The sequence below is a fragment of the Collinsella sp. AF20-14LB genome, from assembly GCF_003459505.1.
Taxonomy (GTDB): domain Bacteria; phylum Actinomycetota; class Coriobacteriia; order Coriobacteriales; family Coriobacteriaceae; genus Collinsella.
Map to the genome: position 1 here is coordinate 1 of NZ_QRWD01000007.1, position 115,343 is coordinate 115,343.

Consider the following 115,343-nt stretch of genomic DNA (forward strand, 5'->3'; position numbering starts at 1 on the left):
CTTGCAGCGACGGACCTCGGGACGCTCTTACACCACGTCTGCGCGCGCCACCAACGTGCCAAAATAAACCTGTCCCTTTTTGGCAGGTTTGGCGAGTGTGGGAGTTCGCATGGATATCAAACGCAAGATTTCCGAGGCACAGGGCCTTACCCCTACCGAGCAACAGCTCGGCATCTCGGCCCTTGCCATGGGCGAAAACGTCCGCGGGCTTTCCATTAAGGAATTTGCCGCGTGCGCCAACGTTTCTGTCGCGAGCGTGCACCGCTTTTGCAAAAAACTCGGCCTCGAGGGATTCAAAGACCTCAAAGTCGAACTCATCCGTCTGACGACCGAGGCGGGCAACCGGCGCGACGTGGACATCAACTTTCCCTTCGATGTCACCTCCACCCCTGCGCAGGTGATGGAACGCATGGAGGGGCTCTACCAGACCACTTTGGCCGAAACGCAGGAGCTGCTCGACCCCACGCAGCTCGACCAGGCCGCCAAGCTCGTCATGCGCGCCGGCACCGTGGACATCTACACGGGCTCGCATAACCTGTATCCAGCGAGGATGTTCCGCGACCGCCTACTCTCGTCCGGAAAAGCGCCACATGCTACGGCAACATCGAGGCACAGGTGCGCACGGCTCTCACCTCGGATTCAAACCGCGCGGCGATCGTTATCTCCTACAGCGGCCTTGCGCCCAACCTCAAGGAAATCTTGCCGATCCTCAGCAGCCGGCATGTCCCGGTCATCGTCATCGGCACGCCATACTGCGCGCGCATTCACCCCGGCTTTGCTGCCTACCTTACGGTGAGCGATCACGAGAGCATGACGCACCGCATCACGCGGTTCGCAAGCCATATCGCCGTGCAATACGTACTCGATTCGCTCTATAGCAGCTACTTTGCCAAAGATTACGCCCGCTGCTCCGAGTTCCTAGAGCGTTCGTTCCCCTACACCCGCCTGCCCGGACTCAAGTAGCGACGAGCGTGGATTTTTGGACACTCAGATAACGAGCGTGGATAATCTCCCACTTTGAGCCCGCACACAGGCCAAAACCGGGAGATTATCCACGCTCATTTTGGGTCCCCTGGGAACGCATGAGGAGGGCGGATAGACGGCCGTTATTTGCGAGGCGTCAGCGACGTAAAGAGTCCGTGTTGGTTGCAGTAAAGATATATCCTGCCGCGCCCGGTAATATGGAAGCGCGGCTGCACCGATTGCTCTGGATAGAGCTTCTTGAAGCAGATGCCGTCCATAGTCGCATATGCCACAAAGCTAATGTAGTGATCCTTGGTCATGGGATGATCGAGCGTGACGTACCAATCGTCCTCGATGCGCTCGATGGAAAAGGCGTGGTCCGCGTCCGGCTCTTCGGCCTCCTGGGGAAACATCGTGGAGCCACAGCAGCTAAAGCTGCCTTCTCCGAGCGCGTGCACAACGTTTCCGCAGATAGGGCAAACGTAAAAGACGCCTTTGAGCATATTGCCTGCACGGTTGGCGTTGGCCCGAATATCACCAGCCAAAAGCTCAGCCACGCTTATGCCGAGTCTCTGGGCCAAAGGCTCAACGAGGGAAATGTCGGGAAGGCCGCGGCCGGATTCCCACTTGCTGACGGCTTTATCGGTCACGCCAAGGCTTTCCGCCAGGGCGCGCTGGGTGAGGCCGCGCTCTTCGCGCAGCTGCTTGATGGCATGCGCTGCCAAAAAAGTATGGGAGGCATTGGTTTGCCGTGTCTGGTTCATGGGCTGTCCAATCAAATTGAAGAAATGGAGTGAACCGGTTCGACAGTCAGTATCCATTTGAAGGCCAGGCTCGACAACCTACGCTGCGTAGACATGCGTCAATCGAACGAGCGCGGATTTTTGGACGCTCATCTCGAGCAGTCATTTAAGAACGTCCCCAATGACCACCGCATCCGGAGCAAGACAACGCCGCAAGTAGAGGACGGACAGCGAGCGACGTCCAGGGCGGACAAGTTGGCATGAAAAAGACGAGGTATTGACCTTCTGGTCATGCCTCGCCTTTTGAATGACAAATTGTCGCCCTGGGCGGCGCGCAGCGTCGGCCGGTTACGGCGTTTGGTAAAACGCCGTAACTACTCTCGGGCTCCGTACTGCTCGTAGTAGGCGTCGATGGCGGCCTTGAGCTCGTCGTCGATGACGACCTTGCCGTCGATCTCGTGGTTGTAGAGGGTCTCGACGACCTCGGCCATGGAAACGATGCTCGCGACGGGGAAACCGTACTTGGCCTCGATCTCCTTCTGCGCGGTGGTCACGCCGCCCTTGCCGACCTCCATGCGGTTGAGGGACACGATCAGGCCCTTGATCTCGACGTCGGCGGCAGCCATGACCTTGGGATAGGTCTCGTCGATGGACTTGCCGGAGGTGGTGACGTCCTCGACCATGACCACGCGGTCGCCGTCCTGGGGCTCATAACCCAGCAGGTTGCCCTTGTCGGCACCGTGGTCCTTGGCCTCCTTGCGGTCACAGCAGTACTTGACCTCCTTGCCGTACAGCTCGTGGTAGGCAATTGCGGTAACAACAGCCAGCGGAATACCCTTGTAGGCCGGCCCAAACAGGACGTCAAAGTCGTCGCCAAAGTTATCGTGGATGGCCTGGGCGTAATACTCGCCCAGCTTCTTGAGCTGATAGCCCGTCACGTAAGCGCCGGCGTTCATAAAGAACGGGGACTGACGGCCGCTCTTGAGCGTAAAGCTGCCGAACTTAAGAACGTCGGACTCAACCATAAACTTGATGAACTCTTGCTTGTAAGCCTCCATGCGGGCTCCTCTCGTAATCGCGTACGTGCCTTCCAGTTTAGCGCAGGCGAAGCGTCGATGCGGGCGCGCTTTGAGGCCACGTCATTCTGTAAAGGCTTTGTCAGGGGCAACGGTTTTCCGAACAATGGGGGTTGACATGGCAAACCCCCTCATCAAGAATACGGGCGGATTAGAAAGGGTACGAGATACCCAAAGCGCGCTGCGCCCGGTCTTAAGGAGGTGTGCCATGGAAGGCAGTCATAGTCGAAAAACCTGCATGTCGCCCTCGGCACGCCGCGAGGATTCCGCACACGTATAAGCGCCACTAACCGATCGTCAAAACCACCACAAAGGTGCCTGTCCCCTTTGTGGTGGTTCGCGAGTATGACGTGAGCGACATCTAGGTTTTTTAAAGCAAATACGACACGTACGCTAACTCCCTTCAACAAGGAGGACCCTATGCTGATGCTCAAAACCGCCACGGTACTCGAAGCCATCTCCAAGCGCCGCCGCACGGCGCGCCCCGCCGCTCACACCGGCATGCCCAAGAACACCATATTCGCCGCTACCCATAGCGCCGAGGACGCCCTCGTGCTGCTCGACACCACAGCCGACGGGCTCACTGCCGAGCACGCCGCCGAGCGCCTGGACGTCTCCGGCCCCAACACCATCGAGGCACCGACCAAGACGCTCGCCCGCCGCATCGCCGACGCCTTCATCGATCCCTTCGCCGGCATCCTCGCCGCGCTCGCGCTGGTCTCGCTCTACATCGATGTGCTCGCCGTACCCGAGCCGCAGCGCGACCCCTCCACGGTCATCGTCATCGGCATCATGCTGCTGGTATCGGGCGGCATGAAGTTTATCCAGGAAGCCCGCAGCGGCAATGCGGCCGAGGCCCTCAAGGACCTGGTCTCCAACACCTGCTGTGCCCTGCGCGACGGCGAGCGTATCGAGATCCCCTTTGACGATCTCGTCCCCGGCGATGTGATCCGCCTCTCTGCCGGCGATATGGTGCCGGCCGATGCCCGCATCATCACCGCGCGCGACCTGTTTGTGATCGAGTCCGCACTCACCGGCGAGAGCGAGGCCGTCGAAAAGACCGCTGCCATCACCGTCGCCGAGGGTGCCGGCAGCTCCGCGCTGCCGCTCTCTGCCTGCAAGAACATCGTCTTTACCGGCACCTCCGTGCAAAACGGCACCGCTATAGCACTTGTCGTTGCCACCGGCTCGGACACCTACCTGGGCGGCATCGCCAAGATGCTCAACGGGCGCGGCGAGAAGAGCGCGTTTGACCGCGGCGTCTCGAGCGTCTCCATGCTGCTCGTACGCCTTATGCTCGTTATGGCGCCGGCCGTCTTTGCCATCAACGCCGCCACCAAGGGCAGCGTCATCGACGCGCTGCTGTTCGCCACGAGCGTGGCCGTGGGCATCACGCCGCAAATGCTTCCCGTCATCGTGACCACGAGCCTGTCGCAGGGCGCCAAGGACCTCGCCCGCCGCCAGGTTATCGTCAAGGAGCTGCCGGCGATCCAAAACCTCGGTGCCATGGATGTCCTGTGCTGTGACAAGACCGGCACCCTCACCGAAGACCGCATCGTGCTCGAGCGCTATCTCAACACTGACGGCAACGAGGACGCACGCGTGCTGCGCCATGCGTTTTTGAACAGCTTCTTCCAGACCGGCCTCAAAAACCTTATCGACCTGGCCGTCATCGACCGTGCCGACGTGACGCCCTCGACTGTCGCGCCCGACTCCACGCTGGGCCAGAGCCTGCGCGACCGCTATACCAAGGTCGACGAGGTGCCCTTCGATTTCACACGCCGTCGCCTGAGCGTAGTCGTCGCCGACGCCCAGGGCAAAACCCAGATGGTTACCAAGGGGGCTGCCGAGGAAATGCTCGAGATTTGCTCCTTTGTCGAGGTTGACTGTGTCGCCCAGCCGCTCAGCGAAAATAAGCTCGCCCAGATTCGCAAGCAAGTCGCCGGACTCAATGCCGAGGGCCTGCGCGTGATCGCCGTGGCGCAAAAGACCAATCCGCGCTGCGTGGGTGAGTTTGGCATCGCCGACGAGTGCGACATGGTGCTGATGGGCTTTTTGGCCTTCCTCGATCCGCCCAAAGCAAGTGCCGCCGGCGCTGTCGCCACCCTCGAGGCCAAGGGCGTGGCGGTCAAGGTTCTGACCGGTGACAACGACCGTGTCGCCGCCACCGTCTGCGAGCAAATCGGTATCGACGCGAGCAACGTCTTGCTGGGCTCCGAGATCGATGCGCTCGACGACGCCGAGCTTGCCGAGCGCGCCGAGAACACCCACCTCTTCGCCAAGCTCTCGCCGCTGCAGAAGGCGCGTCTGGTGCGCGTCATGCGCGAGCTGCTCGGCCACACCGTGGGCTTTATGGGCGACGGCATCAACGACGCCGCCGCCATGCGCGCGAGCGACTGCGGCATCTCGGTCGACTCCGCCGTCGACATTGCCAAGGAATCCGCCGATATCATCTTGCTCCAGAAGGATCTGGGCGTGCTCGAGCGCGGCATCATCGAAGGCCGCCGCACCTACGGCAACCTGCTCAAGTACCTCAAGACCACGGTAAGCTCCAACTTTGGTAACGTGCTGTCCGTCACCGTCGCGAGCCTGTTCTTGCCATTTTTGCCCATGAGCGCCCTGCAGCTGGTGCTGCTGTCGCTCGTCTACGAGATCGTATGCATCGCGCTGCCGTGGGACACCGTCGATGACGCCTGGACTGCCCGTCCGCGCGCCTGGGACGCCGCGTCCATCAAGGGCTTTATGCTTGAGCTGGGCCCCGTGAGCTCGCTGTTTGACATCGCGACCTTCGTCGTCCTCTTCTTTGTGGTGTGCCCCGCAACCGTGGGCGCGAGCTGGGCAGAGGTTGCCGCCGCGGGCAACGTCGCAGGCATGGCGGCCTTTGCGGCGCTCTTCCAGAGCGGATGGTTTGTCGAGTCCATGTGGTCACAGACGCTCGTGATCCATATGCTGCGCTCCCCGCGCCTGCCGAGCCCGCGCGACCACGCCGCGCCCGCGCTGTGCGCCCTCACCGTGCTGGGTCTGGCACTCGTCACCTGACTGCCGGCAAGCCCCATCGCCGATGCGCTGGGCCTCATGCCGCTGCCGCCGAGCTTCTTCGCGCTGCTCGTCGGCATCGTCACCGCCTATATCGCGCTCACCCAGCTGGTCAAGCGCCGCTACATCGCCCGCCACGGCGAGCTGCTGTAACTTCACCGGCACCTTCGTCAAGGATGTTTGGGCCGCCGCGACCCGCCCCCGCTGGCCGCGGCGGCCCAAAACAGCTAAAAAAGCCCCGTCCCAAATTAACTAGTCTTGAGGTGTCCAGGACCAGAAGAAGTTGATGAGGGCCACGCGCGAGACGGCACCGGTCTTTTTGTTGATCGAGGCGATATGGCGGTAGAGCGTGGAGCGCGAAAGGAAGAGCGTTGCGGCGATGTCCTGAACGCTCTCGTGCGATGCGACCAAGGCCTCCAAAATATCGCGCTCGCGCTCTGTAAGCTCAAAGGTGACGACGAAAGCATCGAGGCGTTCATCGGACGTGGGCTCCGCGGCCTCCACCACTCATTTAAGCACCACTCATTTAAGTACGTCCCCAATGAGTGCCCAATGACTACCCGCGGCAAGGAGTGCCCCTATGTGCCGGATGAAAAATGGGCCATGTGTCCCAGTTGTGGAGACTCGTTGAGCCGTCTGGGTATCGTGAAAGGCTGCGCACTCCCCCATCATCAAAAGTGACACACGCTACCAGTTGATGGGAGGCAGCCATGGGCTTCTTTGACAAGATGTTCGAGAAGAAAGAGTGCGCGATTTGCGGTACCGAGCTGGGACTTCTAGGTAAGACAAAAATCAATGAAGGCTACCTGTGCAAAGAGTGCGCCGGCAAGCTCTCCCCCTACTTTCACGGCTATCGCCCCAGCACCGCGGACGATATCCGCGAGCAGCTCGCCTACCGCGAGGCCAATGCCGAGCGCTTGGCGTCGTTCAACCCCACGCGCACGCTTTCTGCCGGGCGCACCAACATCATGCTCGATGAGGACGCGGGCCTGCTGATCATCACCTCGCAGAGCCGCTGGCGCGACGCCAATCCCGACATCATCGAGTTCTCGCAGGTACTCGGCTGCGATATGGATATCGACGAGCATCGCACCGAAATCTATCGCGAGACCGAGGACGGCGAGCGCGAGAGCTACAACCCGCCGCGCTACGACCTGGATTACGACTTTAATCTGACCATCCACGTCAACACGCCGTACTTTACCGAGATCAACCTGCGCGTAAACGACTCCACCATCGATCAGCGCGGCTCCATCGAATACCGCGAGGCCAAGCGCCAGGCAACCGAGGTCCGCGACGCGCTGGTGCAGCTGCGCCAGGAGACGCGCGACAGCGTCGTGGCCGCCAAGGCCCCCAAGACCGCGGTGACCTGCCCCTTCTGCGGAGCCACCACCATTCCCGATGCCAGTGGGCGCTGCGAATACTGCGGCGGCGCCATCGGCGCATAGCCTCCGGCACGGAAAGGACCGATCATGGCCTTCGAGAGCGTCAACTATCAGTGCCCCGCGTGTGGCGGCCCCCTTCACTTTGCCAGTGCCGAGCAAAAGCTCGTCTGCGACTACTGTGACTCACGCTTTGAAGTCGAAGAAGTCGAGGCCCTCTATCGCGAGCGCCAGGACAAGGCAGATGCCAAAGCCGATGCCGCAGCCGCAGCTCCCAAACCTGCTGTCGACGATGCCGTGCAGGAGCTCGCCCAAAACGCCGGCTACATCTGCTTGTCGTGCGGCGCCGAGCTCGTGTCCGACGGCACCGTCGCCGTCACCACCTGCCCGTACTGCGGCAACTCCGCCGTGGCGCCCGGCCAGCTCTCTGGCGACTTCTCGCCCGACCTGGTGATTCCATTTAAGCTCGGGCGCGACGACGTCACGGCCGCACTCAAGGGACACTACAAGGGCAAGATCTTGCTGCCCAAGAGCTTTGTCACCGGCAACCACATCGACGAGGTCCAAGGTGTCTACGTGCCGTTTTGGCTCTACGGCGCCCGCGTGGACGGCGAAGTGTACTTTGACGCGACCAACGAGACCGTGACCGAGGAATCCGACCGCACCGTCACGACCACCGACCACTACGATGCCCATCGCAAGGGCAATATCTCGTTTAAGCGCGTGCCCGTCGACGGATCGTCCAAGATGCCCGACGGCCACATGGACGCCATCGAGCCGTTTGACTACGACGCGCTGCGTCCGTTCTCGGTCGCATATATGCCCGGCTACATCGCCAACCGTTACGACGAGGACTGCGAGACCTGCAAGGCGCGCGCCGAGCGCCGTATGGAAGAAAGCACGATCTCGGCCCTGCGCGAGACTGTCGTCGACGAATACGACGATGCCACGGTCGAAAGCAAGCAGCTCGACTACACCTGGGAAGACAGCGACTACGCCCTGTTCCCCGTCTGGATGCTCTCCACCTCGTGGAACGGCAAGAGCTACCTGTTTGCCATGAACGGCCAGACCGGCCGCTTGGTCGGCGAGCTCCCCTGCTCCAAGCCCAAGCTCGCTATTGCCTCGGTGCTGTTCTTTGTGATCGGATTTATCCTCTCCCAGATTCTCTTTATGGGTGAGAACGCCTTCGATCCGGATTACCTCGCCTTTGATATCGAGGGCATCCTCATCAACATCGTCGCGCCGCTGATCATCGTGATTATCGGAGACGTGCTACTGGTAGGCCAGCTCAAGACGGCCAACGAGGCCACCCACGCCGACGAGTACTGCGGCGAGCTCGACCTGACCGAGAAGCACGACACCTTCAACCACACCGAGACCACCGTTGTCATGAAAGACGACAAGGACGACTAAGCAATCCGACCAATACCACCCGGCCTTTGACGAGAAAGGAAGATCACCATGGGACTCTTGAAAGCTAGATTGGGTGCTGCCGGCGGCGTCATGGCCGACCAGTGGAAGGAATTTATCTATTGCGAATCGATGCCTGCTGACGTCTTGGCCTGCAAGGGCAGCAAACGCACCGGTGGCCGCAGCTCCAACACGCGCGGCGAGGACAACGTCATCTCCAACGGCTCGGTCATCGCCGTCAACGACGGCCAGGGCATGCTCGTGGTGCAAAACGGCAAGATCATCGAAGTCGCACTGGAGCCCGGTGAGTTCGTCTTCGATACCGGCAGCGAGCCGAGCGTCTTTAGCGGCAACCTGGGCGATTCCATCAAGGAGACCTTCGCCAATATCGGCAGCCGCTTTACCTTTGGCGGCGACGCGGGCAAGGACCAGCGCGTCTACTTCATCAACACCAAGGAGATCATCGGCAACAAGTACGGCACCGCCTCGCCCGTGCCCTTCCGCGTGGTCGATAACAACATTGGCCTGGACGTTGACATCTCCGTGCGCTGCAACGGCGAGTACTCGTACCGCATCACCAACCCGCTGCTGTTCTACACCAACGTGTGCGGCAACGTGACCGATAGCTACACGCGCGACAAGATCGACAGCCAGCTTAAGTCCGAGCTGCTCACCGCCCTGCAGCCCGCCTTTGCCAAGATCTCGGAAATGGGCATCCGCTACAGCGCCATCCCCGGCCACACCACCGAGCTCGCCCGCGCGCTCAACGAGGTCCTCTCTGCCGACTGGCGTGACCTGCGCGGCGTCGAGATCGTGAGCTTTGGCGTCAACTCCATCGCTGCCTCGCAAGAGGACGAGCAGATGATCAAGGACCTGCAGAAAGCCGCCGTCATGCGCGATCCCACCATGGCAGCCGCCAACATCGCCAGCGCCCAGAGCGACGCAATGCGCGCGGCAGCCGCCAACCCCAACGGCGCGATGGCAGGCTTTATGGGCATGGGCATGGCGGGCGGCATGGGCGGCATGAACGCCAGTCAACTGTTCGCCGCCGGCCAGGCACAGCAGCAGGCCGCCCCGCAGCCGGCTCCGGCACCCGCCCCCGCACCGGCCCCTGCCGCTGCCCCCGCGGCCGGCACGTGGACCTGCAGCTGCGGCGCCACCAACACCGGCAAGTTCTGCCCCGAGTGTGGCAGTCCCGCACCCGCCCCGGCACCGGCCAAGTGGTTCTGCCCCAACTGCGGCAGCGAAAACGGCGGCAAGTTCTGCAGCAACTGCGGAACACCTAGGCCTTAGCCCCTCTATCTGGTAATTGACGGGGGGTCCGCCACCCCCGCATTTGCTTCTATGGGTTTCGTTCGATAAAGGAGGACACCATGAAGACAACGTTCAAAAAGTCCGTACTCGCATTTCTGACATGCGTCCTTGCGCTCGCCTTTGCCCTGACGGGCTGCAGCGGCGGCGGCAAAGACCCCAAGGCCAACTTTGTCGGCAGCTGGAAGCTCTCGGGTGGAACCACGGAGGGCGAAGAGCTGACCGATGAGTATATGGATATGTTCGAGGAATGGGGCATCAGCTGCATCTTGGTCCTAGACGAAGACGGCACGGGCAGCCTCGATTTGTTCTCCGAAGTTTCCGACCTAAAGTGGGAGGCCAAGGACGCTACCACCGCGAGTATCACCGTCGACAAGGAGACGACCGACGTGAAGCTCGAGGACGGCAAGCTTGTCCTTGAGGACGGCGAGGACAAGCTCATCTTTAGCAAGTCCGATAAGGACCTATCCGGTACCGTGAAGAAGGATCGCGAGGCCGCCGAGAAGGAAGGGGAAGTCGAGGAGGCCGTCGAAGACGGCGATGTCCAGAGCGTCGAAATCTCCCCCGCCGCCACCGTCGCCGATGACGATTTGTGCACCATCACCATCACCGAGAAGTTCCAGGACGACTGGGGCGACATCGGCTTTGTCGTCAACATCGTCAACAAGAGCGACAAGGACCTGACCTTCTACGCTCCCACCGGCAAGACAAACGTCAACGGCACCATGAAGGAAGCCTGGTTCTCGGCCCACCTGATGCCCGGCACCAACGCCACCGAAGAGTTCACCTTCTCGAAGGGCACGCTTGACAGCTTCGACAGCCTGGTCAACACGACCATCGGCATCGACGCCTACCTGACCGATTCCTACGAGGACGTCGCCTCCTACAGCGCAACCATCGCATAACGGCGGACACCGATAGCCGCGGATTGGCGGACACATCCGCGCACACCAGACGGTGCCGCAGGAGTTGATCCTGCGGCACCGTCGCCTTGCGCCAACAACACTGCCCATACAAGCAGACCGCCCGCCGTTTTTAGATGCGAAACGGCGGGCGGTCTATCTTTACGGCGCCGGAACACGGGCGAGCGCGTCGATTACGAGCGCTCCATGTTGGGAACGATGCTGCCCTCGGTCACCGCATGCACGGCCAGGCGCATGATATTGTCGTAGCCGGTCTTGTTGAGGATCTCCGAGATGCGGCGCTTGATGGTGCCCTCGCTCATAAACAGCTCGGCCGCAATTTCGCGACGGCTCTTGCCCTCGCAGGCAAGGCGCAAAATCGACAGCTCGACATCGTCGAGGGCCGCCGTGCCCGAGAAGATGCTCTCGGGAGGCTTGGGAAACGTGCAGTAACCCGCCAGCGTGGAACGCATCACGGCGAATAGCTCGTCGATACCGACGTTCTTATACACAAAGCTATCGACGCCCGCCTCGCGCGCCTGGTCCACAAAGGTGATCTCGGGCATGCCCGTCATGATGATGACGCGGCACTCGGGCAGCTCCTCTTTAATACGCGCCGCCGCCACAATGCCGTTGGAGTCATGCTCGGTGCACACGTCCATCAGTATCATGTCCGGGCGCTCCTTGAGCACAACGTCCAAGGCATCCGAGGCGTCGGCGATCGCGGCGACAACCGTCATGTCGGGCTGGTCACCCACGGAACGCGCGAGGCTCTCGCGCAAGATAGCCTGGTCTTCGACGATTAACACGCGGATCATGAGCTTCTCCTTTGGACCGTGGCGTTGGAGGCGAGCGGGATGGACACCGCAAGCGTAAAGGGCGGGGCGGCGCGGACTTCCAAGCTGCCGCCCAGATTCTGTGCGACATGCCTCATACCAGGGATACCCGTTCCCTCGCGATACGATACGGGCGCAGGCGCGCCGTCGTTAGAAACGGTCATCCGCGCAACAGCGCCGTCTTCCGACGTCTCCTGCCACAGGCACACATGGACCTGATGGGCCTGTGCATGCTTGGTGGCATTGGTCGAGGCTTCGCGGATAATCTGCAAAAAGGCTGCCGCGACACGCGCGTCCTCAGGCAGCGCGCCCTCAACATCAATCTGCACACTCACCAGACCAAAGGCATGGACGATATCGCCCAGTTGCTCTGCCGGTTCGGCGTCGCCCCCGCTGCGCAGATCGGCAGCGATTGAGCGCAGCAGCGGGTCGATCTGCTCGAGTGACTCGTCATCCAGGCGTCCCTCCTCCAGATAACGATGGAGGATGGACAGGCGCTGCCCGATCACGTCGTGCACGCGAGCGCGCATACGCAGATAGGCCGCATTGTCAGCAACTTTTTTGACCTCTTCGATCTGCGATTGAAGTTCTTGGCCCGCAAGCTCGAGCAGTCGGTTGGCGTGCGCCAGGCGGTCATGGGCATGTGCGTACTCCGTCACGTCCAAGCCGATGATGCGCTCCAAGGGGCGACCCGAAACCATAACGTCGTCGCACACAAACAGGCGAATCTCGGAAGGAGAAACCTCGACCACCGCGCGTGTCTCACCAAAGCGATCCAGGTCAATTCGAACGCGGTCTCTGCTGCTCTCGGGCATCTGGGCGCTGAGCTTTCGAAGGCCGTTCCATGTGCCGCTCATATCGTGCAAGTCGGTGGGCATGTGAAGCTCAGCGAGGTTTTTGCGCATGCAGCGGTTCATGAGCAACGGATGGCCCTTTGAATCCAGATACAGGATACCGACGGGAATCACGTTGATGGTCTCGATCGTCGAGAACGCCGTGATATCTTCTTGGCGGTTACGGACGTCCATTAGGAGCGCCGCGATGGAGCGGAACAGGAAGAACGCTCCCTCTGCGATAAGGACAACGGCCCACGCCGAGCCCATGGCAAAAACCACCGGCGGTGTCACGGCGGCAACAAGCAGCAGCTCGGCCAGCATGACGGGGCAACGATAGTGCACCATAAGCACTACGCCGTAGGCAAAGATCGCGGCATTGAGCCACAGCGCTCCGCCCATTGCCCTGGCGCAAACGTCAAGCGGCGCCACCAGATATGAGCCAGACGACGCGAACAAAATGACAGCCGAGATGACCAAGTGAAGCACAAGGCTCGCCTCGTAGGCGCAAATCACCTTACGGTTATAGGACGAGCGGCGCGATGCGATGAGCGGGACGTGGATCGTCTGTAGACACGCAGCCAGGGCGAAGACAACATCGAGCGCAACGATTTGGGGAAGGATGAGCGAAATCTGCATCGTTACTCACCCGCCCTCGGCATCAAGACGATCATGCGCAGCTGGCCGGGCTCGCCCTCAAGGCGGTATGCCACGTTGCGCCCTTGCAGAGCGCTTTCGAGCTCATGGGCGGCCGGTGTCTGAGACAAGTCTTCCTCATCGTTGGAGAAGAGCGTGGCGCGCAGCTCGACACTGCACGAGTCATGGTCGCCCAAGTGATACATGAGCGCCGGATGGTCGGTGGTGTAGGCAAAAAACGCAAAGTCATACACACAGTCATACAGCGCGCTCACCGTGCTGGCGTGCATGGGGCGTCTTATGGCGATAATCGAGGCGCAATCGACATCGACGGTGCGCAGGTCGCTTGCGAGCTCGTTGGCAATGAGCTGGATGCGGTCGCGGTCAAAGCCGCTCTCCCCGTGCTGCGCCAGCGTGAGCGACCCCTTGCGCTTGCAATAGGCGACGAGCATCTTGGCGCACTGCAGCATGCGGTAACGCTCGTGCGAAGATGCCTCGTCGGTCAACGGCGGCAGCGAGCTCAGCAGGTCATACATCTCTTCGAGCGCGCGGGCGAGTGCCTGGTCCACGTCTTGGACCAGCAAGGTCTCGGCCTCTTGATCTGCCAGGTGCGTCTTAAGGTCGTAGTCGGCCGTGAGCAGTTCGTTTTGGCGCTGCAGCTCCATGCGACGATGCGCCAGCTCGCGATTGAGCTCGTTGAGCTCCGACACGTTTTGGGCAAGCAGGGCCGATCCGCCCAGCAGTGGAAAGGCACGGTACATCACATCGGGATCGGACGCCACGGCAAAGGCATGGGCGCGGCCGTGCTCCTGGGTCCGCAACTCCTCGCGCACGCCTACCGGCATTGGCTTTGACACTGGCGTGGCATAGACTTCCTGCAGGTCGCGCGTTAGAACTTTGAGGTCGAGCGGCAAGGTGTCGAAGATGCCGGCGATGTCGTGATATGACGGAATGACACCGCAATCGAGACAGATTTCCATCGCCATCACGCACAAGACGCAATAGACGAGCGAAAAGTTGAGCCTCCATGCCCAGAGCACGCGCAGAGCATACGAGATGGCAAAGAACGCACCACCCAACAAAACAAGCACCGCCGTGCCCGAAAAGCGCTGAATGCGAAAGGACGAGGACCGACCCACCAGGATAAAAAAGGCCACGAAGTTAAAGGCCGTCCACAGGAGGACAGCGAAATAACCCCAGCCGTACGTATAATCGTTGCTCCAGGTGTCGCTTGCACGGTCAAAGTGGAATACCTGCCGGTGGAAATCGTTGGTGAGCACAAAACCGATAAGCAGGATGGCCACGATCCACAGGATGCCGCGATAGCGACGGCCCGCACGGTGTTGTTCCAGCCCCGCAAGCCGCAGACCGCACAACTGGTAGAGCAGCGGAATGAGCGTCATGGGCACGTAGTACAGGTACCACAGGATCGTGGCGTAAACCGGTGTGAACGACTTGTATTTGAGGATGACCTCAATCATCCAGAGGGCGCAGATGGTGGCGACGGCAACAAGGCGGCGGCGCAACACATAGTCCAAACAGCGCAGATAGACCGATACACCCCAGATCGAAAATATAATTGCGGCGACAAGCAACGGGAGAGAGCTCGAGTGGACGAGCGCATCCACGACCTCTTTGGACACCTCGCTATAGGCGGGCACGGCGTTGGAAAGCTTGGGGTCGGAGGCAAACAGCGCCGGCAAGACCGCCAAAAGCATGAGGAACAGCGCGGTGATGGCGCCGGCGATAGCAAAGACGCGGTGACGGTACACCTGATGTGTTATGCCAACAAGGAATCGCGGCATGGCAAAGAGCCTGCCGCCCCTGGGATCCGCTACGGGCGCGGATCGGGCGGCCGCGTGGCCAATATGTCGTGCACGGGTACCCATAGTGCTTTTAGTGTACCGACAGGCAGGCCCAAAAAGCGGGCCACATGTCCCAAAATCCGCCGACGGCAAGGCGCCCGGCGAGCACATACTCGCCGGGCGCCTTGGTTAGGAGGCTATGAAGTTGAGTGCCTCAGCTTCCTTAGGACAGGTCCTCACCATTAGAAGCAATAACCTTCTTGTACCAGTCGAAGCTCTTCTTCTTGGAGCGTTTGAGGGTGCCGTTGCCTGCATCGTCGCGATCGACGTAGATAAAGCCGTAGCGCTTGGACATCTCGCCCGTGCCGGCAGACACCAGGTCGATCGGGCCCCAGGTGGTGTAGCCCAGCAGGTCAACGCCGTCCTCGGTCACCGCGTCGCGCATCGCGGCAATATGCTGGCGCAGGTAGTCGATACGGTAGTCGTCGTTGATGGAACCATCCTCCTCAACAACATCCTTGGCGCCCAGACCGTTCTCGACCACAAACAGCGGCTTCTGATAACGGTCGTACAGGTCGTTAAGGGTGATGCGAAAGCCCAGCGGATCGATGGCCCAGCCCCACTGGCTCTCCTGCAGGTAGGGGTTCTTGGCGCCGGCGAAGGCGTTGCCCTGGGTACGCTCGACATCGGGGTTATCGGCACCGGCAGAGCAGCGGGTGCTGTAGTAGCTAAAGCTGATGAAGTCGACGGTGTTGGCGGCCAGGATCTCGCGGTCCTCGTCCGTTATGCCCACATCGATGCCCAGGCGCTCGAGCTTCTTGACGGCATAGGCCGGATAGTAGCCGCGGCTCTGGACGTCGACGAAGAAGTAATTGTCCTGGTTGTCGAGCTGCGCCTGGCGCACATCGCCCGGACGGCAGCTGTAGGGGTAGTAGCTACCTGCGGCGAGCATGCAGCCGATCTTGATCTCGGGGTCGATCTCGTGAGCGATCTTGGTTGCCCAAGCGCTGGCGACGAGCTCGTTGTGGGCGGCCAGGTACTCGACGGCCTCCTTGTTCTCGCCCTCCTCAAAGACCAGACCGGCACCCATAAACGGCAGGTGCAAGATCATATTGATCTCGTTGAAGGTAAGCCAGTACTTTACCAGGCCCTTGTAGCGGGTGAAGATCGTGGTCGCGAGGTTCTTGTAGAAGTCGATGAGCTTGCGGTTGCGCCAGCCGCCGTACTCCTTGATGAGGTAAATCGGGCAGTCGAAGTTTGTCGTGGCTTCAGTATCCCCGCAAGCAGCGCGCTACTCAACGGCAACGGCGCAGGTCGACACTTCTTTTCGCGCGCAGGCGCTCGGCAGCCGCCCCCGTCTGACACTTTTTGATACCGCCGCCCCCAACCACCACAAAGGGGGACAGGCACCTTTGTGGTGGTTTGGGCCCGTTTGTCTCGATCTGTAACAGGTAGGCCGCCAAAACCGGGACTGGTGTTACAGATTGAGATTGTTCGGTCTTTCCCCTGCAGTTTGTCTCGATCTGTAACAGGTAGAGACGATTTAGCCCGATAGATGTTACAGATTGAGACGGAAGATTCTAATCGCAGGCGATGTCGAGATTTTTGCCGACGAGGCCTACGTAGCCGCCTTCGGCTGCCTTGGGGCTGTCGGCGTGGCAGAGAACCCACTTGTCGGCCTTCCAGTAGCAGTAGCTGTCACCGGCGGCAGGCATGTCGGCTGCGGCCTCGGGGCGCGGGCCATTGGTGCCCGCCGGCAGCGCCACCATCACCTGGAAGCCGCCGTCGTCGACCATGCAGGGCGTGTAGTGGAGCGTGGTGTTGAAGACTTCGACGACCGTACCCGCCGGCACGCGGAACGCCTTGACGCACGCGGTGTCGAGCTTGCCGTCCTCGATCTCCCAGCGATGCGCCACGAGCAGGATAAAGTCGCGCGCCCCCAGGTTGAACTCGCTCGCACGGTGGTACTCCAGGCAGTTGAGACGCGTGTTGTGGCCGTTGCACCAACCGAGCTGGAAGGGACGGCCGCCAAACATGAGAAAGCCCAGTTTATCGGCATCCTTGACGCCCTCGAGCTCCGGCGCACTTGCTACGTATTTGCCGCCCTCGGGAATGGGCGTGGCAGAGAGCGCCTCGAGCACGGGCGACGTGAGCTCGGACGGAACGTCATCCCAAACGTTGCCATAGGATTTGAATTCGGAATCGTTGACAGAGTAGATATGCATGTTCACTCCTGTTCGTAAATGTGACTATACGAACATTCTAGAACAAACATGAGCGATTTTGAACGCTCGTCCCGACCAATCAACAGAAAGGCGCCCCCGCATAAGCGAAGGCGCCCAATGCGCGCGTTTTGGGCGATAAAGCCCTTACGCCTGCTGATAGTGCAGGTGCTTCTCGTCGATATCGGCCAGGTCGCGGTTGAGGTAACGGCGCGCGAGCCAGTTCGCCATGGGAAGGTTCTGGTCCAGGTAGTTACCGCACTCCTCGGGAGCGGCACCGGGGACATCGCCCTCAAAGCCGGCGACAAACTCGAACAGCTCACGCACGAGTGGCAGAATCTCCTCACTCGTCAGCTCACCAAAAACGACGAGGTAAAAGCCCGTGCGGCAGCCCATGGGGCCAAAGTAGACAATGCGGCTCGACCACTCGGCATGATTGCGAAGGAACGTCGCGCCCAGGTGCTCGATGGTGTGGCACTCGGCCGTGTTCATGACCGGCTCCTTGTTGGGCGTGGTCAGGCGCAGGTCAAACGTGGTGACGGCGGCACCGGTCGCCGGATCGCGGTCGATGCGGCTCACATACACGCCGGGCTCAAGCAGCAGATGATCAACGGAAAAGCTGGCGATGCGCTCCATGGCAGATCCTCTCGATAGTCAAATTGGGACGGGGCTCTTTTAGCTTGCTCGAATGGTCGCACTAATCATACCAGTCAAAAAAGCCCCGTCCCAAAAAGACAACTTAGCCAAGGACACGAGCCATACGGGCCTTGAACTCGGACAGGAAGCGCGGGGCGTCGACGGTCAGCGCCACGAGCGCGCTCTTATCTGGATCGGACAGACGGTGCTCGTCGCAGATGGTGCGGCCGCGATACTCGCCCAGCAAGTCAACGCGCAGGTTACAGCCGAGCGCACCCACGAGCGTGGGATCAATCGCCACGGCAACCGCCAGCGGATCGTGCAGCGCGCAGCCGCCCAGGTAGGGCGCGTTCATTTCGTACGAACCGATATAGTGCTCGACCATGCTCGCAAACGCGCAGCCAGCCATAGTGCCCGAGCCCGTCCAGCCGGCAACGTCGCGACGTGTGAGCACCACGCGGTGCGTCACATCCAGGCCCACCATGGTGAGCTTGCGGCCCGAGCGCAACACAGCGTCGGCAGCCTCGGGGTCGCCCGCCATGTTGGCCTCGGCGCCCGCGCTCACGTTGCCGGGCACGGTAAGGGCGCCGCCCATCACGACCACGCGGCCGATAGACATCATCGCCGCCGCATCGCGCTCCAGGGCAAGCGCCAGATTGGTGAGCGGGCCGGTCGCAACGTAGACCAGATCGGGACCATAGGTACGCGCGGCATCAATCAGGTAATCGACCGCCGCATTGCCGTCGGCCGACGTCGCGCCCACCGGCTCGTACGGCGAGGCGGGCACGCTTGCGCCGCCAATACCGTTCTTGCCGTGGATAAGCGTGGTGGACGCCGGCGGCGTGTAGGGTTCGGTCGCCTTCATGGGACGATCGGCGCCCAGGTACACCGGCACCTCGGGACGACCCAACAGGTCGAGCACCGCCAAGCAGTTGTGCGCCGACTGCTCGACGCGCACGTTACCAAAGCACGTGGTGATGCCGACGAGCTCCACCTCGGGGCTTGCGATGGCATAGGCGAGCGCCATCGCATCATCCACACCCATATCCAGATCAAGGATCAGCTTCTTGGTTGCCATTGTTCTACTCCGCTTCTCCCTCTACATCCAAACCGTCTAAACCAAACTTGTGCTCGACTTCCGCACGCGTGGGAATTGATTGCTGAGCGCCCAGGCGCGACACCGTCACCGCCGAGGCGCGAGCGCCCGCCGCCATGCACTCAAAGAGCGGCAGGCCCTCCAGACGAGCCGCAGCAAGCGCGCCAATAAATGTATCGCCCGCGGCCGTCGTATCGACCACCACGCTCGAAAGCGCCGGCATGCGCAGCGGCTCACCGCCATCGCCGAGCGTAACCGAGCCGGCGCCGCCCAGCGTGATGACCGCAGCCCCGGCGCCCTTGTCGAGCAGCGCATTGAGCGCGGCGACGCAGCTCGCATCATCTGTGGGCAGAATGCCCGTCAGCACCTGGCACTCGGTCTCGTTGGGGCAGACCAGGTCGACCGCAGGCCACGCTCCTGCCGGCAGGTCGCAGGCGGGCGCCGGGTTAAAGATCGTATAGAACCCCAGCTCGTGAGCGCAAGAAAGCGCCGCGGCCGTTGCCATCAGATCACATTCGCCCTGGGCGATAAAGACGCCGCCAGCAGCCGGGGCAAACTCGCTGGCATCGCCGTCGAGCTCGTCGGCCACCAAGCGCCTCAGTGCGCGGGCAACGTCCTCGCCCGCAAGCGCGTGGTTGGCGCCCGGCGACAGCACGATGCGGTTGTCGCTCTCGCAGCGAATGATAGTCGCGGTACCGGTCTCCCCGTCATCGCGACGCGCCACAAACTCAACGCCCACGCCGGCATCCTGGAGCCCTGCCACAAGCGCATCGCCAAAGGTATCGCGCCCAACAGCGCCGATCATGCACGTGCGCGCACCCATGCGCGCAGCGGCAACGGCCTGATTGGCTCCCTTACCGCCGGCGTTGGTGATAAAACCGCTGCCATCGACCGTCTCGCCCGCGCGCGGCATGCGCTCGCACGCCACCGAAAGGTCCATGTTCATGCTGCCGAACACCGCAACGATGCTGTGATCCGCCATGGAAACCTCCTCGTCTTCAGGCTTTGCGCCCACCGTCGACCAACGATTGTGCACTCTCGCACCCCCTATAACTTTAGTCCACTTTGATGTGGACGCGCGCTTGAGCTTGCGCCAGCAGCAAGCATTCACAGGGGCAGGCAGCTACAATGAATACGTGCTGATTATTCTCGTCATTGGATGATGTTTTATGGAACAATTCTCGCAATCGGGCTCGCGCGGTCGACGCCGCACGGGCAACGAGCCGGCGCCGCACGAACGCGTGAAGGGCGAGCGCCGTGCCAACGAGCCGCGACGCACCGCGAGCCCCCATCGCGCTTCTGCCAACAACGCGGGCCGCGCCAACACTCCCGCCGCGGAGCAGACGCCTGCTCGCCCCAAGTCCCGCTACATCCCTGCCCTCGACGGCCTGCGCACGCTTGCCGTCGTCGCGGTGGTGCTCTATCACCTCAACCTCACGTGGGCTCAGGGCGGCCTGCTTGGCGTCACGATCTTCTTTGTGCTTTCGGGCTATCTGATCACGCGCTTGCTGCTCAACGAAGTCGCTAAGACCGGCCGCATCGGCCTTAAGAGCTTCTGGATTCGCCGCATCCGTCGCCTGGTCCCCGCCGTGGTGGCCGTTGTGGTTGTAACCTGTGCGCTGTGCACCGTCTTCAACCACGTGATGCTCACCAAGATGCGTCCCGACATTCTGCCGTCGCTGCTGTTCTTTAACAACTGGTGGCAGATTATGCAGGACGTCTCGTACTTCAACGCCCTGGGCGACCCCTCGCCGCTTACGCACTTTTGGTCGCTCGCCATCGAGGAACAATTCTACCTGGTTTGGCCACCGCTGCTGTTTGCCATGGTGTCCATGCATGTGAGCAAACCCAACACGCGCCGTGTGGTCCTGGGACTCGCAACGGTATCCGCCCTTGCCATGATGGTGCTCTACAACCCTGCCGCCGACCCCAGCCGCGTGTACTACGGCACCGACACCCGCGTCTTCTCGCTGCTGCTGGGCGCCTGGATGGCCTTTATCCCCGATCGCGACCTGGCGCCGGTGCGTCTCGCTCATCGTTTGGGGCTCAATCGCCTGGCTGGCGCCGCCAAGCACGGCAAGAACGCCGAGGGCAAGCCTAGCGAGAAGGCCGACAACGCAGCCGAGACCGTCCCGGCACAGCCGAGCGCCCTCGTGCGCTTTTGGTCCTCGCCCGCATCCATCGATGTGTTGGGCGTCGTGGGTCTGGTTGGCCTTGCCGCCATGGTCGCGCTCACCAACGGCTACACCGCGTTCCAGTATCGCGGCGGCACGCTGCTATGCTCCATCCTCACGCTCATGGTCATCGCGGCCTGCGTGCAGCCCCAGGGAATGGTTGCCCGCGCACTGTCCGCCGAGCCGCTCGTGTGGGTTGGCAAGCGCTCGTACAGCATCTACCTGTGGCACTATCCGCTACTGTTGCTCATGAACCCGGTCGCCAACATCAACGATACGCCGTGGTGGCAGTACATTTTGCAGGTGTTGTTGGTGGTCGCCGCAGCCGAATGTTCATATCGCTTTATCGAGACGCCGTTTAGAAAGGGCGCCTTTGGGCGCACCGTATCCGAGTTCCGCGACGGCACCACCACGCCCGCCAACTGGGTGCGCGCGCACGTCCCTGTCTGCGCAGCCTGCGCTGTCGTGTTGGTCGTTGCACTGGGCGGCCTGATCTTTGTGCCCGAGACGTCTGCGCTGAGCGGTGAGGGCGCCGAAGTCCTCAACAAGGAAGCCAAAAACACCGCGCCCACAGACCAACAGGCGGCCGACGACACCGACAAGGACAACGACGGCTTCCCCGATGGCTCCTACGACCTGTTGATGATCGGTGACTCCGTGTCGCTGCGCGCCGTTGATTCCTTTGACGGCGTGTTCCCGCACAGCCATATCGATGCCGAAAAGGGCCGCCAGTTTGATGCGGGCCGCGCGACATTTGAGGGCTATCTCCAACAGAACCTTGCCGGCAAGATCGTGGTCTTTGCACTGGGCACCAACGGCTTGGTAACCGACGACCAGATCGACGCCATCATGACCGATGCAGGAGATAAGCGTATTGTGGTGTTTGTGAACACGCGCAGCCCGCAGCCGTGGGTTGGCTCTACCAACCAGGCCATCGCCAACGCTGCTACGCGCTACAAGAACGTGCGCGTTATCGACTGGTACGGATACAGTGCCAATCGCAACGACCTGTTCGATGGCGATGGCACGCACCTGTCGACCACTGGCGTGACTGAGTACCTCAACTTGATCCACGATGCAGTCAAGAAGGACCTGCCCGTGCATCCCGAGGATCACGTCAACGATCCGCAGCCGGCGGCCGTCAAGTCTGCCACCGACGCGCTCGTCAATGCGCTCGCTCTCAAGCCGCACAAGCTGGGCACCGACAAGTAACCCGCAGCAAACAACCCAAAATCACTCTTTTAGAGTCGGCCCCAAGAGGTCGCGGGCAAAAAACAGGCCGCAGCCCATGGCGGCGGCCTGTTTGGAGTCCAAAAGAGGCGCTAAGCGCTGTAGCCCATCGCTTGCAGCACAAACATGACGACCGTCAGCACCGTAATCACGGCGATAGTCGCCCACGTGAGCACGTTCCACACGCGGCCGTTGCGGTTGGCGCCCATAATGTGACGGTCGGCGGCGATAACCACTTGGAACACCAGAACCACGGGCAGTAGCACGCCATTGATGACCTGCGAGGTCATCATAATCTGGAACAGATCGACGCCGGGCATAAGCACCAGCACGGCAGAGATACCGATGATGGCCGTAATGATGCCGCGATAGACCGGGGCCTCGTCCCAGCTGCGATCGGCACCGCGCTCCCAGCCAAATGCCTCGCAGATAGCGCTCGACGTAACGCCCGGCAGCACGCAGGCAGCCAAGAAACTCGCCGCGACCAGGCCCGAGGCAAACAGTACCGTAGACCACTGACCCGCAATAGGCTCCAGCGCGCGGGCAGCATCGGCAGCATCGCTAATCTGAATACCCGCCGGGAACAGCACCGTACCGGTCGTAATGATAATAAAGCCGGCAATGACATCAGCGGCAAGCGAGCCGCTCACGGTATCGATGCGCTGCAGCACGATATCGTCCTCGCCCGCGTTCTTATCGACCACGTTGTTCTGCGCCAAGAAAATCATCCACGGCGCGATAGTGGTACCGATCGTTGCGACCACGAGCGACACGTAGCTGGGGTCATTTTGAATGTTGGGCACGACCAGGTCGACCGCGACCTCACCCCAGTTGGGGCCAGCCATAAACGCGGCGACGATATAGGTCACGAACACGCAGCTCACCAGCAGCAGAATCTTCTCGATGCGCTGGAAACTACCCGACATGGTAAGCATCCACACCAGCAGCGCCACCAACGGCACCGAGATGCTCGCCGGCACGCCAAAGAGAGCAAGGCCGCTGGCGATGCCCGCAAACTCCGAAATGGTCACAGCCGTGTTGGCGATCAACAGCGCCGCCATGGCCAACACGCTCTTGCGCACGCCAAAGCGCTCGCGAATGAGCGATGCCAGGCCCTTGCCCGTGACGCAGCCGCAGCGCGCCGCGGTCTCCTGCGTCACGATGAGCAGCACAGTCATGACGGGAAGCATCCAGAGCATCTTGTAGCCATAGCTGGCGCCCGCGCTGGAATACGTTGCAATGCCGCCGGCGTCATTGCCCGAAAGCGCCGCCAGCAGACCGGGGCCCATAGCGCCAAAGATGGCCGCGATGGTCAGCTTTTGCTTGGTGCCCGACTTTTGCTTGGTATCTTGCACGCGACCACCTAACCCATGACTGACATGGCGAGCAGCACCGCGGCGATGCAATACGCCACACACGAGATCATGACGGCAATGACGTTCATGGCGGTGCCCGACGTGTTGAGGTCATGCTCGTCACGCCAGAACAGCACCATCAGGTAAATCACGGCGCTCATGTTGCCAACCAGGCAAATGATGGCAGCGATATTAAAGCACCCGGTAAAGAGTTGCTCCTCAAACATGGACGCATCGGGGAACGCGGCGGTACGCACCAATTGCGCGCACAGATAGGTCACGAGCGACAGGATCAGGCCCATACCGGTGCTCTGGAAGAAGAATCCCAGGTAGGGCTTGGGCTCGTCGTCGTGACCGTCATACTCCAGGAAGTAGTTCTTGACGAACGACACCATGCGCGAGGCCGCCAGCAGCACGAGCGGCATGGCGCACATGGGAAACACCACCAGATGCGCGGAGCCGAGCGCCGTTCCCAGCACGGTCGCCATGATGCACGACGCGATGCCCCATACAACAACCCAGTACTGGCGATGCACGAACCAGCTGAGCACGTTCGTCGAGTCGTCGGACGCGCTGTCACCCGAGCCGACACCGGCGATCTGCAGGTCCTCCTGATGCTCCTCGGCGATAACGTCCATGGCGTCGTCGAAGGTCACGATACCAAGGATATGACGGTTCTCGTCGCAGACAGGGATGGCAACCAGGTCGTACTTGGTCATCTCGTCCGTCACGTCTTCCTGGTCCTCGTCGGGCGACACATAGACCAGGTCGCGATAGGCCAGCTGACCCAGCGTGGCGTCGCGGTCGGCTACGATCAGCGTGCGCAGCGAAAGCACGCCGGTCAGCATGCCGCTCGGATCCTCGGTATAGACGTAGTAGACGCTCTCGAAGTCCTCGTCGAGCTCGCGAATCGCCTCGATGGCGTCACCGACCGTTGCCGTGGCGGGCAGGGAGACAAACTCCGAGGTCATGATGCGGCCGGCGGTGTTGTCCTCATACCCCAGCAGGTTACGAATCGCCTTCTCCTCCTTGACGCCCATCAGGCGCAGGAGCTTCTCGGCCTTCTCGTAATCGAGCTCGTCGATCAGGTCGGCTGCATCGTCCGGGTCCATCATGGCCAGCATCGACGATGCGTCCGTGTCGGACAGGCCCTCGAGCATCTCGGTCATAAGCTCGTCGTCATCGAACTCCGAGATGGCCTCGGCGGCCTGGGCAGTATCGAGCTGCGCAAACACCTGCGCACGTAGGCGCGGGTCGAGCTGCTCGATAATGTCGGCGATGTCGGCAGGGTGCAGCTCGCCGAGCGTCTTGTGCGACACCGAGAGCTGGATATTCTTGGTCGAGCGGTCGAGCAGGTCCATGTAGGACCAGGCGATGATATCCTCGCTCAACGGCTTGCCCAGGTGCTTCATAAAGCCCTCGGCAACATGCTCGAGCGTGGGGCTGATCGCGCGCAGCAAGCCGCGGGCGCCAACCTCGGCACCCAGCAGACGCAGCTGATTTTCGCCCGACATGGAAAACTTGATGTCGTTTACGCGCACGACCTTCATGCCCTGCGTGTCGACAATCTGCTTGTTGAGCACGTCGCGGGCAAGCAAGAGTTCGGTCGGCTGCAGGTACGAAAAACGGATTTCGGTGGCCGACGCCTTAAGGTACACGCCCGTCTCGTCGATACGATCGACCCATTTGCGCCAACTGATCATAAACGGCGTCTTGCCGGGGCCGCGAAACGCGAGCGACGTCACGTGTGGAAAAACTTCGCCGGTTGCAATGCCAAAATCGTTGACCACGCCGAGCTTTTCGCCGTCGACGTCCAAGACCGGCAATTTGAGCATCTCACTCAGATAATTCAATGGTGCTCCCCATCAATATTCCTCCGGACGCGGCCGCACATGCGGCGTCCGGGGGCTTCTGGATATGTATACGCATGCGCGGGCGGCACGCCGCTCGACGCTTACACCCCGTGCATGCGCAAAAAGCACCTGCATGGGGTCATCGACTGTATGGTCGAGGTTTGGATTTCACCTGTAACCTTTCTCTTGACCCTCATTAACCGCAGTAACTATAGCATCAGCATCGCCCTGCGGCATCGAATTTATGCGCTGCACATTGCAGGCATACCAAACGCTGACGTATCCGTGACATAGCCATTGGGGACGTTCTTAAACGACTACCCAATGACTACTCTGTGGTGTCATCGTCCTCGGCAAGTTGGGGGAACACGGCGTCCTTGGGCATGGTGACCTTCGTCAGCGAGGTGAGCTTTTTGCTGAGCGATGTGTCCGTCTTGACCAGGTCGCTGAGCGTCACGATCTTGTAGCCGTCGGCGACAAGGCCATCGATGATCTGCGGCAGCGCCTCGAGCGTCTGCTCGGCGCATTCGTCTCTATCGGTGAGCAGCACGATATTGCCCGGCGTCACCGAATCGAGCACCGTCGAGACCTGCTCGTCGGCACCGTTGAGCAGCCAGTCGCCCGAGTCAATATTCCACGAGACCACGGCGGAGACCAGGTCCATAGCATCGATCCAGTTTTGCTCGTCAAAGGCAGCGTAGGGAGCACGCAGCAGCATCGTCTTCACGCCGGTCGCCGACTTAATCGCATCGGTGCCTTTCGTGATCTGCTCGCGTACCGCCTCACGGTCCTGGCCCTTGAGCGAATCATCGCTGTAGCTGTTGGAGCCGATCTCGCACCCGGCATCGACAATCGCTTTGGCAGTAGCGGGCGAGGCTTCCGCGGCATCGCCCGAAAGGAAGAACGTCGCCGTGACGCCCTTTTCCTTGAGCACCTGCAAGATCTGCTTGGTCGCGCCGCTCGGACCCTCGTCAAATGTCAGGGCCACGTACTTTTCGTTGCCCTTGGGCGCTACGCTTGCGCACTCGACTACGCAGTCGGTGGCGGGCACGACCTCGCCGCGGTCCTGCGTCTTGCCCGACTGCTCGCCGACCCATACCTCGGAGCGGCCCTGAACACCCCAGGCTTTGACATACTCAATGGCACCCGTGCCCTCGACCTTAAGCTTTGGCTCGATAGTCGTGGCCTGGACCTCGTGCTTTTCGTACGCGTTGCGGCCGTCCTTGACCGTCACCTTCTCGCCGCCCTCAAGTTCGCGACTATCCCATTTGCCTTGCTTCACGCGCTTGCCGTCGACCTTCACCGACAGCTTTTCGCCGCCATGGCGCTTAAGCACGCTGTCGTCGACGGCCAGCAGATCACCGGCGTCGTACGTTTCGGTCAGGCTTTGATCGTCGATAAGATTCTGCAACGTAGAGCCCACGCGCACCGCGGTCTTTTGCCCGTTGAGTTCCACGTCCACGCTGCGGTTGACGTAGCCCACGACGGCAGCGATAAACAGCACGAGCGCGCAACCCACGGCGATAAGCGCATAGGGCAGACGGGACGGTCGGCGCGGCGAGCGCCCGTTGCCGATGCGCGCGCTGCGATCGCTAAACCCACGGCTATGGTTGAGGTACATCGCGCCGGGCTTACGGCGACGTCGACGCTGACCGCTGGGCAGCTGCCCCAGGTCGCGGCGCGCCGTCGGCCGCGCACCCGAGCGCCCGTTTAAGTTAGATCCGTTTTGGCGCATGTGCCCTCCCCCATAAACACAGCGAGCCGGAGCAACATGTCTCCGGCTCGCCTCCCATCATTTGGTACGTCTCTATTTGCTAGCTTTTGACGAGCCCCCGCTCGCCTTTTGATATTCGTCCTTAAAGGCCTTGAACATACCGCGCGTCTTGCCGAGCTGCTTGCCCAGTGCACGACTGCCCTTGTCCACGGCGACCGATCCCTTGTCATCGAGCACCTTGGCGCCCTTCTTGACCTTATCGCCTACCACGACACTGGCCTCGGCAGCCTTGGCGGCCGCGCCGCCCGAATACCCGAGCGCCTTGACCTCGTCCGAGACAATCATCGCACCGTTCTCGTAGCCGCGCAGCATCGTCGGCGGCACCTGCGTGTCGCCCACCAGCACGCTCGAAGCGGCACCGGCGGTCACGTAGAACATCTGCACAATACCCGAGCGCGGCTTGAACTCAACGTCCGAGCAGTAGCCCACGACATCGCCCGATTCCGTGCGCACGTCCATGCCGACCCAGATGATGCAATCGTCCAGGTTGATATCGAGGCGCTTGGCTGCGGCGGCATCATAGGTGCCCTTGACGTCGTCGACCGCGACAGCACCCTCATAGACGCCGATGGCATCGAGCGCCACAAAGCGGTCGGGACGCTCGATCATACCCGCGATATCGGACTGGCGGACCATAAAGCCCACCACGCGCGTGCCGCCCGGGGTAAAGACGGGAAAGTGAATCTTGCCGAGCTTTTTAGGGCTGCGCGGCGTGCCGTCCTTTTTGGTGCGCTTGTCTTCGGCAGGTTTGCGGTAAACCTTGACGCCGACAAAATCCCCTGCGCGCATTATGCCTCGGTCGAGGGCTCCGTGGCCTCGGTGCCGGCCTCGGTGACGTTCTCGACCACGACGTCGGCAGCGGGCGTCACGTTGCCGCCCGAGATGGCATCGTTGAGCTGCTCGCGAAGCTGGTCCATGCGCTCGCGGGCCAGGTCGACCTTGGCGCGCAGGTCATCGGTCTTGGCGTCGACCATCGGACCAAAGTCGTTGACCGCGGCACGAGCCTCCTCGGCACTGTGCTCGTAGGTGTCACGCATGTTGTCCCAGGCATCGTTGGCGATATCGGCGGCCATGGCGCGGGTCTCGGCACCCGAGCGCGGGGCCAGAGCAACGCCGATGATAGCGCCGGCGGCAGCACCAAAGAGCGCACCGGAGACAAAGCTGAAAGTCTTTCCCATGATCATTCCTCTCCTGCGGGCACCTCGATGCCCACCGTTTGAATGCTGTCCATTATACCCGCAGCGCAACACTTGCCGTCGCGCTCATCTGCGTACGGTAAAAGCGCAGGTACATGATGGTGATAAGCGAGTGAGCCTACTCCTGAGGCGCAACCGGCATGGCCACCGTGGCGGCCGGGTCTTCGCCGGCGCCATCGACGAGCGGCAGGCTGCCCTCGTGCGCCGAGCCGGACGGAGCCGTTGCCGCACCGCCAAAGACGGCCGCGGGGGCCTCGTGGTTCTCGACGACCGCGCCCTCGGTATCGATTGGCATCTGCGGCTCGTCGTCAAAGCTCGGGACGCCTTGGGGCTCCGCAGACTCGGGCTCAGCAGGCGCCTCGGCAACGGGCTCAGCGTCGGCCTCGGCAGGAGCGTCGTGCTCGGGCGCATCCTCAGCCACGTCCTCGCCGTTCGCAGCGGCAACGGCCTCGTGCGGGTCCTTGCCCTCGGCCTCGGCGCGCATACCCAGCACCAGGTTGCGCAAGCCCGCAACCGTACCGTCCACATCGGGAGTGGGCTGGTCGGCGTGCAGGTACGCCCAGTCCATCATAAAGGTGGCCGAAGACAGCGCGCCGATGGCCAGCGCATCATCGGGGCACGAAAGCTCAATCTCAAAGACACGCTCGTCATGCTCGCTCACGCGCGTGCGACCGCACGAGATGCTGCCGGCAAGACCGGTCTCGTTCATGAGCTCGACCGTCACGTGCTCCAGCAGATGGCAAAGCTCGGTCTGGCCCATGCAATCCTGGAATTCGCGGCCGGAGTCGCCCAGGCACAGGTGCTTGGCAATCGCGGGCACCAGGTAGTACACGCGCGCCGTGGCCTCGATATCCTCCGAGGTCATGAGCGGCATGCCGGGGTTCACCAGCACGTGCGCGCAAATCTTGTCCTCGCTGACGGTGACCTTAAGGATGTTGAACAGGCCTGCCATAACTCTCCCCTACTCGTCCTTGCCCTACTCGTCGCCGTCGTGCGGATCCGCAGAGCCCGCACCCGACGCCGCCGGCTTCTCTGCCGGGGGCTCGGAATCCTTCTTATCGGTTTCGGCCGGAGCGATCACGCGAATAAGCGAGATGCGCTGGCCACGCATCGACTGCACCTTGAACTTGTACCCCGCGACCTCAAACACCTCTCCGATGTCGGGCACCGAGTCGCAAAGCTCCAAAATCCAGCCGGCGATGGTCTCATAATCATCGCTTTCCTCGAGCGGCCAACCAAGCTCAATCGCGTCATCGCACGAAAAACGCCCATCGACGAGCCACTCACGGCGCGAGAGGCGCGTGAGGTACTTGTTGTCGGGATCGAACTCGTCCTCGATCTCGCCGACGATCTCCTCGACGATGTCCTCGATGGTGATGATGCCGGCCGTGCCGCCGTACTCGTCCACGACGACCACAATCTGGTCGTGCGAAGTCTGCATCTCGGACAGCAGCGGCAGGATGTCCTTGGTGTCGGGCACAAAGGTGGCATCGCGCAAAAAGCCAGCGATGGGCTGGTCGCCCTTGCCGTCGAGCGCGGGCTGGATCAGGTCCTTGATGTGCGCGATGCCCGCGACGTTGTCGGGATCCTCGTGATAGACGGGGATGCGGCTGAAGCCGGTCTGGCGCATGGTGGACAACACGTCGGCGACCGTCTCGTTGTCCTCGCACATGGTGGTGTCCACGCGCGGCACCATGACCTCGCGGGCAACGGTGTCGCCCAGGTCAAAGATCTCGTGGATCATGCGCTTTTCCTCGTCGAGCAGGTCGTCCTGCTCCGAGACCATGTACTTGATTTCTTCCTCCGAGACGTTCTGGCGGTCATCGGCGCTCTTGATGCGCAGGATGCGGGCCAGGCCGTCGGAGCAGGCACCGGTCAGCCACACGAGCGGGCGGGCGATCTTTTGGAACACGGAGAGCGGTCCCACGACCTGTTTGGATACGCCCTCGGCGTTAGCAAGGCCGATGCGCTTGGGCACGAGCTCGCCGATCACGATGGACACAAAGGCGACCGCGACGGTGATGATGACCGGCGCCAGGCCGCGCGCGATGGCGGAGAGCGGCGCGATGCCAAAGCTCATGAGCCATGTGGCGAGCGGGTCGGACAGGCTCGTCGAGGCGACGGCGGACGAGGCGAAGCCCACGAGCGTGATGGCGACCTGAATGGTGGCGAGCAGCTGGTCGGAATCGGCGGCAAGCTGGACGGCGCGCTCGGCGCGCTTATCGCCCTCCTCGGCATCGTGTTCCAACACGGCGCGCTTAGCCGTGGTGAGCGCCATCTCGGACATGGAGAAGTAGCCGTTGATAAGCGTTAAAACGAGCGTGGTAATAAGGGAGATGGTTATGTCCATCGGGAGTTTCTCGAACCTCCAAGATTCGGGACGTTGGGTAGTAAGCGTAGGTGACGGATAGGGCAATTGCGCCGGTTGCCCGTGCGAGCGGGGCCGTGGGCGTGGTCGCTAGATTACGAAGAGGATCACCGCCATGAACTGGAAGATGCTGCCGGCGAGCACCCACAAGTGGAAAACACTGTGCAGATAGCGCACGTTTTTGGCGATATAGAACGGCACGCCCACGGTATAGCACACGCCGCCGACGGCGAGCAGGGCGAGTGCCACGGGGTTCAGCAGCGCCACGAGCTCGGGCAGCTTAAAGACGACGAGCCAGCCCATCAGCAGATAGACCAGGCCGCTTACCCAATGCGGCTGACGTTCGCGCAAAAAGCACTCGAGGGCGATCCCGACGATGGCGATGGCCCACACGGCAAAGAACAGCGCAGGGCCGCCGTCGTTTGCGAGCGTGATGAGGCAAAACGGGGTATAGCTGCCGGCTATGAGCAGGTAGATGCAGCTGTGGTCGATGATGCGAAACACGCGCTTGGCGCGCGCGGGCTGAATCGCGTGGTAGAGCGTGGAGGCTAGGTATTCGAGGATGATACTGACACCATAGACAATCGCCGCGGCCATGTGGGCCGGGCCTCCGCCGCGCAGGGCAGCGAATACGATCAGGAGCACCAGGCCCGCGATACCCAGCAGGCAGCCGACACCATGGGTGACGGAGTTCATGATCTCCTCGCCCACCGTGTAGTGTGGAACGGCCGCGGTCTTGGGTCGCGGCTTAGAACTGTCGCTCGAATCGGACATGCCGGTTACATCCTCCAATGTAAAGAGTTCTCAACACTATATCAAAGCGTCTGGGTACATGCGAAATTTGCACCATACGTGACCCTTTGTTTACCCATTCTTTGCCTGTTGACGCGTCAACGGCGAACATCCATAATGCGCTTGTTTTAAATGTTGATGTATTAACATGTTATAGGAGAATACCGCATGGCTCAAAACGCACATTCCCATCGAAAGCTCAAGATAGCCGGCATCGTTGCACTGGTGGTTGTCATTGCACTGCTCGGATTTGCCGGCAACTTTCTGTTTGACTTCGCGCTGAATCCCCGCGCGCCATACACCATGAAGATGATGCAGGACGGCAAGGACGACAAAGAAAGTGAGCAGCCGGATGCCGAGGGAACCGAGGCGCGGGCATGGTTTAAAGAGAACCGCGAGAGCAGCAGCCTCACCGCAGATGACGGAACCGAACTTGCCGCTTGGTATTTTGCCGCCCCAGAGAGCACGCACAATTACGCTATCTGCCTACACGGATACACCGATGAGCCCATCGGTATGGCCCGATACGCCAAACGATTCCATGACCGCGGCATGAACGTGCTCGCGCCTGCCGCCCGTGCCCACGAGCGCTCCGGCGGCGACTATATCGGCATGGGCTGGCCCGAGCGGCTCGATGTCGTCGCATGGATCGAGCGAATCGTTCAGGCTGACCCCGAGGCGCGCATCCTGGTCTTTGGCGAGTCGATGGGTGCGGCAACCGCCATGGACGTCGCGGGGGAATCTCTGCCCGCAAACGTGAAATGCATTATCGAGGACTGTGGTTATACGAGTGTTTGGGACGAGTTTTCTCTGCAGCTCAAGGATGTATTTGGGCTGCCCAGTTTTCCTTTGCTCGATGTGGCCAACCTGGTGTGCAACGTGCGCGCGGGCTACGACTTTCATAAGGCGAGCAGTGTGGAGCAACTCAAACACGCGACGGTTCCCATGCTGTTTATCCACGGCGACCAGGACACCTTTGTGCCGTACGACATGCTCGACCAAAACTACGACGCGTGCGCCAGCAAGGTTAAACAGAAGCTCACTATCCACGGCGCCACCCACGCCAAGAGCGCGCAAGTTGACCCCGAGCTCTACTGGAATACGGTCGACGACTTCCTCGATAGGAATTTTTAGGGAAAAAGCGGCGTCTGGGGATTTATCTAACCCCCCTATTTTCGGAAGTATGCGGCAAAATCTGGAACTGCCGACCAGACCGCAGTTTTATCAACAATTTATCAGGGGTTTTGTTGCCAAAAAACGTCGTGTGCTCGGCGGTCTCGAAATTTGCCGCATACTTCCGAAAAGCCGCCCGTGGGCGCTGTGCTCACGGGCGGCTTTTGCTCGACTTGCGCCACAAAGGCGCTTGTTTTGTCCAATAGCTAGGCGCTATTTGACCTCGATGAGCTCGTACTTGCTCGTGCCCAGGCCGATCTTCTCGGCATGCGCGATGCACGCGCGCCAGTCGGTGTCGGGATGCGTGATGCAGAAGGGGTCGCGCGCCTGCTCGCCCTCCAAATGCTCGTGGTTATGCTCCATCTTGGCCGCGCTGTCGGTAAGCTCGGTGTTAGGCAGCGGCTCGGACGCCAGGACAGCGTCGGCGCAGGCCTGATCGATGGCGACCGGGTCGAAGCTCGCGAACATGCCGATATCGTTGACGATAGGCGCGTCATTCTCGGGATGGCAGTCGCAGTTGGGGCTGATGTCCATTGCGAGCGAAATATGGAAGCTGGGGCGATCCTGGACAATGGCCTTCGTATACTCGGCGATCTTGTAGTTGAGTACGTCGGCCGCGGCATCATAGTCGGGCTTGATGCAGTCCTGGTTGCACGCCGCAATGCAGCGTCCGCAGCCCACGCAGCGATCGTGGTCGATGGCAGCCACGTGAACCGTGCGGGTGCTGCCGTTGGCAAGCTCGCGCTCACGCGTACCGTCAAACGTGATGGCGCTGTGCGCGCAAATCTTCTCGCAGGCACGGCAACCCACGCAGTTGGTAGTATCGACGCTCGGCTTGCCGGCGGCATGCTGCTCCATCTTGCCGGCACGGCTGCCGCCGCCCATGCCCAGGTTCTTCATGGCGCCGCCAAAGCCCGCCTGCTCATGGCCCTTAAAGTGCGTAAGGCTGATCACAATGTCGGCATCCATGAGCGCCTGACCGATCTTTGCCTCGCGCACATACTCACCGCCCTCGACCGGGACGAGCGCCTCGTCGGTACCCTTGAGGCCGTCGGCGATGATGATCTGGCAGCCTGTGGCGTACGGGGTAAAGCCGTTCTGGTAGGCGGTGTCGATGTGCTCGAGCGCGTTTTTGCGGCTACCGACATAGAGCGTATTGCAGTCAGTGAGGAAGGGCTTGCCGCCCAGCTCCTTCACCACGTCCGCGACGGCGCGGGCGTAGTTGGGGCGCAAAAAGCTCAGGTTGCCCAGCTCGCCAAAGTGAATCTTGATGGCGACAAACTTGTTCTCAAAGTCGATCTGCTCGATACCGGCGCGGCGAATGAGGCGCTTGAGCTTGTCGAGCTGGCTCTCGCGAGCATGCGTGCGCAGGTTGGTGAAGTACACCTTAGCGGGTGCTGCGGGTGCAGTTGCGGTCATAGATATATCCCCTCGGTCTATATGGCGTTACAGACATAAGAGGATGGTACCCGGTGAAGTGGGGTTGAAGTCAAGCACGTCCCCCATGACTAATATGGGGCTACTCCTGCACTTTTAGGGCCTCGGCCAGGCTCACACGTTTGATAGAGCGCGTGTGCAGCAGCGCCACGACCAGGTAGGTCGCAAAGCCGATGCCGATGCATGCAGCCATGGACCAAGCGGGCACGTAGATCTCGATATTGCCGTTGTAGGCGAGCAGCATCGAGCGGAAGATGGCCGTGAGCGAGCCAATAATGACCGGCAGGCTCAGCACAAGCGACGCCGCCACGCACAGCGTGATCGAGCGGATGTACAGATGCGAGATCTCGCTATCGCGATAGCCAAAGACTTTCATGTAGCTGATCGAACGGGCGCTGTGGTCGATCACCGCCTTGGTCAGCAGGTACATAAACAGCAGGAAGATAAACACCGCGAGCCCGACCATCATGCCGATCATTTTGCTCATCATGCCGATGAACTGGTCACCCACGGCGCGCATGTCGTCGGGCGTGGTGTCACCGGCAAAGTAACGAGCATCGAGGTCGAGCTTCTCGTCGCTCACATAGCCGTTAAAGTAGGCGGCGTCGTTGCCGAACAGCTCGTTAAAGTCATCGATGCTCATATAGATATTCATGTCCGACTTTGAACCCCAGATGCAGTCCTTACCCGCGTACTCAAGAGAATAATCCCGAGCCTCGTACTTGTCGCGAAGCTCGACCTTCTGGCCCTCGCTCCAGCCAAACTTGTCGAGCAGGCCGCCGCCAAAGACGACGTGTCCGTCGCCGATGTTGAGGCCCTTCCAGTAGCGCGAATCGGGCGAGATGCCGTAGACGGAAATCGTCTCCTCGCCATTACCATCGCCGCGGTCGTATTGCAGCTGGTAAACGGCATATTTCTCGGCCTGCGCGATTGCGCCCGCGCCGTTGTCGGTCGTGTTGATCGGGTGAATGTCGTCGTTGTCGGTGTCGATCTTAGAGGCCTTGTCGATCAGGTCGATGGCCTCATCGCGGTCGCAGCCGAGGGCATCGGCAAGATCGTCGAGGCGTGCGTAGAGCGCATCCTTCTTGTCCTTGACCTTAGCAAGCGCATCCTGCGCTGCAGTCAGGCTCTCGGCAGACGGAGATGCGGTCGCGGCATCGGCTGCCGTCTGCGCCGCATCGGCCGCGTCGTCAAGCTCGTCATCGGCATCCTGGGCGGCGGAGAGCAGCGCGCCGTCAATCGACTGCAAGCGCTCGAGCGCCGACCACTGCTCGCGCTCCTCGGCAGTGCCCTCGAGCTCCAGCGGCGCCTTGAGTGTGTACTGATGCTCGGCGACCAGGCTCGTCTCGAGGTTGTCCGCGTAGTGCGTCATCGTGGGCAAAATCGCCAGGCCAAAGAGCAGCAGCAGCGAGGCGAATGCAATGCCCACGAAGAGCGTGGCGAAGTTGCCCAGGTTGCGCAGGAAGACGCGCAGGCGGAAGCGCGAGACAAAGCCCATGCGCTCCGGCAGCTGCAGGCCGCGCTTGGTGCCCGATTTGCCGCTCGCCTCGTGACGAAGGAACTGCAACGGCGTCTTGCCCATCTTGCGAAGCAGGCCCACCAGCGTGATGAGAATGAGCGCGGCGGCGGGAACCACGGCGCACTTCACAAAGATCTCCCAGCTCCAGTACACCTGGAAGGGCGGCAGGCTGTACGAGCCGTAGTAGAGACCGCGCATGGGCTCGGTAAAGAACGCAACGCCGAGAGCGGTGCCCAGTAGCGCCGCGGCCACGCCTACGATGGCGGGAAGCGCTAGGTAGTGCAGCACGATTTCGCGACGGCGATAGCCGCTGGCGAGCAGCGTGCCGATAATGGCGCTCTCCTCCTCGATGGTGGCGTCGGTGAGCACCACAAAGACAAACGCCATGATCACGATGATGATGTCGAGCAACGTCATCCACATCATGGAGTCGCCGTCCACGTCGTCGCGCGCATAGCCAATGCCCTGATTGGAATCGGCATCGATCAGATCGTCCACGCGCGCATCGGCATCGGTCAGCGCCTCGACCATATCCCGCTCCGCATCGATGCGATCCGCGGTGGGGAGATCGCGATCGGTAAAGGTAAAGGAGTAGGTGTAGGCAGGCGCGCCGCCGGCGTCCTCAAGCGCGGCAAAGCCGGCGTCGGTGACCTCGGCCACGCCGTACGTGATGGTGTTCACCGTAAAGTCCGAATTGTCGAGGAACAGCGCCTGGCTATCGGGCTGGGTCATGATGCCGCAGATGGTGTAGGTGCGGCCCTCAAGCTCGACCTTATCGCCCACGGCGAGGTCGTTGTTGGTGGCGAAGACACGGTCGATTGCCACCTCATCGTCCGTCTTGGGCTGCCTGCCTTCGCAGTAGGACGCAATGTCAACCTTGGTGCGATGCGCGTAGGTGCGCAGGGTGCGCTTGGTGCCGTCGTCGCCAGCCGCCTTTTTGATGATGGCGTCGATAGAGAAGTTCTTGTAGAACGTAACGCCGCCGACGTCCTCAGCCGCGTCTTCGGCAGCCGTGAGCTGATCTTTGGTGGCCTCGAAGGAGGTAGTCACGCGGCCGTCCTCGATCGTGTACGCATCGCGCATGTCGTCAATGAGGCAGCCGATGGAATGCGCCGCGAGCAAAAAGCCCGACGTGAGGGCGATGCTTCCGCACATAAGCAAAAAGATGCCCAGGTACTTGCCGATATTGCGGCGCAGCTCGCGCGGGAGTCGTTTTGCGAGAGGTGTCATGGCGCCGCCTACCAATCGAGCTCGGCGGCCGCGACGGGCGACTCGCTGAGCTCGTCCTCGACGATGCGCCCGTCGCGCAGGCGCAGCACGCGATTGGCCATGCGCGCGATGGCGGCGTTGTGGGTGACGATGATGATGGTGCAGCCGTAGGTGCGGTTGACGTCCTCCATGAGCTGCAGGATTTCCTTGGATGTCTTGTAGTCAAGCGCGCCCGTGGGCTCGTCGCACAGCAGCAGGCCCGGATTTTTGACGAGCGCACGGCCGATGGCGCAGCGCTGCTGCTGGCCGCCCGAGACCTGGCGCGGAAACTTGTTGCGGTGCTCGTAGAGGCCCAGCGAACGCAGCAGACCGTCGACGTCGAGCGGTTTTTTGGACAGGTGCGCCGTGACCTCGATGTTTTCCTTGATGGTAAGGTCGGGCACCAGGTTGTAGAACTGGAAGACAAAGCCCAGCTCGCGGCGTCGGTACTCGCCCAGATCGGCGGGCTTGAGCGCCGTGAGATCGCAGCCGTCCACCATGATGGAGCCGCCGTCGGCATCCTCCAGGCCGCCGATCAGGTTGAGAAAGGTCGACTTGCCCGAGCCCGAGGGCCCCAGCATGACGCAGATCTCGCCGCGATTGATGGACGTATCGATGCCATCGAGCACCGTCAGGCGTGCATCGCCGTCGCCGTAGTGTTTCTTAAGCCCGCTGACCTGGACGTAGGCTCGCTTTGCCGCCATCTTATCCCCCGTTGTTAGCCACCTGCTACTTTCTAGGCTAATAGTAAACCCGGGCGAACTATTTTTAAGCGACGTGCGCGGCTTTTTTCCAACCTACTCATTGGGGACAGACTTAAATGAGTGAAATCGCTCATTTAAGTCTGTCCCCAATGAGTGCCGGCAGGAAAGGAGCGTCCCCAAGTGCCGACATATTGGGACAGTCCCTGCCAGCCCTGCCGGCGAATCGGCAAAGACTGTCCCCAATGGCTAGGTGGCTAGGCGCGGGATTTGGCGTGTGCGAGAGCCAGGCCTACGGCGGCGATGGCCGCGGCAAAGAGCACCGTGACGCCCAGGTCGCAGGCGATGTCGCCCAACACAGCAGACGTCAGGTCCGAGGCAAGCGCCTTGCCGATCGCATCGTTCACCCAATACGTCGGCACAAAGTGCGCCGCCGTCTGCACGGCCGAGCCCATGAGCGACAATGGCATCCAGGCGCCGCCCAAAAACGTCATGAGCAAGCCGAGCAAGTTGCCCACACCGTTGAGCAACTCCTCGCGAGCGCCCAGGCTCGACAGCGTAAAGCCAACGGCCAGCGGCGTGCACGCCAGGGCAAACGTTGCCGCCAGCGCCAGGCACACGCGACCCACGCCGACCTCGGCAACCGCGCTGGCAAAGCCCACGACGCCCATCATGCTCGACACGAGCCAGATGCAGACGGTGAGCACGGCGGCGGCCGCGAACACAGCGAGCGAACGCTGGCGCTCAGAGACCGGGCTGGCATCCATGCGGCGCACGCGCTCGGGCTCGTTCATGCCCGAGAACACCAGTCCCACCGACACGATGACCGACGAGATGATCGCGTACGCGCCAAAGTTGAAGTACGACTCGAGCGTGGTAGCAGCAGTCGAGTCGACCTTGACCTGCTCGATCTGGACCTCCGCGCGCTTTGCGGCCGCGTGCTCGGCGGCCCTTGCGACGTCACCGTTGGAGGCAGCGGGTTCAAGCGCCGCCGCAGCGCCCGCGAGCGAGATCCAGCGCGAGGCCTCGGCGGACGAAAGCGCCGCCGCCATGGTGCCGGAACCGTAGGTTACGTCGAGCTTGGGCAGGGCCTCCCCCGCGCGGGCGGCCGCGACCAGGTCGTCCTCAAACCCCTCCGGGATAAAGAACACGCAGTCGGCGCTGCCCTTGGCGCTGTTGCTCTTGGCGAGCGCGTCCGCAAGGTCGTACGTGTCATCGCCGACGCCCGTGACCAGGTCAAAACGTGAGCCCAGGTGCTTGGTAAGCGCCCGCGAAAGATCGCTGTCGTCGCGGTCGACCACGATCACGTTGGCGTCATAGGGCTTGTACTCGGTGAGCTGCGACGAGTTCCAGCTCACCGAAGCCGCGATGAATACGCCCATGAGCGAGATGAACACCGTATAGATGAGCAGGTAGAACGGGTGCGCCAGCGCCATGCGAAGCGCGGTCTTAAAGGTGCTCATAGCGGCTCCTTCCAAAGATCAGCGTAGCGGCGGCGACAAAAACCAGGGCCATCAGGACGAGCGCGCCGGCGCGAACAGCGAAGGGCCCCAGGTCCTCAAAGAAATACAGGCGATTGAACATGTCGCAGATGAGCTTGACGGGGTTGAGCCAGCACTCGACCGGACAAGCGCGGGCGACGTCGTCGGCAAGCGCCATCGCCGGCTCGCCGTAGAGGCCGGCGAACAGGGCGCACGTGGTGGCAAAGCCCGTGAGGATGCCCGACTTGGACGCCTTGCCGCCCTTAACGGGAAGCGTGCCCACAAAGAGCCCCAAGCCCGTGGCGGCAAGCGCGGAAGCGGCGCCGCCCACCAAACACAGCCCCTCGCGCCCGCCAAAGTCGACGCCCACGACCAGGCGCACGTAGCCGATCGCAATTGCCATCGAAACAAAGGAGACCAGCCACGAGCCCACAAAGATACCGGCCAGCGACGCCGTCTTGGAAAGGCCGCCCACGCAGCGACGTGCGCCAAGGCCAGACAGATTGGGTTGCAAATCGACGACACTCAAGGCGGCAAACTCGGCAGACATCATCGCGACCAGGCCAAAGAGCGCGTAGTAGTAGATAACCGTGCCATCGGGCGTGGTGCGTGTCAGGCTTACGCGGCGGGTGCCACCCTCGAGCGACAGGGCGCGCGCAACCGCCTCCGGGTCGGCGAGCGCCGCCGGGTTGTCCTGGGCAATCTGGGACATGAGCTCGGCATTTTGCGTATACGAGCTTGCCACCGTCTCCAGAATGCTGCGGTCGGTGAGCACCGACGAGGCGCGCGAGTTGTCATAGCTCGAAAGCAGCGTGAGCTTGGGCGTGCCCGCGGCATCGACCGTATAGACGCCCGCGACCTCGCCGGCCTTGAGCGCTTTGCGCGCGACAGCCAAGTCTTCGTACTCGCTCACATCGAGCAGCTGATCGTCGCCTGCCTTGGCAAGCGAAGCTGCCACGTCCTTAAAGGTCGAGGCATCCCAGGCCTCGTCCGCCACGACGGCAACCGGCACCGGGTCGACCGTGCCGTCGGAGCTGAGGTTCGCAAACATAAACATGAACATCGTGGAAAGCGCAATAGGAAAGAGAGCGCCCCAGACCCACGTGCTCGGCCGGCGCAGCAGCGTCTTGACCGTGGTGATGATGGTATTGAACATGGCCGCCCCCTAGTCGCGCAGCTCGCGGCCGGTGATCTCGAGGAACACGTCGTTGAGGGTCGGCGGTTCGGAATAGATGCGGCCGAGTGGCACGTCATGCGAGCGCAGCGCATCGAGAATGTCCGTCAGGTTGTGCGGGCTCGCTTCGCACGAAAACGTGAGCTGTCCCGCCGTTGCCGAAAGGTCCAGAACGTGCGGCAGGCTTGCGACGGCACCGAGCGCCGCACTCGGAACCTCGCCGACCTCGATTACAATCTTCTCGCCCATCTGAATCATGCGCTTGAGCTCGTCGTTAGTGCCCTGCGCCAGCACGCGCCCACCGTCCATGATCATGATGCGGCTGCAGATCTGCTCGACTTCCTCCATGTAATGGCTGGTATACACCACCGTGGCGCCCTCGTCGCGCAGGCGGCAGATGCCCTCCAGGATGGCGTTGCGGCTTTGCGGGTCGACCGCCACCGTGGGTTCGTCAAAAAAGATGAGCTCGGGCTTGTGCGCGATGCCGCAGGCAATGTTGAGACGACGCGCCAGGCCGCCCGAGAGCTTGCCGGGGCGGAACTTGGTAAAGTCGCCCAGGCCGACAAAGTCGATCGCCTCGTCCACCAGCGCGCGGCGGCGCTTGCGGTCGTTGACGTAGAGACTGCAGAAATAGTCGATGTTCTCGCGCACGGTGAGCTCGTCGAACACCGCCACCTGCTGCGGCACCACACCGATGCGGCGCTTGAGGTCGTAGCGGGCGGGCGTCATGCGCTCGCCGAACAGCTCGATGGTGCCCTTGTCGTAGGCGAGCAGCTGCAGGATGCAGTTGATGGACGTGGTCTTGCCCGAGCCGTTGGGGCCCAGCAGGCCAAAGATCTCGCCGGGGGCGATACTCAGGTTAAAGTGGTCGAGCGCAATAAGGTCGTCGTAGCGCTTAACGAGGTTTTCGACGTGGACGATGTCTGTCATGAGGCGGCCCTTCTGTTGCTTGCGGCCCGGTACGATTGCATCATCGCAGGAGCTGACGGCGCGCACCAGTGAGCTTTGTCACGAGTGCGGAGGTCTTGGTCGTGCGGCCTGCTGACGCGACCGCCCCGCCGCGTGGGAGGAATGTCACGCTTGCTCTGAGTGGCGCCTCCCCCGTGCGCGGCATCGCGTACAATACCCGTATGAACAGGCTATTCGACAAATCGATCGTGCTGGCGTGCTGCATCGCAGCCGCCACGGGCCTTGCTGTGGATGCTCGCCTGGTCGCGGCGTTTTGCCTTGGCGTTGTCATCGCCGCGCTGGCCGAGGTCGCGCAGGGAGAACGCGCCCGTCGCGCCAGCGAGGCCGGCAGCTACGCCTACGTCATCGCGGCTGTCTTCGTGCCGCCGCTTGTGCCGTTCGCACCTCTCGCCCTCTATGACATCGCGCGACGCGTGCGCCGTGAGCACGCCTGGATCGCGCTGGGTGTCGGCGCTGTCTTTGCCTTTGCGCTCGTCGCGGACCTTCGCACCGACGCGCTCACCGCCCGAACGCTCCTGCTGACCGCCATCCTTTCGGTTGCCGCCACCTTGCTATCGCTACGTACCGCCCAGCTGGAGCGCGAGCAGCAGCGTATGCGCCGCATCCGCGACGAACTGCAGGAACGAGCCCTCGCGCTCGAAGCGCGCAACCGCGACCTTGCCGACCGCCAGGACTACGAAGTCGAGCTCGCGACACTCGCCGAACGCGCCCGCATCGCGCGCGAAATCCACGATAACGTGGGCCACCAGCTCACGCGCGCCTCACTGCAAGCCGAAGCCTTGCGCGTAGTCCACGCCGACGAGCCCGGCGTCGCCGGCGATTTCGCCGACGTCAAGCACACCGTTGACGAGGCGCTCCAACTTGTGCGCGCCAGCGTCCACGCGCTCAACGACAACGCCGTCGACCTTTCCGTGCAGCTCGAACGCATTGTTGAAGGCGCGCGCTCGGACGGCGGCCCCCAGATTGAGCTTGAAGTTATGACCGAACATGCGCCCGCAAACGTCGCGAACTGCTTTGCGGCGGTCCTGCGCGAGGCGCTCTCCAACACCATGCGCCACGCCCATGCCAAAACCATTACCGTGCGGTGCATGGAGCATCCGTCGTTTTACCAGCTCATCGTTACCGATGATGGCGCAGACGCGACCCCGGCGAGCAGCAGCAACGTCGCAGAAGGCATGGGACTCGTCTCCATGCGCGAGCGCGTCGAGGCGCTTGGCGGAACCTTCACCGCCGGCCTGCGCGCCGGCGCCCCCGGCTGGCGCGTGTTTGCCACCGTCCCCAAACAGCAAGGAGATGACGCCCGATGAGGCTCATAGTTGTCGACGACGACCGCTTGGTAGTCGATTCGCTCAAGATTATCCTGGGCGCCCAGCCGCAGATCGAAGTGGTGGGCACCGGAGCCGACGGCAACGACGCGGTGGCACTCTACGCCGAGCACGCGCCCGATATCGCGCTGCTCGACATTCAGATGCCGGGGCGCGACGGGCTTTCGGCGGCGCGCGAAATCCTTGAGCACGACCCCGCGGCACGCGTGGTGTTTCTGACGACATTCTCGGATGACGAGTACATTGTATCGGCGCTCAAGCTGGGCGCCCGCGGTTACCTGATCAAGACCGATGTCGCCGCCATTCCGCCAGCGTTGGCACAGGTCATGGATGGCAAACGCGTGCTCGAGGGCAAGGCGATCGAAGATGTTGACTTTGACGGGATGGGCGACAAGACGGGCACGCCCCGCCGGCCCGCAGCCTTTGCCAGCCTGACCGACCGCGAGTTCGAAGTCGCCGAGCTCATCGCCCGCGGCCTCGATAACAAGGCGATCGCTGCCACCGCCTATATGGGCGAAGGCACCGTGCGCAACCACATTAGCTCGATCCTAGCCAAAATGGGCCTGCGCAACCGCACGCAGATCGCCATCGCCTACCTGCGAGGGTAATTACCCAACGGCCAACCGCCCCGGCATAGCAAAATGGCTGCTACCGAGTTAATGCCATTTCAAAACTATGTCGGTTTACTACGATGAATCGCCCACCTTCGACCACGGCAAATTGCGCGCTTACAAAACCGCAGGTAGAACGCTTGCAATATTTAGAAAAATGCAGTCATGGTCGGGAATGTCGAATTCATCGTAGTAAACCGGCATAGTTTTGTTCGGGCGGCCCTGCACGAGTGCCTCCGCAAGCCTCGCGGGACCAAAATGATCCATTTTCTTCCACCCGCGGAAACCGGCTGACAGCGCTCGCCACGAAATCGGCCCATCTACTACGTTTGACTCGATACCCCCGACCATACCCGCTTTTCATGCAAAATCGCAGGCGTTCTACCTGCGATTTTTATTTCGCATTACTTGCCATGGTTGAGGATAGCGGCTTAAACGTAGTAGATGGGCCCATTTCATGGCAGACGGGTCACGTGGCAGCCCTCGCAAGGCCAAAATGATCCGTTTCCCTCTGTCCATGGGAGATCAAGGGATGTTACGGATATGGCGGCATTTCAAAACTATGCCGGATTACGGGGCCAAACTCAGAATCCCCATCCATACCCGCGTTTTCTGCAAGATGACAGCTCGTCTACCTGCGGTTTTGTTTTTGCGATTTTCTGTATGGTCGAAGGTTCGCTATCTGGCCCCGTAATCCGGCATAGTTTTGTTCTCGGCGGTTCAGCCGCGCGTTCACGCGCGGGGCCGGTGGGGCATTTTTGCCCCACCGGCCCGTCTTCGCGTTATTCCGGCTTGGTTTCTACCGTGGGAGTCTTATCCGCCGCAACCGGAGTACGGGCGGTGTCCATAGTCAGGCAGTGCTTGGGGCAGCTTTCGATGCACTCGCCGCACACCACGCAGGCGTACGGGTCAATCGACCAGGTACCGCCCTTGCGATCGACCGCGAGCGCGCCCGCCGGACAACGCCGAGCGCACATGCCGCAGCAGATGCACACATCCATGTCATTGACGATATGCCCGCGCAAGCGCTCGGGTGCCGTCAGCCCCTCCTGCGGATAGCACACCGTTACCGGCTGCTTGACCATAGAACCCAAGGCCGTCTTGGCAAATGTCAGCAAGCTCATGCCGCGCCTACCTTTCCGTGCAGCTAATGCAGGGGTCGATGGTCAGGATAATCATGGGCACGTTGGCAATGAGCACGCCCTGCAGCGCATGCGTCAGACCCGCCAGATTTTGCGACGTCGGCGTGCGCACGCGGAAACGGTCCAGGTTCTTGGTGCCGTTGCCGCGCACATAGTAATACGCCTCGCCGCGCGGCTGCTCAATCACAACCTCGCCGCGCGCGCCGTCGCCCGGCGTGAGCTTGGTGCGCCCGCCGATACCGTCGTGTGGAATCTTGCCCACAAGCTCCTTGATGATGTCCATGGCCTGGGTGACCTCGGCGCAACGCACCTGGCAGCGGGCATAGCAGTCGCCGTCGATGGCAACGATGGGCTCAAACGCAGCCAGATCCGCATAGGCACCGTCGCCAAACATGCGCACGTCATAGTCCACGCCCGAGGCGCGCCCGAACGGGCCGACCATCGACAGATCCAGCGCGTCCTTCTTGCTGATCACGCCCACGCCATGCAGGCGCTCGCCACAGCTGGCGTCGTCCAAAAACGTATGCACCAGGGCCTCGTAGTCGGGACGCATGGCATCGAGCGTCTGGACAATGCCCGCCAGCTCGGAGTCCTCAATGTCGTGCTTTAGGCCGCCGATCTCGTTAATCGACAGAATCACGCGCCCGCCGCACGTGCTCTCGAAGATCTTGAGAATCTGCTCGCGCAGGGTCCACGAACGATAGAACAGCGCCTCGAAGCCAAAGGCATCGGCAAGCAGGCCCAGCCACAGCAGGTGCGAGTGAATACGCGAGAGCTCGTGCAGAATGGTGCGGATATACTGCACACGGCCGGGCACCTCGATGTCGAGCATGCGCTCGCAGGCGCTGGCATAGCCATAGCTATGGCCCACGGCGCAGATGCCGCAGATGCGCTCGGCGATGTAGCCAAACTGGTGCATGTCGCGCTTTTCGGTGAGCTTCTCGAGTCCGCGGTGCACAAAGCCGATCTGCGGAATTGCCTCGAGAACGCGGTCGTCATCGATCACCAGGTCCAGATGAAGCGGCTCGGGCAGCACCGGGTGCTGCGGGCCAAACGGAATAACGGAGCGATGTGCCATGGACCTTACGCCTCCTTTTTCTGCTTGCCGCGGGCGGCCTTGGCGGCAAGCGCCGCGCGGACCTTGGCCGCTTTCTCGGGATCCATGGCGGCGAGCTTTGCCTCCATCTCGGCGGCCTTGAGCGCCGCCTTCGCAGCAGCCCCATCGTGCTGAGTATCGGAGCCGGCAGCCGCAGCGGGCTGAGCAGCGGCGCCCGCGGCATCGCCGGCGCCCGCAACGCCCTCCCCTGCAGCAGCCGCAGCCGCGGCGGCCTTCTCGGCAGCGGCCTTGCGCGCCTTGGCCTCGGCAGCCGCGCGGACCTTCATGGCCTTCTCGCGCGCGGCCTTCACCTCGGGCGTGATAACGCTCATGGGCTCGGCAGTCGAGACCTGGTAGAAAAAGCCCTTAAAGTCGATCTGCATATCGGTAATGGCAAGACCAAACAGGTCGTGGGCCTCATTTTCAAACGGGAACACCGCGGGGTAATACGAGCTGATGGACGGAATCTCCTGGTACTGGTCGATGCCCTCAACCACCAGATTCTCGATCGCATAGCTGCCGTCCTGCGCAATATGTTCCTGAGCAGCGTGAACGTTGATAAACGTATAGACCAGGCGATACGTGCCGTCGTCGACGTTGCGCTCGGCGTGCATTTGCACAAAGCGCGCGCCGGTGCCCTTGAGCGCCTGCACATGCGCCAGGAGCTCGTCGATCCCGACGGTGGTATAGATTGCCTTTTGCATTACTCGGCCTCCTTCGCAGCGGCGGGCGCGGCGGGCGTCCCAGCAGGTGCGTCGCCAGCGGCGGGCGCGTCGCCGGCCTCAGCCGCGGCCACAAACCCGTCCTCGCCCAGCTCAACGCCACCGTCCCAGGTAGCGGCACCGCCCACGGTGAGCGGGTCGCCGCCGGCGCGCATCACGGCCTCCTTCTGGTCCAAGATGCCGCACGCCTCCACGATGGCATCGATCACCGTCTCGGGGCGAATGGCGCACCCGGGCGCGTACACGTCCACGGGAATCGCGCGGTCCACGCCGCCGATCACGTTATAGGCATCGCGGAACACGCCGCCCGAGCACGCGCAGATGCCGCACGCCACCACGCACTTGGGCTCGAGCATCTGGTTGTAGATCTGGCGCACGACGGGCAGGTTCTGGGCATTGACCGAGCCCGTCACCAAAAAGATGTCCGCATGTTTGGGGTTGCCGGTGTTGACCACGCCAAAGCGCTCCGCATCGAACAGCGGCGTGAGCGAGGCCAGCACCTCGATATCGCATCCGTTGCAGCTCGAGCCGTCGTAATGAATAACCCACGGCGAGCGCGACATTTTATGATCCATGGATGCCGCCTCCTAAATAAACACGTCGACGAGGATGGGCATAAGGTTGAGCAGGCCAAACACCAGCGCCACGCCCCAGCCGAGCTTAAAGCAGCTGCGCCAGGTGCTGCGGGCGAAGGTGTTGTCGATCAGTACCTCGACAAAATACGTCGCGACCATCACGACCAGGGCGACCACCCAGCTCACCGGGTTGTCCCAGACAAAGAACATGCCCACCCACATCAAAAACAGCACGGTCTCGCACCAGTGCATAAGGGTCATCTTGGCCAGCGTGCTGCCGCTCATCTCGGTGGCGACGCCCTGGACAATCTCCTGATGCGCGTGATGCGAGTACGAAAGGTCAAACGGCGACTTACGCAGCTTGATGGTGAGCACCGCGAGCAGCGCAAGGAAAATGGGCGCGCTGTACACGATGATGGGCGCCGACTGCCCCGTCACGGCGATGGAATCAAAGCTGTCGGTGGCAAGGTAGAGGCCCACGCTCATCAGCAGAACGGCGGGCTCGTAACTCATGACCTGCAGCAACTCACGATCGGCACCAACCTGGGCAAACGGGCTTTGCGTCGAGGCGGACGCCAGCACCACAAAGATCGCGGCGAGCGTAACCATAAAAGCGCACAGCAGCGTGTTGGAACCCGACACAAAGATGCCGCCGCCCACGACGGTAAAGATGAGCGCGCATGCCATATAGGTATCGTCCATGGTGTTTACGCTGGCAGGAGCCTTGCGCAGCAGCTTGGCAACGTCGTAGAACGGTTGCAGCAGGCGCGGGCCCACACGGCCCTGCATGCGGGCCGAAAGCTTGCGGTCAAGGCCGTCGATCAGGCCACCCACAAGCGGCGCAATCAAGGCAAACGCCACGGTACCAATAAATATGCCCACGACACCCGAACCTTCAAAATACTTACCGCGCAGCACCGAGGGCGCACTCATGGCAAGTCTCTCGGGCCCAATCCACGCGCAACACAGCAGCGCAAACAAGATAATGCTGCAGCACACGACGCTACCCGCGGGGCCAATACGCTTCTCGCCAAGGGCGTCCTCCGAGTACCAATTGCGTTTTTCGGCCTTCACCTCGTGTCCCATCGAGCCGCGGAAATGGCGGTAATTGTCGGTTCCCACGCCCGAAAGATATACGTTTACGTGCGGTTTGTTGCTCACGCGGAATGAAGTCAGCAGCACCACGGCGATAAACGCCACGATAACCACCATCAGATACATGGAGTCCTTGCCAATAACGTACGGCACGCGGCCAAACACCATGGCCAAGTAAGGCGACACCAGGCCGCTCGAGATGAGCGGGAACGCCACGCAGCAAAGAATCAGCAGCGCGGCGATGGTGTTGAGGGCCATCCATTCGGTCTTATGGACATTGACCTCAACGTTTTGAGCCGTGGGGTCGACGCCCGAAAGCTTGGCAAGCCACTTGCCCCAGAAGAAGAACGTCGCGGCCGAGCCAAAGGCAAGCACCATGATCATGAGCACGTTGCCGGTCTGCGCGAACGCCACCAGGGCGCCCCACTTGGACACGAGCATGCCAAACGGTGCCACGAACATGCCCATGATGCCCAGCATCATCAGACGCGTAAGGTGCGGCATGCGGCTGAACATACCGTCCATGTCCTCGATATTGCGGCTGCCGATATGATGCTCGGCCGTGCCCACGCACAGGAACAGCAGCGACTTGGCCACCGTGTGGAACAGGATCAGGAAGATGGCGGCCCATACGGCCTCGGGCGCGCCGACACCCAAGCAAGCACTGATGAGGCCCAAGTTGGAAATGGTGGAGTACGCGAGGACGCGTTTGGCGTTGCTCTGCGAGATGGCCATGAGGGCAGCGAGCAAAAACGTGATGGCACCCACGCTCGTGACCATAAAGCCGGTCACGGGATAGATGGCATAGAGCGGGCTGAGCTTGACCATCAGGAACACGCCGGCTTTGACCATGGTTGACGAGTGCAGCAGGGCACTCGTGGGCGTGGGGGCAACCATGGCACCCAATAGCCAAGTGTGGAACGGCATCTGTGCGGCCTTGGTGAGCGCGGCAAGCGACAGCAACAGGACCGGCATCACCAGCAGCGCGGATTGCGCGGTTCCGGCGCTGGAAAGCTCGATCATGCCCGAGATGGTCAGCGGCATGCCGTTAACGTGCAGGTACATGAGTCCGGCCAAAAACGCGATGCCGCCCAGCATGTTGAGGATGATCTGGGTGAAAGCGTTTTTTATGGCCTCGGGCGTGCGCGTGTAGCCAATCATGAGGAACGAGCTCACGGTGGTGATTTCCCAGCCACAGAACAGCCACTCAAGGTTGTCGCTTGTCACGATGACGAACATGGCCGAGAGGAACAGGAACATAAGCGCCAGGAACTGCGGGCGTCGGTCGGGCGCCGCCTGCCCGCGCAGCGCTGCCTCGTGCTCGTCGTGTGCCTGGAAGTCCTTCATGTAGCCCAGGGCATACAAGCAGATTAGACTGCCAACGATGCCGACGGCGAGGACCATGATCACGCTCATGTAGTCCAGGTAGAGTGGCGTTGCCGTGACGGCTTCGGCCGCGGGCAGCGTCATGGCTGCAAAGGCGAGCGAGCCCACCAGCTGGACTATGCCGAGCACCGTGGTGAGCGCGTTCCTATATTTGTACGCGTTGTACAGGATGACAGCGCACAGGATGACGTCGATAACGGAACTGATGATCGAGAGCACATGCGAGGTGCCGGGGGCAACCTCAAAGCTCTGCGGACCCGTGCCAAAAAACATGACGGCGACTACAACCGTCACCGCCATAATGATGCCAGAGCCTACAAGCCCTACCGCATCGCGGGCGCGGTCACCGCGCGCGAGCAGCATGCCCAGCGCCGGTACCAGCGGAAACAGGGTAAGGAAATACAGTAGCGTCATACCATCACTCCCCCATGCAAAAACGCTGCAATTGTTTAACGTTATAGCTCAGTTGAGGAGTAGCGGCGGCGGGTTTTCGGTCAACTGGGGAGTTTTAGGCGTACGGGGTAAGGGCACGCCCGCATTGGAGCAGAGGGGCGGCAAGAAAAATGCGCCCCTGTGGGCGCACCATCCCGTTCGCTATTCCGCCTTTTTAACGCGCGGCTTGCGACCGCGCGGCTTATCAACCAGCGCGGACTCACCGCTCTCGCGATACTGGCGGCACCAAGCCTTGACCGAAGACTCGCTGGGAATCTTGTGCTTGATCATGGCCTCGCGAACCGTTAAGCCGTTTTCCAAGCGGTCCTTGACCACGGCGAGCTTAACTTCGTACGAATAGGTGTGATGATGCGAACCGGCGTTGAGAACGGCGTCGGCACCGCCTACGGCATACGCGCGGGCCCACTGACGAGCCGTGGCCTGGGGAATGCCAAGCTCCGCGGCGAGGGCGCGATGACCGACCCCCTCTTGGAGGATCTCGACGGCGCGCTGCCTAACCTCGGGCGCATGCGTGCGAGTCCTTGTTGCTTCTGACATACCTGCCACTTCTTAGCCCTAAACGTTTACCTGTTTTCTTACGTGCATGTTAGATAGTAGCATTTTGCTGTTTGCGCGTAGCAGTTAATTGAAAATTGCAACGGTGGCATCTGGACATTTGCCATTAATTTGTAACAGTTCTTTAGGTTTTATTTACGCAGCTAGTTGGCTCGCGGCTCATTGACGGTGTTTTACCAACCAGATTGGTATCTTTTTGTTTGGCTGGTATGGTTTGTGCAATTATTAACCCCTCGTCAGCCCGCATCTAACATGTCAGCTTTCCACTTAACTTTCCAGCTTTCCACCTTAGGTGGTAAGTTAAGTGGAAAGTTGGAAAGTTAAGTGGAAAGCAATAAAGAGAGCGGCAACTGGATGGTTGCCGCCCCGCTTTCTCGAGGTCAGTTGGTCCCGGAGCCGTGCTGAATGCCCTCCGTGTTGATGCGTGCCAGCGTGTACGTCACACAGTCAGAGTGCGCATAGTCGGCGAGGTTGCTGACGTTGACCGGCGTGTCGTTGACACCGCCGCCGGTCATATTGGCCGTAAGCACCAAACGGTAGTTGGCATAGGTTTTTTGGCTTTTACCCTCAGTTTGGCTCTTACCCTCAACATCGGTGTTCACCTTAACGCGGAAGGCATGCGCAAAGGCAAGGCTGTTGTCGTCGAGCGTGGCGAACTTACCGCCAGTCTTGTTGTCGGTAAAAACGTAGCTGTTACCGCTCAAAGAACCCGCGCCCAGCTTGTCGCTACCGAGCACCGTAATATATTTCGAGATATCGCTCACCTCAGCATACTTGCCCGTGTCCTGGCGTTGCTGCAAGCTCAGCGTGTACGTCACCGTGTCGGCATTGGAGATCATGGCCTCGGCACCCGCGAGCTTGGATAAGTCGTATGTCCCCACCAGAGCGATCTCGCCGTCGGCGGACTTGAGGTCATCGATGTTGATGCCCAACTGCGACTTCTTTGAAGCCTCGAGCGCAATAGTCGATGAGCCCACATCCATGCGATAGTATCCAGCGCGACCATCGGTGTATGCCGAGTTGCTACTGGTGCTGAGCGTGTCGGCATGCGTTGAAAGGTACGCGCGGTAGTTGGGCTTGGTGTACTTGTCTTTGCCACTATCCTGCGAAGCGACAATACCGGCCTGGCACGCGGGCTCCGTCATGGTGAGATTCGCCTTCATAGTGATGGTGAACTCGTGGTAGCCATGGCTCTTGGCAGCCTCGCGAATGCCAGAGAGGTCGATGGCGCCGCTGCCATCGGCAAGCACAAGCGACATGTCGCTGCCGGTCTTTGAAGACCAAGACTTGGCCTCAACCGCCGGCTCCTCTGCATCGGCGGGCTTCCATCCATTAGCGCGATTCCACTTGTAGTAGGTATTCCCTACCTGCACGTAGAACGAATACGTGCCCTGGGTTCCAGTCGGGTAGCCATGCGCGCCCGCGGCATTGCCCTTTTCATAGTTCACCAGCGAGGAATCCAGCTGGTAGTAAACCGTATCGGAATCCGTGTACTCCTGATCGCCAAATTTGATGGTGTCTCTCACTTTCATATTGAGCGGATAGGTCGTGTCGATCATCGTCATCTGCTTAGTGCCGGACTCCTGATCCTCCAAGCTATGCGTATAGTTCGACGCCACGCTGTACGTCGAAGCGGTGTTATGGTGATCGTCTTCGTCCAGCCCATTGTCGCCCGTTCGCAACGTGTAGTTAATGCGAGTGTTGACGCTCGTGTTTCCAATCTCCGTGGCGGTGTAGCCGTTTACGCTGGCAGAGTTACTCGGAGTTCGAACTACCAGATAGAAGTTCTCAGTCACCGGGCTCTCGTTGGGAACACTCAACTTATACAGCGTCTTCTTAGCATTAACGTCGGCGGCTGTTTTGGGGCGATAGTATTTGTCGCCAATCTTAGCGGTGGCGTCGTCAACGGTCGTCTCGACCCATGAACCGTTGATGTTATCTTGGCTCGCCGTTACACCGACTTCCTCGCTCAACCAAGGCTCAATGTATTTCTTATTACCGGCATCTGCAAAATCGGACAAACTCACCGAATCTGTTCCACCCGCACCGACCGTATAGTGATATTCCTTGTTGTTATTTGCCGTGTCCACCAGCGTAAGCTGGGTACCAGCCGGCATTGTCCCCTTGGCGCCATCGCCCAAGAACTTGATTTTCTTCTGCAGCGGCCTCATGGAACCGCCGCTCGCAAGGTAGGTATTCCAACCGTAGTTGGTCGTCTTGCCGTACGCTTGGCCGTAGGTCCAAGTGAGATACCCCGTCATGGTTTCGCCGCTACCGATCAGCACGTGCGCGTTGGCACCACGCCCGGTATAGTTGCTCGATTTGAAGTTAGACCCCTCAACAAAGGTGGCCGTAAAGTCAACCTCGAGCATGCGCTTGACGATGATTGGAACCTGCACTTTATAGCTCTGTCCAGCCTCGGTAAAGGTAACGGTCAACAGGGTAAAGCGGCCCTTCTCGTTGTCCCACGTGGATCCGCTCGTGCGGAATTTCATCTTTGAGGAGCCCTGATTTTCAATTGAAACTGTAGGAATGGAGTCCTTATCCCTCACGAAGTGCCCATTCTCGTCGAGCACAAACGTCTCCAGATTTGCGGTCACGTGCTTCGCCGCTGTGCTGTTTAGGCGCTTCGCATCCGAATAGCCACCGTTCGTCACAATATTGAGATAGCTCTCCACCGTCGTGGTGTCACCGCCGGAGAGGACGAGGACGTCGAAGTTCTTGTCTTTATCTACCTTCTTGCTTTCATTGTTACCGTTGAATGATCCAATGCATGATCTCTCATCAAAGCCGCTCGCATCGTTCTGGTATTCACCAGAGTCGTTGCTGCCACCGATGTTGGTATAGGCATAGCTGCCGGACTCGCTCTTGCCGGCCTTAGCCTCGCTCTTGATAGTCTCAACCAGTCCCACATTCGCGCCGTCGCCAAAGAGGTAGCGGTCAGTGGTGTCGAATTCGGACACGCGTACCGCTATTTTGCTTGTAGGACTCGTAGTGACATAGGGAGACGCGGCAACCGTCTCATTGCCGGAGGCATCGTCGTCACTGTAAAGCGTGACATTTTTGTCGGGCGCGGCAAGCGCGTCTTTGTAGTCACCAAACGCAACGTAGGAAACCATATTGATTTGTTTAACCGTGCTTTGGTCCGCAGACGTATCGAATAGCAGCGGCGGAAGGTCATCCCGAGCCTTCTCGTTGCCCGGCTTAATATCAATACCCGCCGCATATATTTTAAGACCGCTCTTAGCATCGCCAAAGAAAACGCCTTGGCCGTTTTTGCCTTGGAAGTCATTGCTATCGAAGAGAACGTTTGCAAGATTGAAGACGCCCCTTCCGTCGCCACCAAGCCCGCCAGAACGGCTTTTGTTGTTGCTGCCTTGTGAACTCTCCCATGCATTCCTGCGGTTTATAAACACGTTGTTCATGATCACCGTGTTTGTGATGCTGAACGTCGGCGCACCGCCCAGAGAGCCGTTGATGCCGCCAGCATATGAACTACTAAAAGTATTGCCGCTAATCACAACGTTGTTGCAGACCACTGAAGGCGAATTGGATATGCTGCCGGAGATTCCTCCGGACACTTCTCGGGACTCAATGTCGATGTTGCTCACTTCGCAAGAGTCGAACTTGAACTCATTACCGCCTGTTACATAGCCCACGATGCCGCCAACGTTCTTAAGAGGGTCCGCGTTTGCCGCACCAAGCACCGGCTTTATCGTCGTATCGCTCGTCACAACAAGCTTGTAGGCACATACGTTGCCCTTTGCCTCACCGATGAAGCCACCAACCCCACTCGTTTTGCCAGCATTCGAGGGTACCTTTACCGAGACGTTCTTAATGGTTGCCTTCCCACCGGCAATCGAATCTGTGGTGGTCGGATCCGCATTCACATACACCGCGCCACCGCTAACACCAATTACGCCGCCCGCCCTTGGATCGGTTGACATCGACTCAATCGTAGAATCTCTTGCAATATCCTTATCGCTCGTCGTCCAAACACCACCCTGCGAGCCCTCATTGAGTTTGCCAACGAAGCCGCCGGTGTTTTGCCCGCCATTGACAGTCATTCCGTCATACGAACAATCGTAGAGTTTAACCGGGGACGGCTGTCCGCCCGTTCGATTGACCATCCAGGTGATATCGCTCTTGTCAGTGCTGCGAGCTCCATAGCCCGACGCACCAATTAGGCCGCCGACATTGGTGGGCCCGTTCACGCCGCATTTCGTCATCTCGACCGTGCCGTATTTTCCGTAACCCTCGAGCGAGTTCGCGTTTGCCGTGGTGCCCGCGAGCAGGCCGACACCAATCTGCCCAGCAAAATCCGGCGTCGTAAGCGACGGGAGATTCTTATTCTCGCCTGTTGCAGCCGGGCTGTACGTTACATATCTAAAGGAAATGTTGCAGTCGTCGAACTTTAGGTTCTGGACGGCATAGCCGCCGTTGCCCGTAGCGTCAGTGCCGTCTGCTGCCGGAGTGCCGATGCTCTCCGACACGTTGGTCGAGGTGTACGTTACGGTGCCAAAGAGAGCACCCACTCCGGTGAGTTTGTAATTGTCGTCGGTGTACTCCGTGATGTCATACGGATTCTTATCGCTGCCATCGCTTCCATTACTGCCCACTTTGATAGTTGCGCCGTTGCCGTTGATGCACGCGACAAGCGGCACGATGCGATCTCGGTCGGCGCCATTGGCGGATGCACACGCGTTTGAGTAGTAACGTCCCGAGAGACCCGTGTAACCCGTACCGTAAGGCGTCATGTCATAATCAATGTCCTTGTCCGTGTTCACGAACTGCAAATCCATTCCCGAGACCTGCGCGGTGCAGATGTAGCCCGTCTGCCACGTTGCGTATTTCTTTACTAGGTAGGGGGAGTTAACGCCCGAGCCATCGCCTGCGTATTCGAGCGCGTTATCCTCTGACTGGATACCGGGGCTTTTCATGTCATCGCTTATCGCATTAGCAAAGTCTTCAGCAGCACTCAACGGCTTTCCAACGTACGCATAGCTCGCGTTGCGCACTTTGCCGTAATTCTGATTGCCGAACTTGTATCCCTTTTTGTTCGGCGGCACATTTCCACCCAAATACGCCCTCGAGCCAGCGTAGGTTCCATAGCTGGACGCATGCACTTGGTCTGGAGCTGTCGTATTCGCCGAACCACCGGCCGCGCCGCTGCTGATGATGGCCGAAAGTACGAGCAGTCCCTGCGAGTCATTGACGGTTGTGGTTATGGCGAGGTTATTATTGGTGCCATCTCCCCTATAGCGGCCCTGCGTTTCACCCGTCACGATGCAGTTCGTATCCGAGACATCAAGATTGTTTACCTTGTAGTTGCGATCAGTGTTGTCGAGACTCTTACCAGCGGCAAGCTCGCTGAACGCATAGCCATCGATTACGCGGCCAACATACGGGTTGTCATAGAGAGAAGTGCCGGCGCTATGCCAGGCGTTAAGGGCGCCATCGCCACTCGAAGAATTGCGGAAGATGACGCCGCCACCCGCAACAGCACCAACGTAGCCGCCAACGGGCACAAGGTGCGCGCCGCCATTATCGCCTGTTGCCCCAGCAACGCTAAAGCCACCAGACGCATTCACCGACACGCCATCGATGATATTGTCACCGCCCATGATGCAACCGATCACGCCGCCAAAGAACGCGCCCGGCACACCAGATGTATCTTTATTCTTATATGCAATTGAAGCTGCCGTGCCCGAATATTCAATGTTCAGGTTGCTCACAACGCTGCCGTAGCTATACGGGATCAATCCGGAAAGCGCAGTCGCGCCTTCTGGCTTGTTAATCTTGATGGTCGCTAAACCGCCGCTTCTCAGATTGCCGACAATAACCCCCCTGAACGGGTTGTCCTGATTGCCCAAACCCTGGAAAGCAGCGGTATCGAGCACAAGTGTATCGGCGCGGGTTCCCTTGCTATCAACCGGCTCGATACTGTAGTAGGCGCTCTGGAGATAGCTGTGCATCGTCGCATCGTCAAGCGTATCATTGGGGTCAGTGGTACCTTCCCTTGTCTTCTTCTCCCACGTTTTTTTCGCCTGTTTGTAGACGTACGTCACTTCGTTGCCAGTATCCTCGCTGGGCGAACGACGCTGACATAACTCTTCCTGATTGGCTGCAATCGTAACTTCCCAGCCATCGATTGCATTTTGTGTGTTGATATACTCGGCAACCGTGTTGAGCTCTGACGCTTTGGTTATGGCATAGGGGTCGCCATAGGTACCGCAGCCTGTCGTAAGCTTGGGCACGCGCTGGTTAACTTTGATTTCGTGGTATTGGACTTTGTTTTCGTTGACATTGCCCTTTTTCACATACGGGAGATAACCACCGAATTGCGGAGTATCCGCATTTGCCTCTTTGTTGTCAACGGTGACGAGGCCAGCGCGGGTCCCATAGGTGCTCTCGTTGTAGTACCAGAGTTGCTTACCGGAGTATTCGCCCTTCGAGTCGATCTCGCTGCCGAATGTGACCTTCTCGTTTGTCTGGTCATCCTTCATAAAGGTATACACCGCCGAGCCGGTCTTCCCCTCGCCGTAGCCAAAGCTCTCAAGCAAGCTTGCGCGGGTGAATATCGAGCTATCCGCTGCACTGGGGAGACTGATCGCGCTGAATGTTGCCGTCACCTGGTCGGCCGCACTGCCCACACCAAGCCTACCGAACAGCGATGTCGCCGCCTTGGTACCTTTTTCGTACCCCTTGGTTGAGATATTCGTTGCGTTCAGATTCACGTACGTCTGCATCTCGTTGATGAGCAGAGGAGCGTAGCTGGTTTTATCGTTCACGTCATCGACGGTCAAACCATCAAGCGTAAGATTGTTGATAGAAATCTGTTTGACCGAATTCGAACCACCGTATATATAGCGGCACACCAAAGCACCTGACGCGGTGCCGCCAGGCCCCGCCTTACTCGTATCACCGTCGTTAACCGCAATTCCGATAGTGCCACCCAGCGTGACATTGCTTACCGTGAGGTTCGCATTAATCGTACGCAAAAGTCCGCAGTGCATGTTTTCATGCTGCGTTCCAGCTGAGTTGGATTTATTGTTGGCGAACTCAGACTTGATATTCGCGTAGCAAAATCTAACATTCACGTTTTGTACGATTACCTGCCCCTTCGGCTGTGCCGGATAATAGCTATAACCGCTTAAATCGATAGTTTTTTGTTTTGAACTTGTACCGCCGTTGATATAGACCGTATTGCTATTCAGACCAGCGTTAACTCCAGTCATTCCAGGAGCAACGTATTTCTGTATGTCGGCAGGCGCATAACGGCATGCAGACCACAAGAGAAGCTCTTCCGGAGCAGTGAGTTGGACAGGTTTTTGCGCTGTATAGTCTTTGCCGTTGGTGCTGAGGGCGTTGTATGCACGGTCAAGATTGTAGTAATACCTCGTCCACGCATTCGTGTTGTGGTCATTGCCGAAATCAGAACGGTTGTGATAGCTGTTGTCATTTCCCGGCTCGCCGCCCATGTCGAGCTTGCCGTCATTAACGTCGTCTTTGGTATGAAGTGAAACAACCGCGTTCCATTCGCCGTCCATGAGCTTGCTGCCCGGCTTTCGGCCATTGCCCACCCACTCGTCGAAGATCGTTACGCTGGGCGCAACGACGGCATCCTCGTCGCTGGGAACCTTATAGGCAGTTTCCCAATAAGCCCTGTCTTCCAGGTACAAGCCCGTATAGGGCTCGGAGCCATATGCTCCAGAAGCAACCTTGCTGCCACGACCAACGAGCAGGCCAAGCATTGTAGCTTGGACGGCATTAATGGTTGCGCCCGAAAGGTCGATGGCATAGTCGTTGATAACCCAGTGACCGCTGGCTGCGTATACGAGGCCGCCGAGTTCACCTGAATTGTTTGCGGTTATAGAAGCGTTGTTCGTCTTGAGAGCATACGTGCTGTCGCTGGTGTTTTTGGTGCTATCCCCGATGGTAACTACAGTATTGCCCCAGCTATAGCCAAGAAGACCACCGGCTCCGTTCTTCGCATCGCCGTTCTTGCCCACGGTCATGGTGAACGAGTCGAACGAAAGCCCTGTGATGTTGACGTTAGTCGTATTCGCCGCGGTGCCCTGAGTGATGCAGCCGATGAAGCCACCGACCTGGGCTTTCTTATCGCTCGCGCTATCGCCCGCAGTAATCTTCCCACCGATTTCGAGACTCGCCACATTGGCAGTAGCGACAATGTCCGCCACATAGCCAACGGCTCCGCCGATGCGCGTGTTACCGTTGAGAGTGTCGCCCGTTTTGACGGTCGCTTGCGCCTTTGTCCTGCCGCTTGTGTTGCCGCCACCGAAAGTAACGGTTCCGGCGCCCGACATGCTACCCGCAATGCCGCCGATGTTAACATCGTTGCCAAACGAATCGTCGCAGGTAATCGCTGCGCTGCACGTAACACCGTTGAGCGTTGCATTACCCGTGATGGTCGCCGCAAGCGAACCGGCGTCGACGCCTAAGCCGTTATCAAACTTAATGGAACCATCGACGGTGAGTTTATTCACCGTCGCGATCTGGTTATTCGCCGTCGCGCCGCCGATGGCGGCAAAGAGGCCCAGACGGCTGTGACGGTAAATCTTTCCATTGCCGGCGGATGCGTCGTTGGGCGCAATCGCATTGTCACCGCGCATGCCGTACGGCTCGCCAATGCCAAGGATGATCGTATGACCGTTGCCATTAAACGTTCCCTGAAATATCTGAAGATTGCTAGCGCTATCGAATCCAAGGCCCCCAATGCCCGTACCCGACAGATTAATGTTGCCGCTGAGGCTGATAGTCACATCGGATCCCAAGAGCTGACCCCTATTGCCAGGGTTTAATCCGTACACGCCGTTCCAAAGCGCGCCAAACTGAAGCGAGAGGGCAAGGCACGCGAAGTCCTTCTCGTTCGCAATCACCAGCTCTCTGTTGCCGTCGGTCCAGCTCTGTCCATAGCCAACTTGCCAGCTCCAGTCGGTCCTCGAAGGTCCCTCAAGCTTGTGCTCGTCCATATTGATTTTGATGAGGTCTTTTTGCAGCTTCGTTCCATCAAGCCTAACGACCTCACCATAGCCGCAATCAGCGTTTTGATCGCTACCCAAGTCATCGATTTTCGTCGCAGGACAACGCTTATAATCCCAGTAATCGGCGTTGTCGGCATCTGCGGGAACACCATCTCTTCCCGTTCCGCGAGCAAACACGAGCGTTGGGTTACTCGAGCTAACGTTCGTGATTTGAGAAACAACTTTCTTGCCGGTAAAGCTCTTTTCAGGAGCAAACTTCATGCCCGAAAAATCGGTCACGCCGCCCAAACGAATCGCAGAACCCCAGCTTTCAGCGGCAATACCCGCGCCATTTTCAATCGTGCCCTCGTTTTTGACGGTCACTCCATTGATATCAGCAATGCTCCTGTTGTCGATGCAGCCCGCAACGCCACCGAAGCCCTTGCTCGACTGAAGCAGCTTGGTGCAGTTGACTTCAGCGTTCTTGACTTCAAGCGTCGCACCCGTACCGCGGCCCAGCCAACCGACAAGGCCACCAGCAAAAGTCGGAGTAGCTTTGAGCGCAAACTCCGTTGTAACGTTCTCGATATGAAGTGGTTTCGACTTGTCGCATCCCGTCACCGAACCGACAAGGCCACCGAATACCGCGGTGCCTCCTCCATTGCCGTAGATGCTCTTAAAAGTTCCGCCATTGAACGATACGGTCGTTGTCGAATCAATAAAGTTCAACTTACCGATAGCGGCACCAACGCCGTTCGACTCGCTGCCCTTGCCCAAAAGCGTCACGCCGTTGCTCGTATCGATTTGGTCGTTGTTGGTAAATTTAACCGAGTTTGCGAAGCTCACCTCACCGATAAAACCACCGGTGTTCATGCTGTTTGCATTACCAACAGAAGCGGGGCAGGAGAACTTCTTGCTGTCCGCGCCAAGCGTGAGTCTAGTCGCCTTACCGATGAAGCCACCACTGGCAGCGGCGCCGGCAACACTGAAGTTGGAAAGGTCAATCGGATTAGCGAGCGAAACAGTCACGCCGTCCTCGCAGAGGCCAATGAGGCCGCCGGCGCTGGCCCCATCTTTAGTGGTAGCAACAGTCTGCGTCCCGCTCAACGGCAACCCCTCGAGCTTATTAATGGTAAAAGACGCATTTGCCTTTACAGTGTTCGCCAGCAAGCCAATGTTACCCGTGTTCGAGTTGATATCCACTGCAAGGGTCTTGCCGGCATCAACCGAATAAGTCGCTTCGAGCGTGAGGACCCCATCCACCTCACCCATCAACGGCGATGTGAGTTTCGCCTTTCCTTCTTTCACATTGGCGACTGCTACATTGGCAACGAGCGTTTGACCATTGCCATTGATTTTAGACGCGATAACAGGCTGGGCATCCGAGCCCTTCCATGTCACCGTCACCGCTTTATTATCATCGTTAAGCTTGATGTTATTAAAGAGGGTATGGCTCACGACAAGGGTGCTCCCCTTCATGTTAAGCAAGCCTTTGAAGGGGGCGCTGCCACCGCCAAAGCCCCCAAATTTCAATTCTCCATCCTTTGCACTATCCAGGTTGAACTCACCGCCCGTATTTGGGCTTCTGACGATTGCGGCATTCTGGTAAACAGCTGGATTAGTGTTAGATATTTTGATGAGGTCGGACTCATTGGCAAACACAATCTGTGTAACGGTGCCGTTTTCCTCGGTAATATTTGTAACGCCTGCGGCTTTTAGATCTTCAACAGTGTTGTACTTATACGTAGCATCCGCCTGCGCAGCAGCATCTGCGTCCGCGTCATCCGCATGCTCTTCGTCGGCGGCGTCATCGGCAGGCGCATCGTCTTGGGATACGTCGCCCTCCGCCGGGGCACCATCGCCGCCGGCTCCATCGGTCGTGGAATCCTGCGAATCGCCGGTGTTGGTTGAGCCGTTGCCGCCCTCGGTAGTGCCTGCATCGACACCCGGAGTTGCTGTGGTGCCATCAGATGGTGCCTGGTCAGCATCTTCCAAGACAGTGGCCACGGCATCCTGTACGGAGCGGGCAGTATTGCCCGCGGCGCGCGCAGCGGAGACGGACGCCTCCATAACGGCGTCGAGCTCTTGCGCGAACACCTCCGTGGAGGGCGCGAGCGCCTGGAAAATCATGATCGCAGTCAGGCATGCGGTTGTTATGCGCTTTGCCGTTCTCATCTGGTCCTACCTCGTTCTATCTCATGCCCCGTGCGGGGTCTCAAAATCACCGATTGCGGTTGGCCTACGCAGATCCACACGTAACGCCGATGTCATCGCCCCAGTTGCCGGGTGCGGTATCCGTCGCGCGGTAAAAAGTAATAATCTCCGACCCGGGCTCCATAGTGAACGTGACCGCCCTTTTATTTTTATTAACGATCGCGTCGGAATGATTTGTCTCAAAAAACGGGTCAAGCTCAACCTTGTCGCCCCATGTAAGCTCGACCTTTGTTGGGGCGCCCGTAACCGTCACGCGGTAGTTATATGCGTCAAAGTTGCCAATGCTATCGCTTTTGTCGACCCACTCGCCCGAAACGCCCGAGGCCGCTACCTCCGCACGCTCGGCGGGCGCAATCTTGGCCGCGAGCCATTTAAGGTTGGTTCCGGGGCTGTTGGGGCCAACCTGGGCCTTGACCGTGAAGGATGCCTTGTTGAGGTCCGCCTGGGCAAACGTAACCGTATAGGTATACATGGTTGCCTTGTTGGCAGGGAAGGAAAGGTTGACCGTGCCGTCCGTCGCCAGCGCGGGCGTACCGTTAACACTCCAAGTACCCGTCGTGCCCGTCGCCCTCACGCTCAATGTTGCATTGACGTCCTTGTCGTTAACCTTGTTCTTGTCGCCCAGTAGATGGTTGTAAATGCGAAAGGTAAAGGAGCAGTTTTCCCCACTCGTGTCGGCGATGACGCTTCGGACGGCAATTTCCCCGTCATTTAGGTTCTCGCTCGTATAACCCGTGAGCATGTCCGAGGCAAACAGCGCCCGCGACGTGCCCGAAACGGCAACCGACTTAAGGAAGTCGCCCGCCAAAAAGGCCGTGTAGGTAAGGTAGGTACCCGTCACAATCGCGACGGCGCACAGCAGCACTGCAACCGCCCACAGACGCTTGCGCGCTTTGGAAGCAGGGGCCGCCGACTCCGCCAAGCGAGACTTCGCCCTAGAATCATCGGCCTGCGCAAAGTGCTTGCCAACAGGCCTTGCGATTTCATTTTGCTCATTCTTGTCTTTCTTCATCAGGCGCCCCTCCCTTCCTGCTACTGGTTGCCGTTCGTGCCGCGAGCGATTAGGTACACCATGTCGGTCTCTTTGACGTTTGAGATGTTTTTGGTGCCGTCCGCGCTGGGCACAACACCTGGATTCCACGTACATTCGATGATGAAGTTCGTGGCGGCGTTGGCTTTTGTACCATCCCAGCCGTCCAAATATTTTTGTTGGAACGTGTGGCAACGGTAAAGCGGGCGGGCGTTCTGCTGGACTTTGTCATAAGTACCGTAAGTCGGATCGTTTGCCTCAAGCTCTTTAGCCAACGTATTTGTCTCGTCAGCGGGGTTAATAAAAGTAAACGTAATCGGGGTGCCCGGGTCCTTCTTGCTCCATGAGTAGATGCGGTTGAGCCCGTCGAGACCGACCACATCGCCCGTCGTTGTCGACGGGTCGTTGACCGTCACGCGGTACACGTTGATTGTCAGCCCCGTGATATTCGTGGTATTTGCCACCTGCAGCTCAAACGCCTGGCCAGCGCCGGGATTATCGTCATTGTCACTCTGCACACAAAACGCGCGCCGGATAGTCACCGTGCCATCGTCGTTCATCACATCGCCGCGCGACTCGTCATACGAAATCTCGATGGGCTCAATGGCCGTCTGGTTGGGACCCAGCACCTTGAGCCGTGCCGGCGTTTGGATCTTGCCCACCGTAGACAGACTTTTGCTGCCCACAAACCACGAGAGCGATAGGCCAATTACAAGAACGATTGCCGCCAAGAGCACCAAAACCACAAGGGCTTGTGCGCGATGGTTATCTATCCAATTGTGGGCGTCGTCGAGGCGCGTTTGCATGGTACTCATGAGCTCACGCCCTCCTGAGCGCTAATTCTAAGTTGGATGTAATCGACCTTATCGCCGATCTGCTCATCCGCATTGTTGTACAGCGCCGAGCAAATGGCGGCATCGCTGGAGGTCATGCTGGCCGAAACCGTGGGAGCGCTGGCGGCTGGCACGTCACTTGCCGTGCCGAAGAAGTAGTTCGTTTTGTTCGCGTTCATATCCGCTTGCAGAGCGCCGTAACCGTAGTCGGTCGTCTTGTCGGCCGGCGCAAACAGATTCTTGTAGTAATTGGTGTTGCCCGTAAGGACAAAGTTCTGGAAGTACTCCGGCCACACCCAGTACAGGTTCACGTCTACTGACTCTGTGGTCTCGCTCGACCCCTTCTTGCAAAATTTGCTCTTGGGAATCTCGATCTTGCTATCGGACACGCGCCCCGAGTAGTATCCGTTCTGGTCGCAGCTCGTAAAGAACAGCAAATGGCCCTTAGCCAAGCCAAGGAGCGTTTGTGCATCAGGCGTCAGCGCTTTTCCGTCCTCAACAACGACATTGCCCGTGACTTTAAGCACGCGTGACAAGTTAATCGTGACTCCGTTCAGGTCATCCACCAGCGGCTTTACCGTAAACGTAATCTTGCCGCGAGCACCCGGGTACAGAGAGCCTGCGGTCTCGTTGTTCAGGTTGGAGGTGAGCGTCACCGTCATGGCGTCGGCCGTATCTAGGTCGGCGATAGTTTGCTTTTCCTCGGCCGTGCGCTCGTAATAGCCCACGTGGGCGTTGGACTCGCCCTCGCCCTCGGCGGTCAGCGTGTACCGATCCGCCTTCGCCCCGATCGTACTCCCCGTGGCGCTCACGCGGTTGTTCGCGGCAAACCAGGCCAGGCATGCAAAGATGGCAACGATGGCGGCCAGAACAAACAGACCGCTCACCAGGAAATCCTTCCAGAAATCCTTGAGGGTCCGCACATGCTCGTCGGCAGCTTGGCGGTACTCGGCCGCAGTCTTGTGCTGCTGGAGCTCGCTATGTCGGTCCATGCCACTCATCGTTTACGCTTGCCCTGCTCGCGGGCGTGCCATCCTTTCCGCTTGGTTGCGCTCAGCCTATTGCTCGTAGGCATAGAATTCAGGCAGAATACAACACCATACGATAAGGTAAAAGAATAGCATTGACCTGCGGTTTACTCCACAGCGCAAGCCTTAATGATGTCTTAAAAGTCAAACCCTTGATGCAAGGGAACCAGGGACGCTCTTATTGGCAAAAAAGCGGGGAGCACCGATACGGCACTCCCCGCCCACTCAATACGCGATAGCTTTCTTGCTTAAAGCTCGTTGGCCGCGTGATACGCCGTGCGAATGGCGCTCGCGATGTCGGCGGTGCGCTCGCCCGAGCAGTCGCCCACGCAGGTCACGGGCACCGTCACGCCGTCCAGGTCAAACGCGTTGGCCTTGGAGCCCACGGCCATCACCACGTAATCGCAGGCGATCTTCACCGGCTCCTCGACGCCGTCCTCGGCGGTGCGAACGGCCTCCACACCCTCGTCGGTAATGGCGGTCAGGCGGGTCTTCACGTGCTGTTCCACGTTGTGCTCTGCAAAGTCGCTCATGATCAGCGGCAGAATGGTCTCGGACTCGCCCGCGGCAATCTTGTCGAGCATCTCCACGATCGCCACCTCGCAGCCGTGCTGCAGCAGGTACTCGGCAGTCTCGGTGCCCACCAGGCCACCGCCAATGACGGCGACGCGCCCGCTGAGCTCCACCTTGCCGGCCAGCACGTCCCAGCTCGAGACGACCTTCTCCGAGTCGGCGCCCGGAACGGGGATGACCACGTCGTGCGCGCCCACGGCCACAATCGCGGCGTCGGCGGCGTTGAGGTCCTCAGCGGTAGCGGCATGGTTGAGCTCAACCTTCACGCCCAGGCCAGGCAGAATCTTCTCGTAGTACTCGACCGAGCGCATAATCTCGTCCTTGCGCGGAGGCGCAGCAGCCAGCACAATCTGGCCGCCCAGATGATCGCTCGCCTCGTAGACAGTCACGTCGTAGCCGCGCTTGGCCGCCACGCGCGCGGCCTCCAGGCCGGCGATGCCGCCGCCCACCACGGCGATCTTCTTGTCGCCCTCGCCCGGCTTAATGGCGATGGTCGCCTCGTCGCCGTTCTCGGCGTTGAGCACACACGAGATGTACTTGCGGTTTTGAATCGCGTCGACGCAGCCCTTGTTGCAGTTGAGGCACTCGCGAATGGGCTCACCCGTGGCGGCCTTCAGTGCAATGTCGGGGTCGCACATGAGCGAGCGGCCGTAGGCGATGATATCGGCCGCGCCGTCTTCCAGAATCTTCTCGCCGGCCTCGACCGAAACCACGCGGCCGACGGTTGCCACCGGCACGGAGATCAGGGCCTTGACGCGCTCGGCCACGGGCAGAGTCCAGTTGTAGGGCATGGCGCCCATGGGCGGAATGGTGTCGCCCATGTTGCCGGTGTGGTTGGCCTGTGCGACCTGGATCATATCGATGCCCGCGCCCTCGAGCAGCTTGGCGAACTCGCAGGCCTCGTCGGGCTGCAGGCCGCCCTTGCCGCGCGGCGTGCCGTCGGGGTTCTCCATGATCACAGGGAGCTTGTACTCCACCATCAGCTGCGGTGCGGCTTCCTTAATGGCAGCGACGACCTCCAGCGCATAGCGAACGCGGTTCTCGAACGAGCCACCGTACTCGTCGGTACGCTTGTTGAGGATCGCGGAGCACAGCGAACCCACCAGGCGGTCGCCGTGGACCTCGATGGCGTCGATGCCGGCCTGCTGCGCGCGGGCGGCCGAGGCGGCGATAGCCTCCTTGATCTGGGTGAGTTGCTCCACAGTGGCCTCGTTCACAAAATGCTGCATGTCGTGGTGCAGCTTGGCGTAGGCCTGGTTGCGGATCTCGTTGGACTCGGCCATCTTGGCGGCAAAGGTCTCCTCGTCGCCGGCGGCCTTGGCCTCCTGCGCGGCCTTGGCGGCGGCCATGGAGCCCATGACCATGCGGCCGACGCCGGGCACGTCGTACTCGGGGTGGAACAGCTGCAGCGCGACCTTGGCACCGTGCTTGTGGACGGTGTCGGCCAGCGCCTTAAACGTGGGGATCTGGGCGTCGGTCGCCAGCTTGGGCGTGGGGCTCGCGGTCATGACGGGAGCGACGTCGCCAATGACGATGTAACTCACGCCGCCGCGGGCCAGGCGCTCGTAAAAAGCCAGGCTGCGCTCGCCAATGGAACCGTCGCGCTCCTCGTAGCCGGTGGTCAGCGGCGGGAACATAATGCGGTTTTTGAGCTCAAGGGGCCCAACCGTAATGGGCTGGAGCAGCTTGGATGCAGGTGCGGTCATGGATATTCCTCTCTTGTAGGCGCGGCGGCGATGATGCCGCGTAGTTGTCTAAAGGATATGGCATGGGAGCACGGGAGTACAACGAAAAATCGGCGGACAGCAGGTAGCGGCAGGTGGATGGGGCGGGGCCGGCTGCCGGTTTGTCTCGATCTGTAACAACAACTCGGCAAAATCCGTCCCTCGTGTTACAGATTTAGACAAACGGAGACCGTCCTGCCGAAAGATCTCAATCTGTAACACCTAGCCGCCCAAATCGGGTCTAGATGTTACAGATCGAGATTTTGTTTGAGAGGCCGAGAATTGGACCGAAAATACGGTCCCGGAATAACAAAAAAGCTCGCCGGCTAGGCCGACGAGCTGCAAGTTCTTGGTCGCGGGGGCAGGATTTGAACCTACGACCTCCGGGTTATGAGCCCGGCGAGCTACCAGACTGCTCCACCCCGCAATGTCTGGGCGCCTCATGTGCGCAAGAAAGAATATTACGTGAGAGTTCGGTAAACGGCAAGGAAAATCTCGTAGAGCATAATTCCTTCATATTTAAACCCCTCAGCCCCTATCACCGTGAACGAATCGAAGCCGAGCGCCGCCGACGGCACGTATACAATGGTGCGCGTCCTTTTACGCCGACACCTGGAGTAGACATGCTGCTCGCTATCGATATGGGAAACACGCAGACGGCCATGGGTCTGTTTGACGGAGACGAGCTGGTGCAGTCGTGGCGCATGCCCACCGACCGCTCCTATACCGCCGACGAGATCCACGTGCGTCTGATGGGCTTCTTTAAGATGTACGACCTCTCGCTCGACGCGGTCGACGCGATCGCCTTCGCCGGCGTGGTGCCGCAACTCTCGCGCGAGTGGCACACCGTGGCCAACCGCATCGCGGCAGACGCCATCGTCATTGGGCCGCAGACTGCCGCCGTGACCAAGCTGCGTGCGGCACGCCCTCAGGCCGTTGGTGCCGACCGCATCGCCAACGCCGTCGCTGCCGAGACCTTCTACGGCGCCCCAGCGATCGTGGTGGACTTTGGCACCGCAACCAATATCGACGTCATCGACGAGGACGGCTATTACATTGGCGGAGCGATTGCGCCGGGCATCCGCATTTCGATGGACGCGCTCGCCGCCCGAGCCGCCAAGCTCGCTAGCGTTCCGCTCGAGGCGCCCGAGCACGCCATCGGCCGCGATACCGAGGAGTGCATCAAGGTCGGCGCCGTAACGGGCGCCGCCGCCATGGCCGAGGGCCTGGTCGCGCGCATGAAGCGCGAGCTGGGGCGCGAAGACGCCACCGTTATCGCCACGGGCGGCCTCGCCAGCATCGTTGCCGATTCGACCGACGCCTTCGACATAGTCGACGGCCAGCTCACCATTAAGGGCATCTGCGAAATCTACCGCCGCATGCAGAGGCTGGGGTAAGGCGGGGTTTAAGTCGAGCGCGAGCGGCGAACTAGGCAACGCATCGGTCCTATTCCTCAAAATCGAAAATTTTTCAGTTTTGAGGAATAGGAAGCTGGCGAACCATTCCCCCAGACAGGCGAAAACCCTCCCCGGCGCGTGCCGAGAAGGGCTTTGTTGTCGTCGCTATCTTTTGCTGTGGGCGCCGCGCGCTACAGCCCGCGAATGCGCACGGCCTCGGGCGGAAACTCTTGCTCACCGGCGTCAGTCTTAATGGTCGCGCGACCCCAGATGTCCAGGCCCGCAAACACGCCGACCGCGAGCGGCAGGCCGTTGGGCGACACCGCCGCGACCTGACGACCCAGCAGCGGCACCATATCGAAGTACTCGCCCAGCACCGGGGCCAGCGGGCCGGCAGCGCCCTGTGGTGTGTTGGCGGCAACCGCCCAGGCGTCAACGCGAGCGAGCACCGCCGCGGCCAATGCCTCGACCAGTACCTCGTCGCCCATATCCACGCCGAGCTCGTCCAGTGCCGAACGCTCAATATCCACCGTCACCGCGGCAAACATGCCCGCGGCACCGGCACCGCCGTTGACGGCGACGCGCGCGAGCGACGTCTCAAACGCAGGCGCGCCGCACACGATGTCACTCGGCCACTGGATGCCCACCTTGCCGGCAAGTCCCAGGCCCGGCGTTGCGGCCGTGCCCGCGAGCGCGTCCATCATGCCCATTGCGGCCACAAACGGCAGACCGTGGAAGGCGTGCATGTTCACATCGGGGCGCACGACCAGCGAAAACGTCAGCGATGCATCGCCCGCGCTCCACGCGCACCGGCCCGCGGACGCACCCTCGCGGCCCGCGTCACGCGCCGCGTCGAGCTCGGTACCGGCGGCAACAGCATTCATCTCAATCATCTACATACGCCCCAATTCGCCCACGATATGGCCCACGCGGTCCTCGGGCTCCTTGACCTCGACACCGTTGTAGCGGAAGAACCGCGCCGGGTCGTGCATCAGGTCCTCGAGCGGCACCAGCACAAAGTCGCGCTCGCCGATCAGCGGATGCGGCAGGCGCAGCTTCTTGCCGCCGTGGGTCTCGCCGTCCATCCACAGCAGGTCCAGGTCGATGGTGCGCGGGCCGTTTGCCTTGGCCTTCTTGGAACGGTCGCGGCCCAGCTCGGCCTCGATCTTCATGAGCTCGTCAAGCAGCACCAGCGGAGCCAGCTCGGTCTTGATCTCGATGACGGCGTTGGCAAACGCGTCCTGGCGCGTCTCGTAGGCCGGCTCGCTCTCGTAGATGCGCGAGCAGTTGGACACGCAGGTGAGCGGGATCTCGGCAATCATGTCGCGCGCAGCGCGGATGTTGTCGCAGCGATGCCCCAGGTTGGAACCCACGGCCACAAACGCGCGGCGCGGCTGCGGCTTGGCAACGGCCCAGTAACCGTTCAGGAACTGCGCGAAGCCGGTGACGTCGTGCACGCGCACGATGTTGGCACCGGCCTGGATGGCGCCCAGGCACACGCCAAACGTGGCGGCATCGCGCGCGGCGGCCTCGGTCACGCCCGAGACGGCGCCCACAAAACGCTTGCGCGACACGGCGCACATGAGCGGATAGCCCAGCGATGCCATCTTGGCGGTCTCGCGCTGGATGACGATATCCTCGTTGGCCGTCTTGCCAAAACCCGGGCCGGGATCGATGCAGATGCGGTCGCGCGACACGCCGGCATGGATGAGCGTGCGGGCCTGGTCGGACAGAAAGCCCATGACGCGGCGCATGATGGGCGCCGAATCGGGCAAGGTAAAGCGGCGGAGCTGCGAGGTGGGCACATAGGCTTCCTCACGGCGGGCACTGCGGCGCATCATGGCGGCCAGGTGGTCGCTGGGCTCTGGTGTGACTTCGGTAGCTGCGGGCACGGCCTCGGGCGCAACGGCAGCAGGGGCAGCCTGCTCGGTAGCCGGCGTCTCTGACTCGGCAACAGGCTCGGGCGTGGGCTCTGATTCGCCAAACGGCAGCGAGGGCTGCACCACGCCACCCGGGAGCTTTGCCTCGGGCTTGGGGTCGCCCAGCAACTTGCCGCGACGGCGACGGGCTGGCTTCCCGGCCTCGCGCGCGGCCTCGGCGGCCGCCTCGCGCGCCTTCTCGGCAACAAACGCCGCGGCCGAGGTGTCAAGCTGCACCGTCGCGTGCGTGCGGGCGGGTGCGGCGACCTCGCCGGCGTGCATTACGATAACGCCGCAGGTGCTCGTCTTAACGAACTCGACCATCTTGGGGTCGGTGAAGCCCGTCACATCGTTGACAATCGAAGCACCGCAGCGCACCGCCGCCTTGGCAACCGCCACATGACGCGTATCGATCGAGACGATAGCGCCCTCTTTGGCGAGCGCGCGCACGACGGGCAGCACGCGACGTGCCTCCTCGTCGGGGTTGACCGGGGTAAAGCCGGGGCGCGTGGACTCGCCGCCCACGTCGATGATGTCGGCGCCGGCATCGAGCATCGCCAGGCCGTACTCGATGGCGGCATCCGGGTCGAAGTGCTCCCCGCCGTCGCTAAACGAATCGGGCGTCACATTGAGGACGCCCATGATGCGCGGACGATCAAAGCTGAGCTCGTACTTTCCGCACCGCCATGTCTTGCTGTCGTTCGCCATGAACATCCTCCTAAAATGCCCACGCCGCCGCGCTTGGGCGCTGACGGCGGGGTCGCTTTGCAATCAGTCTTTTTATTGTATCCGCGCGCGCGGGCTAGAACGCAAACGCGGCCGCGATGTCGCAAGAAATCAGCAGGTCGGCATTTGCATCCTGATCGGTGGGCGCCAAATTGCAAATGGCCAGCGTATCGCCAGTAAAGTAACGCGTGAGGCCCGCCGCCGGATACACTACGAGCGAGGTTCCGCCCACGACGAGGGCATCGGCCGCGGCGATGGCAGCAACGGCGCCGGTAAGCACGTGCTCGTCGAGCGGCTCTTCGTAGAGCACCACATCGGGCTTGATGCGACCGCCGCACGCGGGGCACACGGGCATACCCGCGGCATCCTCGTGCTCGCGCGCGCAAATCCATTCGGCGCTGTAGACCGCGCCGCACGTCTGGCAAATGTTGCGATGGACCGATCCATGCAGCTCAAACACGCGCCGTGAACCAGCCGCCTGATGCAGGCCATCGATGTTTTGCGTCACCACGGCGTCGAGCTTGCCGGCACGCTCCAGCTCGGCCAGCTTGGTGTGGCAGCAGTTGGGCTTGGCGCCAAGCGCGATCATCTTGGTGCGGTAGAAGTCAAAGAACTCGGCCGGATGTGCCTCGTAAAAGCTGTGCGAGAGCATGGTCTCGGGCGGATAGGCAAACTGCTGATGATACAGGCCGTCCACGCTGCGGAAATCGGGAATGCCACTTGCCGTGGAAACACCCGCGCCGCCAAAGAAGACCACGCGCTTGTGGGTGTCAAACAGATCCGCCAGCGCGGCGGAGGCCTGCCTGGGGTCCGATATTGCCTGCGTCATATGAGTCCTCCGTCCTTGTTAGTCGGGCAGCGTTGGGCGACGTCCCAGCATGCGGCCTTTAAGTCAGCATGCGCGGAGCCCACCCCGCCCCTGTTGCGCTAATCTTAAGCCTGCCAACCCCGTCGAAAGGACACCATGCCTCAGACTTACACTTTCGCCTCGTGGAACGTTAACGGCCTGCGCGCCGTGCTCAAAAAGGACCCGAGCTTTACCCAGATCGCACAGGAACTCGATGTCGATATCCTAGCGCTGCAGGAAACCAAGCTGCAGGAGGGCCAGGTCGATATCGACCTGGCCGGCTATCACCAAACCTGGAGCTACGCCGAACGTAAAGGCTATTCGGGCACTGCGGTCTTTAGCCGCCAGGAACCGCTGCGCGTGCTGCGCGCCGACGCGCTGCTGCCCCACGCCGGTGAAGGCGAGGCAGCCGAGCTCGTTGCCCAAGCCGCGACCGAGGGTCGTGTCTGCGCGCTGGAGTTCGACAAATTCTGGTTTGTGGATGTCTACACGCCCAACGCGCAAAACGAACTCGCGCGCATCGATGTGCGCATGGCGTGGGACGATGCCTACCGCGGCTTTTTGAGCGCACTTGAGCGCGAGACCGGAAAACCCGTCGTGACCTGCGGCGACTTTAACGTGGCGCACGAGGAGATCGACCTTAAGAATCCCAAGTCCAACCGCGGCAACGCGGGCTTTTCGGACGAAGAGCGCGGCAAGTTTACCGAGCTGCTCAATGCCGGCTTTACCGATACCTGGCGCGCGGCAAACCCCGACGTCGAGGGCGTCTACAGCTGGTGGAGCTACCGCTTTAATGCCCGCAAGAACAACGCCGGCTGGCGCATCGACTACTTCCTGGTAAGCGACGCAATCGCCGGCAACGTACGCGGCACCGGCATCCGCGGCGACATCTTCGGCAGCGACCACTGCCCCGTCACCCTCACGCTAGAGCTCTAGCCCCAACTGATCCCCTGGGGACGGAGGAAAACGGATCATTTTGGGCCTCGTGAGGGTATCCGCGTGACCCATCCGCCACGAAACACGCCCATCTACTACGTTTAAGCCACCACCCTCAACCACAGCGAACAACGCCAAAAGAAAACCGCAGGTAGAAAGCCTGCGGTTTTTCATAAAACGCGGTCATGGTCGGGGGTATCAAGCTAAACGTAGTAGATGGGCCAGTTTCGTGGCAAGCGCCGTCAACTGATTCCCTGGGGACATCTGGGGACGGAAGAAAATGGATCAATTTGGCTCTCTGAGGGCCACGATGCCCGTCATATCAGCCGGCCATTTCAAAACTATGCCGGTTTACGGGGCTGAATCGCGAACCCCCAACCATATGCAATTCCGAGATAATAAAACCGCAGGTAGACGGTGTGCCCTATTTCGAAAAATGCTGGTATGGTCGACCCGCGCCAATCTAGCCCCGTAAACCGGCATAGTTTTGAAATGGCACTTCGGCAGTATTGATTCCCGCCCCGGCGCAACCAGCCCTACAGCCCGTATTTCACGACGGCACGGTTAATGCGACGGCACCAAGGCTTGTACAAGGCGGCCAAAAACACGCAGGTCGCAAGGCCGTGCGTAATATCGAACGGCACTGCCGTGGCAAGACGCGCCACGGCACCCGCCCAAGTAAGCGGCTGTACAAAACCAATGATGTCATACGCGTTGATCACGACGCCATAGAGCAGGCCCGACGCAAAGCCATACGCCAACAGTGACGGCATTCGCACGGTGCCATCGGCGCGGTCAAACGCGCCCGCATGCGCCAGTGCGCCACCGATATAGCCCACCAGACCCCAGGCATACATCTGCCACGGCGTCCACATGCCCTGCCCAAAAAAGAAATTGCTGGTCAGCGCTGCCAACGCGCCAACCATAAAACCATTGCGGCGACCAAGCGTCGCCCCCGCGATAATGGCGATGGCGCTCACCGGTTTAAAGTCGGGAATGGGGCCAAACAAGATGCGCCCCGCCGCGGCCAACGCCGCCAACACCAGCGTGGGCATAATCTGGCGCAGGCCCGGGCGCGACGCCTCGTAACCCGCAAAGAACAGCACAAGCACCAACGCCACCACGACAAGCATGGCAAGCGCCGCCTGCTCAATGCCCGCCAGCAACGCCGCAGCCATCACCGCAGGAACCGCCAGCAACAGCGGGATTTCCATATGTTGTAAGACACGTGACAACAGCGGCCCCCATCAAACGAATGTCCGTTTATGGTAGCACGGGCAAAAAAGAGGCCGGCCAATCTCCCGGCCGGCTTTAGTTGCCATTCGATCAGGTTTTCGCCACGTGTCCGGTTTTGCGCTATTTGCCCGTAACCTTAGCGGCAATGGCCGCGACAAAAGGATCAAACAGCAAGCCGCCCACAACGACAAAGGCCCATCCGCCCACCACGAGGCGAACCCAACGCGAGAAAAACGGCACACCGTCGATAACGCCAACGCCTGACTGAAACGCGACTTCAAATAGCCCGATAATGCAGAAGAGCAGAGTGGCGCCCACAACGGTTCCGCAAATCCGTGCGCCCGGAGTGTTCCGATCAAAACCAAAAAACTCAACGCACGTCTCAATTGCTTTGCCAAAGAGCGGCAAAAAACCCACGAACTGTGCAATACCGATGGCCAGAATAAGCTGCCCCCAGAAACCAGTAAGTCCCTGAAAATCTAAGCTAGGCTTTCCCTCAACAATCGGCAGAAATGAACACATGAATAGAGGATTAACGATGCCGTTGAGAATGGTCACAGCGGTACTCTTTTTTAGTGTCAAGTAGACCAACTCCTTTTGCCCTTGTCGGACAGGCCCAAAGGGCGAAAACAGGTGTTACATAAGTGAATCGGGAGACGGCAGGAATGGAGACGCCAGCGCCGTCGCGCCAAACAAAACAGCGCACCCAAATAGAAGCGTTTCATAGCTCTCGCCAATGCAGAAGGAGAGGGCCACGGGAATCAAAAACGTAAGCCCCAGCGAAACGGTGCTCACCACGCCACCGGCGCTTCCTGCAAGCCCCTCGCGCACCTCGGGCAACATGTAGGGTAGCGACTGAACGACCGGACCGGCGACGGCAGTCGAAACACCAATCGCAAACATGAGCCCGACAGAAGGCCGAGAGACAAAAGCCTCTCCGGCCCACATAAGGGCACTCCCCACCATTGCCGCGATGGCCATAAACACGCGATAGTCGCCAAATTGCGCTCGCGCGTAGGGACCGGCCACGCTGCCGACAATCGACCCAAGCGTCACGAAAGAGGCAAGAAGCCCGGCGACCTGGGGTTCGGTTGAAACCTCAAGTGCCGAGACAAGATAACCCGAGTACGCCGTAGCCGATGCAAGGGCGACTCCAAGCAGTATCGCCACGAGCCAAACCATCGGCATCTTGATTACCGTCGCAAACGCACTTGCCGACGACGAAGCAGGCTCCGCACCCTGAACGCCAAGGCCATCTGCAGCCTGCAGAACATCTGCCGATGGCGCAACCAGCAGCCACAGCAATCCAAACACGGCAAATAAAACGGCAGCAAGGGCATATGCTCGTCCGGGCGTTGCAAAGAGAGGAGAGGTTGCAAGCGAGCAGGCGATTCCGCCCGACCCCGCAGCGTAGAACCATCCCATGGCCCTATCGGTTTCTCCGCCAAAAGCGGAACCAAGCACTTTTAGAACGATGGCATTCACGACGCATGGTGCCGCGCCCAGAAGCATGGTCGCCGTGAACAGCGTCGCAAACGATGCGCACTCCGCGCGAGCAACCGCTGCAATTGCAGAAATCGCCGATGCGATGAATACGAGCACCTTCACGCCATATCGATCGGCGCAAACGCCGACAGGCATGCCGAATACAACGGCAGGAACAAACGGGGCAAACAGGACGGCTGAAAACTCGGCCGAGGTCAGATGCAGGTCCGACACAACCAGATGTGCCAATCCCGACACCTGATACTGCGCGTAGTTCGCAGCAAACACGATGCCGCATACCACAAACAGCAGGACATATTTTTCGACCGTCCCTTTGCTCACGTTCATCACCCTATCTATGCTTCATCCTTGCGATAGACGACGCGTCCGTTAAAGATCGTCGTCTCGACTTCGAGATCGCGAAGCGCCATCGGGTTCATTTCAAACGGATTGCCCGACAGGATGACGATATCGGCAAGCTTGCCGGCGGCAAGGCTGCCCAAACGGCGCTCAAAGCCCTCGACATATGCTGAGCCGAGCGTGTGCGCTTGCAGCGTCTCGCCGAGCGTCAGGGCATTCTCGCGGAAGTATCCCTCCGCCGGGTGCCCGTCAAACTCGCTACGCGTCACCGCAGCATACACGGTATCGATAGGATCGATTGACATCACCGCAGGCCAGTCAGTACCAAGCCCTAAGTGGATTCCACCATCGGCCTCTTCCCTATAGCGCCACATGTGGCTCATGCGCTCTTCGCCAAGAGACTCCTCGTACACGCCCTGCCCAAGGCCTCCGATGGGATGCTGCGGCTGAATCGCAGCATTAATGCCCAGGCGCTTCATGCGAGCAATATCCTCGAGCTTCAGGTTATCTGTATGCTCGATAGCAAAACGCGCCCCCTTGTTGCCGCACACCTCCTCGGCACGCTCGACGGCATCGATAATCATCGTGGCCGATGCGTCGCCGATAGCATGGATACGAACATCGAAACCATTCTTGTTGGCCTCGAGCACCATACAGTCAAGCGTCTCCTGGTTGCACGCCGGCTCGCCGCGGAAGTCCTTTCCCGTGGGGGCGTTAAGATACGGCTCGTGCATGTAGGCCGTGTAGGCCTCGGGGCAGCCGTCCAAAATGTACTTGAGACCCGCCATGCGCACGCGCTCGCTGTGATGACGCGCACGCAGCGCCTGCGACTCTGCCATCGGAGCATCGAGCGCAGAATAGTAGCTGATGCGCAGCGTGCTCAGGTCCTCGCTCGCCAGACGGTCATAGATGTCGTACACGCCGGGCGTGGTCACGCCCAAAGGATACATATCACCAATCGAAGTGATGCCGAGCTTGTTGAACTTGCGCATCGACTTGAGCAACGACGCATCAAGGTCCGGTTTGTTGAGCACAACATCGAGCAAGATGTTCGTCGCCTGGGGCTCGGACAGAAAGCCATTGGGCTCGCCGTTGTCAAAGTGGCGGATAAGGCCACCTTCAGGCGTCGGGGTATTGCGGTCGATACCGACCGCCCTGAGCGCGGCAGTATTGCACCACACCACGTGCATTGAAAAGTCCGAGAGCACGATTGGGCGGTCGATATCGAGCGCATCGAGGCTGCGGCAATCAGGGTCAGTCGGGTTTTCCCACGCGGGCGAATACCAGCCCTGACCGTAAATCCACGGATTGTCAGGATGCTCGGCGGCAAACTTGGCAACAGCATCCACGCAAGCCCGCTCGCTCGGCAGAAACATCAGATCGCAACAGAAGTCTTCATCCTTCTGGATTGAGCCGAGCGCAAAGTGCATGTGTGAATCGTTGAATCCGGGCATGACCAGTTTGTTGCCGGCGTCAATGACCTCGGTATCGGGACCGATAAACGGCTGCACCTTGTCGGGCGAGCCCACAGCCACGATCTCGCTGCCGCGAACTGCAACGCATCCGGCGTGAGGCTCAAGTTCCTCGGCAGTAAACAACGCCGTCGTCTTGAGGACGATATCAGCGGGAACTACCGCCTCCATGGCTACTCACCATCCTTAGCGGCGGCAGCCTGCATGGCCTTGCGGCCGAGCTCGGGCAGGAAGAAAACCGGAACTACGGAAAGCAGGAAGCAGAGGCTCTCGAGACCCATGTTCACAGTGTAGTCGGCACCAGCAACGGCAGAGATACCGATGGGCAGGAAATAGCTCATGAGCAGGGAGATGGTGCCCACGATACCGCCAGCGGAACCGGCATACTTATCACCAATCTCGGGAAGGAGAACGGGCATGGACTGCATAATCGGGCCGTTGATGGCGGTAAAGAAGCCATTGATGACCAAAATCGTCCACAGAAGGAAGCCGACCGGGGTGTACCACGTCACGAACATCGATATGGCACCGATGAGAGTAGTGACGATGAGAAAACCCTTGAACTTTCCAAGCTTATCGCAGAACGCAGGCCCAACGATGCAGCCGAAAAAGCTGCCAACGGTAACAATTGCGGCCATGAAACCAGCAGTGGCGACGTCTATGCCCTTGCCAAGCTGAAGCGCCTGAGGCAGGAAACCGGCATAGGCAGTGGTAGAGGCAAGTCCAAAACCGACGCCGATGGAGATTAGCCACACGCCAGGACTCTTGATAGCAACCTTAAGGTAGTCGAGCACGGGCTCGGGTTCGGGGAGCGATTGCCCCTCGGGAACATCCCGGTCAAGCACAATCCAAAGAACCCAGGAGATGGTCATGACGACAGCAGCGACCATATAAGAGTTAAAGACGCTGCCGAACAAGCCAGCACAGATCTGAGCGACAACGATGGCAACGCACGAAGCCGCGTAGAACAAGCCCATGGCGAAACCAGTCTGTTCACGGAACCAGGTGCCGAGCACCTTGATGAGGTTGGCGTTGAGTGCCGAGATTCCCATGCCAATCAGGAACATCGATGCCATCTGCATCGTGAACGAATCGAGCGTAAAGCAACGGAGAAAACCGCCGGCAACCGAAATTGCGGTGCAAACCGTGACAACTTTCTTAGAACCGATACGGTCACCAAGGGCACCCAGCGGAATTGAGAAGAAAACGGCGGTAAGCATAGGAACGAGGAACAGCATCGAAAAGCCGACGGTATCGATATTGAGCATAGGCATGACCTCGACGGCGAGTGCTGAGACCTGGTACTGCATGTAGTTAGCCATAAAGCACAGCAAGCAAACGACTGAAACAATCGCCCAACGCCATGAAGGAAGCTTCTCTTCCATGATGACTCCTTTAATAAGTCGGAATAATCAAACAGCTTGGAGAACCGGGCCCTGGCTCTTAGGTATTCATATTTTGCGATTGGCCCCTCACCGAAACCATTCGGCTAACGGCTTATCATCATTCGAAAAAAGGAGTAGTATCTCTACGCAAATTAACTAAAATGCCAGCTAAACCACTACGCAATCTCATCGGAGGTCATCTTGAGCTTTTTGTCCGATTCTGAATGGCTCTGCTTAAACGATCTCGTGCTTTCGATTAATTCCATCGACAGCGACCGCGAGTTTCGCTCGACCGTCCTCAAAAAGCTGCGTTTTCTCATCCCCTACGAGTCGGCTGCATTTTTCCTGAGCGACCTTTCCAGGGATCTCGTATCCACCCCGCAAGAATGGAAAACGCGCGTCTTTCTTGACCCTCTTGGCATCGATGTCCCCGCTGGGATGCTCGAGCTCTACACCGAAAAGTACTGGCAGCAGGACATGATCGTCGCCCACCGCAATCTTACGCGCTCGACGGTGCTGCGCGAGTCCGATCAGCTCAGCCCTGGCGATATCGACAGCAGTTATATGAAGGATTATCTTGGCGGCCGCCACGTCGTCAACGTCAGTTTCTTTAATGACGAGGGCTTTTTGGGATCGCTCAATCTTAATCGCAAGAAAGAAGAAGGCGACTTTAGCGATCGTGAAGTTCAAATCCTTGAGCTCATCGAACCGCACCTCACAAACCGACTATCAAAATGGCGTGTACGCGCCGATCGCAGTTCGTCTGAAATCGTATTTGCTCACGACTACGACGTCTCAGCGCGCGAAATCGATGTGTGTCGTTGCGTGTTATCGGGCATGGACAATGCGGCCATCGCCGAAGAGCTATCTATCAGCACCGGCACCGTTAAAAAGCATCTGGAGAACATCTTTCGAAAAACACAGGTCAACAGCCGCGTTGGGCTCATGGCGCTCCTTCAGCAGTACACGGCGCTCAAGCAGTAAGACCGTTCTCGCCCGCGAACCCGCTCACGCCCTATAAAACACGTTGTCGGCAAAGAAGTCGGCCGGCGGCTCCATGCAGGCAATCTCACCGTCAAACATCATGGCAATGTCATCGGCTACCTGCTCGGCAAAGTCCAAATCGTGCGTGGCCATGATGACGGTGCCGCCAGCCTTCGCATGGTCACGCAGGGCGCGGGCGATGATGCGGCGACTGAACAGGTCTAGACCCTTGGTGGGCTCATCGAGCAATAGCAGTTCGGGGCCAATTAGCAGCAGTTTTGCCAATGCAAGCAGTTGACGCTGCCCGCCCGAAAGATCGTACGGATGGCGCCCATCCAGACCCGACAGCCCCAAGCTCGCTGCACGCTCCCGCGCCAAGTTCTCGTCATATCCGCAGGTCGAGGCCCATTCCATCAGCTCATCGTGAACCGTCTCGGCAACCAGCAATGCTTTGGGGTTCTGAGGCAGCAGCGCCGCCGAGGCCGCTCCGCGCACCATGCGGCCGCGCTGCAGCTTGGCGGTCTTCGCCAGCACCGAGAGCATCGTCGACTTACCGCATCCGTTGCCGCCCACGATCGCATGCACCGCACCGGCCGAAAACGCCACGTCGAGCCCGCGCAGCACCCAGCCGCCCGCGCGATCGTAGCGAAACCAGCTCCCTGCCAGGGTGGTAGCCGACCCGCCGTGCATTTTTTGGAGTATTCTGCTCCCATCCGTGCGCGGGAAGGCTTCCGAGCCGTTCTCGAGCGACGTTTGCGCCACAAATTCGGACGATTTGTCCAATTCCGAACTTTTTTTCGCGCTCGATACGTCCCCGGGCGGCTCCAGAGAGCCCAAATTGTCCTCACGCCCGCTGAATACTCCGTTTTTTGCACATCGGACGGCACCCCACCCCAACATGTCGTCGGAAAACAACGATTCTCGGCGTCCCAAAGAAGCCATATCCGCCACCTCGCGCACGCGACCGTCCTCAATCCGGTACGCACACGTCGCATACTCGAGCATTGGGCGCGGTTGATGCGTAGCCACAACAACCGTGCAGCCCAACTCACGGTTCACGCGAAACAGCGCGTGCAGAAAATTCTTCTCGGCAACGGGATCGAGCTGAGACGTGGGCTCGTCGAGTAGCAGCACACGCGGACGCAGCGCCAGGACGGCGGCAAGCGACAGCAGCTGCTTGCGGCCGCCCGAAAGCGTGTCAGTATCGCGATGAAGCCAGTCCTCCAGACCAAAGAAATAGCTGGTCTCAGCTACGCGACGGCGCATCTCATCACGTGCTAGCCCCAAGTTTTCCAGGCCAAACGCCATCTCGTGCCACACGGTTTCGCACACGATCTGGTTCTCGGGATCCTGGAACACATAGCCCACGCGCTCCGCCGATGCCCGCACGTCCATGTCGGCAACGTTCTCGCCCAGCACGCGCGCATCACCAGTGCGCTCGCCCGCCGGCGCGATCTCGGGCTTGAGCAGCGACAGCAGCGTCGACTTGCCCGAACCGGTACCGCCAACAAGCAGCGCAAATGCACCTTGGGGAACACGCCAATCAAGCCCCTCGAGCACCGGTGCCTCGGCCCCGGGATAGGCAAAACTAAGGCCCTGCACCTCAATCGCCGGAATATCCGGGCCGCACGCCGCGCCCGACACCGGGCCCCTATCCAACCGAGCCATCAGCCAAACCTCTTCTCATCAATCGCGTGCAACGCGCAAGGCAGCATCATCCAGGCAGCGTACACGACATAGCCCAGCCACGGCGCCGGAACCGAGAGCTGCGGATAAAACGAATACTGCGTCGTCGCGGTCCACGCCACCGCCACCGCGACAGCACCAAACAGTGCGAGCCCGGCCAGCGCGGCAACGTCGCTGCGCCCCAGTCGATACCGCGCATACGTCGTACGACGCGTCGCGGCACCCCACCCGCGCGAGCGCATCGCGTCCGCGCGCTCCAGCGAATCTTCCATGCCCCAGCCCATCAACACGCTCGACGCCCGCAGGCGCGAGCGTACGGGGTCGGCCGGCGCGCTGCCCGGCACATCAATCGCATCCTGCACCGCCAGCACCGTACGACCGCGGCGCAAAAACTGCGGGATAAGCCTCATGCACATCGAGATCATGAGCGCAATCACCGGTGCGGCATTGCCCAGCAGCGCGAGCACCTTGTCGTATTCGAGCATCGACGCCGCCGCCTCAAACCACAGCACGCTCGCCACAAACAGCCCGCCCATGCACAGGCCGTATACCATGCTCTCCAGATACACCGCGCGCATGCCAATACGGAACAGCTCCGTCGAGCCCGAGGCGCTAAACAGCGGATTGAGCACCGCGACGATCAAAATCACCGGCAGCTGCCAGCGGAGCGCGCCCAGCGTGCGGGCAGCCCCACGCGTCGCAAATCCATACGCCAGCCCGCCCGCAAGTGACAGCGCAATCAGTACCGGCTGCATCGAGAACATAGTGAGCCCCAGCGTCAGCACTATATAGAGTGCCGGCACAGCCGGATGCGACATCGAGAATGCCGCGACGGGCTCGCCGCCAAACTCCTCTCGTATGTTGTCCACGGGCACCCCCGTTCCCTCGCTCAAACAACAGCTCCGCAGCACCGCCAACGCCGCACGCACGCAGTGCAAACGCCACGCCGGCGGTGCAAGCCTCAACCGCCGCAAACCAATCGTTACGCGCTCGTCATATGCCTGCGGTATCATATTGCGCCGTGTATCGTTTCCAAACACACGTCTCTATAACGTAACAGGAGATCACATGGACGCAACCGCAATTATCCTCGCTGCCGGCGAGGGCACCCGCATGAAGTCGAACCACTGCAAGGTTTCGCACAAGATCCTGGGTAAGCCCATGGTCCAGTGGATCGTCGACGCTACCATCAAGGCCGGCTGCAGCCGCGTCGTGGTTGTCATCGGCAGCCACGCCGACGAGATGCGCGCCCTCATCGACGGCGCCTACGCCAACAGCGCCACCAAGGTCGAGTGCGTCGAGCAGACCGAGCGTCTGGGCACCGGTCACGCCGTGAAGGTCGCGCTCGAGGCCTGCGGCATCGCCGAGGGTCCGGTCGTCGTGCTCAACGGCGACCTGCCGCTCATCACCGCCGACACCGTCGCCAAGTTCGCGCAGACCGTCGCCACCGGCGAGCTCGCCTGCACCGTCATGACCATGACCCCGCCCGATCCTTTCGGCTACGGCCGCATCAAGCTGGGCGCCGATGGTCAGATCGAGCGCATCATCGAGCAGAAGGACTGCACGCCCGAGCAGGCCGCCACGCTGCTGGAGTGCAACGCCGGCTGCTACGCCTTCGACGGCGCGCAGCTCGCCGCCCACATTGACGAGATCGGCAACGACAACGCGCAGGCCGAGTACTACCTGCCCGACATGCTCGAGATCCTCAAAGGCCATGGCCAGGCGGTCTCCATCTTCCACTGCGACGACTACCGCGATGGCCTGGGCGTCAACAGCCGCATCCAGCTCGCGCAGCTCACTGCCATCGCTCGCGACCGCATCAACGAGCACTGGATGGCCGAGGGCGTCACCTTCATCGACCCCACGCAGGCCTGGATCGGCCCCGACGCCGTCATCGGCCGCGACACCGTCGTGTGGCCGCAGACGCACCTGATCGGCCACGTCACCGTGGGCGAGGAATGCCAGCTCGGCCCCAACAGCCGTCTCACCGACACCACCGTCGGCAGCGGCTGCGCCATCGATGAGACCATCGCCATCGAGGCCGTCATCGAGAACGGCGTCGACTGCGGCCCGCGCGCCTACCTGCGCCCGGGCACCCACATGCTCGACGGCTCCAAGGCCGGCACGCACGTGGAGATCAAGAAGTCCACGATCGGCGAGGGCTCCAAGGTGCCGCACCTGTCCTACATCGGCGACACCACCATGGGCTCCGGCGTCAACGTGGGCGCGGGCTCCATCACCTGCAACTACGATGGCGTGCACAAGCACAAGACCGTCATCGGCAAGGACGCCTTCATTGGCTCCGACACCATGATGGTCGCGCCCGCCCAGATCGGCGACGGTGCACTCGTGGCCGCCGGCTCCGTCATCACCGAGCCGGTCCCGGCCGACGCACTTGGTCTGGGCCGCGCCCGTCAGGTAAATATTGAGGGCTGGGCCGCCGATTACCGCCGCCGCCTGCACGAGGACGACGAGGTTTAACGTTTTACCAAGCACAAAAGGAGCTGCTCCATGGGGGCGGCTCCTTTTTCTATCGTGACCTGCGCAACCGGATGAGTGGTCGGTTCGTGTCCGTTGACGGTAAAGACGTTATCAAGACCCGATAAGCCCCGTCGCGCGGTTACAATGCAACAAGGCATCTATATGGCATTCGATATAAAGGAGAAGGGTAATGCCGATTAATGATCCCGAGAAGTCGGAGAATATGCGCAAGTCCATCCGCGTGTATTCCGGTTCCTCCAACCGTCCCCTCGCTCAGAAGATTGCTGAGTACCTTGGGGTCGAGCTTTCGGGCCTTACGCTAAAGCAGTTCGCCAATGGTGAGATTTACGCCCGCTACGACGAGACCGTCCGCGGCGCCGACGTCTTCCTGATTCAGTCCGTGGCCGGCGGCAACGTCAACGACATGCTCATGGAGCTGCTCATCGCCACCGACGCTGCCAAGCGCGCATCCGCCCGCTCCATCACCGCCGTTATCACCCACTACGGCTATGCCCGCCAGGACCGCAAGGCCGGCCCGCGCGAGCCCATCACCGCCCGCCTCGTCGCCAACCTGCTCGAGCGTGCCGGCGTCAACCGCATCATCACCCTCGACCTGCACCAGGGCCAGATCCAGGGCTTCTTCGATATCCCGGTTAACCACCTGTCCGCACTGCCGCTGTTTGGCCAGTACTACAACGCCATGAACTTCGACACCGACAACCTGGTTGTCGTCTCCCCCGACGTGGGTCGCGCCAAGGCCGCCAAGAAGCTGTCCGATATGCTCGGCTGCGACCTGGCCATTGCCCACAAGGGTCGTCCGCGCCACAACGCCGCCGAGGTCATGGGCATCATCGGTGACATCAAGGGCAAGACCTGCATCATCAACGACGACATGATCGACACCGCTGGCACCCTGTGCGCCAACGTCAAGGAGCTCAAGGCTATGGGCGCTGGCGACATCTACGTCTGCGCCACCCACGGCATCTTCTCCGGTCCGGCCATCGAGCGCCTGAACGATGCCCCCATCGTCGAGTGCGTCGTCACCGACGCCATCCCCGTCGAGGTCGGCGGCAAGATCAAGACCATCTCGGTCGCCGAGGAGTTCGCTCAGGCCATCTCCGCCGTTTACCACGAGGAGCCCGTCTCCACGCTCGTCGGCGGCGACTTCGCGCTGTAGCCTGCCACGCATCGCATCATCTTTGATGCTTTTAAAGGGTCGGAAGCTCGCTTCCGACCCTTTTTCTATCCCTCGCCAACCTTCCCTGGACAATTAGTTCAAATTTGTATTTTCTTGGGCGCCCACATGGACCACTTGATGCGCCAAAGGTTCACCTGCCGGCATAATCTCGGCCAATCTCTCCTCTTATGGACGTCTTCACTATGCCATTCACTCTATTTTGCCCACCGAACCCTTCGACAATGGCGGAACGCTTCAGTCGTCTTATACAAATCTGAACTAACTGTCCAACACCTATCTCGATCCATGCCTCCAAGGTCAAACAAGCGCCCTGAGCCCCGCTTTTCAAGGCCCCCCGCACGATCTGCTACCGTCTGCGGCGCACGACGCCCCTTTGAGCGAAAAGAACGCCACGGCTGCATCATTTCGCCGACGGCTTAGTACTTTATAGCTATGACCACTGTGATCTCACATTTCTCCGCCCTTCGCGCAATTCGCCGCGCTCGACGGGCGTACTCTGCGCTTCCTTGGAGCATCATCGATGACAGGCAACAGGCCCAAGCCCTTGCAAGTTGTGTTCCCAACAAGGACGCCATAGACTTTGTAGCTCTTGCGATGCTTGACGCCTGGAGTGAAGACGACTCCGAGCGCCTAGATCTCCTTGTTGCCGGCGGCAACAACAGACGGCCCGACGGACGTCTTCTCCAGCACAGCATCACCGCCCCGCTTCCCGCGGAAGCAATCATGCACATCGAAGCTGACATCTACGCAACGTCTCCCGCCATGACAGCCATGTTGTGCTCTAGGAATGAGCCTGTAGCCAAAGTCCTAATGCTTCTCATGGAGCTGTTGGGGTCCTACTCCCTTCCGCCCGAGATAACCTACCCCATCGCCCACGACGACACGTGGCCCAAGGCCGGTAGCTCCGAAGCGATGGAAGATCTTGATTGTCATGGCGGCCAGCCGGCACCCGGAAAGCAAGACGAAACCCGCTACGAACAGGCGCACTACAAATGCGAGCCTGCCACAACCATAAATGAGCTCGAGGCAGTCGCACAGTTTGCCAAAAGTAGCTCCTACGCCTCGTTTCGCACGGCCGTCAGACTCGCCCGAGCAGGATCCGCATCCCCAGCGGAGTCCTTAATGTTCGCCGTCCTGGGCGCGCCCATGCGCTTTGGCGGATTCGGATGTTGCAGCCTGCCCATGGGAGGCCTGCTACTCAACCATCGAATCGACTTCGATACTCTTGCGGTCAACATGTCCTCGGGCATCCCCTATGCCATCTGCGACCTATATTGCCCGGCAGCCGGAGTCGACAACGAATACAACGGAATTGGGCATGAGCTTCAAAATGCTCGCATCCACGATGGCAATCGAAATAATGGACTCAAGGCAATGGGCATCCACGTCCTGGTTATCAATCGCGACCAAATGAAAGACCTTGTTGCGCTCGAAGCCTTCGCACAAATGATGCATCGACTCGCTGGGGTTCGGTTCCGCTATCGCATCAAGGGTTATCGCAAACGTCAAGCCGCATGGCTCAACGCCCTTCGGGCCGGAATCGGCCTCGCGCCGGTCTAGAAAGCGTATCTCGACAACATCGCCGAGCAAGGCTGGACAGTTAGTTCAGATTTGTATAAACAGACGGCTTATTTCAAGGCGCTTTGCTGCCATCTCGGGGCCAATCACCTCATTTAAAGGCTCGAATGGCTTCGAAATAGCGCAAAACGTGCGCCCCAAAGCACCGAAACGGCTCCATGTCTCCGATTTTGGCAGCCGAGAGCCTCTTGCTTTATACAAATCTGAACTAACTGTCCACCCCGGTTTCCTGCAACCGCTCAAACGCCCTCAACTCACCTCAATTGCCCTCCATTTGACAGCGGCAACAGGGTCGCTCACCATAGCAGGCGACAAATCAACGAAAGGATGAACATGGCAGCTGCACAGCCGCTCAAGATTCGCATGGTTGCCGGGCTTGGCAACCCTGGCGAGGAATATGCCGAGACCCGCCACAACGCCGGCTTTAAGGCGATTGACGAGCTGGCCCGTCAGGCCGGTGTCACGTACTGGAAAAACCAGGCCGGCGCCGAGGTCGCGCTCATCAACATCAACGATCCCGAGGAAGAGGGCGGCAAGCGCCAGATTGTACTGGTCAAGCCGCAGTCGTACATGAACACCTCGGGCGGCCCCATCTCCAAGCTCTGCCGCGAGTACAAGATCAAGGCCGAGGAGCTGCTCGTCATCCACGACGAGCTCGACATTCCCGCCGGTGACGTGCGCGTCAAGGTGGGCGGAGGCCATGCCGGTCACAACGGCCTGCGCTCCATCATCGACAAGATGGGCAGCCGCGACTTTAGCCGTATCCGCACCGGCATCGGCAACCCTCCCGGCAAAATGCCCGTGGCCGACTATGTGCTCAAGCAGCTGCGCGCCCGCGAGGCCGAGGACTTCCAGGACACCTGCGCCCGCGCCGCAGATGCCGCCGGTTTGGCCATCGTGCACGGCGTGGTCTATGCCCGCGACCACGTCAACGGTGCCGCCTCCGCCAACGGCAAGCACTAAAACCTATCATTTAGGGGCAGGTTTTTTGGCAGGTTTTACCTGCGGAAACGCCCCAGTTGCGGCATCACGATAAACCGCGCGCCGCCATACACGCATAGCGCCCCAAAGGGGGCCGGCCTCATCACAACCCGAGGCCGGCCCCCTTTGCTGTTTTACCTGATAAAACTGACCAAAATAAACCTGCCCCTATTCGGCAGGACGAAGTGGATAAGCCCTTTTCCCAACCGCCGAAGACACACGTAAACAGCATGTCCATGAGGGTATAATTTGCACCGTATGTCTGCACAACGCCTGTGCGCGTACGGTTTTACTCGGGCTGCCGTCCATTTCCGTGGAGGCACGGTTCGGCCGCCCTAACAAGAGAGGGGTTCTATGTATAAGATCCTGGAGAAGACGCAGTTCTCTGAGAAGGTGTTCAAGTTCCGCATCGAGGCGCCCGCAATCGCCAAGCATGCGCACGCTGGACAGTTCCTCATGGTTCGCGCCAACGAGACGGGCGAGCGCGTCCCGTTTACCCTGGCCGGCTGGAACGGTGACGAGGGCTGGGTCGAATTCATCTTCATGGTGATCGGCAAGACTACCGAGATGCTTTCCACCTACGAGGCCGGCGAGTCGCTGCGCGACGTCGTGGGCCCGCTGGGCGTTCCCACCGAGATGGCCGAGGGCCCCTGCGCCGTCATTGGCGGCGGCGTCGGCCTGGCAATTGCCTTCCCGGTCGCCAAGCACCTGGTCGAGACCGGTCACGAGGTGCACGCCATCATGGGCGCCCGCACCAAGGACCTCCTGCTCATGGAGGACCAGTTCCGCGAGCTGCTCGACGAGGACCACATCCACATCACCACTGACGACGGCTCCTACGGCGAGCAGGGCGTTGTCACCGCTCCACTGGAGCGCCTGCTGCAGGACAAGGCCGTGAGCCAGGTCTTCTGCGTCGGCCCCGTTCCGATGATGAAGTTCTCGACCCTCACCGCCCAGAAGTACGACACCCCCATCACCGCGTCGCTCAACCCCATCATGGTTGACGGCACCGGTATGTGCGGCTGCTGCCGCGTCGAGGTGGGCGGCGTGACCAAGTTCGCTTGCGTCGACGGCCCCGACTTCGATGCCACCCTGGTCGACTGGGATGACCTTCGTGCCCGCCAGGCCGCTTACCGTTCCGAAGAGGGCGAGTCCCTCAAGGCCTATGAGGAAAAGAGCTGCGCATGCCACTAGTTAACGGTCGTTTCGTTGCCGATATGAAGTCGCCCCGCACCCCCGATAACGAGGAGCCGGCTGCCGAGCGCGCCTGCGACTTCCGCCCCGTCGACAAGGGCTTCACCGAGGAGATGGCGCTGGCCGAGGCCGAGCGCTGCCTCAACTGCAAGAAGCCGTTCTGTGTTGAGGGCTGCCCCGTCAACATCAACATCCCCCGCTTTATCGAGCAGATTCGCGAGAAGGACTTCGGCGGCGCCCTCGATACCATCCGCGAGGACTCTATGCTTCCCGCCATCTGCGGCCGCGTCTGCCCGCAGGAGAACCAGTGCGAGGGCAAGTGCATCCGTGGCAAGAAGTCCGAGCCCGTGGCCATCGGCCAGCTCGAGCGCTTCCTGGGTGACCGCCCTGAGCTCGCCTCCACGCCCAAGATGGCCCCCAAGAACGGCAAAAAGGTCGCCGTCGTCGGCTCCGGCCCGTCCGGCATCACCTGCGCCGGCGAGCTCGCCCGCAACGGCTTTGACGTTACCGTCTTCGAGGCCTTCTTCACCGGCGGCGGCGTGCTGGTCTACGGCATCCCCGAGTTCCGCCTGCCCAAGGCAGTCGTCAAGCGCGAGATCGACGGCTTGGAGGACATGGGCGTCAAGTTTGAGTACAACTCCGTCGTGGGCAACATGGCCACGGCCGAGGAGCTGTTCGAGCAGGGCTTCGACGCCATCTACGTGGCGACCGGCGCTGGCCTGCCCAAGTTCCTCAACGTCCCCGGCGAGAACCTGCCCAACGTCTTCTTCGCGAACGAGTACCTCACCCGCGTGAACCTGATGAAGGCCAACAAGTTCCCCGAGTACGACACCCCCACCAAGCACGGCAAGAACGTCGTTGTCTTTGGCGGCGGCAACGTGGCCATGGACGCCGTCCGTACCGCCAAGCGCCTGGGCGCCGAGCACGCCATCATCGCCTACCGTCGTACCGAGGACGAGATGCCCTGCCGTCGCGCCGAGCTGCACCATGCTAAGGCCGAGGGCGTCGAGGTTCTGCCGCTCGTCTCCCCGCTCGAGTTTGTCGCTGGCGAGGACGGCTCCGTGTGCGCCGTCAAGGTCCAGAAGATGGAGCTCGGCGAGCCTGACGAGTCCGGCCGTCGTCGCCCGGTGCCCATCGAGGGCGCCATCGAGGAGATCCCCTGCGACGTCGCGATCTCGGCTATCGGCACCAACGCCAACCCCTTCGCAAAGAAGATCGGCGGCAAGATGGAGCTCAACAAGTGGGGCTACATCGTCGCCGACGAGGAGACCGGCCAGACCACCGATCCCCGCATCTGGGCCGGCGGCGACATCGTCACCGGTGCCGCTACGGTCATTCTGGCGATGGGCGCCGGCAAGAAGGCCGCTGCCTCCATCACCAAGAGCCTGCTGGGCGAGTAATCACCTACAGCACTAGCCGCCAAACGGCAAAGTCCCCGTCGAGCACACGCCCGGCGGGGACTTTTTCTGTGCCGGCCGCCCAAACCACCACGATGGGGCAGGCACCTTTGTGGTGGTTTGGGACTTGCCCGGTCGTTTTGTCTCAATCTGTAACAGCTGGAGTCCGTTGAGCCCTGCAGTTGTTACAGATTGAGATATTGTGCCGGCCGGCCACGCTGCATCTCAATCTGTAACAGTTAGAGACCAAATATGCCGCCTGGTGTTACAGATCAAGACGTTGGGCTGACGGCCGAACGGTTCATCTCAATCTGTAACAGTTAGAGCCATTTTCGCTGGCTTGGTGTTACAGATCGAGACTATGCAAAAGCCGAGGATAGGCACTGCCGCCAAGGCCTTCCCCTCGGCCTAAAACCAAAACCACCACAAAGGTGCCTGTACCCTTTGCGGTGGTTTTTGGTCGGTTAGTCTTCGAGCTGCGCTACTTTGTAGCGGTAGGCAGCGGCGATAACGTCTTTGCAGCCCTCGCGGCCCAGCTTGGCGCGGTTGACGACGATGTCTTTACCGCTCGTCATCTTCCACTTGCCGGCGCTGTAGCGCTTGTAAAATGCCTCGCGTGCCTTCTGCTGCTGCTTGACCAGCTTGGCGCCCTTCTTTTTGTTGAGGCCACGCTTCTTGCGCACGATCTCGACGCGGTCCTCAAAAGGAGCGGTCACCAGCACGGCGATGTGGTTGGGATTGTTGCGCAGCAGATAATCGGACAGACGACCCTCGATAATGCAGCTCTCGGTCTCGCCCAGGTCCAAGATCACCTGGCTCATCTTTTGGAACAACTTGTCCGAGTACGAACGCGCATCGTAGCGGTCGGGCAGAAACGCCATGTTCTCCACGGCCAGGCGTTCGTCGTAAGCGGCCATCTTGTCGAGTGACTCGCCCGCGCGCAGCGACGCACGTACCAGCAGCTCGTTATCGTACAGCGGAATCCCCAACTCGTCGGCAAGCATGCGACCAATCTCGTGGCCCTCGGCGCCAAAGTCGCGCGCGATGGTAATGACCACAGGATTCTTCTTATTCTCCAGATCGCTCATCGCGATTCCTTTCTAACAAATGAGAAATAGGCGATTCCTGATTCCCATTTTGTCACTTACGACCGTCCCGGTTTCCCAAGTGCGGCAGATTGCCCCGAAAGAGGAGCGCCGCGTACTAAATGTACGCAAGCGACGATTGAGGGGCAAGGTGCCGTGCTTGGGGAAGCAGGACTATGCGGCCACAATACGGCGTTGATACGCCCTCACCAGCAGCGAGATACCAAAGTTGAGCACAAAGTACATCGCAAACACCAGGCCGTAGAGCATAAGCACCTGCGACAGGTCGATCGCGTGGGCCATCACGACGTTTGCCGTGTACATGAGCTCGGCCACGTTAATACCCGAAAGATACGAGCTGTCCTTAATGACGGTCGTGCACTGGCTAAACAGCGCCGGAATGATCGTCTTAAACGTCTGCGGCAGAATGATGTAGCGCATGGTGGCAAAGAAGCCGAAGCCCTGGCTCTGCGCCGCCTCAAACTGGCCGCGCGGAATCGAGTTGAGGCCGCCGCGCACAATCTCGGCCATAACGGCGCTGGTAAACAGCGTAAAGGCGATGGTCGAAATCACAATGTCCAAACCCTGCACCGTAAAGTAGATAAATAGGATCCACAGCAGGTTCGGCGTGCAACGGAACAGCTCGATATAGGCGCTCACCAGAATACGGAACGGGCGGGGCGCATAGCTTTTAACGAGCGCCAGCACCGTACCAAAGATGAGCGAGAAAAAGATCGACAGCGCCGAGATCTCGATGGTCTTAACAAAGCCGCCCCAAATGTAGAGCAGGTTGGTCGCGTTGAAGATTTCCATGCGCTAGGCCTCCTCTACGTTGTCGAGCCCCAGCTCGGCCAGGCTCACGCCGCGCGGACGCTCCTTGGAGCGGCGCTCGAGCCACTGAACCAGCATGGCGAGCGGAAAGCAGATGATGAAGTACATAAGGCAGCAGACGATGTATCCCTGCAGGTAACCGTACAGACTCACAAAGTTGTCGGAACGGTACATAAGGTCGCCGCCGGCCACAAGCGCCAGCACCGACGTGTTCTTGACCAGGTTGAGCGCCTGGTTACACAGCGGCGGCAGAATGATCTTGAACGTCTGGGGCAGTACGATGTACCAGTACGCCTGCGCACGGGTGAAGCCCTGGCTCTGGGCCGCCTCCATCTGACCGCGCGGAACCGCCTCGATACCGGTGCGGATGACCTCCGAAATGTAGGCCGCGTGATACAGACCCACGCCCAAGAAGCCCAGCACGAACGGCGCGATGCGCACCGGCTGGTCGGCACCGGTTATGGCCTGCAAAAGCTGCGGACCGGCCATGTACATAAAGAGCACCTGTACGGGCAACGGGGTGTTCTGGTAAAACTCCACGTATACGCGGCTTATGGCGCGCAGCACGCGCGAGCGAGTGGTAGAGAACACGCCCAGCAGCGTGCCCAGCACCAGCGACAGCAGCAGGCCGGCAACGACCACCTGCAGCGTCACGCCAAAGCCCTCCCAGAAGGGCCCCATGTTTTGAAATGTCGTCGACCAGCGGTCGGCGTCAAACAATCCTTCGAGCATTTGATTCCTTCCTTGGACGATGCGCCTACACAAGACCCCAGGTCTTGACCTCTTGGTCGAGCCAGCCGTCGGCCAGGCGATCGCAAATCACCTGATCGACCACGGCCGAAAGGTCGCAGCCCTTCTTGGTCGCCACGCCGTAGCCCTGCTCGCCAAACTTGACCTCGGGCTGCAGCAGCTCAACGGTCTCGTTCATGTAACCGGCCAGCGTGGAGCGGTCCATGGCAAAGACGTCGATATTGCCGGCGTCGAGGGAACTCTTGATGATGGGATAGCCGCTAAAGGCCCTAAACTCGGGCTTGCAGCTAAAGCCGTTGTCCTTGATCATCTGCTCGATCAGGCTCTGCGTGGTGGCACCCTGGCTCACGCCGATGACCTTGCCGTCCAAGTCCTCAATCGAGGTAAAGCCCGAACGCTTCTTGACCATGAGTCCCACGTAGTCGGTGCGGTACGGCGTCGAGAAATCCCAGCTCTTCTTGCGCTCGTCGGTGATGGTGTAGGTCGCCGCGACCACGTCGAGTTGGCCGTTATCGATCAGCGGGCCGCGCGTCTTGGGCGTTACGTCGGTAAACTCGACAAGCTCCTGGGCGCGGGCCTCCTTGTAGCTCACGCCAAAGACGGCAGCGGCGATCTGGTAGCACAAATCGACTTCCATGCCCTCAAAGCGGCCCTTGGCGGTGTCGTAATAGCCATAGCCGGGAACGTCCTTCTTGACGCCGGCATTCAGATGTCCACGCGACTTAATGGCCGCAAGCTTGGACCCCTTGTCGAAGCCCTCGCCGCTGGTGGAGTTGCCGCAACCGGTAAGCGCGGTCCCCGTCAGCGCAAGCATGCCGGCGCCCGCCAGCTGCAAAAAGTGACGGCGCGACACGGCCGCCCTCGTCATATCCGTCATGTCCATCACCGCGCCTAGTGCAGAATCTTGGACAGGAACTCGCGGCAGCGCGGGTTCTCGGGGTTATCGAAGAAGTGCTCGGGCGTGCCCTCCTCCAGAATGCGGCCGTCCTCCATAAAGATGACGCGGTCGGCCACCTGGCGCGCAAAGCCCATCTCGTGCGTCACGCAGATCATGGTGATGTCCTCCTGCGCGAGCTCAATCATAACGTCCAGAACCTCCTGGACCATCTCGGGGTCGAGCGCCGAAGTCGGCTCGTCAAACAGGATGATGGGCTGCTTGGTGCACAGGGCGCGGGCGATGGCGATGCGCTGCTGCTGACCACCCGAGAGATTCTGCGGATACTCGCCGGCCTTATGCGCCATGCCGACGCGCTTGAGTGCGGCGATGGCGATCTCGGTCGCCTCCTCCTTGCTCTTCTTTTGCAGCTTGATGGGCGCGAGCGTCAGGTTGCCGAGCACCGTCATGTTGGGATACAGGTTGAACTGCTGAAACACCATGGAACTATACTTGCGAGCCATCTCCAGGTGGTTCTTTTTGGTAAGCGGCGTACCGTCGATGATGACCTCGCCCGACGTGGGCTCCTCCAGATAATCGACGCAACGGATGAGCGTCGACTTACCCGAGCCGGAAGGCCCGATCATTACGAGCTTCTCGCCGCGCTTGACGGTGAGGTTGATATCTTTGAGCACATGCAGGTCGCCAAAGTACTTGTTGAGATGCTTAATCTCGATCATGTCTGCCATGAATGTCCCTTCCCTGCGTTTACACGAGTTGAACTATTGTACGGAAAGAACCACGTTTCCGCAGCCCACACTACATTCCCGTAAAGAACCCGCAACCTTCCACCTGCTCGTTGGTGCTCATTGCACTCATTGGGGACAGACTTAAATGAGTGCCCGCTCATTGGGCATTCATTTAAGCCTGTCCCCAATGAGCGCCGAAAATAATACAACCGCCCTTGTTGAGCATAAGTCAGCGAAAACCCGTACACGCGAGCAAGGTGACGTGAAATGAAAGGGCGCAGACCTTATGGTCGCGCCCTTGAAATTGAACGTCAGATTGCCGCGTGTACGGGTTTGCAGCGTCGAGCCGTTGCGCGGTTTGGTAAAACCGCGCAACAAATTACGCCAGCTTTGCGCCGACGATCTTTGCCGCGGCAGGCTTGTCGAAGTTGTCGCCGGTGGCCTTGCCGAGCGCGCCCATGACCTGGCCCATCTGCTTCTTGGACGTGGCACCCAGCTCGGCGATAACCTGCTCGATCAGGGCCTCGAGCTCCTCGCCCGAAACCTGCGCGGGCAGCAGGCTCTCCAGAATCTTGACCTGCTCGGTCAGGTTGTCGGTACGCTCCTGGTCGGTGCCGGCCTTGATGGACATCTCCAGCGTCTCGCTCGTCTGCTTAATCAGACGCTTGATCATGCTGTTGACGTCTTCCTCGGTCACATCGCGACGCTCGTTGACCTCGATGTTCTTCACTTCGGCCTTAACCTGGCGAATGATAGACAGGCGAACCTTGTCCTTGGCCTTCATGGCCGCAATCATTTCCTTCTGCAGCTCTTCGTTGGTCATCTGCAAATCCTCCTCAATAGTGCGGGCGGCACTCACACGAGCGCCGCCCCATGATTACTCAGTCGTCGACGAATTGTCGGTCGAACTCTTGGTGACGCCCTTCAGACTGACGTTGTACGGCACGTCCTTGGGCATGGGGTTAACGGTGATGTCGGCGTCCTTCTTGTACTGCTCCAGCCACTCGCTGTACGCAGTGCTCTCTGCCTGCGTCTTCACCACGTTGGAGACATACTTCTTGATGTCCTTGGGCACCTGTTTAATGTCATCGACCTGGCTATCGACATGGAAGTAGTCGGTGCACTTGATGATGTGGTAACCATACGTCGACTCGACGACGTCGCTCACGTCGCCCTTGTTAAGGCCTTCGAGCGCCGCCTGATAGCTGTCGACGAAGGTGGTGAGCTTGTCCCAGCCCACGTCGCCCTTCTTCTCCTTGGAACCGGTATCGTCGGAATACTGCTTCACGGCGTCTTCGAAGCTCAGCTCGCCGGAGTTAATCTTGTCCAGGCACTCCTGCGCCTTGGCCTTGGCGGCAGCCTTGTCCTCGTCGGATGCGTCGGAATCGACCTTGATCAGGATGTTCGACGAGCGGCGGGCATCGTTGTACTTCGACAGGTTCTCGTTGATGTAATCGACGATCTCGCTGTCCTTGGGCTTGCTGGTGGGCGCCACGGCTTCCTTGAGCTTTTGCTGCGCCAGGCTCTCCTTGAGCGAGCTCTTATAGGTGTCCTCGGTGTAGCCGTAAGTCTTAAGGGTCTTCTTAAAGGTCTTGGCGCCGCCCGCGCTCTTGCACGCGTCCTTCCAAGCCTTCTCGACTTCCTCATCCGACACCGTCACGCCGTTTTCCTTCTGCGCCTGCTGAAGCAGGATCTGCTGCGCGTAGGAATCGATGAGCTGTTTGCGGTACTTCTTGGGCGTCAGGTCGTTGTCGACCAGGTACTGTGCCCAGTCCTTGTCCTTGGTGTAGCCATAGGACGTGCGCATGCTCATGATCTGCTTGGTCACGGTGTCCTCGGTGAGGTTGGTGCCGTTGATAGTGGCAGCCACGCCACCGGTGAGCTTATAGCCCGAGCTGGCGCTTTCGGTCTGCGACATCAGGCCGGAGCACGCCATGGCCGAGACGGAAAGCAGCATTGCCAGCACGCCGATGACCACCAGAACGATCTTGACGGTCTTGGACACGCGGGTCTTGCGCTGCTTCTTGCGAGAGCTGGAGGCGGCGCGAGCCTGCTGCTCGGGCGTCGGCTCGGGTGCGGGGTTCTTTTTCTTATTTGCCATAGTTGGCCTTTCGCATAACGAATCGAACAAACGCCATTGTGTCACAACGCAGCCCCCGCGGCACGCTTGGTGCATTGGGGACAGGTTAATCTGCACCATTTTGGTGCAAAGGGGACAGCTCTGGCAGCCGGCAGTTAGGGACGTTCCTTTTCTGCCGGCAGTTAGGGACAGTCCCCAAGTGCCGGCTTTAAAAGTGGCGGCGGATGGCGTCGACCATGCCTTGGGGCGTGGTCTGGCCGAGCACATCGGCTGCGACGTCCGCGTCCATAAAGATATTCATGAGCGCTTGCAGGGCCTCGACCTGGCCGCCCGGCTCGGCAATGCCCAAATTGATGACGATCTGCGCCGGCACAGGGGCACCCATGCCCGCCATAGCATTGAATGTCACGGGCGTGGCCGGCTTCACCACCGCGATGTAGGGCTTAGCCACAAACCCTGGATCGGTATGCGGGATGGCGATGTTGGCCGCCGGCATGGCAAGGCCCGTGGGGTAGACATCCTCGCGCGTGCGGACGGCGTCGAGCCAACCAGGCACAATGTAGCCGCGAGGTGCAAGCTCGTCCTCGAGCCGCGCAAACACCTCATCCGGCGTCGCGCACTCCCAATCAAAAAACACCAGCTCAGGCGTAAACAGCGCTTCGTTATCCGCCATACCGTCCTCCAAAGTTGCATGAGGGCCACAATGCTCAATATGATAGCGAAACGGGGTATGCAAGGTCAGCCGAGGATCCCGATGAGCTCGAGTGCGCGCGCGGGCGTCAAGCATACCTCGGGCATCGTCTCCAACATGCGTCGGTCGCTCGTGACTACGTAGTCAACATCCGCCGTATCGCCCGAGGCGATAATGAGATTGTCCTCGAGGTCCGGCATGCGCTTGCCAAGCATGCGCGCCATCTCGCACTCCGCCATCGAAAGCGGGGAAGCCGTTGCCACCTGCATCATATGCTCGACGCATGCCCATGCAGCCGGACCGAACGAAGCGTTAATCCCATTCACATTCCGTCGAGCTAGACGCCGAGGCAAGATGTAGAACACGTCCTTTGCCGTCGTTGGCGCGTACAGAAGGTCGATCTTTCCCGCTTCGGCCAGTTCAACCAATCTTCTCACGTTGTCGAATGCGCCCTCTTGCAGGTAGTAATCAAGCCAAACATTCGTGTCCACCAAGAGCCGCTTTGCCTCAATCATCGGCAATTCGCCTCTATGTCGGCAATCATCGCGTCATACATATCATCGCGTACGGCATCCCAGTTGTCCGCCGATGATTCGCCTGGCGCAAAATCTGAGAAGCTCAACCCCAATGAGGAAAAAGCCAGACCACACCCCTGTTCGGCAAGACTCTTCGCACGGGGCGTCTCGCACTTATCCGTCACCATAAATCCCGGCAACGTTTGATGCTCGGCAAGATAGGTCCAAAGCGCACGAATGGCGTCACTCGGCCCCAGCCCATTACGAGTCAGGACCGCATCGCCACCGGCCTTGAGCATAGGGTCGATTCGTGTGTTGAGCTGCACCGTTGCTGTACCCATAGCGGCTCCTCTCTACTTGCTAGCAGTATAGCAAACAGAGCAGACCACACAAAAGGGCCCCGCCCGCGCACGGACAGGGCCCTATCAGATTTTCTAGATCGCTTACGTCCCAAAGAACGCTCAATGAGCCCTCTTACACACGACTAGCGTGCCGGATCAATTGCGACCTTGCCGCTGTCCAGCACATGGACGCGGCCGTCGGCGAGCATTTGCACGACCTCGGGATACAGCACGTGCTCAATCGCGTGGATGTGCCCCTCGAGCGTGTCGACATCCCAGCCTTCCTCGACAGTCAGCGCACGCTGGGCGATGATGGGGCCGTTGTCGTAAATCTCGTTGGCAAAGTGCACGGTCACGCCGGTCACCTTGACGCCACGCGCAAAGGCATCGTCAATCGCATGCGCGCCGGTAAAGCTCGGCAGCAGCGCCGGATGCAGGTTGACCACGCGATTGGGGAACGCCGCCAGCAGCGGCGTGTGCACCATGCGCATGTAGCCGGCCATGACCACATATTCGCAGCCGCGCTCGAGCAGCTCGTGCGCGATGATCTCGTCAGCCGCGATGGGGTCGGCATAGACATCCTTGGACAGCGTGAGTGTCTGGATGCCCGCACGCTCGGCGCGCTGCAAGCCCTTGGCCGAAGGACGGCTCGACACCACGAGCTCAATCGAAGCGTTGAGCTTGCCGGCAGCGATCAGGTCGATCAGCGCCTGCAGGTTGGTACCAGAACCGCTGATGAGCACGCCAATCTTGAGCGGCTCAGCCGTATCAGTGCCGGTCGGACGGGTGTAGGGCACATAGCCCAGGCCCTCACCAGCAGCCATCTGCTCGTTAGCGCTCATCGGAGTACACGACCTTACCGGAACCCTCGACGCACTCGCCCACGCGGAACGGCTTCTCGCCCAGCGCGACCAGGGCCTCGGTCACGGCGGCCTCGTCCTCGGGGGCGACGATCAGGCACAGGCCGACGCCCATGTTGAAGGTCTTGCATGCCTCGTTGGGCGCGAGCTCGGCCTGACGCGACACGTAAGTAATGACGGGCGGAACGTCCCATCCCATCTCGGCGCCGTTGCGGGTGACCACGGCGTCGACGTCGTCGGCGAGCGCGCGGTTGAGGTTCTCGGTAATACCGCCGCCAGTGATGTGGGCGATGGCGTGCACGTTGGCGCCGCCGCGCAGCAGCTCCAGGATCGGCTTGACGTAGATGCGCGTGGGGGCCAACAGAGCGTCTGCCAGCGATGCACCGCCGAGCTCCTCGAGCGGACGGCTCAGCTCCTCGGCCTTAGCGACGGCCTCGGGCGTGCCCGGCTTAACGCCGTCGACGCCAATGACCTTACGCACGAGCGAGTAGCCGTTGGAGTGCACGCCGGTGGAAGGCAGGCCCAGGATCACATCGCCCGGGCGGACGTTTGCGGGGTCGAGCATCTTGGGACGGTCGACGACGCCCACGGTAAATCCGGCAAGGTCGTAGTCGGCAGGAGCCATGACGCCCGGGTGCTCGGCCATCTCACCGCCCACGAGCGCGCAGCCCGCGAGCTTGCAGCCGTCGGCCACACCCTTGATAATCTTTGCCATGTGCTCGGCCTCGATGTGACCGATGGCAACGTAGTCCAGGAAGAACAGCGGCTCGGCGCCCGAAGCCAGAATATCGTTGACGCACATAGCGACCAGGTCCTGGCCAACCGTCTCGTGACGGTCCATGATCTGGGCGAGCACGAGCTTGGTGCCCACGCCGTCGGTACCGCTAATCAGGATCGGGTCTTCCATATCCTTGAGCGCGGCGGCCGAGAACAGGCCGCCAAAGCCGCCGATGCCACCGATAACCTCGGAACGGTTAGTGTCCTTGACCATCTGCTTAATCGCGTCGACGGCGCGACCGCCCTCGGCGGTGTCGACGCCGGCGTCCTCGTACGTCACATGCTTGCTGTCGCTCATCTGAGCCTTCCTCTCCCACTACCGTGGCGCCGCACGGGCGCCAAACGGTGCTCATAGTTGCGTTCATTTCGGCGCGCGCCATAACAGCACGCGCCGTCATATCAACAAAACAGCAGGTAAAACCTACCAAAATAAACCTGTCCCCATATGGCAGGTTTTATGCCTCGCCGTGCTCCTCTTCCCAGCTGCGGTCGTCGTATTTCTCGATCACGGCGTCGTCGTCAAAGTGCAGCGGCTTGTCCAGGTTGCGGGGCTTAAAGCCCTCCATAAACTTGTCGCGGCCAAAGCTCTCGGGAATCGCCACGGGGTAGCGGCCGGTAAAGCACGCATCGCAGTAACCGCCCTTGGGCATGACCTTAAGCAGGCCCTCGACCGAAAGGAAGGCCAGCGAATCGGCGCCGATATACTCGCAAATCTCGTCGACCGTCTTGTTGGCGCTGATAAGCTGCGACTGCACGTCGGTATCGATACCGTAGAAGCACGGCCAGATGACCTCGGGCGAGTTGATGCGGATATGAATCTCCTTGGCGCCGGCGTTGCGCAGCATCTTGACGAGCTGCACCATGGTGGTGCCGCGCACGATGGAGTCGTCGATGACGACCAGGCGCTTGCCCTCGATGTTGTCGCGCAGCGGGTTGAGCTTCATGCGCACGCCCATGGCGCGCAACTCCTGCGTAGGCTCGATAAACGTACGGCCCACGTAGCGGTTCTTGATAAGGCCCTCGCCAAAGGGAATACCGCTCTCGTGCGAATACCCCTCCGCGGGCGGCAGGCCGGAGTCGGGCACGCCGATGACCAGGTCGGCCTCGACGGGCTCCTCGTGTGCCAGCTGGCGACCCATGTCGTAACGGCAGGCATAGACGCTCTTGCCGTTCATGATGGAGTCGGGGCGGGCAAAGTAGACCTGCTCAAAGATGCAGTTGGCGGGCTCTTCGGCTGCAGGCACGCCCTGCTCGGATACCAGGCCCTCGGCGCTGATGCGCAAGATCTCGCCGGGACGGACGTCACGGACGTACTCGGCACCCACGATGTCGAGTGCGCAGGTCTCGGAAGCAACGACCCAGCCGCCGGCGCGCGTGACACGGACGGCGGAGTCGACCGTCGCGGCGCCGTCCTGCGACGGCAGCTGCGAAACGGCTGCGGCATCGGCCTGGTCCAGACCCTCGTCCACCAGCTTGCCCAGCACGAGCGGGCGAATGCCGTGTGGATCGCGGAATGCGTAGAGCGCCTGCTCGTTGATGAGCGTCATGGCGTAGCCGCCGCGCACGAGCTCCATGGTCTTGCGAATACCCTCGCGCAGGTGGCCCGTACGCTGGGTAAAGTAGCCGATAAGCTTGGTCGCGACCTCGGAATCCGAATTGGAGAGGAACGGCACGCCCAGCTCGATCAGCTGACGGCGCAGCTCGTCGGTGTTGACGAGGGTGCCGTTGTGAGCAAGCGCGATAATGACGCTGTTGATGGTAGAAAGATGCGGCTGAGAGGCTTCCCAGCTCTTGGCACCGGCGGTGCCATAGCGCACGTGGCCCACGGCCAGCTGGCCGGAGAGCGTCGACAGGTCGGCGTTGGAGAACACGCGATCGAGCAGCCCCAGGTCTTTGCGGACCATAACCGTGCCGCCGTCACCCACGGCGATTCCCGCCGATTCCTGGCCACGGTGCTGCAGTGCACGCAGGCCAAAGTACGTCAGTCGAGCCACGTCGCGATCGGGCGCCCATACGCCGAAAATGCCACATTCCTCATGCAGCTGGTCGGAGTCCGGATCATACGTCGACATGGTGTTCACCTGTCCCGCGGCACGCTCGGCCGCGCGGATGGTTTCTTGAGACATGGTATCCCCTCAGAGCCTCGTATTTTTGGCGTTACCCGCCTTATTATACGCACGGCGCGACGTGCTCCCCAGCGCATGAGCAGCGCTTTTTAAAAGCCCACCGAGCTAATAATCAGTTTTGTTGCCAAACATTTTATCGGTCTGTCCAGCGTAAGTGCCCGCGCCCCCAGATGGCCGCCGCGTCCGCCGTTGGGGATTACAAAGTTGCAATTGGGACGTTCGTCCTGTCTTTTGGCAGGTCGGCGGCGTATCCTTGTAACCTACAACAAAGCGAGAAAGGTTCTGTATGGATCGAAACGAACTCGACCCCAGCGTCCCCAGCGCCACGGAGGTCAAGAAGATCCCCCTCATCATTAAGGTGTACGCCGTCCTGTGCATCCTTTCCGGCGTGGGCACGCTCCCGTCGGTCGCTGCCTTTATGTGGCAGGTCATCACGGCACTTGTTAACGGCAACGCCACCGAAAAGCTCGGCGACAACACGCTCGTCGCAGTCGGCCTTATCGTCGCCGGCATCATGCTCTCTGCGGCAAGTGCCGTCATCCTAATCATCTTTGGCCTGGACCTTATCAAAAACCAGCGCCGCAACGCCGCCCGCCTGTCCTACATCCTTATTGCATTCACCGTCGTCGAGCTTTTGGTCGACGTGATGCTCCAGGGCATCGGGCCCTTCCTGCTGCGTCCCGCGATCCAGCTCGGCATCCTCGTTGCACTTTCGGCAACCGTCGACCCCACGCTTCGTCAGGAGCGCGAACTGCAGCGCCGCCTGCAGGAGATGCTCGACCGCGACGCCGCCGCCGAGGGCATGCTCGGCCGCGATGAAACCGGCGAGGGCTACATCAAGCTCAACTACTTCAACCTGTTCTGGGTGTTCTTTGTCTGCTGCATACTCGGCCTGATCGCCGAGGACATCTGGCACATGACAGTCGACGACCCGGGCGTCTATCAGAACCGCGCCGGCATGCTGTTTGGCCCCTTCAGCCCCATCTACGGATTTGGCGCCGTGCTCATGACCATGGTGCTTAACCGCTTCTACAAAAAGAACCCCATCATCATTTTCCTGGTGAGCGCCCTGCTCGGCGCCAGCTTTGAGGTGTTCGTGGGCTGGTTTATGCAGACCGCGTTTGGCGTGGTCTCGTGGAGCTACTCGCACATAACGCTGTTCGGTTTGCCCGATCCGCTCGTGGTCCTCACGGGCGGACGCACCTGCACGGGCTTCGCCTGCCTGTGGGGCCTGGGCGGCCTCATCTGGATCAAGCTGCTGCTGCCGAGGCTGCTTAAGCTTATCAACAAGATCCCCTGGAAGAGCCGCTACTCGGCCACCGTCATCTTTACCGTTATCATGCTGGTCGACGGCGTCATGACGCTGCAGTCGCTCGACTACTGGTACCAGCGCGTTAACGGCACGGAGCCGGACATTCCCGTCGCACAGTTCTACGGAGAGCACTTCGATAACGAGTACATGGAAAACCGCTTCCAGAGCATGACCATGAGCCCCAAGGATGCGACGCGCGTGTAGCGCTCACCGCGCCCAAAACGCAAAATGCCCGCCGGTATCACACGTACCGGTGGGCATTTTTATAAACGATCCCTCTATCGACGCAAGCCTCTACGCCTCGCGCTCGACCTCACTCACGCATTCGTTCTTGATGGTGCCAACGAGCGCCTGCAGCGCATCGACCACGTGCGGGCGAATGTCCCCGCCGATAAGCACGAGCATGATGTCGTCACCTACGGCAAGCTCGCCGCTTGCCAGCCACACACGCACATAGCCGATACCCGGCATCGCGCGCGTGGCCTCGATAGCAGACCGTACCTTTTCGGCGTCGTAGTCAAAGACCATGCCGCCCACCCTGTGGCCTGGCGCCACGCCATCGGTCTCGACTCCGCGCACCTCGGCCTTGGGCGTCGCGCGCACCACACCGTTATGCGTCAGATACATCCCACAGCCTGCCGCCGAAGCATCGGCCTTGGCCTCGCGCAGCCAAGCATCAATCGAAGGCATCAATTTGCCACTCTCGAGCATCATTTCTCCCTTACCGTCGTCGAGTAGCCAATTTGGGACGGGGCCTTTTTAGCTACTCTCGAACAACTTATTCCTCGACCGGCGTGAGCACCATGACGGCGCGTGTGTTGCTCAGCGACAGCGAACGACAGGTCACAAGCGTTACAACCTTAGTTGCCGAGGCGGCGCGATCGCCCGCATCACTCGCCACGGCGGAAGCGCCGTCGAGCATCTCGGACAGGTAGTTCTTGAGTCCGTCGTCGCCCTCAAAATTGGTCGTGCGCGCCTTGGCATACGTGTCCTCGACCACCTTGGTCGCCAGCGGACGCAGCTTATACGTCGCATCGCGCGTGATGTAGTACACAAACTCGATGCTATCGAACGTCGCCTGATCAGTGGTGTCCGAAATCACGTTGAACATCGATCCGTCGTTCATATGGTGGCCGTAGATCGTGGTCTGCTGGTCGACCATTCCCGGCGCGGTGTCATCGCTATCCAGGAAAATGGCACCGGACGCGTTAGCCGTTCCGTCGAACAGCGTGTTGAGGTATTTGGAGTTGTTGTTGGTCTGCACCACGGGATAGTTGATGTTGGTTCCCGGCACGTAAATCCAACCCACAATCTCGGGGTTCGTCTGAGCAAGCGCATCAAAGTCGATAATCGGCACGCCGCTGGCATCCTTATCGCTTACATATTGCTTCTCGATTTTCTGATACGAATCGCTCGCCTGCTTATAGCCAATCTGGGCATTAATAAAAATAGCGGCGGCGGCGACAATCAGACCGATACCGATGATGATGAGCAGAATGGGAATAATGGAGCGGCGCTTTTTGCGCGGCGGCTCGGTGCAATCCGACGGCGCGGCATGCGATGAAGACCGGGGCGGCTTCTTAGCGGAGCTATAAGACGAAGGACGATATGCGGCCGGCGCGTCCTGTCGACGATGCGTCGCCGGTGTCACGGGGCGCGGCGCGCGCGGCTGCTGAGGAGAGGATGTCCGACCCTGCTGTGCCGCACGGGCAGCACCTGGCTTCGACGGATCGGGAATCTGAGAAGCCTTGAATCGTTTTCCCTGATAATCGGACATGGCTCTCCTTATACTGCGGTGAAACGGCGGAACGCTTAGGCGTCAGCCATCTCCTGCTTCATCTTCTCGATAACCTTGCGGTACTCGGGGTCGCAAGCACCCAGAATCTGTGTGGCATAGATGGCGGCGTTCTTGGCGCCGTTGATGGCAACGCAGGCCACGGGCACGCCCGAAGGCATCTGCACCATCGATAGCAGCGAATCCATGCCGCCCAGGTCACTCGTCTTCATAGGCACGCCGATAACCGGCAGCGGCGTAAAGGCAGCCACGACACCACCCAGGTGAGCGGCCTTGCCGGCGGCGGCGATAATCACTTTGATACCGCGATCGGCGGCAGTCGAAGCCCACTCGTGGACCTTCGCCGGTGTGCGGTGTGCGCTCGCAATGACAAGCTCATAGGGCACGCCCAGCGCCTCGAGCTCGGCGGTGCAACCTTCCATAACACCCAGATCGGACTTGGAGCCCATGATGATCCCGACAACCGGCTTTTGATCTGCCATAAACAAAGACCTCCTGTTGAGAGCGGCGACGCGGCGGATCCGCGACCCTTAACTGCAAATAATTCAAGTATAGCCGCCGATGCCGATGTGTTCGACGGAAGACGGAACGCTTTGCGAGATTAAGGCCGAAGGGTCGAGGCTTTCTGCCTACATTCAAAAAGCGTGCCCACCGTCCTTGGGTGGGACGGCGGGCACGCTTGCTTAGCTGTTGCTGGGGCTACTTAGCCTTGCTGCGACGATGGAAGAAAGCGCCGATCGCGGCGATGATGGCGCCAAGACCACCGACGGTCGCGACGGTCGCCGCCGTCTGGTCTCCGGTATTGGGAATCGCCGAACCGTTCTTCTTGCTGCCCTGGGCCTTGTCGCCTGCGGGCTTGCCCGCCTGGTTGCCGCCGTTCGAGCCATTGCCGGAACCCTGGTTGCCCGAGCCGCCCTGATTGCCGGAATCGGCATCCTTGAGGCTCTCAATAGCCAGCTTGAGCTGGTCATAGGCCGCCTGGAGCTGGGTCTCGGAAGCATTCTCATCACCCAAGACGTCCTCGGCGTAGGTAATGGCATCCGTCAGGGCCTTGACAGACTCGGCCGTCTTGCCCCTGGTGTCAGCCTCCTTCGCCTGCTTGACCAGGGCCTTGAGCTGCTTCTTAGTCGGATTCTCGACCGGGGCCACCGGGGTCTTCTCGAGCGCGCCGCGGGCGCTCTCGAGCGCCCTGAGCGCCTGGTCGACCTCGTCCTGCGTGGCGTTCTCGTCGCTCAAGATGGCGCGGGCGCTCGCCAGGGCATTCTCGAGCGCCGTCCAGGAGGCCTCGGTGTAGTCACCGGCCTTGAGGTCGCCGGCAGCAACCTCGGCATCAACCTTTTCGACCGCGGTAGCGAGATCATCCTTCGCCACCGGATCGGGGACGGCCGTACCGTAGAACTTGAGCTCCGCCATGCTGCAGTAGGCATCAACGTTGCCACCGCCGGCGTGAATCACCTTGACGGTCACGTAGCGACCGCGCGCGGCGCCAAAGCTCATCTGTTTCCAGTCGCCACGGTCGGTGAGCACGTGGCCGTCGTTGTCGAAGGCGAACGTACCCATCGACGCGGCGGTGCCCATCTCATAACCGTCGGCAGTGTCGGAGACCAGTATCTCGGCCTCGAAGATATCGCCGTTAGTGCCGCCGTCCTGGCGCGGCAGGAATGTAACGTCGGTGAGATCGTAGTCGCGGCCCAGGTCGACACTCAGATACTGGGGCATACCGGTCCCATGGGCCCAGTCGCTGTGCCAAAGCGTCCGCTCGTCGCCGTCGAGAGCGTTGACGGCGTTGCTGCCCTCGTAGTCGGCTTCACTCGAGAAGCCGGCCACCTTGACGTTCTTGCGGTTCTCGGGCGTGTTGATGAGGATCTTCTCATCGACAGGGCGCATCTTGAGGCCGTCGATTGCCTTCTCGATCTTGGCTGTGGCGTCTGCGACATCCTTCTTGCTATAGCTGCCTTGGCCGCCGTCGAGGAGCTTCTGAGCCGCCTCGACCGCAGCGGTGAGAGCTGCATAGGAATCCTTAGTGTAGACGGACTCGCTGTAGCCCGCGGCCTTGGAAAGCGCTGCCACGAGCGCAGAGGTATCGACACCAGCCTTGACCTCGACCTCATAGGATGCGGTCTTGGAGGGGTCGAGTACCGACGCCACCGTGATCTTTGCCTTGCCGGCCTTGTTGGCACGCAGGTAGTAGCTCACGCTATCGCCAGCCTGAACAGCGGAGACGCTTACCACAGAGGGGTCGGAGCTCTCGACCGTCACATAGGGGTAGCCGGCGCTCTCAGGCGTGGCCTTGGCGTCGACGAGCGTAACGTCGCCTTCAAAGAACTCGGTCTGGTTCTTGCCTAGTTCGACACCCTCGATGGCCTCGACACCCTGCGTGTAGTTGAAGTTGACCTCACGCAGTGTGAGCATCTGGTCACCCGATGCCTCAAGCGGCGTGACCTCGACCTTGGTCGCCTTCTTGCCCTTGTTCTCGGCAGAGAGGCCAAAGGCGTAGCGAGCCCGGAAGGAATCGTACTCCCCGCCCGCGAACTCTTGGGTCGAGCCATCCTCGAACGTCACGACAGCCTTGATCTTCTGCACGGTTCCGTTGCCACCGTTGCGGTTAACGACCTCGACACTATCGAGTTTCGACGGCGTCTTAAATGCGAATGTCATCGTGGTGGGAAGCTTCACGTAACTCGGAAGCTTACCCTCGCTGTCCCAGTTGCCGCTCCAGTTCCATAGGAACTCAAAGCCGTTGTCGCCCTCGTTATTATCGAACAGCGCGTTATAGCTCTTCTGCTGGATAAGTTTCTCGACGTTGGTCCCGTCGTCGGTCGTGAGCTCATCGTTGGTCATCGTGATGCTGAAGGCATCCTGACCGTACTCGGCGACCGTTGGCTGAGGAACAACCGGCATCGTCACCGTGCCGTCGCTCGCAAACTCAAGTGCGTCGCATGCCGGACCGATGAGCCAAGATGTCGAGGGCAGTTCGACCTTGCCGGCGGTCTTGGCCTTGAGCTTGAAACTCGCCACCGCGCCGGTACCGTTGTAGAGCTTGCCATCGCCGCGGTTGGCAAAGGCGAGATTGATAGTCTGCGTTCTGTCCGCGAACTGGACCTTCTCGCGAGACAGGTTCTCCATGCCGGCAGTCGAGCCGTCCTGCGCGATGCTCTCGGACACAAACTCGAACTGGTCGCTCTTGAAGTTGACGAGAGCGCCCAGGGCGTTGACGTTCTTGGCGTCGGCCGCATAGACATCAACGGTGATCTCATCACCGGCCTCGACCTCGGTCTTGCTCGGAATCACCGCGAGCGAACCGGCGACCTTGCCCTTTTGTTTAGTGCCGCCGTCAAGACCCGCCATGGTGAACGAGTAATCGTAGACGTCGTAAACGCCGTTATCGTTGAGGTCGGCGAAGTGGTCGCGGATCTGCGAACCGAACGTCGGGGTATCGGGCTCGCGATTCTCGAGGCCCAGATAGTTCTTCATGTTGGAGTAGTCTCCGTCGGAGATCGTGGCCTTGTTGAGGTTGGAGCCCACGGCGAAGCCATCCGTGCCGTCGGTCTTGTAGATGGCAATCTCGGACGCGGAGAAGAAATTGCCGACCGAGGCGAGCGGTGTCATGCGCACGTAACGGGCGGCCACAGTGCCGTCAAACGCTACCGTCTTACAATCAGCGGAACGTGCCCAATCGACCTCCCGGCTCGTCCAGTGGACGCCATCGAGACTCGTCTCAACACGCATCTTGGTCACAGTGCCGTTGCCGGCGTCATCGCGCGGATAGTACTCGAGCTTATCGAGCTTGTAAGCGCGTCCATAGTCAACGGTAAGCGCCTTGCCCAGATCGTTGCCACCGGAGTGGAAACCGCCGTCGCCCGACTGGAACTCATGGTCGAAGGCGAGCTCGGCCTTATGGCTGCCGTAAAGTGAGCCCTCCCAGGTGATTTGCTCGGCGTCGGGGACGTTCCGCCACGGATCGAGTGCGGAGTTCGCCTCGAGCACATCGCTCCAGGCGGAGTAACCCTCGGCGTTGCGCGAACGAATCTGGTAGGTGTGCTTGCTATTGTAGGCGAGGTCGGTGTGCGTGAACTCGGCCGCATCACCCACGGCAAACACAGTGCCGTCGACCTTAAGGTCGTAGGAGGTAGCACCATCGACCTTTCCCCAGGTGAGCTTGATGCTCGTTGGGGTCGTGACGTCCTCGGGGGCAGCAAGGTTCGTGGGTGCGGAGAGGTTCTCGTTGAGGCGATCGGCCGTGAGCGTGGCGTCGGCATTCACGAAACCGCCCAGCTCAAGCGTCTGCGCCGCTGCAGCAACATCGGTCTTCGCGAACTTGACGTAGACCTTGGGGTTCGTGGTGATCTTGGTGTTGTTAAAGCTCTCGCCCTGCTCGGCCTCGGTGCCGTCCGCATCGCTGCCGTAGTGGTTGAGGTTGGGGGTCTCGCTGTAGAAGTAGACCGCCTGGCCGGCCTCGGGGGTCGCGGCGTCAAAGGTCTCCTGCGAGTCGACCTCAACCACGTTGAGTGCGGATCCGCCGTTCTTGGCGACAACGCTCGTGGGCTTGGCGGACACATTGGCCACGAAGGTCGTGGTGCGGTTGGAGTCGTAGCCGTTGTAGCCGCCCTTCGAGGCCTCGGCGGTAAAGGTCGCGGTGCCGCCTGCGGCCTTGGAGCTGTAGACGGTGCTCACATGCTCACCGTAGGAGATATTGTCGATCGTGCCGTAGGAATCGTCCTCAGTCGTGTTGTTTTCGATGGAGGAGCCGTCGTCCTCGTACTGCGTAAAGGTGCCGTCGCCCTCGGTGGCGAAGAACTCGACGATACGCTGACTGCGGTCGGTACCCTTGGTGTTGGTGTCGCTCACTGCCTCGGGGTTGTTGTTCTCGGCGTACATCGGCACGATAGCGTTGGCCTTCACAAACAGCGGCAGCTTCCAAAGCGGAGCCTCGTAGTTGTTGAGAACCTGGCCGCCGCGATACTGCTTACCCGAGAAGTAGTCGATCCAGATGGTGGGATTCTCGTCGGTGCCGTAGTTGGGGAGGTAGATCCCATTGCGAATGTCGTTGCCGTTCTCATCTGCCTGGGTATCCTGATACACCGGTGCCACTAGGAAGTTCTCACCGAACATATACTGGTACTGCGTCGAAGTGCTTGCGGCGTACTCGGAGTTGTCGGAAAGCAGCATGGCGCGGATCATGGGCAGGCCGGCATCGCCGTTACCCGTGTCGATGTTGGCCGCCGAGGCCGCGCTCGTGTAGATATAGGGCATAAGCTGCGCCTTGAGCTTGAGGTAGAAGCGCGAGATGCCTGTGTAGGGATCGCCGTGCGTCATGGGCGATTTGCGGTAGGTGCCCCAACCGTCCATGTCAAGCATAGAGGGGGTGAACGTCTTCCACTGGTAGTCACGCGCAGAGATGATGGGGTCGCCGCCAAAGATGCCATCCATGTCGGAGCCGATGTTGGGGTTGCCCGAAAGACTCTGACCGATATACGTGGGGATATGGAAGCGAATGTACTCCCAGTTACCGCCATACTGGTCGCCGGTCCAAATGCCACCAAAGCGCTGCGTGCCGGCCCAACCATCGAGCGTGATGATGTTGGGGCGCTTGTTAGCGCCGGTCGTCACCGTGTCATAAGCTGTCTTGATGCCATTAAGACCAAAGGAGTAGCCAGATCCAACCCAGGCAACGTCGGTCTTAAGGGTAGTGATGCCTCCCGTCTTGACCTCGGCGTCGAAGTCGCGAAGCAGATGCCACGGGGTCTCGGAGTTGCTGTCGGGCTCAAGGTTGGACTGGGTCCACAAGCCCGTGTTCACACCCTTGGAGTTGGCATACTCGGTGAACTTCTTAAGGTTGTCGACATTGGCACGCACGGCGTTAAGACGGTCAGCCGAGCTCGTTCCGTCGGAGTTGACGCCGCCGGTCTTGTAGTAACCGTTCTGGCCATAGCCGGCGCCGTAGCCGTCGTTCGGCAGGAACCAACCGAGCGGCATGTCGTTGTCCTCGTAGTCATCGATAACCTGCCGAGCAGAGAACTGGCGGTCGAAATCGGTCGCTTTCATGTTCTCGGTATCAACCGAAGGGCCCTCACCGTTGAGCGTCTCGGCCGCAAGTGTGCCGTCGAGCTTGTAGCCCGTCGACATGCCAGACTCGTACTTAACGTCGCCCTTCTCGCTCGAGGACTTGCTGCCCTTGGTCTCCCACTTCTTTTGACCCGAGGTCGTTGACCAGCCATCACGGTTATAGGCATTAAGATGACCAAGGTAGAACCCGTATTCGGGCAGCAGTACCGGGTTACCGGTCACCTTGTAGTAGTCCTGCAGCATCTCGGTTGCCACGTTCGAAGCGCCCTCGTTGGTCGCCACGAAGTAGTAGGCATCAAACTCATTCTCGCTGTGCAAAGTCGTGACCGTCGATGAGTCCGTGGACCCGAAGTCGTAGGAACCCTCTGCAAACGTGTTTCGGAGTACGCCGTAGCCGTCACTCGTCCAATAAAACGGGTTGGGCGAGGCAACGCCGCCATCGGTCCAGTTGTTCGTGTTGGAGATGGCGATGGTCTGGTTGGTGTGCAGGAAGCGTCCGTTCTGGGTGCCGCCGCCAAAGAAGTTCTCGGACTTCTCCTTGGCGAGCGTCTGGACGGTACCCTTCTTATCAAGGTCGAGGGACGCGGACTCGGAAACCACGACACGGTCGCCTGACTTGATACTCATCTTGCCAGTCGCCTTGTCCAGGATCACGGTCGCCTTTCCGCCGGTGATCTCGATAGCGTCGCCCTTGTCGGCAACCGTCGCACTCGGCTTGCTGTAGGTGTCCGAGGTATCGGGCTGAGCCTGGATCTTAGCCGTGTGGGACTTACTGCGCGGTGTGGCGTAATCGGAAAACTCACCCTTGGGGTCGACGTTATAACGGAAAATACCGTCCTCGAGGAACGTAATACGGCCCTTGATGCCGTCAGCGAAATCGATGTCGACGACATTCGAGGCAGACTGGGACACGGTCGCCGAGTCGACGCCCTTGAGTGGCGTGGCAATCGCCTGCTGGGGATTGGCAAACACGAGCGTCGCTGCAGTGGCAACGAGGACCGCGCTTCCCTTCACCCACCGTTTCGTAAAAATGGAATTCCTGCGCATCTGGTCTCCTTTCTTCCGACATGCTGAGGTGCCGAGGACGCCCCCCCCGGCAGCATGGGAAAACGTATCAAACGGAGATGTTCGGTACATTCCGCACAATGGGGGCCACCCGTTACCAAGGGGCCAACTGGTAGTAACCAGATAGCCACCTACTAGGTCATATCAATATATGGGAGCACTTGCGCACCCAAGTTCGGAATTCTCCCAGCGGCAGTAAAATAAGCGTCAACGGCAAGGTGGGCTTAATAAGCCATACCAATTGGTTCTTCAGTCAAATACCAATCTAGCAAAAATGTACTGTTTATCTGGTATTACACAGACCATACCTTTCCCTCGGGAACTGGGCTTCGCGAAGTTTTCCGAGGGAAAGGCTCAGCCGCCATCCTGCGACCTACCGGGGATTGCCATGACGTACGTTGGCTGATTTGGTTTGGAATGAGATGTTGACGGTGGCTGATGGGCACAATTGGCCCGGATGCATTTCAAGATGCACCTAAATGTCTGTCTTTATCCTTATAGATTGTCCAGGTAGTCGTCGGCATCATAGGTAAGGCTGTAGGCTTTATTCAGGATGCGCACGAGCTCCTGGGCATCGTGCTCGCCGAGCGCTGAGAGTTGTTTCGAGAGCGATGCCACACTCTCGGCATTTTTTTTCGCCGCGAAATCACGGCCTTCCTCGGTGATGCTCACCAGCACACGCCGACGATCGTTTGGATCGGTCCTGCGCTGAACGCAACCCTTGCTCTCGAGTGAATCCAAGATATGCGACATGCGCGCACGGGAGAATTTCAGCTTCTTGGCAATCTCGGAGGGAATGACATCACCGTCAATACCCGATAGATACTGTAAAACCGGTGCCTCGCCCACACTGGCGCCGCCGGCAGCACTCAAGGATCCCTTGGCAAGGGAACGTGAGTACACGATCAGTTTTCGAGCGACGTCATCGTAATCCACTGGGGATATTGTCCTTTGCAACTCTAGAAGGGCCATAAAACCGTCATTTGCCGTACATTAGTTAACATTCGCAACAATTATTTATGATACCCCAACGCGGAAGTCTATTGCTCGTCCTTCTTGCGTCGCATAAGCTCCTCAACGTCGACACCAGCGGCCTCGAGCATGCGCTCGACATTCTTTTTGGCGTTGGTCGTGCCGACCTTAAGCACGATCGAAAGCGGAGTGCCCACCACCAGGCACACGATGCCCACGGGGACACCCCAGCCGGGGCCGCCCTGCATACCCCACATCCCCATCAAAAAGCCAATCGCCACGAGCGAATAGCCCAGGCGCAGCCAAACATTGAGCCGCTGAATAGCATCGGACTGCATCTTTGCCTCGCGAATCAAGTCGTCGCGCGAAAGGTCGTGTCCATGTTTCTCGTGCATATGGTCCTCCTCGTGCAAAGTGTGCATCATGCGCAAGTGCATCGTTTATCGAATACGTCATCTTTCAAGAGCAATATAGCGGGTGTCGTGTAGGCGATGGAGGTCGCTGGCCATATTGCCCTTGAAGGGCGGCGTAAAATCAGAAGGCCGTGCGGTTGAGGCCGCACGGCCTTGCAGGGGGCCAGGGGATGATGACTAGTAGCTCAGCGCCGGATCGAAGAAGCCAATGAGAACGCCCACAAATGCGATCACGACGAGAATCAGCATCATAACGATGGGGTTGACCTTCTTCTTGGTCATCATGTACCAGCAGAAGATGATGAAGATCATCGGCAGCAGGTGCGGATAGATGCCATCGAGGGTGTCCTGGAACTTACCGCCGCCGGGCAGCACCAGGTTGGGGCTGCAGGTGATGGAGACCCAGGTGGCGCCCACGGCACCGATGACCATGGTACCGACCATCACGATGGAATCACGCAGAGCCTTGGCTTTGGGGCCGACGAGGGCCTCGACCGCCTTGCCGCCGAGCTCATAGCCCTGGTTGTAGGCAAAGCGCATGCCAAGGAACATGAGCAGGTTCCACACGACAATATAGAAGATGGCGCCGAGCGGGGAGCCGCCGGTCGAGAGACCGAGGGCGATACCGAGCAGGATCGGGATCAGGGTACCGACGATCAGCGAGTCGCCAAGGCCGGCGAGCGGGCCCATGAGGCCGGCGCGGATGCCGTTGATGGCGTCGTCGTCGATGGCCTCGCCGTTTGCGCGAGCCTCCTCGAGGCCGGCGGTGACGCCGACAATCATGGTGCCGATCTGCGGCTCGGTGTTGAAGAACGCTGAGTAGGTCTGGAGGGCCTGCTTCTGCTCCTCGGGCGTGTCGTAGAGCTCCTCGACAATCGGAAGCATGGCGCACAGGTAACCGAAGGTCTGCATGTGCTCCTGCGAGAAGCAGGTCAGGTTGCCATAGGACCAGTTACGGAACGACTTGGCAAGCGTTTTCTTAGAGAGCTTTTTCTTCTCTGCCATTAGATGTCCTCCTCTTCCTCATCATCTGAGCCCGAGGCGATAGCTGCCTTGGGAGCGTTTGCGAGGTCGATCTTGAGCGAAGCGATCTCATAGTTGATCAGGGCGAAGAAGCAGCCGATGCCGGCAGCGGCAATCAGGTTGCATCCCATGACAGCGGACAGGGTGAAGCCGAAGAAGAACGTGAGGAAGTCCGTCGGCTTGGAGATGACCTGCTTGAGCAGGATGGCGATACCGACGGTAGGCAGCAGCGAGCCGACGGTGAACAGCGTCTTCATCGCGATGCCGTCCATGGGCATGTAGGTCTTCATGAGGTCGACCATGGCGGTGCCGCCCATGGTGATGATGAACGTCGGGAGGAACGAGCAGACGATGTGACCAATCCAAGGCAGAACGTTGTTGACCAGGTAGAGCTTGTGGAGATCGCCCTTCTCGAGCCACTTCCACCCCATGCCCTGCCACACCAGGTTGATGGTGGCGGTGCCATAGAAGAGCACAGTGCCGAGCGTGCCGACGGCGGCACCGAGGGATGCGGCCATGCCGGCAGCCTCAGCGGAGGCGGGATCGATGCCCGAGTTCTTGATGGCGAGGATCGCCAGCGGGATGCCGATATAGGACACGGCGCGGACGTCGGCGGAGACGGTTCCGCCAGGGGTCACGAGAGCGATGTAGACAACCTGGATGGCAGCGCCGACGAGGATGCCCGTCTGCATATCGCCCATGATGATGCCGACGACGAGGCCGGCGACCAGAGGACGACCCAGAGTGTAGTTGCCGATCGTCGTGCCGCCCATGCCAGGCAGTGATGCCAGGCAGGCGAACAGGCCGAACAGCGCGGCTTGGAATGCATTGATTGCCATGCTTTCCCCTTTCTTTATTCCTCAGCCCCTTTCACCAAGGGCTGTAGATACCAAAATGCGGCTGGCGCCTAACTAGAAGCCAAACTGACCGCGGAACTTGGGCCACTCACCGATGGACTTCTCCTTGATAAGGGCGAACTCGACCGTGTAGCCGGCGTTGGTGAGATCCTCGAGCGCCTGGGCCTCTTCCTGCGTGATCGACTGGTTGTTGCCGAGCTTGGTGGTGCCGGGACGATCGTT

At 60.3% G+C, this 115,343-nt stretch carries 89 protein-coding genes and 1 tRNA gene (1 of these 90 running past the window's edge); 21 read left to right on the top strand and 69 right to left on the bottom strand.

The window, feature by feature from the left end; translation table 11 throughout:
• Positions 1 to 109 precede the first annotated feature (109 nt).
• Both DWX63_RS04780 and DWX63_RS11490 read left to right on the top strand, forming a co-directional pair.
• Entirely contained in the window at positions 110 to 796 is a 687-nt protein-coding gene (locus DWX63_RS04780) for a MurR/RpiR family transcriptional regulator (RefSeq protein WP_233514475.1), read from the top strand.
• On the top strand, positions 793 to 963 hold the full coding sequence (locus DWX63_RS11490; protein ID WP_233514476.1) for a hypothetical protein: 171 nt from the start codon (positions 793 to 795) through the stop codon (positions 961 to 963). Before DWX63_RS04780 ends, DWX63_RS11490 begins: the two co-directional genes overlap by 4 nt.
• A gap of 143 nt (positions 964 to 1,106) precedes the next feature.
• On the opposite strand, the gene DWX63_RS04785 is transcribed toward DWX63_RS11490, so the two are convergent.
• Both DWX63_RS04785 and pyrE read right to left on the bottom strand, forming a co-directional pair.
• The gene (locus tag DWX63_RS04785) at positions 1,107 to 1,727 is read right to left on the bottom strand and encodes a helix-turn-helix domain-containing protein (RefSeq protein ID WP_055250846.1); all 621 of its coding nucleotides are present in this window, start codon (positions 1,725 to 1,727) and stop codon (positions 1,107 to 1,109) included.
• 353 nt (positions 1,728 to 2,080) lie between these two features.
• The gene (gene pyrE, locus DWX63_RS04795; protein WP_117842979.1) at positions 2,081 to 2,764 is read right to left on the bottom strand and encodes an orotate phosphoribosyltransferase; all 684 of its coding nucleotides are present in this window, start codon (positions 2,762 to 2,764) and stop codon (positions 2,081 to 2,083) included.
• A 438-nt stretch (positions 2,765 to 3,202) separates the two neighbouring features.
• Between pyrE and mgtA the strand changes: the two genes are divergently transcribed.
• Positions 3,203 to 5,821, top strand: a complete 2,619-nt coding sequence (gene mgtA, locus DWX63_RS04800) for a magnesium-translocating P-type ATPase (protein ID WP_233514477.1) — start codon at positions 3,203 to 3,205, stop codon at positions 5,819 to 5,821.
• Between the two features lie 249 nt (positions 5,822 to 6,070).
• Here mgtA and DWX63_RS04805 read toward each other — a convergent pair whose 3' ends face one another.
• Complete coding sequence (locus DWX63_RS04805; protein WP_158559612.1) at positions 6,071 to 6,322, bottom strand: response regulator transcription factor; 252 nt, start codon at positions 6,320 to 6,322, stop codon at positions 6,071 to 6,073.
• Between the two features lie 206 nt (positions 6,323 to 6,528).
• Here DWX63_RS04805 and DWX63_RS04810 point away from each other — a divergent pair, with 206 nt between their 5' ends.
• From DWX63_RS04810 to DWX63_RS04825, 4 genes are all read left to right on the top strand, one after another.
• Complete coding sequence (locus DWX63_RS04810) at positions 6,529 to 7,266, top strand: DUF4428 domain-containing protein (protein ID WP_117842981.1); 738 nt, start codon at positions 6,529 to 6,531, stop codon at positions 7,264 to 7,266.
• A gap of 24 nt (positions 7,267 to 7,290) precedes the next feature.
• The gene (locus DWX63_RS04815) at positions 7,291 to 8,613 is read left to right on the top strand and encodes a hypothetical protein (RefSeq protein ID WP_117842982.1); all 1,323 of its coding nucleotides are present in this window, start codon (positions 7,291 to 7,293) and stop codon (positions 8,611 to 8,613) included.
• 48 nt (positions 8,614 to 8,661) lie between these two features.
• The gene (locus DWX63_RS04820; RefSeq protein WP_117842983.1) at positions 8,662 to 9,903 is read left to right on the top strand and encodes an SPFH domain-containing protein; all 1,242 of its coding nucleotides are present in this window, start codon (positions 8,662 to 8,664) and stop codon (positions 9,901 to 9,903) included.
• Between the two features lie 80 nt (positions 9,904 to 9,983).
• Positions 9,984 to 10,826 (top strand): hypothetical protein, encoded by an 843-nt coding sequence (locus tag DWX63_RS04825; RefSeq protein ID WP_117842984.1) that lies wholly within the window; start codon positions 9,984 to 9,986, stop codon positions 10,824 to 10,826.
• A gap of 191 nt (positions 10,827 to 11,017) precedes the next feature.
• Here the strand turns inward: DWX63_RS04825 and DWX63_RS04830 are convergent, their stop codons facing one another.
• From DWX63_RS04830 to DWX63_RS04865, 8 genes are all read right to left on the bottom strand, one after another.
• On the bottom strand, positions 11,018 to 11,641 hold the full coding sequence (locus DWX63_RS04830; RefSeq protein ID WP_117842985.1) for a response regulator transcription factor: 624 nt from the start codon (positions 11,639 to 11,641) through the stop codon (positions 11,018 to 11,020).
• Positions 11,638 to 13,131 (bottom strand): sensor histidine kinase, encoded by a 1,494-nt coding sequence (locus DWX63_RS04835; RefSeq protein ID WP_117842986.1) that lies wholly within the window; start codon positions 13,129 to 13,131, stop codon positions 11,638 to 11,640. Before DWX63_RS04835 ends, DWX63_RS04830 begins: the two co-directional genes overlap by 4 nt.
• Positions 13,132 to 13,133: 2 nt before the next feature.
• Positions 13,134 to 14,900, bottom strand: coding sequence for a histidine kinase N-terminal 7TM domain-containing protein (locus tag DWX63_RS04840; protein ID WP_158559613.1), 1,767 nt, complete (start codon positions 14,898 to 14,900; stop codon positions 13,134 to 13,136).
• A 256-nt stretch (positions 14,901 to 15,156) separates the two neighbouring features.
• Positions 15,157 to 16,176, bottom strand: a complete 1,020-nt coding sequence (locus DWX63_RS04845) for a family 1 glycosylhydrolase (protein WP_304650753.1) — start codon at positions 16,174 to 16,176, stop codon at positions 15,157 to 15,159.
• A 337-nt stretch (positions 16,177 to 16,513) separates the two neighbouring features.
• Positions 16,514 to 17,158 (bottom strand): DUF4867 family protein, encoded by a 645-nt coding sequence (locus DWX63_RS04850; protein WP_117842988.1) that lies wholly within the window; start codon positions 17,156 to 17,158, stop codon positions 16,514 to 16,516.
• Between the two features lie 144 nt (positions 17,159 to 17,302).
• Positions 17,303 to 17,791, bottom strand: coding sequence for an S-ribosylhomocysteine lyase (locus DWX63_RS04855; RefSeq protein WP_117842989.1), 489 nt, complete (start codon positions 17,789 to 17,791; stop codon positions 17,303 to 17,305).
• A gap of 103 nt (positions 17,792 to 17,894) precedes the next feature.
• Positions 17,895 to 18,869 carry a nucleoside hydrolase gene (locus DWX63_RS04860; RefSeq protein ID WP_117564514.1) on the bottom strand — a complete coding sequence of 325 codons (975 nt, stop codon included), beginning with the start codon at positions 18,867 to 18,869 and terminating at the stop codon, positions 17,895 to 17,897.
• A gap of 4 nt (positions 18,870 to 18,873) precedes the next feature.
• On the bottom strand, positions 18,874 to 19,869 hold the full coding sequence (locus tag DWX63_RS04865) for a ribokinase (RefSeq protein WP_117842990.1): 996 nt from the start codon (positions 19,867 to 19,869) through the stop codon (positions 18,874 to 18,876).
• A 187-nt stretch (positions 19,870 to 20,056) separates the two neighbouring features.
• Here DWX63_RS04865 and DWX63_RS04870 point away from each other — a divergent pair, with 187 nt between their 5' ends.
• The gene (locus tag DWX63_RS04870) at positions 20,057 to 22,273 is read left to right on the top strand and encodes an acyltransferase family protein (protein WP_117842991.1); all 2,217 of its coding nucleotides are present in this window, start codon (positions 20,057 to 20,059) and stop codon (positions 22,271 to 22,273) included.
• 110 nt (positions 22,274 to 22,383) lie between these two features.
• Here DWX63_RS04870 and DWX63_RS04875 read toward each other — a convergent pair whose 3' ends face one another.
• From DWX63_RS04875 to DWX63_RS04910, 8 genes are all read right to left on the bottom strand, one after another.
• Positions 22,384 to 23,580: an Nramp family divalent metal transporter gene (locus DWX63_RS04875; protein ID WP_099432833.1), complete on the bottom strand. Its 1,197-nt coding sequence runs from the start codon at positions 23,578 to 23,580 to the stop codon at positions 22,384 to 22,386.
• Between the two features lie 74 nt (positions 23,581 to 23,654).
• On the bottom strand, positions 23,655 to 25,499 hold the full coding sequence (locus tag DWX63_RS04880) for a magnesium transporter (protein WP_117842992.1): 1,845 nt from the start codon (positions 25,497 to 25,499) through the stop codon (positions 23,655 to 23,657).
• A gap of 328 nt (positions 25,500 to 25,827) precedes the next feature.
• Positions 25,828 to 27,234, bottom strand: a complete 1,407-nt coding sequence (locus tag DWX63_RS04885; protein WP_233514478.1) for a polysaccharide deacetylase family protein — start codon at positions 27,232 to 27,234, stop codon at positions 25,828 to 25,830.
• A gap of 72 nt (positions 27,235 to 27,306) precedes the next feature.
• Positions 27,307 to 28,062, bottom strand: a complete 756-nt coding sequence (locus tag DWX63_RS04890; RefSeq protein WP_117640511.1) for a PRC-barrel domain containing protein — start codon at positions 28,060 to 28,062, stop codon at positions 27,307 to 27,309.
• Positions 28,062 to 28,451, bottom strand: coding sequence for a YtxH domain-containing protein (locus DWX63_RS04895; RefSeq protein ID WP_117843045.1), 390 nt, complete (start codon positions 28,449 to 28,451; stop codon positions 28,062 to 28,064). The genes DWX63_RS04890 and DWX63_RS04895 overlap by 1 nt, the downstream gene beginning before the upstream one ends.
• Positions 28,452 to 28,587: 136 nt before the next feature.
• The gene (locus tag DWX63_RS04900) at positions 28,588 to 29,421 is read right to left on the bottom strand and encodes a hypothetical protein (protein WP_233514479.1); all 834 of its coding nucleotides are present in this window, start codon (positions 29,419 to 29,421) and stop codon (positions 28,588 to 28,590) included.
• A gap of 24 nt (positions 29,422 to 29,445) precedes the next feature.
• Complete coding sequence (locus DWX63_RS04905) at positions 29,446 to 30,819, bottom strand: hemolysin family protein (RefSeq protein WP_117842993.1); 1,374 nt, start codon at positions 30,817 to 30,819, stop codon at positions 29,446 to 29,448.
• Between the two features lie 108 nt (positions 30,820 to 30,927).
• Positions 30,928 to 31,611 carry a hemolysin III family protein gene (locus tag DWX63_RS04910; protein ID WP_199408127.1) on the bottom strand — a complete coding sequence of 228 codons (684 nt, stop codon included), beginning with the start codon at positions 31,609 to 31,611 and terminating at the stop codon, positions 30,928 to 30,930.
• A 186-nt stretch (positions 31,612 to 31,797) separates the two neighbouring features.
• Between DWX63_RS04910 and DWX63_RS04915 the strand changes: the two genes are divergently transcribed.
• Positions 31,798 to 32,763 (top strand): alpha/beta hydrolase, encoded by a 966-nt coding sequence (locus tag DWX63_RS04915; protein WP_117842994.1) that lies wholly within the window; start codon positions 31,798 to 31,800, stop codon positions 32,761 to 32,763.
• Between the two features lie 252 nt (positions 32,764 to 33,015).
• Here the strand turns inward: DWX63_RS04915 and DWX63_RS04920 are convergent, their stop codons facing one another.
• The 6 genes from DWX63_RS04920 to DWX63_RS04945 form a co-directional block, all read right to left on the bottom strand.
• Positions 33,016 to 34,221, bottom strand: coding sequence for a DUF362 domain-containing protein (locus DWX63_RS04920; protein ID WP_117655444.1), 1,206 nt, complete (start codon positions 34,219 to 34,221; stop codon positions 33,016 to 33,018).
• A 100-nt stretch (positions 34,222 to 34,321) separates the two neighbouring features.
• Positions 34,322 to 36,988 (bottom strand): ABC transporter permease, encoded by a 2,667-nt coding sequence (locus DWX63_RS04925; RefSeq protein ID WP_117842995.1) that lies wholly within the window; start codon positions 36,986 to 36,988, stop codon positions 34,322 to 34,324.
• Positions 36,989 to 36,996: 8 nt separating this feature from the next.
• On the bottom strand, positions 36,997 to 37,710 hold the full coding sequence (locus DWX63_RS04930; RefSeq protein WP_117842996.1) for an ABC transporter ATP-binding protein: 714 nt from the start codon (positions 37,708 to 37,710) through the stop codon (positions 36,997 to 36,999).
• Between the two features lie 254 nt (positions 37,711 to 37,964).
• Positions 37,965 to 39,170: an ABC transporter permease gene (locus DWX63_RS04935; RefSeq protein WP_117842997.1), complete on the bottom strand. Its 1,206-nt coding sequence runs from the start codon at positions 39,168 to 39,170 to the stop codon at positions 37,965 to 37,967.
• Complete coding sequence (locus DWX63_RS04940) at positions 39,157 to 40,344, bottom strand: ABC transporter permease (RefSeq protein ID WP_117842998.1); 1,188 nt, start codon at positions 40,342 to 40,344, stop codon at positions 39,157 to 39,159. Before DWX63_RS04940 ends, DWX63_RS04935 begins: the two co-directional genes overlap by 14 nt.
• A gap of 9 nt (positions 40,345 to 40,353) precedes the next feature.
• Positions 40,354 to 41,292, bottom strand: coding sequence for an ABC transporter ATP-binding protein (locus tag DWX63_RS04945; protein ID WP_055251488.1), 939 nt, complete (start codon positions 41,290 to 41,292; stop codon positions 40,354 to 40,356).
• Positions 41,293 to 41,492: 200 nt separating this feature from the next.
• Between DWX63_RS04945 and DWX63_RS04950 the strand changes: the two genes are divergently transcribed.
• Together DWX63_RS04950 and DWX63_RS04955 are read left to right on the top strand one after the other, a co-directional pair.
• The gene (locus tag DWX63_RS04950) at positions 41,493 to 42,638 is read left to right on the top strand and encodes a sensor histidine kinase (RefSeq protein ID WP_158559614.1); all 1,146 of its coding nucleotides are present in this window, start codon (positions 41,493 to 41,495) and stop codon (positions 42,636 to 42,638) included.
• Entirely contained in the window at positions 42,635 to 43,264 is a 630-nt protein-coding gene (locus DWX63_RS04955) for a response regulator transcription factor (RefSeq protein WP_117843000.1), read from the top strand. The genes DWX63_RS04950 and DWX63_RS04955 overlap by 4 nt, the downstream gene beginning before the upstream one ends.
• Positions 43,265 to 44,049: 785 nt before the next feature.
• On the opposite strand, the gene DWX63_RS04960 is transcribed toward DWX63_RS04955, so the two are convergent.
• From DWX63_RS04960 to DWX63_RS05015, 12 genes are all read right to left on the bottom strand, one after another.
• Entirely contained in the window at positions 44,050 to 44,391 is a 342-nt protein-coding gene (locus tag DWX63_RS04960) for a 4Fe-4S dicluster domain-containing protein (RefSeq protein WP_117637166.1), read from the bottom strand.
• 7 nt (positions 44,392 to 44,398) lie between these two features.
• The gene (locus DWX63_RS04965) at positions 44,399 to 45,487 is read right to left on the bottom strand and encodes a nickel-dependent hydrogenase large subunit (RefSeq protein WP_117843001.1); all 1,089 of its coding nucleotides are present in this window, start codon (positions 45,485 to 45,487) and stop codon (positions 44,399 to 44,401) included.
• 5 nt (positions 45,488 to 45,492) lie between these two features.
• The gene (locus DWX63_RS11210) at positions 45,493 to 46,209 is read right to left on the bottom strand and encodes an NADH-quinone oxidoreductase subunit C (RefSeq protein WP_158559615.1); all 717 of its coding nucleotides are present in this window, start codon (positions 46,207 to 46,209) and stop codon (positions 45,493 to 45,495) included.
• A complete protein-coding gene (locus DWX63_RS04975) occupies positions 46,209 to 46,802 on the bottom strand; it encodes an NADH-quinone oxidoreductase subunit B family protein (protein ID WP_117843002.1) in 594 nt (197 codons plus the stop codon). Before DWX63_RS04975 ends, DWX63_RS11210 begins: the two co-directional genes overlap by 1 nt.
• A gap of 12 nt (positions 46,803 to 46,814) precedes the next feature.
• Positions 46,815 to 49,697 (bottom strand): proton-conducting transporter membrane subunit, encoded by a 2,883-nt coding sequence (locus DWX63_RS04980; protein ID WP_117843003.1) that lies wholly within the window; start codon positions 49,695 to 49,697, stop codon positions 46,815 to 46,817.
• 180 nt (positions 49,698 to 49,877) lie between these two features.
• Positions 49,878 to 50,273, bottom strand: a complete 396-nt coding sequence (locus DWX63_RS04985) for a helix-turn-helix domain-containing protein (RefSeq protein ID WP_089573462.1) — start codon at positions 50,271 to 50,273, stop codon at positions 49,878 to 49,880.
• Positions 50,274 to 50,671: 398 nt separating this feature from the next.
• A complete protein-coding gene (locus tag DWX63_RS04990; RefSeq protein WP_117843004.1) occupies positions 50,672 to 61,450 on the bottom strand; it encodes a hypothetical protein in 10,779 nt (3,592 codons plus the stop codon).
• Between the two features lie 64 nt (positions 61,451 to 61,514).
• On the bottom strand, positions 61,515 to 62,501 hold the full coding sequence (locus tag DWX63_RS04995) for a hypothetical protein (RefSeq protein ID WP_117843005.1): 987 nt from the start codon (positions 62,499 to 62,501) through the stop codon (positions 61,515 to 61,517).
• A 20-nt stretch (positions 62,502 to 62,521) separates the two neighbouring features.
• Positions 62,522 to 63,334 (bottom strand): hypothetical protein, encoded by an 813-nt coding sequence (locus DWX63_RS05000; protein ID WP_117843006.1) that lies wholly within the window; start codon positions 63,332 to 63,334, stop codon positions 62,522 to 62,524.
• A complete protein-coding gene (locus DWX63_RS05005; RefSeq protein ID WP_117843007.1) occupies positions 63,331 to 64,344 on the bottom strand; it encodes a hypothetical protein in 1,014 nt (337 codons plus the stop codon). Before DWX63_RS05005 ends, DWX63_RS05000 begins: the two co-directional genes overlap by 4 nt.
• A gap of 284 nt (positions 64,345 to 64,628) precedes the next feature.
• A complete protein-coding gene (gene bilR / locus DWX63_RS05010) occupies positions 64,629 to 66,659 on the bottom strand; it encodes a bilirubin reductase, long form (RefSeq protein WP_117843008.1) in 2,031 nt (676 codons plus the stop codon).
• Positions 66,660 to 67,027: 368 nt separating this feature from the next.
• A tRNA-Met gene (locus DWX63_RS05015) sits at positions 67,028 to 67,104 on the bottom strand.
• Positions 67,105 to 67,300: 196 nt separating this feature from the next.
• Between DWX63_RS05015 and DWX63_RS05020 the strand changes: the two genes are divergently transcribed.
• Positions 67,301 to 68,074 (top strand): type III pantothenate kinase, encoded by a 774-nt coding sequence (locus DWX63_RS05020; protein WP_117843009.1) that lies wholly within the window; start codon positions 67,301 to 67,303, stop codon positions 68,072 to 68,074.
• A 191-nt stretch (positions 68,075 to 68,265) separates the two neighbouring features.
• Here the strand turns inward: DWX63_RS05020 and DWX63_RS05025 are convergent, their stop codons facing one another.
• The 3 genes from DWX63_RS05025 to DWX63_RS05035 all read right to left on the bottom strand — a co-directional run bounded on the left by DWX63_RS05025 (position 68,266) and on the right by DWX63_RS05035 (position 71,548).
• Positions 68,266 to 68,967, bottom strand: coding sequence for a hypothetical protein (locus DWX63_RS05025; RefSeq protein ID WP_117843010.1), 702 nt, complete (start codon positions 68,965 to 68,967; stop codon positions 68,266 to 68,268).
• A complete protein-coding gene (gene folP / locus DWX63_RS05030) occupies positions 68,968 to 70,701 on the bottom strand; it encodes a dihydropteroate synthase (RefSeq protein WP_117843011.1) in 1,734 nt (577 codons plus the stop codon).
• 94 nt (positions 70,702 to 70,795) lie between these two features.
• Positions 70,796 to 71,548 (bottom strand): NAD-dependent protein deacylase, encoded by a 753-nt coding sequence (locus DWX63_RS05035; protein ID WP_117843012.1) that lies wholly within the window; start codon positions 71,546 to 71,548, stop codon positions 70,796 to 70,798.
• A gap of 135 nt (positions 71,549 to 71,683) precedes the next feature.
• On the opposite strand from DWX63_RS05035, the gene DWX63_RS05040 reads away from it, so the two are divergent.
• Entirely contained in the window at positions 71,684 to 72,502 is an 819-nt protein-coding gene (locus tag DWX63_RS05040; RefSeq protein ID WP_117843013.1) for an exodeoxyribonuclease III, read from the top strand.
• Positions 72,503 to 73,038: 536 nt separating this feature from the next.
• Here the strand turns inward: DWX63_RS05040 and DWX63_RS05045 are convergent.
• From DWX63_RS05045 to DWX63_RS05065, 5 genes are all read right to left on the bottom strand, one after another.
• Positions 73,039 to 73,716 (bottom strand): DUF6580 family putative transport protein, encoded by a 678-nt coding sequence (locus DWX63_RS05045; RefSeq protein ID WP_117843014.1) that lies wholly within the window; start codon positions 73,714 to 73,716, stop codon positions 73,039 to 73,041.
• A gap of 142 nt (positions 73,717 to 73,858) precedes the next feature.
• Positions 73,859 to 74,296 carry a hypothetical protein gene (locus DWX63_RS05050; RefSeq protein ID WP_117843015.1) on the bottom strand — a complete coding sequence of 146 codons (438 nt, stop codon included), beginning with the start codon at positions 74,294 to 74,296 and terminating at the stop codon, positions 73,859 to 73,861.
• A gap of 78 nt (positions 74,297 to 74,374) precedes the next feature.
• On the bottom strand, positions 74,375 to 75,565 hold the full coding sequence (locus DWX63_RS05055; RefSeq protein ID WP_158559616.1) for an MFS transporter: 1,191 nt from the start codon (positions 75,563 to 75,565) through the stop codon (positions 74,375 to 74,377).
• Between the two features lie 14 nt (positions 75,566 to 75,579).
• Positions 75,580 to 77,226: an amidohydrolase gene (locus DWX63_RS05060; protein ID WP_117778673.1), complete on the bottom strand. Its 1,647-nt coding sequence runs from the start codon at positions 77,224 to 77,226 to the stop codon at positions 75,580 to 75,582.
• A 2-nt stretch (positions 77,227 to 77,228) separates the two neighbouring features.
• The gene (locus DWX63_RS05065) at positions 77,229 to 78,440 is read right to left on the bottom strand and encodes a nitrate/nitrite transporter (protein WP_117843017.1); all 1,212 of its coding nucleotides are present in this window, start codon (positions 78,438 to 78,440) and stop codon (positions 77,229 to 77,231) included.
• A gap of 210 nt (positions 78,441 to 78,650) precedes the next feature.
• Between DWX63_RS05065 and DWX63_RS05070 the strand changes: the two genes are divergently transcribed.
• Positions 78,651 to 79,424, top strand: coding sequence for a helix-turn-helix transcriptional regulator (locus DWX63_RS05070; protein WP_124785727.1), 774 nt, complete (start codon positions 78,651 to 78,653; stop codon positions 79,422 to 79,424).
• Between the two features lie 24 nt (positions 79,425 to 79,448).
• On the opposite strand, the gene DWX63_RS05075 is transcribed toward DWX63_RS05070, so the two are convergent.
• Both DWX63_RS05075 and DWX63_RS05080 read right to left on the bottom strand, forming a co-directional pair.
• Positions 79,449 to 81,092, bottom strand: a complete 1,644-nt coding sequence (locus DWX63_RS05075; RefSeq protein ID WP_117843018.1) for an ABC transporter ATP-binding protein — start codon at positions 81,090 to 81,092, stop codon at positions 79,449 to 79,451.
• The gene (locus DWX63_RS05080; RefSeq protein WP_233514480.1) at positions 81,092 to 81,979 is read right to left on the bottom strand and encodes an energy-coupling factor transporter transmembrane component T; all 888 of its coding nucleotides are present in this window, start codon (positions 81,977 to 81,979) and stop codon (positions 81,092 to 81,094) included. The genes DWX63_RS05075 and DWX63_RS05080 overlap by 1 nt, the downstream gene beginning before the upstream one ends.
• Positions 81,980 to 82,178: 199 nt before the next feature.
• Between DWX63_RS05080 and glmU the strand changes: the two genes are divergently transcribed.
• From glmU to gltA, 6 genes are all read left to right on the top strand, one after another.
• Positions 82,179 to 83,591, top strand: coding sequence for a bifunctional UDP-N-acetylglucosamine diphosphorylase/glucosamine-1-phosphate N-acetyltransferase GlmU (gene glmU / locus DWX63_RS05085; RefSeq protein ID WP_117843019.1), 1,413 nt, complete (start codon positions 82,179 to 82,181; stop codon positions 83,589 to 83,591).
• 190 nt (positions 83,592 to 83,781) lie between these two features.
• Positions 83,782 to 84,768 carry a ribose-phosphate pyrophosphokinase gene (locus DWX63_RS05090; protein WP_117776597.1) on the top strand — a complete coding sequence of 329 codons (987 nt, stop codon included), beginning with the start codon at positions 83,782 to 83,784 and terminating at the stop codon, positions 84,766 to 84,768.
• A 453-nt stretch (positions 84,769 to 85,221) separates the two neighbouring features.
• Positions 85,222 to 86,349 (top strand): hypothetical protein, encoded by a 1,128-nt coding sequence (locus DWX63_RS05095; protein WP_117843020.1) that lies wholly within the window; start codon positions 85,222 to 85,224, stop codon positions 86,347 to 86,349.
• A 351-nt stretch (positions 86,350 to 86,700) separates the two neighbouring features.
• Entirely contained in the window at positions 86,701 to 87,330 is a 630-nt protein-coding gene (gene pth, locus DWX63_RS05100) for an aminoacyl-tRNA hydrolase (RefSeq protein WP_199411108.1), read from the top strand.
• Positions 87,331 to 87,702: 372 nt separating this feature from the next.
• Positions 87,703 to 88,542 carry a sulfide/dihydroorotate dehydrogenase-like FAD/NAD-binding protein gene (locus DWX63_RS05105; protein ID WP_006235793.1) on the top strand — a complete coding sequence of 280 codons (840 nt, stop codon included), beginning with the start codon at positions 87,703 to 87,705 and terminating at the stop codon, positions 88,540 to 88,542.
• Positions 88,533 to 89,942 carry an NADPH-dependent glutamate synthase gene (gltA, locus tag DWX63_RS05110; RefSeq protein ID WP_006235794.1) on the top strand — a complete coding sequence of 470 codons (1,410 nt, stop codon included), beginning with the start codon at positions 88,533 to 88,535 and terminating at the stop codon, positions 89,940 to 89,942. The genes DWX63_RS05105 and gltA overlap by 10 nt, the downstream gene beginning before the upstream one ends.
• Positions 89,943 to 90,403: 461 nt before the next feature.
• On the opposite strand, the gene DWX63_RS05115 is transcribed toward gltA, so the two are convergent.
• The 13 genes from DWX63_RS05115 to purF all read right to left on the bottom strand — a co-directional run bounded on the left by DWX63_RS05115 (position 90,404) and on the right by purF (position 101,618).
• Positions 90,404 to 91,027: an AAA family ATPase gene (locus DWX63_RS05115; protein ID WP_055285378.1), complete on the bottom strand. Its 624-nt coding sequence runs from the start codon at positions 91,025 to 91,027 to the stop codon at positions 90,404 to 90,406.
• Positions 91,028 to 91,198: 171 nt separating this feature from the next.
• Positions 91,199 to 91,837, bottom strand: coding sequence for an amino acid ABC transporter permease (locus DWX63_RS05120; RefSeq protein ID WP_055285379.1), 639 nt, complete (start codon positions 91,835 to 91,837; stop codon positions 91,199 to 91,201).
• A 3-nt stretch (positions 91,838 to 91,840) separates the two neighbouring features.
• Positions 91,841 to 92,587, bottom strand: coding sequence for an amino acid ABC transporter permease (locus tag DWX63_RS05125; RefSeq protein WP_117843021.1), 747 nt, complete (start codon positions 92,585 to 92,587; stop codon positions 91,841 to 91,843).
• A gap of 25 nt (positions 92,588 to 92,612) precedes the next feature.
• Positions 92,613 to 93,488 (bottom strand): transporter substrate-binding domain-containing protein, encoded by an 876-nt coding sequence (locus DWX63_RS05130; protein WP_117843022.1) that lies wholly within the window; start codon positions 93,486 to 93,488, stop codon positions 92,613 to 92,615.
• 8 nt (positions 93,489 to 93,496) lie between these two features.
• Positions 93,497 to 94,228: an amino acid ABC transporter ATP-binding protein gene (locus tag DWX63_RS05135; protein WP_055251548.1), complete on the bottom strand. Its 732-nt coding sequence runs from the start codon at positions 94,226 to 94,228 to the stop codon at positions 93,497 to 93,499.
• Positions 94,229 to 94,607: 379 nt separating this feature from the next.
• Complete coding sequence (locus tag DWX63_RS05140) at positions 94,608 to 95,051, bottom strand: GatB/YqeY domain-containing protein (protein ID WP_117843023.1); 444 nt, start codon at positions 95,049 to 95,051, stop codon at positions 94,608 to 94,610.
• 54 nt (positions 95,052 to 95,105) lie between these two features.
• A complete protein-coding gene (locus DWX63_RS05145; RefSeq protein ID WP_117843024.1) occupies positions 95,106 to 96,329 on the bottom strand; it encodes a peptidylprolyl isomerase in 1,224 nt (407 codons plus the stop codon).
• 187 nt (positions 96,330 to 96,516) lie between these two features.
• Positions 96,517 to 96,981 carry a PTS sugar transporter subunit IIA gene (locus tag DWX63_RS05150; RefSeq protein WP_117843025.1) on the bottom strand — a complete coding sequence of 155 codons (465 nt, stop codon included), beginning with the start codon at positions 96,979 to 96,981 and terminating at the stop codon, positions 96,517 to 96,519.
• 65 nt (positions 96,982 to 97,046) lie between these two features.
• A complete protein-coding gene (locus DWX63_RS05155) occupies positions 97,047 to 97,514 on the bottom strand; it encodes a PIN domain-containing protein (RefSeq protein WP_199408615.1) in 468 nt (155 codons plus the stop codon).
• Positions 97,511 to 97,855: a type II toxin-antitoxin system RelB/DinJ family antitoxin gene (locus DWX63_RS05160; protein WP_117584050.1), complete on the bottom strand. Its 345-nt coding sequence runs from the start codon at positions 97,853 to 97,855 to the stop codon at positions 97,511 to 97,513. Before DWX63_RS05160 ends, DWX63_RS05155 begins: the two co-directional genes overlap by 4 nt.
• Positions 97,856 to 97,998: 143 nt before the next feature.
• The gene (purN, locus tag DWX63_RS05165; protein WP_117843026.1) at positions 97,999 to 98,697 is read right to left on the bottom strand and encodes a phosphoribosylglycinamide formyltransferase; all 699 of its coding nucleotides are present in this window, start codon (positions 98,695 to 98,697) and stop codon (positions 97,999 to 98,001) included.
• Positions 98,687 to 99,790: a phosphoribosylformylglycinamidine cyclo-ligase gene (gene purM, locus DWX63_RS05170; RefSeq protein WP_117646159.1), complete on the bottom strand. Its 1,104-nt coding sequence runs from the start codon at positions 99,788 to 99,790 to the stop codon at positions 98,687 to 98,689. Before purM ends, purN begins: the two co-directional genes overlap by 11 nt.
• Before the next feature lie 157 nt (positions 99,791 to 99,947).
• Complete coding sequence (gene purF, locus DWX63_RS05175; protein WP_117564038.1) at positions 99,948 to 101,618, bottom strand: amidophosphoribosyltransferase; 1,671 nt, start codon at positions 101,616 to 101,618, stop codon at positions 99,948 to 99,950.
• Positions 101,619 to 101,904: 286 nt separating this feature from the next.
• On the opposite strand from purF, the gene DWX63_RS05180 reads away from it, so the two are divergent.
• Positions 101,905 to 103,134 carry a putative ABC transporter permease gene (locus DWX63_RS05180; protein WP_117564037.1) on the top strand — a complete coding sequence of 410 codons (1,230 nt, stop codon included), beginning with the start codon at positions 101,905 to 101,907 and terminating at the stop codon, positions 103,132 to 103,134.
• Between the two features lie 90 nt (positions 103,135 to 103,224).
• Here DWX63_RS05180 and DWX63_RS05185 read toward each other — a convergent pair whose 3' ends face one another.
• The 9 genes from DWX63_RS05185 to DWX63_RS05225 all read right to left on the bottom strand — a co-directional run.
• Positions 103,225 to 103,641: a molybdenum cofactor biosynthesis protein MoaE gene (locus tag DWX63_RS05185; protein ID WP_117806605.1), complete on the bottom strand. Its 417-nt coding sequence runs from the start codon at positions 103,639 to 103,641 to the stop codon at positions 103,225 to 103,227.
• Positions 103,642 to 103,708: 67 nt separating this feature from the next.
• Positions 103,709 to 104,707 carry a class B sortase gene (locus tag DWX63_RS05190; RefSeq protein ID WP_117843027.1) on the bottom strand — a complete coding sequence of 333 codons (999 nt, stop codon included), beginning with the start codon at positions 104,705 to 104,707 and terminating at the stop codon, positions 103,709 to 103,711.
• Positions 104,708 to 104,742: 35 nt separating this feature from the next.
• Complete coding sequence (gene purE, locus DWX63_RS05195) at positions 104,743 to 105,207, bottom strand: 5-(carboxyamino)imidazole ribonucleotide mutase (RefSeq protein ID WP_006235810.1); 465 nt, start codon at positions 105,205 to 105,207, stop codon at positions 104,743 to 104,745.
• Positions 105,208 to 105,424: 217 nt separating this feature from the next.
• The gene (locus tag DWX63_RS05200; protein WP_158559617.1) at positions 105,425 to 111,838 is read right to left on the bottom strand and encodes a discoidin domain-containing protein; all 6,414 of its coding nucleotides are present in this window, start codon (positions 111,836 to 111,838) and stop codon (positions 105,425 to 105,427) included.
• Positions 111,839 to 112,351: 513 nt separating this feature from the next.
• The gene (locus tag DWX63_RS05205) at positions 112,352 to 112,792 is read right to left on the bottom strand and encodes a MarR family winged helix-turn-helix transcriptional regulator (RefSeq protein WP_158559618.1); all 441 of its coding nucleotides are present in this window, start codon (positions 112,790 to 112,792) and stop codon (positions 112,352 to 112,354) included.
• Positions 112,793 to 112,896: 104 nt separating this feature from the next.
• Complete coding sequence (locus DWX63_RS05210; RefSeq protein WP_117843030.1) at positions 112,897 to 113,223, bottom strand: hypothetical protein; 327 nt, start codon at positions 113,221 to 113,223, stop codon at positions 112,897 to 112,899.
• Between the two features lie 195 nt (positions 113,224 to 113,418).
• Positions 113,419 to 114,246: a PTS system mannose/fructose/sorbose family transporter subunit IID gene (locus tag DWX63_RS05215; protein ID WP_117646152.1), complete on the bottom strand. Its 828-nt coding sequence runs from the start codon at positions 114,244 to 114,246 to the stop codon at positions 113,419 to 113,421.
• Positions 114,246 to 115,103 carry a PTS sugar transporter subunit IIC gene (locus tag DWX63_RS05220; RefSeq protein WP_117843031.1) on the bottom strand — a complete coding sequence of 286 codons (858 nt, stop codon included), beginning with the start codon at positions 115,101 to 115,103 and terminating at the stop codon, positions 114,246 to 114,248. Before DWX63_RS05220 ends, DWX63_RS05215 begins: the two co-directional genes overlap by 1 nt.
• Positions 115,104 to 115,175: 72 nt before the next feature.
• A protein-coding gene (locus DWX63_RS05225; RefSeq protein WP_117843032.1) for a PTS sugar transporter subunit IIB crosses the window boundary here: on the bottom strand, positions 115,176 to 115,343 show its end. The gene runs 321 nt beyond the window's last position; only the last 168 of its 489 coding nucleotides appear in the window; the start codon falls outside the window, past its right edge; its stop codon occupies positions 115,176 to 115,178.

Coding starts and splice junctions, on each gene's coding strand:
- DWX63_RS04780 (WP_233514475.1), top strand. CDS start 110: ATGGATATCAAACGCAAGATTTCCGAGGCACAGGGCCTTACCCCTACC.
- DWX63_RS04785 (WP_055250846.1), bottom strand. CDS start 1,727: ATGAACCAGACACGGCAAACCAATGCCTCCCATACTTTTTTGGCAGCG.
- pyrE (WP_117842979.1), bottom strand. CDS start 2,764: ATGGAGGCTTACAAGCAAGAGTTCATCAAGTTTATGGTTGAGTCCGAC.
- mgtA (WP_233514477.1), top strand. CDS start 3,203: ATGCTGATGCTCAAAACCGCCACGGTACTCGAAGCCATCTCCAAGCGC.
- DWX63_RS04810 (WP_117842981.1), top strand. CDS start 6,529: ATGGGCTTCTTTGACAAGATGTTCGAGAAGAAAGAGTGCGCGATTTGC.
- DWX63_RS04815 (WP_117842982.1), top strand. CDS start 7,291: ATGGCCTTCGAGAGCGTCAACTATCAGTGCCCCGCGTGTGGCGGCCCC.
- DWX63_RS04820 (WP_117842983.1), top strand. CDS start 8,662: ATGGGACTCTTGAAAGCTAGATTGGGTGCTGCCGGCGGCGTCATGGCC.
- DWX63_RS04825 (WP_117842984.1), top strand. CDS start 9,984: ATGAAGACAACGTTCAAAAAGTCCGTACTCGCATTTCTGACATGCGTC.
- DWX63_RS04830 (WP_117842985.1), bottom strand. CDS start 11,641: ATGATCCGCGTGTTAATCGTCGAAGACCAGGCTATCTTGCGCGAGAGC.
- DWX63_RS04835 (WP_117842986.1), bottom strand. CDS start 13,131: ATGCAGATTTCGCTCATCCTTCCCCAAATCGTTGCGCTCGATGTTGTC.
- DWX63_RS04850 (WP_117842988.1), bottom strand. CDS start 17,158: ATGCATATCTACTCTGTCAACGATTCCGAATTCAAATCCTATGGCAAC.
- DWX63_RS04855 (WP_117842989.1), bottom strand. CDS start 17,791: ATGGAGCGCATCGCCAGCTTTTCCGTTGATCATCTGCTGCTTGAGCCC.
- DWX63_RS04860 (WP_117564514.1), bottom strand. CDS start 18,869: ATGGCAACCAAGAAGCTGATCCTTGATCTGGATATGGGTGTGGATGAT.
- DWX63_RS04865 (WP_117842990.1), bottom strand. CDS start 19,869: ATGGCGGATCACAGCATCGTTGCGGTGTTCGGCAGCATGAACATGGAC.
- DWX63_RS04870 (WP_117842991.1), top strand. CDS start 20,057: ATGGAACAATTCTCGCAATCGGGCTCGCGCGGTCGACGCCGCACGGGC.
- DWX63_RS04875 (WP_099432833.1), bottom strand. CDS start 23,580: ATGGGCCCCGGTCTGCTGGCGGCGCTTTCGGGCAATGACGCCGGCGGC.
- DWX63_RS04885 (WP_233514478.1), bottom strand. CDS start 27,234: ATGCGCCAAAACGGATCTAACTTAAACGGGCGCTCGGGTGCGCGGCCG.
- DWX63_RS04890 (WP_117640511.1), bottom strand. CDS start 28,062: ATGCGCGCAGGGGATTTTGTCGGCGTCAAGGTTTACCGCAAACCTGCC.
- DWX63_RS04895 (WP_117843045.1), bottom strand. CDS start 28,451: ATGGGAAAGACTTTCAGCTTTGTCTCCGGTGCGCTCTTTGGTGCTGCC.
- DWX63_RS04900 (WP_233514479.1), bottom strand. CDS start 29,421: ATGGCAGGCCTGTTCAACATCCTTAAGGTCACCGTCAGCGAGGACAAG.
- DWX63_RS04905 (WP_117842993.1), bottom strand. CDS start 30,819: ATGGACATAACCATCTCCCTTATTACCACGCTCGTTTTAACGCTTATC.
- DWX63_RS04910 (WP_199408127.1), bottom strand. CDS start 31,611: ATGTCCGATTCGAGCGACAGTTCTAAGCCGCGACCCAAGACCGCGGCC.
- DWX63_RS04915 (WP_117842994.1), top strand. CDS start 31,798: ATGGCTCAAAACGCACATTCCCATCGAAAGCTCAAGATAGCCGGCATC.
- DWX63_RS04920 (WP_117655444.1), bottom strand. CDS start 34,221: ATGACCGCAACTGCACCCGCAGCACCCGCTAAGGTGTACTTCACCAAC.
- DWX63_RS04925 (WP_117842995.1), bottom strand. CDS start 36,988: ATGACACCTCTCGCAAAACGACTCCCGCGCGAGCTGCGCCGCAATATC.
- DWX63_RS04930 (WP_117842996.1), bottom strand. CDS start 37,710: ATGGCGGCAAAGCGAGCCTACGTCCAGGTCAGCGGGCTTAAGAAACAC.
- DWX63_RS04935 (WP_117842997.1), bottom strand. CDS start 39,170: ATGAGCACCTTTAAGACCGCGCTTCGCATGGCGCTGGCGCACCCGTTC.
- DWX63_RS04940 (WP_117842998.1), bottom strand. CDS start 40,344: ATGTTCAATACCATCATCACCACGGTCAAGACGCTGCTGCGCCGGCCG.
- DWX63_RS04945 (WP_055251488.1), bottom strand. CDS start 41,292: ATGACAGACATCGTCCACGTCGAAAACCTCGTTAAGCGCTACGACGAC.
- DWX63_RS04950 (WP_158559614.1), top strand. CDS start 41,493: ATGAACAGGCTATTCGACAAATCGATCGTGCTGGCGTGCTGCATCGCA.
- DWX63_RS04955 (WP_117843000.1), top strand. CDS start 42,635: ATGAGGCTCATAGTTGTCGACGACGACCGCTTGGTAGTCGATTCGCTC.
- DWX63_RS04960 (WP_117637166.1), bottom strand. CDS start 44,391: ATGAGCTTGCTGACATTTGCCAAGACGGCCTTGGGTTCTATGGTCAAG.
- DWX63_RS04965 (WP_117843001.1), bottom strand. CDS start 45,487: ATGGCACATCGCTCCGTTATTCCGTTTGGCCCGCAGCACCCGGTGCTG.
- DWX63_RS11210 (WP_158559615.1), bottom strand. CDS start 46,209: ATGCAAAAGGCAATCTATACCACCGTCGGGATCGACGAGCTCCTGGCG.
- DWX63_RS04975 (WP_117843002.1), bottom strand. CDS start 46,802: ATGGATCATAAAATGTCGCGCTCGCCGTGGGTTATTCATTACGACGGC.
- DWX63_RS04980 (WP_117843003.1), bottom strand. CDS start 49,697: ATGACGCTACTGTATTTCCTTACCCTGTTTCCGCTGGTACCGGCGCTG.
- DWX63_RS04985 (WP_089573462.1), bottom strand. CDS start 50,273: ATGTCAGAAGCAACAAGGACTCGCACGCATGCGCCCGAGGTTAGGCAG.
- DWX63_RS04990 (WP_117843004.1), bottom strand. CDS start 61,450: ATGAGAACGGCAAAGCGCATAACAACCGCATGCCTGACTGCGATCATG.
- DWX63_RS04995 (WP_117843005.1), bottom strand. CDS start 62,501: ATGAAGAAAGACAAGAATGAGCAAAATGAAATCGCAAGGCCTGTTGGC.
- DWX63_RS05000 (WP_117843006.1), bottom strand. CDS start 63,334: ATGAGTACCATGCAAACGCGCCTCGACGACGCCCACAATTGGATAGAT.
- DWX63_RS05005 (WP_117843007.1), bottom strand. CDS start 64,344: ATGGACCGACATAGCGAGCTCCAGCAGCACAAGACTGCGGCCGAGTAC.
- bilR (WP_117843008.1), bottom strand. CDS start 66,659: ATGACCGCACCTGCATCCAAGCTGCTCCAGCCCATTACGGTTGGGCCC.
- DWX63_RS05020 (WP_117843009.1), top strand. CDS start 67,301: ATGCTGCTCGCTATCGATATGGGAAACACGCAGACGGCCATGGGTCTG.
- DWX63_RS05025 (WP_117843010.1), bottom strand. CDS start 68,967: ATGATTGAGATGAATGCTGTTGCCGCCGGTACCGAGCTCGACGCGGCG.
- folP (WP_117843011.1), bottom strand. CDS start 70,701: ATGGCGAACGACAGCAAGACATGGCGGTGCGGAAAGTACGAGCTCAGC.
- DWX63_RS05035 (WP_117843012.1), bottom strand. CDS start 71,548: ATGACGCAGGCAATATCGGACCCCAGGCAGGCCTCCGCCGCGCTGGCG.
- DWX63_RS05040 (WP_117843013.1), top strand. CDS start 71,684: ATGCCTCAGACTTACACTTTCGCCTCGTGGAACGTTAACGGCCTGCGC.
- DWX63_RS05045 (WP_117843014.1), bottom strand. CDS start 73,716: ATGGAAATCCCGCTGTTGCTGGCGGTTCCTGCGGTGATGGCTGCGGCG.
- DWX63_RS05060 (WP_117778673.1), bottom strand. CDS start 77,226: ATGGAGGCGGTAGTTCCCGCTGATATCGTCCTCAAGACGACGGCGTTG.
- DWX63_RS05065 (WP_117843017.1), bottom strand. CDS start 78,440: ATGGAAGAGAAGCTTCCTTCATGGCGTTGGGCGATTGTTTCAGTCGTT.
- DWX63_RS05075 (WP_117843018.1), bottom strand. CDS start 81,092: ATGGCTCGGTTGGATAGGGGCCCGGTGTCGGGCGCGGCGTGCGGCCCG.
- glmU (WP_117843019.1), top strand. CDS start 82,179: ATGGACGCAACCGCAATTATCCTCGCTGCCGGCGAGGGCACCCGCATG.
- DWX63_RS05090 (WP_117776597.1), top strand. CDS start 83,782: ATGCCGATTAATGATCCCGAGAAGTCGGAGAATATGCGCAAGTCCATC.
- DWX63_RS05095 (WP_117843020.1), top strand. CDS start 85,222: ATGACCACTGTGATCTCACATTTCTCCGCCCTTCGCGCAATTCGCCGC.
- pth (WP_199411108.1), top strand. CDS start 86,701: ATGGCAGCTGCACAGCCGCTCAAGATTCGCATGGTTGCCGGGCTTGGC.
- DWX63_RS05105 (WP_006235793.1), top strand. CDS start 87,703: ATGTATAAGATCCTGGAGAAGACGCAGTTCTCTGAGAAGGTGTTCAAG.
- gltA (WP_006235794.1), top strand. CDS start 88,533: ATGCCACTAGTTAACGGTCGTTTCGTTGCCGATATGAAGTCGCCCCGC.
- DWX63_RS05115 (WP_055285378.1), bottom strand. CDS start 91,027: ATGAGCGATCTGGAGAATAAGAAGAATCCTGTGGTCATTACCATCGCG.
- DWX63_RS05120 (WP_055285379.1), bottom strand. CDS start 91,837: ATGGAAATCTTCAACGCGACCAACCTGCTCTACATTTGGGGCGGCTTT.
- DWX63_RS05125 (WP_117843021.1), bottom strand. CDS start 92,587: ATGCTCGAAGGATTGTTTGACGCCGACCGCTGGTCGACGACATTTCAA.
- DWX63_RS05130 (WP_117843022.1), bottom strand. CDS start 93,488: ATGGACATGACGGATATGACGAGGGCGGCCGTGTCGCGCCGTCACTTT.
- DWX63_RS05135 (WP_055251548.1), bottom strand. CDS start 94,228: ATGGCAGACATGATCGAGATTAAGCATCTCAACAAGTACTTTGGCGAC.
- DWX63_RS05140 (WP_117843023.1), bottom strand. CDS start 95,051: ATGACCAACGAAGAGCTGCAGAAGGAAATGATTGCGGCCATGAAGGCC.
- DWX63_RS05145 (WP_117843024.1), bottom strand. CDS start 96,329: ATGGCAAATAAGAAAAAGAACCCCGCACCCGAGCCGACGCCCGAGCAG.
- DWX63_RS05150 (WP_117843025.1), bottom strand. CDS start 96,981: ATGGCGGATAACGAAGCGCTGTTTACGCCTGAGCTGGTGTTTTTTGAT.
- DWX63_RS05155 (WP_199408615.1), bottom strand. CDS start 97,514: ATGATTGAGGCAAAGCGGCTCTTGGTGGACACGAATGTTTGGCTTGAT.
- DWX63_RS05160 (WP_117584050.1), bottom strand. CDS start 97,855: ATGGGTACAGCAACGGTGCAGCTCAACACACGAATCGACCCTATGCTC.
- purN (WP_117843026.1), bottom strand. CDS start 98,697: ATGAGCGCTAACGAGCAGATGGCTGCTGGTGAGGGCCTGGGCTATGTG.
- purM (WP_117646159.1), bottom strand. CDS start 99,790: ATGAGCGACAGCAAGCATGTGACGTACGAGGACGCCGGCGTCGACACC.
- purF (WP_117564038.1), bottom strand. CDS start 101,618: ATGTCTCAAGAAACCATCCGCGCGGCCGAGCGTGCCGCGGGACAGGTG.
- DWX63_RS05180 (WP_117564037.1), top strand. CDS start 101,905: ATGGATCGAAACGAACTCGACCCCAGCGTCCCCAGCGCCACGGAGGTC.
- DWX63_RS05185 (WP_117806605.1), bottom strand. CDS start 103,641: ATGCTCGAGAGTGGCAAATTGATGCCTTCGATTGATGCTTGGCTGCGC.
- DWX63_RS05190 (WP_117843027.1), bottom strand. CDS start 104,707: ATGTCCGATTATCAGGGAAAACGATTCAAGGCTTCTCAGATTCCCGAT.
- purE (WP_006235810.1), bottom strand. CDS start 105,207: ATGGCAGATCAAAAGCCGGTTGTCGGGATCATCATGGGCTCCAAGTCC.
- DWX63_RS05200 (WP_158559617.1), bottom strand. CDS start 111,838: ATGCGCAGGAATTCCATTTTTACGAAACGGTGGGTGAAGGGAAGCGCG.
- DWX63_RS05210 (WP_117843030.1), bottom strand. CDS start 113,223: ATGCACGAGAAACATGGACACGACCTTTCGCGCGACGACTTGATTCGC.
- DWX63_RS05215 (WP_117646152.1), bottom strand. CDS start 114,246: ATGGCAGAGAAGAAAAAGCTCTCTAAGAAAACGCTTGCCAAGTCGTTC.
- DWX63_RS05220 (WP_117843031.1), bottom strand. CDS start 115,103: ATGGCAATCAATGCATTCCAAGCCGCGCTGTTCGGCCTGTTCGCCTGC.